Here is a 100,018-nt window from a genome sequence, read left to right on the forward strand (position 1 = left end):
CGGCCGAGGCGGCCGCCCCCGGCACGTCGGCCGCGGCAGATCCCGGTGCAGCAGCCGGTGTCGCGGCGACGGGCGTGCCCGGAACCGCCGCTGGTGTCGCCACTCCGGTAGCCGCACCCGGAGCCCCGGCTGCGCCGCCGGCACCGGTCGGACCGGCCCCCGCCCCGGCCGCCCCCGGCGCTCAGCCCGTCGCACCAGCACCTGCTCCAGCACCTGCCCCTGCTCCGGCTCCCGCACCGGCACCGGCACCGGCACCGGCTCCCGCTCCCGCGCCGGCCCCCGCACCGGCACCTGTTCCCGTCCAGCCGGACGGCGGCGAAATCGCGAATTCCTTCATAGAGGGAGCGCAGATCGTCGGAGGGTACATACCGACGGCGCCTCAGCAATTACCTGTGCCCAACTTCCCATCCGGCAACGGCGGATAGGGACCGCCGGTGTCCACACGGCCTCCGTCGCCCGCACCCGCCACCCACCGCGACCTCGCGTCGCTCGATGCTTCCCAGCTGTCGGTACTCGGATTGCTGCTACTCGGGAACGACCCCGACGAGATCGTGGTCGCCGCTGTCCTCGACATAGAACCCGACTCCGCACGCAGTGTGATCGAGGTGTTGCGCGCGGACGGTTTCGTCGACGACCGTGACACCCTCGTCGAGCCGCATCGCCGCCGTCTCGCCGGTGTCCTCGGCGAGAACCGCGTGCACGCATTGGCTCGCCGCTTGCTCACCCATCATGTCGCCGCGGGTACGCTCACCCTCCCCGTCGCCCGGGCAGTGGCCAAGACGGGTGTCCGCAGTAGCGAATTGTCCGAGTTCCTCTGCAGCCGAGCAGAATTGGCCGATCCGGCCGAGGCCGTGTCGTTGTACGGCGACGCCGAACGCGTCGGCCGGCTCGACGACGCCGCCGTTCTCGGTTACGCGGAGGCCTGCGCACTCAGTGGCGACCTCGACACGGCCGTGGGTCTCGCCGATTCGGTACTCGAGCGGTCGGCCTCCGTCAGTGATGCGGATCTGGCTGCTGCCGTGCGCGTGTCGGCCGCCGGAGCCGCCTACTGCGGGATGATCGACCGCAGTGCCGAGTTGTACGCCTGGCTGGGCCCGAGCCGGGTGGGTTCGGACGCCTCCGTCGCCGCCTCCGTTCTGGTCGTCGCCGGCCGGCTCGACGAGGCGCAATCCGTCCTCGCCGCGAGCGCCGGTGCGCCACCGACGGCCACCACTGCCGGAGCCGCCCTCGTCGCCACCGGGCTCGTGCACTCGGTGACCGGTTCCGCGAATGCGGCACTGAACTCCCTCACCCGAGCGCTGTCGTTGCCGGGTCGCGCCGCGCGGCCCCGCGTGCTGCCCGACTCCCCAGCCGCGATCACGGCTCTGGCCGCCCTCCATTGCGGTGAACTCGCCCACGCGGAAGCCGTGCTCGCTCGTGCCCGGGAGAGCGACCGGCCCGGAAGTGTCACCGCGAATCGACACCACCTCCTGACGGCGTGGACATCCATGGTGCGCGGTGACCTCCCGTCGGCGCAGGCCCGGCTCGATTCGCTCGACGTCGACACCATGCACCAGCGTGATCTTCTGTTCGTCCACGGCCTGCGGGTCGGTTTGGCACGGCGGACCGGTGACAACGCCGCACTGTTGCAGGCGTGGGCCGGAGCGCAGGGGGTTCTCGCCGAGTATTCGGTGGACCTTTTGAGCTTGCTACCCCTCGGTGAGCTGTGGCTGACGTCGATCCGGGTGGGCGAGGCGGCCCGCATCACCCATCTGGTCGAGGACGCGCAGTCGCTGGTACGCACTCTCGGCGAACCCGCCATGTGGGCGTCGGCCCTGCACTGGTACGGCGTCCAGGCCTCGATTCTGGCCGAATGCCCCGCCGATCTGATCCCGCACGCGCGGGCCCTCGGTGAAGCCTCGAAGGTCAGCGCCTACGCCGCCGGCCTCGCCGGTGCCGGGCGAGCCTGGTTGCGGGTACTGCAGGGCGATATCGATGTCACAGCCGTCGAGGACGCCGCCCGGACCCTCGACCGGATCGGACTTCCCTGGGATGGTGCGCGCCTGGCCGGAGAGGCCGCGCTGCGCGCCTCCGACACCAGGGTGGCCACCGCGTTGCTGCAGGTGGCGCGGGCCCTCCGCCAGCCGACAGCGACAGCGACGGGCACGGAACCCGCAACAGTTGCCGGTCCGAGTGCGCCGGGCACCCTCACCGACCGCGAAGCCGAAGTGGTCGAGCTGCTCGTCCAGGGACTGACGTACAGGGAGATCGGAAGCCGGCTGTACATCTCCGCCAAGACCATCGAACATCACGTGGCACGGATTCGGCGGCGCCTCGGCGCCGAGTCGCGGTCGGAGCTGCTGTCGATGCTGCGGGCCATGGGACATGGGACCACGTCGGACACCGCACGCCCCTGACGCCGGGACCGGTGTAACCATTCGACCTCGTCGGGCGACACACTGTGCAGTGGTGCGGTGACGCACCTCATGTAGTGGTGCGGTGACGCACCTCATGTAATAGTGCGGTGACGCACCCGAAGTAGTGGTGCGGTGACGCACCCACGACCGTGCGCCCAGTAAGGATCTGCGATGACCACCGGAGTCGGACTCACCGTCGGCCATTCGGTCTCCACTGCGGTGGTGACCGCCTCGGGCACCGATGTGAGAACGATCGAGCATCCGTCCGTCCTGTTCACCGCTCCGGACGGCACGGTGCAGCTCGGTGACCCCGGTACGGAGTCGACGGGGTCGGTGCAGGATTTTCTCGCCCGAGTCGGCGAGCCTGCCGGGATCGAGTACGCGGGCACGCTCACCCGTGCGGAAGATCTCGTCGCCACCGCCATGTTCTGTCTCTTCCGCGAGGCCGCCGAGGGGCTGACGGGGACGGTGAAGGTGACCGCCACCCATCCGTCGGACTGGGCCGCGGACACGGTGACGAAGCTCCGCGAATCTCTCGACTACATGGGTCTGCAGGAGGCGACCCTCGTCGCAGAGTCGGTGGCGCTGGCCGCCTCGGACGAGTCGCCGGCCCACGGCGCGGCCCTGCTTGCCGCCGGCTTGGCATTGACTCCCGACGACACCCAGGCCGACACCGAGTCGATCCCGGTGATCGCACCTCCCGTGCACACCGCGTACTCCGCCGTCGCAGATGTGCCCGCTGTCGCCGCCGCGCCGATCGTCGCAGGTTCGGCCGCGGACCCGTCGGTCGCCACCGGGCCGGCCGCTGTGCCGACCGGCTTCACCCCGCCGGTACCCGCCGCGAAGCGCACCGCCCGCACACCGTTGATCTTCGCCGGCGCCGCCGCAGCCGCACTGATCGCCATCGGTGGCGCGGTGGCCTTCGCCCTCACCGACACCGGCAGCACGGCCGTTCCCGCCATCCAGGACGCCCAGACCGCGTCGCTGCTGCCGTCGTCGACCACGACGGCGGTGAAGGCGCCGGTCGTCTTTCCCACTGCCGTTTCCGAGGAGGTGCCGGCGACCACCGACGTCGCCCCGCCTCCGTATACGGCGGTCGAACCGACACCGGTGGCGACGACGTCACAGTTCGTGCCACCGCCCCCGCCGCCGGTCATCACGCTTCCGCCCGTCACCATCGTGACGACGACGGCACCGACGACCACGGTGACCACGGCGCCGACGACGACCACACCGACTACGACGGAGACGTCGACGGAGTCGGTCACGACGACGACCACGACCACGACGGTGGCGGGAGCGGCCGAGTAGAGGCTTCGGTCACACCTCACCGACATGTTTATGCGTTCGTAGCCTAAGGTGGGGCGCTGATACCCACCCAGAAGGAATCCCTCGACATCGGGTTCCGTGCAGAAGGGATTTCATGCGTAACGTGCTGGCGCACCGCGCCGCTGTAGTAGGCGCCTCGGCGATGCTTCTCCTCTTTCCGTTCTCGACCGCCGCCCAGGCAGACCCCGTTACGCAGCCCGACAGCACAACTCAGCTGAGTGCGGACGCGTTGCCGGCCGAACTCGTCGAAGCGATCACCCGGGATCTGAAGATCAGCCCGCAGGAGTACCTCGACCGCGCCGCGAAGGCTCAGGAGCTGGGTAGCTACGCCGAAGATTTCCGAGCCGAGCACCCGGACGGTTTCGCCGGTGCCTGGATCGGTCTCGACGGACAACCCGTCGTTGCGGTCACCACCACGGAGGCTGCCGCGAAGGCGGCTGAGGCCGGGTACACGACGCGCATCGCGCCGGTCTCCGCGAACGGCCTCGAGAAGACTCTTTCCGACGTGAACGGCTGGATCGCGGGCCTCCCCAAGGATGTCGCCTCGCAGATCAATTCCGCGTCGATCGACGTACTCGAGAACCGCGTCGTCATCGACGTCGTCAACTCGCCCATCGGTCAGGCGCTCAACCTGCCGACCCTGCTCGCCAACGTCAAGGTCATGCTGAGTCCCGGCGGCGGCGGTCCGGTCGAGAGGGGCCCCCTCGGCGGCGACACCTACATCACGACGGTGGGTGAACTTCCGAAGACGCCGATCGGGGAGATTTCCGTCTGCTCCCTCGGTTTCAACGGAGTGGACGACAGCGGTCAGTCGTACAACATCAGCGCAGGCCACTGCAATCCTGCGGAAGGCCAGCCGTCCCCCGTATTCCTCCCGAATCACCAGAACGTCGACGACAGCCAGCAAATCGGAGCGTTCTCCCACTCCTCTGTGGGTAACCCCGCAGACAAGCTGGACTACTCGCTCATCAAGCTCAACGACGCCGGTGTTCAGGCCGGCCTCGACCGTCCCGCGATCCGCGGCGCGAACGGCACCGCACTGCAGATCACGGGCACTGCCCGGCCCGTCGTGGGTGCCCCGATCTGCAAGTCGGGACAGACGTCGTCCTTCACGTGTGGTGTGGTGGCCGCCGACCACGTCGAGACGCAGCTGTTCATGGCCGATGGCAGCAATCGCGTGATCAACGGATTCGCCGGCACCGCCTGCACGCTCGCCGGCGACAGCGGCGGCGCCATCGTCACCGGAACGCTCGCGCTGGGAATCACCAGTGGATCCAACGCCAGTGGAGCGCCGAACTGCACCGAGGCCAACCTGGTCCTGGCCCCCGAGGGCGGCACGGCCAACCTCGGGATACCGGTGGCGGACATCGTCGCGGCAGCGGGTTCCGGCCTGCAGGTTCGCACCAACGCCGACTAGATCCGCTGTTCTTCCACCTCGCCCGGCATCCGTCACTCGGATGCCGGGCGAGGCCGTTTTCGCGGTCCGGAACCCGAGTCGGATTGTGTGTGTGCCCGCCGGCCGAGCGGCCGCAGCCGACAGTGTTACAGGTGGGATTAGACGGCCGGAACCCATATAGTCGACTCCGACTGTGTACGGCCCCACCCGCGGGGGCCGTATTCGTATGCGCCGCGAGCGCCTGCGAACAAACGAACTGAGAAAGGCCCCTATGCGTAGCTCCATCGCACGTCGTGCCGCCGTGTTCGGCTCGGCAGCGCTGCTGCTCCTCGGTCCCGTGACCGCCTCCGCCCAGGCTGATCCGGTCGAACCCGAAGTCTCCGATCAAGCTGCGGCGCTTCCGGTCGAACTGATCGACGCGATCCAGCGTGACCTCGCGTTGAGCCCGGACCAGTACCTGGAGCATGCGGAGCTGGGTCAGAAACTCGCCGAGTTCGCCAAGATCGCCCGCATCCAGTTCCCGGACGCCTTCGCCGGTACCTGGCTCGATGACGCAGGCAACGCCATCGTCGGTGTGGCCGACGGCGCCGACAAGGATGCCGCGGTGGCCGCCGCCCACGAGGCCGGCTTCCAGGTCAAGGACGTGGCCCAGAGTGAGAGCAGCCTGCAGGCGCAGCTGAAGACCCTCGACGGCTGGCTCGACACGCAGCCGCCCGCGGTCGCCGACCTCGTTCGCGGTGTCACCATCGACATCGTCAACAACGGCTTGGTACTCCGCGCCGACAACACAGGTGGCTTGCAACTTCCCGACTTCCTGCAGGGGGCACGGGTGGTGCAGTCACCGGCCACCGCAGCCCCGCAGCCGTCCACCGACCTCGCACCGATCGCAGAGGTCATGCCCGCCGACGCCCTGCTTGGCGGCGACGCGTACGGGTCGCTGGGTGGTGGCATCGGTCTGCGCTGCTCGCTCGGTTTCAACGGCACCGACAACTCGGGTGGACCGGTGAACATCACGGCCGGACACTGCGACCCCAACCTCGCCGCCGCCGGTACCGCCGACGCGTCCGAGGCGTTCGCGCTCGCCCCGGGCGGGACGGGTCCGCGCGTGGGCACCTTCGCCAAGACGAGTCTCGACATCCACGATTACGCGATCATCCGTGCCGACGCGGGCGCTGCGCACCGATTCGAGAACAATGGTGTCCGGGTACCCGGCGCCGCTCCTCTGGCGATCACCGGAACAGCTGACCCCGTCGTCGGTGCTCCCGTCTGCAAGTCCGGTCTCACCACCGGCTACACCTGCGGTGTGGTCAAGGCCGTCGGCCAGACCGTCACGGTGGGTGAACGCACCCTGGCAGACAGCTTCTCGACGAGCATGTGCGCGTTGCAGGGCGACAGCGGTGGCACCATCGTCACCGGCACTCAGGCCCTGGGCATCTCCAGCGCGTCTAACGTCGGCCAGTACCCCGTGTGCCAGGTCGCGGACGTCGTCACCTTCGTCCTCGGCGAAAGTCCCGAGTTGTTCGCCACCCCGATCAACGCGATTCTCGCGGAGAACCCGGGTCTGCGCGTGCGCACGTCGTAACACTCGGCACAAGTCATATGACTACGGCCCGTCTCCTGGAGGAGGCGGGCCGTAGTCGTATGTCGAGAATCGTCTGGACTGGCCGTCCAATAGGACGCTCGCGTCGTATCTTCCGGCGGTCGGTCGCGGTGATTCAGGCGGTCGGCGCAGGCGGCACGAAGGGGGTGTTGACGGTCACGAGGTACTGGATGCCGAGGATCGCCAGAGCGGCGCCACCCACGACGATGGTTCCGACGAGGCCGCCGGCTGCGAAACCTGCCATCAGGCCGCCGAGGCAGCCGACCGGTGCGCCGACGAGCGTCACCGCGAAGAGCCCGCACCCCACGACCAGACCCACGACCCCGAAGACGACGCCGAAGATCAGGCCACCGATCAGGGTGGCGTATCCGAGGTAACTGTTGAAGTCGGCCAGTGCCTTGTCATCGCGTTCGTCCTGCGTGTCGAAACCCTCGTCGGCCACGGACTTCAGCGACTGTGCGACATCAGCCGGGACGCGGGGCGTGAGACGCAGCGTCCGCTCAGCGAGGTCGACGTCGATCGGATAGACCGCCTCCCCCACACGGATGGTGAGCGGAAGCGCGGCGACGACGGTGCCACCGTCGTCCACCACCTCCACCGCGTCCTCGGAGTCGGAGATGCGGAACGTTCCCGCGTCGATGGAGGTGACGACGGATGTGCCCTCGGCGTGGGCCGCGTACCCGATGTCCGGGGAGTCGGCGGTCGGAGCCGGCGCCGCGTGTGTGGTCCCTGCCGAGATCGCGAGCGCTGCCACGACCAGGAATGCGCCGCTGGTGACGGTGCGCAGAGAGCCCGCGAAGCGGCCGCTCATGCGGCCGGAGCCGGAGCGGCGGGGGGAACGAAGGGGCTGTTGATCGTGTTGAAGTACTGAATCCCGAGCACGACGAGGGCGCCGCCGCCCACCACGATGGTGCCGGCGAGTGCGACCACGGGCGCGACAATCAGGGCACCGCCGATGCATCCGGCAACCGGGCCGGCCAGTCCGAGGAAGGGAATCACCAGGGCGGCTGTGCCCGGGATGACGCCGATCGCGCAGCCGATGCCACCACCGATGATCGCCGCGACGATGGCCGTGATGGCCGTCGTGATTCCCAATTGCTGCTGGAAGTCGTCGAGCGCCCGCTTGTCGCGCTCAGCCTTGTCCTGCGGCGCGGCGACATCGTTCAGAGCCAGTCGTTCCGCGACAGGAACTGGGGTCGCGGCCGCGGGATCCATGTTGGGGACCAGCCGAAGGACCTTGGCGGAGTGGTCGACGGCAACCTCGAACGGGTGCTGCAGGTCGTCGACCCGGAAGAAGGTCGGAATGGAGGCCACCACGGCGCCCCCGTCATCGACTACGTCGACCGTGTCGTTCGCGGCGTTGATCGAGAAGGATCCCGCGTCGATGGTCGCTACAGCCGCGTCGCCGTCACGCGCGGTCTGGTAGTTGATGTTCGGGACGCCCTGCTGCGCGGCCGGCGCAGGTCCCGGCGCGGGCTCGGCGGCCGACGGCGCAGCTGCCAGGGCCATCGCCGCGACGACGAGCATGGAAGTAGCGGTAAACCTTCGAAGAATCATCGAGATCCGTTTCAATGAGCGCAGCGATGGGACGCACGAAGGGTAGCCTAAGCATTCCCCAGATCCGCTAGTCGACTCAGCAGGTGTGATCGAGCTCACTCACCGAAACGGGAACCGCCCGCCCTCCAGGTGACGGAGGGCGGGCGGCGAGAAGAGGGGACGGACGTCTCCTACTTCACCCACTTCGTGGTGCCGGGAGGCGCGTTCAGCGTGTTGATCAGATCGATGCCCGCGACTACCAGCGTGGGACCACCGACGACAATGGTGCCGATGATGGCGCCGATTCCGGCTCCGGTCACACCGAACGGCAGGCATCCGAACACCGCGACGGGAGTGCCGATAGCGCATCCGACAGCGAATCCGAGGATTCCGCCGACGATCGTGCCGCCGAGACTCCCGACCGTGGTGGCGATTCCCAGTTGCTGCTGAAAGGCCGATTGAGCTCGGGTGTTCTCGTCGATCGACGCGACGTCGTGCAGCGCGATGGCCTCGATCCGGTCGCCGGGAGCGACGGGCGTGGCTTCGGCCTTGTCGACGCTCGGTGTCAGTCGGAGCGTCTTACCGCCTTCGGTGATCTCCTCCTCGAACGGAAACTCGAGCCCATCGAAGCGGTACGCGAGAGGAAGCGACACTACGGTCGCCCCGCCTGCATCCTTGATCGCGACCGACTCCCCGTCCGAGGAGACCTCGAACACGCCGGCATCGAGTGTGGTCACGACGGCACGGTCCTCGATGTGCGCCTCGTACCCGATATCGTCGCGAGATTCTGCCGGGTCCGCGACCGCAACCCCTGAGCCCGTCGCCAGGACACCAACTAATAGAGCCGATGTCGTAACGAAACGACGCAACTTCATTCCATCCCCTTAGAGTTTCAACCCCATCCATAAAGGACAGTAACGTGCGCCTGTGACAGATCCCAATTCAGGCACTATTCGATAAAATCGTGCCAAAACCAGCAATGCCGATACCGAGTAGGGATCGACGACCATTCACAAGAATGGAAACCCGGCCAATCACCTTTTACCGAGTGCGCATTCAGATAATCTCCAGCAAACAGACCAGGGGATGGTTTCGTTGTGGGGCAGCTCTCCGAGCCGGGCAGCGAACAGCCCCGCCGTGAACAAGCAACGACGGGGCTGAAGCAGGGAGACCGGGACTACTTGTCGCGGTCCGCGTAGATGGAGGTGCCGGGAGCGGCGTTGTACGTCTCCCACAGTTGATACGCGCTCACACCCAGCGTGGGGCCGCCGGCGACGATCGTTCCAAGGACACCGCCAATCCCCGCGCCTGTCACCATTCCCGGTAGACATCCCGCGGGAATCGTTAGAGCACAACCAATTCCAGCGCCGGCAATGGTCCCGACCAAGCTACCGACGGTGACCGCGATACCGACCTGTGTACCGAACTGGGCGAAGGCCCGGTCGTTCTCCTCCCGGGAGGCGACGTCGTGGAACGGTAGAGACGACACTGCCGGTGCGCTCGACACCGGCGCGGAAGCGGGCCCCGCAAGAGGTTCCGCTTGGGAAACTCCAGCAGCTGAGACGATGGCCAGTGCCGCCATTCCCGCTGTGGCTGCAGCTTTTCTCACGATCATGGATGCCTCTTTCAGGAACGTCCCGACGAAGTACTGGAAAACCGTGTTCTGGAGCACGTGTTCTGGATCGACTTGCGCGCCGAGCCCTCCCCGCACGACCCTGGGCAGAGCCGGAAAACACGCTCAGAGTAACAGCGCAGTCACGATCGAAACGTTCAAAAAAAGAAACTCGTTACCGGTCCCATGTTACCGACGGGTAATGAGCGGTCTTTCGTAATTCATTCGAATGACAAAAGCCGCCATCGCTGAAACTCCGCCGAAAAACCAAACACGACTCCAGTAATTGTTATTCGATTGCAACGCCATCGCATCGCCTCCGTGACAGCGGCCGCCCGGTGATGTCCCGGCAGGAGGACCACCGACTCCACATTTCCGCACGCCCGAAAAGTGAAGTTAGGACGACCTTGGGAGCGGGGTCACTTTTCGACCACCTAACGTGACTTTCAGTTACGTCCGGTCGGTGCTTCCTCTCACACCGATTGGATACCCCGACGGTGCTGGTAGACCGTCGAAAAACACTGGTTACCGGTCAGTAGGATGCTAGAGTTACTGGCGGGTAACTTACGACGGGTTACGATCTTGAGCATTCCCGTGGTGGCCCCCGCGCCGCCCTGAAACGAAAGGCCGCGACATGAATGCCCTGACGATCACGTTGGGCACCATCGGCGTGCTGTTGAGCCTCGTGTGTTGGTTCGCCTTCATCGGTGGCGTGCTGAAGACGGTGAGCATCGTCCGCCTGGGCCAACCGGCACCCGACCGCTGGCGACCCTTCCTTCCCCGCTTCAAGCAGATGTGCGTCGAGTTCATCGCCCACACCCGCATGGCCAAGTTCCGCACGGTCGGCTGGGCCCACTGGCTGGTCATGGTCGGGTTCATGCTGGGCGCGGTCGTCTGGTTCGAGGCGTACGGCCAGACCTTCGACCCGGCTTTCCACTGGCCGCTCGTCGGTAACACCGCCGTCTACCACTTCATCGACGAGGTCCTGGGCCTCGGCACGGTCATCGGTATCACCACCCTGATCGTGATCCGGCAGCTCAACCACCCGCGCAGGCCGGAGCGGCTGTCCCGATTCGCGGGCTCGAACTTCCGCGCGGCGTACTTCGTCGAGGCGGTCGTCCTCATCGAGGGTCTCGGCATGATCTTCGTAAAGGCCGGCAAGATCGCCACCTACGGGCATGCCAACGCGTGGACCGACTTCTTCACGATGAACCTGGCAAAGCTGCTGCCCGCTAGCCCCAACCTGGTGGCGGTCTTCGCGTTCGTCAAGCTGATGTCGGGCATGGTCTGGCTGTACATCGTCGGCCGCAACATCACCTGGGGTGTCGCCTGGCACCGGTTCGCGGCCTTCTTCAACATTTACTTCAAGCGTGAGGACGACGGCGGCGTCGCCCTCGGTGCGGCCAAGCCCATGATGTCCGGCGGCAAGCCGATCAACATGGAGGATGCCGATCCCGACAACGACACGTTCGGCGCCGGCAACATCGAGGACTTCTCGTGGAAGGGCTGGCTCGACTTCAGCACCTGCACCGAGTGCGGCCGCTGCCAGTCGCAGTGCCCCGCCTGGAACACCGGCAAGCCGCTGTCGCCGAAGCTCCTCATCACGTCGCTGCGCGACCACGGGTCGGCGAAGGCCCCGTACCTGCTGGCCGGTGGCCGCAAGGACATGGGCGGCGACGAGATCGGGCTGGTCGACGGCGACGGCGGAGTGGACGAGGCGAAGCTCTCCGCCATCCCGGAGAGTGCCCGCCGGGAGGCGGAACGCAAGCTCGTCGGCGAAACCGTCGAGGGCGAGTTGGCGCCGGTCATCGACTCCGAGGTTTTGTGGTCGTGCACCAACTGCGGTGCGTGTGTCGAGCAGTGCCCGGTGGACATCGAGCACGTCGACCACATCATCGACATGCGCCGCTACCAGGTGCTGATCGAGTCGGAGTTCCCCTCCGAGCTCGCCGGACTCTTCAAGAACCTCGAGAACAAGGGCAATCCCTGGGGTCAGAACGCCAAGGACCGTCTCAACTGGATCAGCGAGATGGACTTCGACATCCCGGTCTACGGCCAGGATGCGGACAGCTTCGAGGACTACGAGTACCTGTTCTGGGTCGGCTGCGCCGGCGCCTACGAGGACCGTGCGAAGAAGACCACGAAGGCCGTTGCCGAATTGCTTGCCACGGCGGGCGTCAAGTTCATGGTTCTCGGCGCCGAGGAAACCTGCACCGGCGACTCGGCCCGGCGTGCGGGCAACGAGTTCCTGTTCCAGCAGCTGGCCATGCAGAACATCGAAACGCTGAATTCGGTGTTCGACGGCGTCGAGCAGAACAAGCGCAAGATCGTTGTCACCTGCGCCCACTGCTTCAACGCCCTGGGCAACGAGTACCCGCAGGTCGGTGGACAGTACGAGGTGGTTCACCACACTCAGTTGCTCAACCGCCTGGTCCGCCAGAAGAAGCTGATCCCCGTCGCCTCGGTCGGCGAGGACGTCACCTACCACGACCCCTGCTTCCTCGGCCGTCACAACAAGGTGTACGACGCCCCGCGTGAACTCATGGAGGCGTCCGGCGCGAAGCTGAAGGAGATGCCGCGGCACGGCGAGCGTTCGATGTGCTGTGGTGCCGGTGGTGCCCGCATGTGGATGGAAGAGAACATCGGCAAGCGCATCAACGTCGACCGGGTGGACGAGGCGCTGAGCACCGCAACCACCAAGATCGCAACCGGATGCCCGTTCTGCCGGGTCATGCTCAACGACGGTGTCACCGCGCGTCAGGAGTCCGGTCAGGGTGAAGGCGTCGAGGTCGTGGACGTCGCCCAGCTGATGCTGTCGTCCATCACGCGTCTCGACGCGGACAAGCTGGCCGAGAACATCAAGGTGATCCCTCGTGAAAAGCCGGCCGAGCCGCAGAAGCCGGTGGAGCCGGTGAAGGACGAGGCGAAGGCCGAGGTCGTCGAGAAGGAGCGGGTCCAGGAGATCGAGGAGGCGGCCGACTCTCCGGCCGCCAAGCAGGCTCCCGCCGGTAAGGGCTTGGCAATGAAGGGCCTGGCCAAGGCGCCCGGCGCCACAGCACCTGGCGCGAAGGCTCCCGGGGCGAAAGCTCCCGGCAAGGGGCTCGGCATGGCGGGCGGCGCCAAGGCGCCCGGCGCGAAGAAGACCGCAGCGCCGGCGGCCGAGAGCGCCGAGGCACCTGCCGCAGAGGCACCCAAGCCCAAGGGCCTGGGACTCGCCGGCGGGGCCAAGGCTCCCGGTGGCAAGGGTCTGCAGATGAAGGGCGCCGGAAAGGCGCCCGGAGCCAAGGCCGCTGCTCCTGCTGCCGGCTCTTCGGCACCGTCCGACGCTCCCGCCGAGGCAGCCCCGACCTCCGAGGCACCTGCCGCGTCCGAGGCACCCAAGCCGAAGGGACTGGGACTCGCCTCCGGAGCCAAGGCACCGGGCGGCAAGGGTCTGCAGATGAAGGGCAAGGCGAAGGCGCCCGGCGCCAAGGCCGACGCCGCTCCGACGGCCGATTCTGCACCGGCACCGGCTGCCGAACCCGAGGCACCTTCGACCGCCGAGGCACCTGCTTCTGAAGCGCCTGTCAGCGAGGCGCCGAAGGCTCCCCCGGCTCCGAAGGCCGGCGGGCTCGGTTTCAAGGGCGGCGCCAAGGCACCGGGCGCCCGTCGCGCGGCGGCTCCCAAGGCCGCTGCTCCCCAGGCCGCTGCTCCCCAGCAACCGGCAGGCGAGGCGGACATCGCCGCAGCGTCCGAGGCTGAAGCCGTGAAGACGACAGCGACGAAGGTCGATTCCGTCGACACAGCCCAGGACTCGGCGTCGAACGGTGACGGATCGAACGGCCAGACGCCGGCGCCGCCGAAGGCGAAGCCGGGTGGGCTCGGCTTCAAGTCCGGAGCCAAGGCACCGGGTCGCAAGAGCTAGCTCCACTCAGCACGACAACCAGCGCCCCCACCGGGAAACGGTGGGGGCGCTGCTTTCGCGGTGTGACGGCCTGATTCGCGTCAGCGACCGGGGGTAACCGACTCTCGTGTCCGCGAGGAAGGAGTCGACATGGCCACGTGTGAGACCTGCGGAAACGAATATGACAAAACATTCACGGTGACCCGGGGTGATCGATCCGCCACCTTCGACAGCTTCGAGTGTGCGATCTCGGCGATGGCACCCGAATGCTCGCATTGCGGGTGCCGGATCATCGGTCACGGCGTCGAGGTAGAGGAAGTGATGTTCTGTTGCGCCCATTGCGCGGGCGCCGCAGGACACAGCGAGCCGGTCGATCGGGTCGCTCGATGACGACGGACGAAAGTCGAGACACCGATCGCGCCTTTCGAAGTGCCGCCACGTTCACGTTGTCGGTACTCGGTGCCGCACTGCTGACAATGTTGGTGGCACTCGTGTGGATGTCGACAAAATCCGGGGACTGCACGGACTCGATGATGGAGTGTGCCGGAGACGAAAAGTACCTTCTTGTCTTCGGCCCTCCTCTCGTGCTACTCCTCGGCGGTGTCACGGCCTTCGTCCGCACATATCAGGTGTGGCGTGCCGGGGGCAGATGGTTCGTCTGGCAGGGCGCCGGCTGGATGTTGTTCGTGCTCATGCTGATCTATGCCGCCGCCTCGTCGCGCGCCCTGCTCGATGTCTGACCGATCGCGGTCTTACTGCTCCGCGTCCGGACGCCAGAGTTCGAGCCGCGGAATGTCGGGCGGTTCGAATCCGAGCACCTGCCCGTAGAACGAGAGCTCGGCGTTGCGCGAACTGATCAACGTGGCGAGTCTCCGGAACCCGTGCGACTCGCCCTCGTACGCGAGGTAGGCGTGGGGTATGCCCTTGGCGACGAGCGCATCCCGGAATCGCTCCGCCTGCGACGGCGGGACGATCGGGTCGTCGAGTCCCTGGAGCAGCAGGACCGGGCAGTTGAGTCCGTCGACGTTGTTCAGGGGAGCACGCTCGGCGTAGAGGTCTGCCGATTCGGGGAGCGGTCCGATCAACCCGTCGATGTACCGGGACTCGAAGTCGTGTGTCTCCTTGACGAAGCCGTCGAGCTCGGCCACACCGTAATAGGATGCCCCGCAGGCGAACACGTCGGAGGTGGTCAGCGCCGCCAGAACGGTCCAGCCGCCCGCGGAACCGCCCTCGATGGCGAGCCTGCGCGGATCCGCCAGTCCGGCGTCGGCCAGACCGGTCACCGCCGTGACCACGTCTTCGACGTCGACCACACCCCACTGGCCTCGGAGCCGGTTCCGGTACTCACGCCCGTATCCGGTGGACCCGCCGTAGTTCACATCGACGACGCCGATTCCGCGGCTGGTGAAGAACGCGAACACCGGATTGAGGGTCGGTGTCACGCGGGAGGTGGGCCCACCGTGAACGAACGCCACGTACGGCGGCAGCTCGCCGTCCATGCCGCTGTACAGCGGGTGACGTGGCGGGTAGGCGATGACGTGCACCTCCCTCTCGGGACCCTGGAAGGTCAACTGCTGCGCCTCGGGGAGGTACGCGGCCTCGGGGAGCTCGGTGACGGACAGGCGGACGGTGCGGAGTGCGCCGGTGTCGAGGTCGAGCTCGCGTAGGCCCGACGGAGCTTTCGCGCCCCCCGTGAGCAGCAACAGGCGATTCCCCTTGCGGTCGGACAAGCCGACCGTGGTGAGACCGTCGAGGGAGATGTCCACCAGGGAGCCCGTGTCCGGATCGAGCACCGCCAGCGTGTCGGTCCCGAAGGTACGGACGGTGAGCAGGGTGCCGTCTTCACGTCGGGTGTGCCAGCGCGCGCCCAGCATCCACAGCGGACCACCGAAATCTGCGTCCATCGGGCACAGCGCCACGGGGTCCGCACCGTCGGTGCCGAGGCGGTACATGTTCCACCAACCACTGCGGTCACTCACGACGTGGAGCTCGTCCACTCCCGCCCATTCGGGCTGCAGCACCGATTCCTCGGGTCCACCGAGAAGTGTCCTCACCTCGCCGACCGCGCGGCCACCGGCAAGGTCCACAACCCTGAGCTCGGTACCGTCCCAGGGCATTTGAGGGTGGTTCCACGCGATCCACGCGAGGTGACGTCGGTCGGGAGACAGTCGCGGATACGCGAGGAAGTCGGACCCGGCCACGACGGACCGGACACGATCGGGGTCGTCCGCGCCCGACCCGTCCAGAGGAACCACGCAGATGTCGCGGGTGACGCCGCCCTCGGTGTCGTGCATTTCCCGCACCGCCCATACCGCTCCGTCGACGACCGACAGGTCGCCGTAACGCAAGGAGCACGGGTGCGGCGGAACAGGGGTCAGGGGTACCGGCGTCGCACCTTCGAGGAGGTAGAGCCGTTGATCACCGAACTCGGCGAACACGAGATGGCAGGAGTCGGTCACCGTCCAGGCGCCACCGCCGTATTCGTGTACCCGTGTCCGCGCGTTCCACGGGGCAGGCAGCACGTCCTCCGGCTCGCCATCCAGGCCGAGGCGGCGCACGGCCACACGCCCACCTTCGCTGGGGCGCAGCTCCGACCACCACACGTCGTCACCGACGTACCGGCCGCCCTCCACGTGGTGGCCGCTGGACGCGAGGTCCGCCGCCGCGATCGGAGAGGGCCAGGAGCCGTAGGGCGCAGAAGTCATTGGCCGAGGATATTCCGCCTCACCTCACTGCGCAGGCAGCCACGCCCCGTGAAGTCCTGCAGGCACCCGGATAGGCAACCGCACCTTGGCCATCGGCCCGGATCCGGGGTCTTCGGCGGGAAGCACGAAGAACCACGACGACATGTCGTTCCGGTCGGTGCCGATCATTCCCCAGTATTCGTGCTCGGCGCCCGGCATGAAGATCGGTTCGCCCACCGACACACTGCCCGGGTCCCAGTGACATTGCGTGCCGCGGACGGTGTCGAAGAACCACAACGAATCCTGCCTGCCCCGGCTGACGTCGAGCTTGCCGACGGTGGCGATCGCGCGATGCGGTGCGGCGAGTTCGCGGTCGTCGACTCGGGGGAACTCGACGTCTCGGTCGGACATCACGTCCTTCGTCAGGTGTCCGGTCTCGGGGTCGATGACGACGCGGACCAGTGACCCGGTCGAGGGGTCCGGCGCCTTGGCGAACCCACCGGGGTACGTCCACTCCACGTAGTCGACGGACACCTTCCCGTCGGGCAGATCGAAGGCATTGGCGAAGTGCCACACCCAGTACGCATCGCACGTCAGCCAGCGCACGCGGCCGCCGTCGCGCGGAATCAGCGCGATACGTGTTCCCTCCTCGGGCCGCCAGTCGAGCACCGAACCACCGGTCAGCACCGCGGCCATGTCGAAGACGAGGGGGCACAGCATCAACACGATGTACCGACGCGTCAGGGCCATGTCATGAATCATCAACGGGGTGTCCACGCCGTCGACCGCCGTCGGCGGGCGGGCCGCCGACCCGTCCGCGGCCACCACCGACCAGGTGAGATACGGGGCCTCGAGCATGTAGTTGAACAGCACCATCTCGCCGGTCACCGGGTCGATCTTGGGGTGGGCGGTGCTCCCGACGGACATCGCGCCGTCGCAGTTGTCCGGTCCGAGCGTGCTCAGGTCCTTGGGATTCAACCGGTACGGCAGGCTGGTCTCTGCCATTGCCAGCAGTCGCCCGCCGTGCCGCACCACGTTGATGTCCGGTAGTTCGCGCGGTCTGCCGGCGAGTTCGGGCCCCACCTCCTCCACGCCGGGTGTGTACAGGTCGGTGACGCCCGGCCAGATGACGTGCCCCGCCTTCTCCTCCGCCTCCACCATCGGCGTGCGGACGAATCGGTTGGTGTATCGGGCAGTGCCGTCGATCACTTCGATGCGGTGCACCATGCCGTCGCCGTCGAGGGGATAGATGTAGCTGCCGATCGGGTCGAAGCGCGGATTCGGTCCGTTGCGGAGGTAGGCGCCCTGAAGATCGCCGGGCAGTTCGCCGATCACGTCGAGGCCGCCCACGTCCACCTCCTCGCGCTGGGGCTCGAATACGCCCGTGAGGTGGCTGTGGTGCACGACGTCGACGGGTGCGGGACGGATGAATTCCGGTGCGGACATCTTTCTCGTGCCTCCGGGTGACTGTGGGCGTCGGCCGAATCCGACCTGCTGTCGAGGGTACGGTGACCTTCCTCACATGTGCCTGCTTTTTCGCGGGTCGACCACCTCCGACCAGGGCGCTCGTACCGACCAGTAGAAATCGAGTTGCCCAGGGGTGGGAGAATGGCGGTCGTGAGCAACCCAGACCACGGCCATCACCGCACACCGCCACGCACGCTGGAGCAGTCGACCAAGCTCCAGAACGTGCTGTACGAGATTCGTGGACCGGTACACGCCCACGCCGCCCGGCTCGAGGCGGAGGGCCACCGGATCCTCAAGCTCAACATCGGCAACCCCGCGCCGTTCGGTTTCGACGCGCCCGACGTGATCATGCGCGACATGATCGCGGCGCTCCCCTATGCGCAGGGTTACTCCGAGTCGAAGGGCATCCTGTCGGCCCGTCGGGCGATCGTCACCCGCTACGAACTGGTCCCCGGCTTTCCCGAGCTCGATGTCGACGACATCTACCTGGGTAACGGCGTCTCCGAGCTCATCACCATGACGATGCAGGCCCTGCTCGACAACGGTGACGAGGTGCTGATTCCCGCACCGGACTACCCGCTGTGGACGGCCATGACCAGCCTCGCCGGTGGCACTCCCGTCCACTACCTCTGCGACGAGGGCAACGACTGGAATCCCGACATCGCGGACATCGAGTCGAAGATCACCGAGAAGACCAAGGCGCTGCTGGTCATCAACCCGAACAACCCCACGGGTGCGGTGTACTCGATGGAGGTGCTGCAGCAACTGGTCGACCTCGCGCGCAAGCATCACCTGCTGCTGCTGGCGGACGAGATCTACGACAAGATCCTCTACGACGACGCCAAGCACATTTCGCTGGCCACGCTCGCGCCCGACCTGCTGTGCCTGACCTTCAACGGCCTGTCGAAGGCGTACCGGGTGGCGGGATACCGCTCCGGTTGGGTCGCCGTCACCGGTCCCAAGGCGCATGCTGCCGGCTTCCTCGAGGGGCTTGACCTGCTGGCGTCCACCCGGCTGTGCCCCAACGTTCCGGGTCAGCACGCCATCCAGGTGGCGCTCGGCGGTCACCAGAGCATCGAAGATCTGATCCTGCCCGGCGGGCGACTGCTCGAGCAGCGGGACGTGGCGTGGGAGCGGCTCAACATGATCCCCGGGGTCTCCTGCGTCAAGCCTCGAGGTGCGCTGTACGCGTTCCCTCGTCTGGACCCCAACGTGTACGAAATCTATGACGACGAGAAGCTGGTCCAGGACCTACTCCTGCAGGAGAAGATCCTGATGGTGCAGGGCACGGGGTTCAACTGGCCGGACCACGACCATCTGCGGATCGTGACACTGCCCTGGGCTCGCGATCTCGCTGTGGCCATCGAGCGGTTCGGTAATTTCCTCACCAGCTACAAGCAGTAGGATCGGGGCACAGCAAGCGACACGCGCGTCGCTTGCGTGTCTTCCGGGGGAATACATGGTCACCAGCACCCGCGCGCGTTTCGGACAGTTCGTCTACAAGCGACGGCGTTTGCTGAACCTCACGCAGGACCAGGTCACGGCTGCCGGTGGCCCGTCCGACGCGGCGCAGACCCGCGCCGAGAACGGGACCGGGCCGGACCCGAGCATCGAGACTCTCCGCAAACTGGATGTCGCGCTGCGCTGGGCCCCCGGGAGCGCTGCCAGGACGCTCGAGGGCGGCAGTCCTACTCCCCTCGAGGCCCTCGACGCGGATGAGCGGTCGGCGCCGTCCCGCCCGCTGACGCTGGGGCCGTCCGAGATTCCACTGAGCCTGGACACGATCATCGAGATACTGGGCCCACACACCCGGATCACCAAGCTGAGTGCGGCTCATCCGGAGGTGCCGGGATTGGCCGACGCCGCTGCCGACCTGAGCCGGGTGGTGTCGAAGATCACCGGCGCTTACGTCACCCGTTTGCTCGAGGTCAACGGAGGTCCGGCCGGCCCCCGACAGCCACTGATCGAGTTCGCCTTCGGCCATCTTCTCGAGGAACCCTCCACCGCGGACGACCCGCACGAGCGGGAGGAAGCCCTCTACCGCCGCTTCCTCTACGGGCGGGAAGAGTGCCTGGATGCCGCCACACGCGAGCGCTTCTGGCGCCGATGGGAAGACGCGGTGAGACTGAAAGACACCGACCACCCGGAACGTAGCGGCGACACGGAGGTGACAGCATGAACGGCGTGCCACTGTCGGTGCGGGTCAACCGCCTCTTCGCGCTGGCCCATGAACTCGACGACCCGGAGCCCGAGACAGAGGTCGTCGCCGCGAGCGTTTCCCGCATACTCGGGAAAACCGTGGAGCCCTCGGTGATCGATTCGTTGCGGCGCGGCGAGGAGCACGCGGCCCAGGCAGAGGTGCTCCGGGCGGTCGCCCAGCACTTTTCCGCACCCGAGCAGTACCTTGCCGCCGACGGGTACGGCGATTACGACACCCTCGTGCGCTTCAAGATCGCCGTCCGGGACGCCGGCGTGCAGCATCTGTCCATGCGCTCGCTCGATGCCGCCGCGCTCCCGACTGCAGACGAGATGGAATCCTTGATCCCGGTTCTGGAGAACTTGCGGCGAACCCCCGACCGCCCGGCGTAGCCGGATCCGGCGGTCGTCACACGGTCATCCGGGACGGGAGCTGCTTGCGTCCACCGAACTGCGGTAGCCGCCGCTCCCACAGTGTTGCGGCCACCTGTTCGGCGTCGTGCCAGTGATCGGCCAGCTTCGCCAGCTCCCACGGTTCGCCGCCGATGTCGGACGACCACGAGTGTGCGAGCACGCCGGTGCCGTGTGCCGAGTGGCCGGCGATGCGGGCTCTGCACGCCAGGTGTAATCGGGTGGCCACGACCAGGGGCGCTGCACTGCCCGCCTGGTGGCCAAGTTCGAATACCACGTGCCGGTCCAGGATGAGGATTGCGTCTCGGATCTCGACGCCCATTCGGTCCAGACGATCGTCGGCCGACAAGGTGCGGCGGTCTTTGGGGCGTAGTTCGAGCACCACTTCCGGGACGGCTTCCGTCAGCGTTTGCCACATCGGCAGTAGCCGCCTGGACACTCGCCACGAACGGTATCGTCGGCCGGCCGCCCGCAGCGCGGGTCCCAACGCGATCAGGGCTCCGGCCGACACCGAGAACAGCCGGATGAATGCTCCCGAGTCGTAGTGTGTTTCGGTGAATGTGGTGCCGTCGCTGACGGCCTTGCTCACGCCCGTCACCATGACGGTTGCCATGTCGGCCATTTCGAACAGGGACAATCCGATGACGGCCAGGAAGATGCGGCGCTCGCGCCCGGCCACCGCGCTGCGCACCGCTTTCATCGAGATCCAGAGATTGAGGCTTGCGGCCGCCAAGATCGGTGACGCATAGGTGAGGCAATATGCCGCGAAACGCCAGCCGCCTTCGTCCGCGAGAGAAACTCCTCGCGAACGCGCAGGCGCGCTCAGAACGATCATGATGGCCCCCGCGACGAGCGCCGCCGACAACGCGAACACGTGCATTCGGGGAAGTTTCTCGGAACCCAGTGCCCACACGGAGAACAGGCTGATCAGCGATGCGGCGGTCAGCATGATGCAGACATTGCCGAGGACTCGCGTGAGACCGTGGCCGAATTGGCCGTCGACGAGGTCGCGGATCGCCGGACGCCCGAGGAGGAGCGACAGCGACGCGAAGACGAGCGCCGCATTCAATCTGCGCTCGGCGACTGTCGATCGGACGAGGAGCAGCCGGAGAAGGGTTGTCGCCCAGGCAATCGACAACAGAGGCAACGTCACGTAGGCGGGAGGCGCGTACACGAGCTCAGAACGTTCCGAGTATCCGCGAGGCCCGCGGGTCACCGCCGGTGTCGCACATCGTCGATCGCCGTCCGCTCATGATGAGCGTGGCGAGAAGCTCCGCATCGTATTCCTGGTCGTTCGAATAGTTGGAGCGACCGAACACCTTGACCACGTCCGTCGTGTCCACGGACGGCGCCGCCTCGGCGAGGACTCTCGAGTCGACGGAGGTATCACCGATCGCAGTGCGATCGTGGCCGAGTTCCATGTGCGCCAGCTCGTGGCAGATGATGTGCGTGGCGTGTACGTCCGATGTCCCGGCAGCGTAGAGGATGACGTCGTCGGTGGCCCGTGCCAGCCAGAGGCCGAAATGACCGCCGCGGACGAGCGCGTGCGCAACCGGAACGACGAGGATGGGGCGTCCGCGGCGCCGCGCCACGCTGTTCACCAGTTCGTCCCTGCTCCAGGGCACGGGAAGGTCCATCTGCGCCACGATCCGGCGAAGATGGTTCCTGGACCGCGGCAGCCGCGAAATACGCATGGGGACACCTCCGAACGGCTGTAATCCTAGGCCGTCGGGTCGGCAGATCACGACACGGTGCGCGAATTAACGTACCCGGTTGACGAATACCCCCACCGTGTCGGTAGATTGGCAGACGGCACCTCGAGTGCCGCGAGCACCTGTCGCCCCTCCCCCCCCTGTGGGCGTCAGGTCGGTGGCGGGGTCAACCCCCCCTGTACCCCGCCACCCAGCTCGGCACTTCTCCCGGCAGGCCGTCACTTCTCTCGGCAGGGCGTCGAGGCTCTCGTCAGGGCCAGCCGGAACCCACCCCTCGTTTCGGGATTCCAACCCTTCCTTCGCAGATCTCAGCGTTCGCTGCGTAATAACTGCAGCGCACCACGCATCGATATCTAACCACACTGGCGACATCTAGGCGACACGAGAGCAATACCGACCAGACATCGCGGCAACACATGCATCTCTGGTCACTCCAGCCACAAAAGAGAGCGATGATCTCCGGCTACCCTGTGTGCGTGCGGAGACTATCCAGCCGGCAGCCGACGCGGTACCGCCGATGAGCGACTTTCACGGCCACGGCCACGGTCACGGCCACAGCGGCGGCCCGGTTCCGGTGGGGCCCGTCGCCGCGAAGGTGGTGATCGGGCTCCTGGTCGTCATCGGCATCGCCGTGCTGATCGGTGCGATCGCGCTGTGGCCGAGTAAGCAGGACGTCGCCGTGGATCTCCCTTTCCAGAGCGCACAGGGCGGCGTGGCGGTCACCGAGGCAGGCACGGTGACCATGCAGAACATCGGCCCCTGCGGCAGTTCCTCCGCGGGGCGCGCGTTCACCGGTTCTCCCGTGCCCCCTCCGACGGACGCGTACGAGTGCCAGCGAAGCATCGTCGACATCGAGTCCGGTCCCAACGCCGGCACCCAGACGTTGCTCGAAATCATCCCCGGCCCCGGACAACCCGACCTCAGGGTCGGGGAGAGCATTCGCCTCTCCCGGCAGACCGATGTGAACGGGACGACGGAGTATTCGTTCGAGGATTACGCCCGCGGCTGGCCGGTCACACTCATCGCGCTGACCTTCGCCGTCGTCGTCATCGTCGTGGCTCGGTGGCGGGGACTTCGGGCGCTGGTCGGCATCGTGGTGTCGTTCGGGGTGCTCGTCCTCTTCATGCTTCCCGCCCTGCTGGACGGCAAGCCGGCGATACCGGTGGCTCTCGTGTCCGGAGCGATCATCCTGTACGCCGTGTTGTATCTGGCGCACGGCGTATCGCTACGGACCAGCTCCGCGCTGCTGGGCACACTCGCATCGATGCTCCTCGCGGCGGTCCTCTCCTACGTCACGATCGTGATGACCCAGCTGACAGGACTTTCCGAGGAGCAGAACACCAACGTCCAGGCCTATATCCAGCACGTCAGCATCACGGGTCTTCTTCTGGCGGGCTTCATCATCGGCTCGCTCGGTGTGCTCAACGACGTCACCATCACCCAGGCCGCATCGGCGTTCGAACTCGCTTCGCTCGACCCCGACGCATCACGACGCCAGATCTTCGGTTCGGCGATGCGCGTGGGCCGCGACCACATTGCCAGCACGGTGTACACGCTGGTACTCGCCTACGCCGGTGGTGCGCTTCCCCTGCTACTGGTGTTCAGTGTTGCGGGGCGGTCGATCCAGGACGTGTTGCTCAGCGACGCGGTGTCCATCGAGATCGTGCGCTCGGCGGTCGGCGGTATCGCGCTCGCACTGTCCGTGCCGTTGACGACCGCCATCGCGGTGGTACTGGCACGCCCGCTCGGATCTCGGAGCGGCGGAAACAGGAACAGCGGCAGAGGCAACCCGCAGTTCCGCACCGTCGCACCTTCGCGAGGCGGCCGCCACTCGAAGTGAGGCCGGCTTCAGTTGAGGATGCCGGCCACCTGCAGCGCGATGATCAGGAGGGCCGCGGCCATCAGCCCGTAGACGGTGAGCATCGCCACCTTCTCCGCGGTCTCGCTGGTGGGCGGAAACATCCTGAGGATCGGCTTGTAGTACGCGACGGGAAGACTGCCGTCGCGCGTGCTACCGGACGAGAAGTTTCGTGTATTCGGGGTGTGGTACGACCCCGCGGGGGTGACAGTCACTGCACACTTCCTTCCTGCGCGACCTGGGTTCGACGCCGCCCGGACTCGGACAGTGCGAGAACCACATTCCATGGTAGGCGCGCAGAGTGCCTCGCGACCACGGAAAAGTGCGGAGGTTATGTGCCGGGGACCCTCGGCAGCGGGGGAAGCTGCAGGGGTGGCAACTGGAACTGCGGAAGCCCCGGGAACACCGGTACGGGCGGTGGCGGCGGGGGTTCGGGCTCCGGCTCCGGAATCTGGATCCGGGACGCGGTTGCCGCGGGCTCCTCGGCGACTTCGGTCGGAGGCGGCGGCGCTGTCGGTGACGGAGTCGCCATCTCGGTCACCGCGGGGGGCTGCGCTTTCGGCTGAGTGGTGACGGGCTGGGACGTGCCCTCCGTGCTGTTGAGCAGGGTGCTGCCGTAACCGAGTCCGAGGCCGATCAGTGCGATGACGGCCAATGCCCCACCGGCCAGTGCTGCGCCCCGGATCTGGACCTTCGCTACCCGCTGACTCGGTGGTGGTGCCGCCGCACTCAACCACGACGGCGTACTCGAGAGCCCGCTGCTGCGTCCGCCCGACGGACCCGGCGCCTGGCGCGCGAAGGAGGCGTCGTCGTACTCGAGGGGCGGCACGGCAGGGCCGGCAGGAACAGCAGCATAGGGACTCACCGTGGAGCCGACGTAGGGACCGAACGTCTCTGCCGGCGGCGGGAGGACGGTGACTCCCCCGGGCGCCAGCTGTCCCTGTTGAGCGAGGAGCGCTGCGCCCTGTGCTGCGACGAGTTCGGGGTGGTCGGGCACGATGACGGGCAACGCCAGCCAGGATTCGAGGACGGTGCGCACCAGCGGGATCCGCGCCCCACCGCCGGTGAGAACCACGGCGTCGGGGATTCGCCCCGACCGGGCGATCACATCCCGAGCCAGGCGGGCAGAGGACTCGACGGTGACGCCGATGAGGGAATCGAACACATCGCGCGACAGCAGCAGCAAGCCGCCGTCCCCGGGCACCGCGACAGCGCCGCCGACGGACAGCCGTTCCTTGGCCTCCCGGCAACGGAGGTCCAGGGCGTGGCTCGCGGCCGCGTCGTGCGGCGTGGAGATGCGCTTGTTCACCAACTGGTTGTCGCGGATCAGCCGGTCGAAGAGGTCACCGCTCACAGTGTCGGTGCGGATGCTTTCCACCACGGCGCCGGTTTCCCGGTCGACGACGCTGACGGTGAGTCCGGAACTGCCGAGGTCGTAGAACACCAGCGTCGAGTGGTCACCCAATGCGCCCGCAGCGTCGAGCACTGTCAGCGCCGCGGAAGCCTCGGGAACGAGCTGGTAGTTCCCGAGCTGTTGGCGTGCCATCGCTGCCTGCACGGCGCCTGCCTGCGCCTCGTCGCGATACGCGACCCCGGTGGCATGCACCTCGCGGTTATCGAATCCCCCGGCCAGTACGACGCCGATCGATTCGGCGGCGAGGTCCTCGGGCAGTTCCCGCCCTGCGGCAACCACCTGGGCACGGAAGTCGGGCAACACGCGGCGTCCCGAGTCCTCGCGGGTCACGGAGTCGGGTCGTGCCAACCGCACAGCGCTTGCACCAACCGAAACTCCGAGAACCGAACTCATGGGCCGCCTTACTCGACTGTGCACGGGTCCGTGTGATGGAATCCCCCACTCCATTGCCCCGCAGTCTAGCGAAAGGCATCACCGGGGCAACCGGGCAGCCCGGGAGGGAACGGACAGCCGGCTGCTCAGGAGTTGCTCGCGATGATCACCCCGGCGATACCCGTGCCGAGGGGAACAACGGTGCACGGGGGCACGGCCGCATGAGCCGGATCAAGGGTGTTGAGGACGAGCTGCTGGGTGAAGGAGTCGTACGGCAGGTTGAAGTGCCCGGTCTGGTCGAGCGGGCACAAGTCCTGGACGAGGATGTTCGTCGCGCCGGGGTCACGTAACTCCACATTGGTGTACGGCTGGATCACCTCGTCGTACCGCGTCCCGATGGTCGTGTACTCGACGCCGGGCACGGTGTCACCGCCACTGTTGAGCCGGGTGAGGAACTCGGAGCCCTCCACCTGTTCGGCCAGCGCCTCCGAGCCGAACCCTTCGATCAATTGGGTGCCCCCCGGCAGTGACACCACAGCGGTGGCGATGCCGAAGAAGGTTCCGCCGTAGGAGGGCGAGGCCAGACCGATCCACCGATCCACCTCGGCCGCTCCGCCGAGCTCTTTGATGTAGTACCTCGCTACGGTCGCGCCCTGGGAGTGTCCGACGATGTCGACCTCGTCGGCGCCGGTCGTGGACAGCACGTCGTCGACGAACTCCGCGAGCTCGCGTGCGCCGACCGTCATGGGCTGCATCCCGAAGTGGTCGGTTCCGGCCTCGCGGCCGTAGTTCAGCGCGAAGAGGCAGAACCCGGCGGCCTTCAGTTTCGGGCTCAGGCCCGCCCAGTTGGAGTATGCGCTGCCGTCGCTCCCGTGCACGAGGACCACCGGGGCAGGATGTTCGGGACCGGGACGGCAGGAAAAGTCGTTGACGCCGGGCGGTGCGGAACCGGGGTTGTCTTTCGAGTACCGGATCGCTGCGCCGGCGTCGGACTGTGCCGGACCCGGCCGAGTCGGGATTTCGGCCGCGTGGACGGGGACCGCACCGAGCAGGCAGACGAGCGCACCGAGCAGTGCTGTTGCGAATCCGACCCGGAACTTCGCCATCGCCTCGCCCTCCGTAGCGGCGAGATCAACGTTATCCCCTGCCCAGCCCCCGGTACACCCATCCCGCGTCCCGCCACTGCTGGGCGTCGAGGCAGTTGCGGCCGTCCACCATCACGCGGGCTCGGACCACTCCGCCGAGATCGTCCGGCTTCAGGGCCGCGAATTCGGCCCATTCCGTGAGAACCAGTACCGCATCGGCGTTTTCGCAGGCTTCGGCCACCGAGGTGGCGTAGTTGAGAGTCGGGAAGAGGCGCCGCGAGTTGTCGAGTGCCTTGGGGTCGTACACGCTCACGACTGCGCCGTGTAGCTGCATCATCCCCGCGACATTGAGGGCGGGCGAATCACGGACGTCGTCGGACTCCGGTTTGAACGCTGCGCCCAGCACCGCGACGTTGGCGCCCAGCAACGAGCCACCGCACACCTGTGCTGCCAGTTCCACCATCCGCGTACGTCTGCGCATGTTGATGCTGTCGACCTCGCGAAGAAAATGCAGTGCCTGATTGGCGCCGAGTTCACCGGCCCTGGCCATGAAGGCGCGAATGTCCTTCGGCAGGCAACCGCCGCCGAATCCTAGTCCGGCGTTGAGGAAGCGCCGGCCGATGCGCGCGTCGTAGCCGAGCGCATCGGCGAGCTGGGTGACGTCTGCGCCGGTGGCCTCGCACACTTCGGAGATGGCGTTGATGAAGGAGATCTTGGTGGCGAGGAACGCGTTCGCCGAGACCTTGACTAGTTCGGCGGTCGCCAGGTCGGTGACCAGGAAGGGAATGTCCTCGGCGAACAGTGGGGCGTACAGCTGACGCAACTGCGTCTCCACACTGCCGGGCCGGTCCCGGTCGACTCCCAGCACCATTCGGTCGGGGTGCAGGGTGTCCTGGACGGCGAACCCTTCCCGCAGGAACTCGGGGTTCCACGCCACCTCGACGGCGTCCCCTGCAGGTGCCAGCGCCCGCGCCCTCGCGCCCAGTTCCGCCGCGGTTCCGACGGGCACCGTCGACTTGCCGACGATCACTGCGGGTCGGTCGAGGAGGGGCGCCAGGGTGTCGATCACCGAGTGCACGTGCCGCAGATCGGCGGCGTACTCCCCCTTCTTCTGCGGGGTGCCCACTCCCAGGAAGTGGAGGTCGGCGAACGCGGCGGCCTCGGTGTAGGAGGTGGTGAACTGTAATCGCCCCGCCTCGATGTTGCGGCGGAGAACCTCGGCGAGGCCCGGCTCGTAGAACGGCACCTCACCGGCGGAGAGTTTCGCCACTTTTCCGGGATCGATGTCGACTCCCAGCACGTCGTGCCCCAGTTCCGCCATGCAGGCGGCATGAGTCGCTCCCAGGTATCCGGTTCCAAAGACGGTGCAGCGCATGCACCGTTGATATCCGGCGCGGGTGAGCAGGGCATTTACCCGACTGATGTTCCAAGCCAACAGTGCGTGTACGCGCGGTGCAGACCGAGACCCTATGCTTCGCCCATGCATGTTCTCTTCGTCTGCACCGGAAACGTCTGTCGTTCTCCTACGGCCGAGCGCCTCACCCTGGCATTCGCCGAGGAGCTCGGACTGACCGATCTCACTGCCGAAAGTGCAGGTACCCGCGCCATGGTGGGTCATCCGATGGAGCCGACCGCGGCCCAGGTACTCGAAGGACTCGGCGGCGATCCCAGCGGGTTCACGGCTCGGCGACTCACCGAGGACCTGGCGGTCGACGCCGACCTGGTGCTCACCATGACCGAGCGTCAGCGTGAGAAGGTGCTGGCGATGGCCCCTGAGCAGTTGAAGAAGACCTTCACGTTGAGGGAGGCCGCACGACTTGCCGTGGCCGCAGATGCAAAGTCCGTTGCCGATCTGGCAGCAGCGCGGCCGAAGCACAGATCCGCCGACGGACCTGAAGACATCTCGGACCCGATCGGTCAGGACGAGGAAACATTCCTGACCGTCGGGTCCGAGATAGCCGACCTACTGGGTGTCTTGACGCGCAGCGTCCGGAACTACTGACGCAGAACGTCCGGGGCTACTGACGCGGAGCGTCCGGCCCGGATGCATCCTCCCCGTCTTCGCGGTATCGCCGAGCGCGCCGCGGAGCGGGGGGCTGCGCGGTGTAGGCGTGCGAATTCACTCGCTCCACCCAATCGGTGTCGTGTTCTTGTTCGAGCACCTGGTGGGCCTGCGTTTCCACATATTCGGAGCCCGAGTGGTGTCCGTTTCCGGCCGGCGCGGAGTTGCGGGCCGGCGGCGCCGCCGGAGCCGGGGCGGCGTGGACCGGCTGCGGTGGAGTCTGCACCGCGGCCTCGGCCCGCTGCATCTGCGGCAGCGACTTGTCCGTCTCGTAGTAGTACTTGTATTCGTAGACTCCCTTGCCCCGGCTCGGCGTCATCGTGATGATCGTGCCCAGGATGGTGGCGCCCACGCTGTGCAGGTTTCCGACGGCGCGGGTCAACTGCTCGCGCTTGGTTTCGCCGTGCCGGGCGATTACGAGCGCGCCGTCCGACATGGCGGTGAGAACGGTGGCGTCGGTCACCGGGAGGAGCGGTGATGCGTCGACGATGACGTAGTCGAAACGTTCGCGTAGGTCGGCGAGAACCTGTCGCGCCGTGGCCGTTCCGAGCAACTCGCTCGGGTTCGGGGGGATCGGCCCGGACGCGAGGACGGTCAATCCCTGGTACGAGGTCGGCTGGAGCACCCCGTCCAGAGTCGCCTGTCCCGCCAGCACGCTACTGAGACCGACGGATCCGACAACGCCCAGATACTTGGACACGCGGGGCTTCCGGAGATCGCCTTCGACAAGGCATACGGACTTGCCGCCCTCGGCGAGGACCAACGCAATGTTGATGGCTGTGGTCGTCTTGCCCTCTGTGGGAAGCGAACTGGTGACCACGATGACCCGGGGCGGGTTGTCGACCTCGAGGAATTGCAGGTTGGTACGAAGTTCTCGGTATGCCTCCGCGCTCGACGAGTGGCCCTCCGCGAAATTGATGGCCTGCTGGGTCTGCCGATCTTTGTCGAACGGGATGGTGCCGATCATCGCGGAGCCGGCCAGCTCTTCCACCGTACGACGGTCTTTCACCGTGTTGTCGAGGCGATCACGCAGTACGGCGAGGGCGATGCCCAGCAGGAGGCCGACTGCGGCTCCGAGCGCGAGATTACGCAGTGTCTTCGGGGAGACGGGCGTCGACGGCGTCTGCGCCTGCTGTTCGACGACAACGCGTGCGGCCGGTGCGCCGCCTCGTTCGGGTGTTTCGAGTTCACGGACCATGACCACGAATTCGTCGGACATCGCGTTGGCGATGTCGCGGGCACGCTCGGGTGAGGGGTCCTGCACCTTCAGGTCGACGAGGACGGTGTCGGGTGCGGAGGTGGCCTTGACCTGATTGGCGAGCTCGGCCGGTGTCTCGGTGAGACCCAGCTTCTCGATGGTGCGCTGCGCGAGAGTCTGACCGGTCAGTAATTTGGTGTAGGACGCCACGCGTTGCTGCGAGTACAGGTTTCCCTGGTACAGCTCATTGACCGACGAGCCCGCCGAGGTGGAGACGAACAACCGGGTGGAGGCTTCATACACGGGCGTGGTGAGCAGTGAGGCACCGAGCGCCCCGAGGATCGCCACCACCGTGGTGATGGCGATGATTTTCCATCGTGCCTGCAGAATGCGCAGGTAGTCCTGGATTTCCATGTTCGAGTCTCCCATCGAGTTCACGCGCCGAGCGCCGTGATCGCGTTGTCATTCGTGTGTCCTGACCCGATCGACCTCCTCGTCTCGAAGGATGCGGGCCTCTGCTTGCTCAGGTTCCAGGGGCCACTGTGTTCCCCCGATCCCGTAACACTCGGCCGATCTCGGCGAGCGGTTCCTTGTCCGCCAGGGCGGCGTGGGTGGCGTCGACGTCGAACTCGATGACGTTCTCGCCGAGCCGGCCCCGCCACATCTGTGGGGGACGCGCATGAAGTTCGAGGTCTGCTGCCGCGGTGAAGAACTGGATCTCTCCGTCGTAGCGGCGCGGTTGATGCCGGGCATTCAGGAGGCCGAGTCGGCCGATTGCGTTCCCGAGTCGGCGGAGGGCGTCGGCGGTGAGGAAGCTCAGGCCCGGATGCTCGTCGCCCAGTACTCGCGCCGCGTCGTCGTAGTCGATCCCGCCGTCCGGCAACCGGTCTGCCGGGACACCGAGTTCGGCCAGCGCGTCACCGATCGACGGCTGCTCGCCGCGGATGTCGTCCCGTTCGTGGAATTCCGGCGGCAAGGTGTCGAGCATCGCTAGTGTCGCGACACTCTCGTGGTTGTCACTCAGCTGGACAGCCATCTCGTGAGCGATGATGCCGCCCAGCGACCAGCCCAGCAAGTGGTAGGGACCGCGGGGTTGCACGGCCCGGACGGCCTCGACATAGGAGGCGGCAAGCTCCGCGACGCTGTCGGGGACGGCGGCGGCCCCCGTGGCCTGGACACCGTAGAGGGGCCGGTCGCCGAGGTAGTCCGCGAGTCCTGCGTAGCACCAGGACGTTCCGCTGGCCGGATGGACGCAGAAGAGGGGTGGGCCCTCCCCCGTTCCGCCCAGCCGCACCACGGTGTCGAGCACACTTTCGGACAGTTCAGGACCGGCCTCGATCCGGGCGGCGAGTTGCTGCACGGTGGGGTCGGTGAAGACCCACTGGATCGGCACCTCCCGGCCGAGGCGGCGCCGCAGTTCACCGGCCACCGTTGCCGCACCCATCGACGTTCCGCCCAGGGTGAAGAAGTCCTCGTCGGCGGGCACGGTGTCGACGCCGAGCGCAGCGGCCATCGCGTCGGCCACCTCCTGCTCGACTCGTCCGGCCGGGAGGACGGCCACTTCGGTGTCGAATACCGGTGTGGGGAGGCCGTTCCGGTCCACCTTGCCCGACGGCATCACCGGCAACCGGTCCAGGACGGTGACGGCGGAGGGGACGAGGTGCCGGGGCAGCAGGCGACGCGCGTGGGCGCGCACCGCAGCCGAGGTGAGGTCGGGGTCGCCGCTGACGTAGGAGACCAGGACCGTGGCGCCGTCACCCGTGGTGTGGGGCACGGTGACGGCGGACTGGACATCGGGGTGACGGAGCAACGCCGAATCCACTTCGGCGGGTTCCACCCGGATCCCGGCAATCTGCACCTGTGCGTCGCCGCGGCCCAGGTATTCCAGTTCGCCATCTGCGGTGCGCCGCACCAGGTCACCCGTGCGGTACATCCGTTCGCCGGGTTTGCCATAGGGATGGGCCACGAATCGGGTTGCGGTGAGTTCGGTACGGCCCACGTAACCCCGTGCGACGCTGGTGCCGGCCAGGTACAGCTCCCCCACCACACCGTTCGCGACCGGATGCAGACGCGCGTCCAGCACGAGGGCGGCACCGCCGTCGATCACGGTGCCGATGTTCACGCGGCCCGGGCCCAGTGGTCCGGCGAGTGACCCGAGGATGGTGAATTCGGTGGGCCCGTAGGCGTTGAAGAGTCGGTGCCGCCGGGACCACCGCGCGGCGAGTTCGGTCGGCAGTGCTTCGCCGACGGCCACGACGGTACGCGGCGACAGCGTCTCGGCATCGAGGGTGGCCAGCACACTGGGCGTCGCAATGAGGTGCGTGATCCGTGCGTCGACGACCGTCTTCGCCAGTTCGTCTCCGGCGTAACCGAATTCCGAGGACATTACCAGAGTTCCGCCGGAGGTCAGAGCGTAGAGCATTTCGAACAGCGAGGCATCGAAAGTGGGTGAGGCGAGTTGCAGCACGCGGGTGTCCGATTCGGCGCCGAGAACCGGAGGCTGTGCGGCCACCACGTTCACCAGACCCCGATGCGGCACCACGACACCTTTCGGTTGCCCGGTGGATCCGGAGGTGTAGATGAGGTAGGCCGCGTGATCGGGTTCCGTCACCTGCGCGTATCCGCGTCGACGGATCCTGCGATCCCCTCGGGCCGGTGTCTGCTCGTTCCACTGCGCATCGGACAGGTCGAGCCAGTCCACGGAGCCGGTCAGCGTAGAAGCGAGGTCGCCGACCGTCACGCCGAGCACCGCGGCCGAATCGGTGATCATCCAGGCGACGCGTTCCTCGGGATGCGCCGGGTCCACCGACAGCCACGCCGCACCGGACTTCGTCACGGCCCACACGGCCAGCACCCAGTACCGGCCGCGAGGTGTCGCGATCACCACGACGTCTTCGGGTCCGACGCCCCGGTCGATCAGTTGTCCTGCCCAGCGTTCTGCTTCCGCGTCGAGTTCCGCGTAGGTCCACTGCAGGTCGCCGTCCACCACCGCGACCGCGTCCGGGGTCGCCCGCACCTGGGCTTCGAACACGTCGGCGAGCGTGCGGGGCGACGGTGTGCGCAACGGCCCGCGGACGAGCTCGTCGTACTCGGGTTCGGTGAGGACCGGGAGGTCGCCGACCGGAATGAACGGGTTGTCGGCGACGGCATCGAGTAGGCGCCCGTAGCGTCCGGCGAGCCCGCGGGCGCTCGCCTCGTCGAACAGGTCCGTGGCGTACACCAGACGGAGTGTGAGCGCCTCCTCGGTGTCGACGACGTCCCACACGAGATCGAATTCGATTCGCGGTTCGTCGACGTCGACCGGTGCGGCGCCGGGCAGGCTTACGGGCTGCGACGGCACCCGCCGATAGTTGAGGACCACCTGGAACAGCGGGTTGTGGGCAGGTGAACGCTGCGGTGCCACCCGCGCGACGACGTCGTCGAACGGGACGTCCGCGTGCGCGAAGGCCTCCAGGTCCACCGTGCGTACCCGGTCGAGCAGTTCCGCGAACGACAGGGCGGCCGGCACCTCGGTGCGCAGCGCCACGGTGCCGACGAACATGCCCACCAGCCGGTCCAGCAGGGGGTCGGGTCGCCCACCGACGGCGGTGCCCACCACGACATCGGGGTGGCCGCTCTCCCGCGCGAGCACTAGGGCGAGCGCGGCATGCAACACCATGAAGACGGTGACGCCGTGGACACGAGCCAGGGCATGCAGCCGAGCGCGTAGTTCCTCGTCGACGACCCAGTCAACGCGGGAACCGTTGCGGCTGGGGTGGCGCGGCCGCGGGCGGTCCGTCGGCAGCGACAGCGGTGCGTCGACGCCGTCGAGAACACGTCCCCAGTAGTCGAGTTGAGTGTGCGCGACACTGCCGGGGTCGGCGGCGTTTCCGAGGAACTCGCGCAGCCACAGGGTGTAGTCACCGTAGTCGACGGGAAGCGGATTCCACTGCGGTGTTGCATCTTCCGCGCGCGCCTGGTAGGCCTCCGCGAGGTCGGCGAGCAACGGCTCCATCGAGCCGCCGTCGAGTGCGATGTGGTGCACTGTCGCGGCGACCGTGTGGCCACCGGCAGGTTCGGCCCACATCCGCACGCGCAGGGGTGGTTCGTGTTCGAGGTCGAATCGTTGTCTGCCGAAATTTTGGAGGTTTGCGTCGCCCTCCTGCACGAGGCTGTCGAGGACCTGAGCGGTGGGAACGATCACCTGGTGCGGGCCGTCCGCGTCGGCGGGGAAGACGGTGCGCAGCACCGTATGCCGCTCCACCACATCGGCGATCGCCGCCTGGAGAGGGGCCGGGTCCACGTCGGCGTCCAGCCGGGTACCGAACATCATGTGATGGACGGAAGCGTCGGGATCCACCTTGTTGAGGAGCCACATGCGTTGCTGCTGCGGGGAGAGGGGAACTCGGGTGTTCGGGTCCCGGCGCACGAGTGCCGGGCGCTGAGCGGCTCCGATCGATCGCGTGTGGTCCAGCCAGTGCGCGAGTCCGGCGGCGGTCGGGTTCTCAAACAACGCCCGCCATGCCACGCTCACCCCGAACGCCGTGGAGAGCCGGCCGGCCACCGCGGTGGCGGAGAGCGAGTCACCACCGAGGTCGAAGAAATTGTGGTTCGCACCGGGCAGGTCGACACCGAGGACGTCGGCGAAGACACCTGCCACCAACTCTTCGGTGATTGTTCGCGGCGGCAGCACATCCACCGGCTGCGTGGCAGGTAGCTGCAGCGCGCGCACGTCCAGTTTGCCGTTGGCGGTCAGCGGTAGGGACTCGAGCACCACCACTCTCGATGGCACGAGGTACGCAGGCAGTTGTTCGGCCAGGCGCTCCGTCAACGACGCCGGGTCCAGGTCGGTGCCGGTGACGAAGGCGGTCAGTTCGCCGTCACGCAGAAGCACTGCGGCCTGCTCGACTCCGGTGAGTCGGAGCAGCCCGGCCTCGACCTCGGCGGGTTCGATCCGCATGCCCCGCACCTTCACCTGCCGGTCCACGCGGCCGACGAAGGACAGGGTGCCGTCTGCGCGGCGATGCACCAGGTCGCCGGTGCGGTAGCTGCGCGAGCCACCTTCGGCGGCAACGAAGCTCGCCGCCGTCAGGCCGGGCTCGTCCAGGTATCCCCGGGCCAGACCGAGACCCGACAGATACAGCTCGCCGATGCCGCCCACCGGTACCGGCTGCAGGCGGGGATCGAGCACGGTCGCCGTGGTGCCGGCAATGGGTGCGCCGATCGTCACGTTCCCGTCCACCTCGGCGAGCGTGGCCACCACGGTGGATTCGGTCGGCCCGTAGGCGTTGAGCATCAGTCGCCCGGCACTCCACATTTCGGCCGATTCGGTGCGCAGCGCTTCACCACCCACCGCTACCACGCGCAGCAAGTCGAGCCCGTCGGGATCGAGGGTCGCGAGGACTGCGGGCGTGGAGAGGTAGTGGGTCACGTGCTGGTCCGACAGGAAGCGCTGCAACTCGGGGCCTGCGTACACGTCGGGCGGGGCGCACACCAGGCACGCGCCCGACCCGAACGCCAGCAGCATCTCGAGGAGCGCCGCATCGAACGCGGGATTGTATCCGTGCAGTACACGCGAGTCGGGCGTCACCCGGTAGCGCTGCACGACTTCGGCGGCCAGTGTTGCGAGCCCGCTGTGGGTGACGGCCACGCCTTTCGGGGATCCCGTGGACCCGGAGGTGTAGATGACGTAGGCCAGTCCCCGTGCGGAGTCCCGGTAGGTCGCGGTGGCGGCGATTGCCCGGTTCGGGCTGGGCACGTAGGCGGCGCCCGTCTTGGTGACGGCCCATAACTCGGTGATGAAGTCGACGGATCGCGGCAGGTCGATCGGCAGCATCCACCCGGGGCCGAAGCCCTCCGCAACCAGTTCGCGGGCGCGCGCGTCCGACTGCCGGTCGAGTTCGCGATACGTCAACGTCCGAGTGCCGTCGGTGACCGCAGGGCTGTCGGGGTACGCGGCAGCGGTCGAGGTCAAAATTTCGGCGAGCGTACGTTCCTCCGCGGCGGGCCCACCACCGAGCCGTTCCGCGCCGGTGAGCGCGATGTCGCCGGTGGCCACCTCGGGATCGTCGGCGACAGCTTCGAGCACCCGGACAAGTTCTTCGGCCAGCGACTGAACGGTGGCGTGGTCGAACAGATCCTGTGCGTACGCCACGGCGCCCGTCATACCGGCGGGGTCGGCGCCGTCCCACTGCTCGGTGAGGGTGACGTGGAGATCGAATTTGACTGTCCCGGTATCAGCTTCCTGCGCCTGCACGTCGAGGCCGGACACCCGCACGGTGGGGGGCCGCAGGTTCTCCAGTGCCAGCGCGACCTGCGGAACACGGCCACCGAGAAGGTCGGCGATCACCTCGAACGGAACCTCGGCGGTGTCGAAGGCCTCCACGTCGAAGTCCCGTACCTGGGCCAGGAGACCTGTGAACGGCATGTCCGGCTCCACCTGCGCGCGCAGGGCGAGGGTATTCACGAACATCCCCACCGCCGCGTCCAGCGCCGGGTCCCCGCGGCCGGCGACAGCGGTGGCGATGGTGATGTCACGCTGGTCGCCGAATCTGGCGAGCAGCACGGCCAGCGCGGCGTGCAGCACCATGAACGGAGTGGCCCGGTGTTCGTGCGCCAGCCGGTGGACCGCCTGCTGCACCGGAGCCGGGACGGAGAACCGCACCAGCCCGGCCGTGTTCGTGGACGCGCTCGTGCGGGGCCTGTCAACCGGGAACGGCGCGACCGATTCCGCACCTGCCAATGCGACCCGCCAGTGCTCGACGCCGCGGGCCGCATACGCACTGCTCAGCAGCTCTTCCTCCCAGAGCGCATAGTCGGCGTACTGCACGGCCGGCGGCTCCCACTCCGGTGCAATACCCGCGCGGCGAGCCGCATAGGCCGCGAGCACGTCGGCCACCAGCGGCGAAAGTGACCAGCCGTCGGCGGCAATGTGGTGAAGGACGATCAGCAGCACGTGGACGTCGGGTGCTACTCGCAGCAGTTGCACCCGCAGTGGTGGCTGGGCGGTGAGGTCGAATGGTGCGCGCGCGAGTCGCGTGACCGCGTCGGCCACATCGGAGGCGTCCACGTCGCGAGGTGTGAGGTCCAGTGCCACACCACGCGTGATGTCCTGCCGGGGCGACTCCCCGGGCTCCGACGGATACCGGGTTCGCAGCACCTCATGGCGGGCAACCACGTCACCGAGTGCGGTGGCGAGCGCCGTCACGTGCAGGTCACCTTCGAGCCGCACCGTGGCAGGGAGGTTGTAAGTGGCAGATTCCGGGTTGCGTCGATTCCACACCCACATGCGGTATTGACTCCGGGACAGCGGGATCCGGTCCGGTCGCGGCCGGGCTCCCAGTGCGGGGCACAGGCCCGCCGCGGGCACCGTTGTGTCGAGGGCCCCGGCGAGCTCCGCGACGGTGGGATGGGCGAAGAGGGTGCGCAGCGGAACCGGGACGCCGACCGCGTCGGTCAGCCGAGCAGTCAATTGTGTTGCCAGCAGGGAATTTCCGCCGGTGTCGAAGAAGTGCGTTGCCCTGCCCGCCTCCTCGATCCCGAGAACGTCTGCGAACACGTCGGCGACCGTCCGCTCAGTGTCGGTGTTCGGCGGCTCGAGCTCACCGGTACCGAGGTCTGGGACGGGGAGCGCGCGGACGTTCAGCTTGCCGTTGATCAGCGGAGGCGGCGAGTCGAGTACCACGACAGAGGCCGGAACCAGATACGACGGCAACACTTCGGCGAGGCGGCGACGCAGGGCCACGGTATCCAGCTCAGCGCGCGGCAAGACGTACGACGTCAGCACGTCGTGGCCGTTGGGTGTGGTGCGCACGACGGTGGCGGCGAAGTCCACGTCGACGAGCCCGGCGATGGCGGTGTCGATCTCGCCGGGTTCGATGCGCACGCCGCGCACCTTGATCTGAGCGTCGTTCCGGCCGAGGAATTCGAGTACATGGCGGTCACCGGCCGCCTTCCACCGCACGAGGTCACCGGTGCGGTACCGGCGCCGGCCGTCGGCGGAGGCCACGAACCTCTCGGCCGTGAGCCCCGGTTGCCCGGCATAGCCGCGGGCGAGGCCCGGGCCCTCGAGGTAGAGCTCGCCGGGCATCCCCACCGGCACCGGACGCAACCGCTCGTCGAGCACGACAACCTGGAAGCCCGGCACGGGTTCACCGATCGGCACGGACTCGCCCCGACGGAGGGGGCCGGTGGCGATCGCGTACATGGTCGCCTCGGCCGGTCCGTAACCGTTGACCATTCGGCGGCCGGGCGCCCACCGATCTACCAGGGCGGTGCCCAGACGTTCCCCGCCCAGCATGATCATCCGCAGGTGCGGCAACTCGCGCGAACCGATCGTGGCCAGCGCCGTCGGGGTGATGCAGGCGTGTGTGATCCGCTCCCGTTCCAGCAGATCGCCCAGGGCGGGGCCTGCGAACTCCGTGGCGGAGGCGACGACCAGGGTGGCCGCCGACGCACCCGCGACGAGGATCTCGAGCAACGCCATGTCGAAGCCGGCGGCCGCACGGTGCAGCATCCGGGACCCGGGGCCGGCGGCATAGCGCTGGGCGACGTCCATGTCGAGTGCGGCAAGGCCGCCGTGCGTCACCACCACTGCCTTGGGAGCACCCGTGGTGCCGGAGGTGAACACCACGTAGGCGGGCTGGTCCGGGTGGACGCGGGGGCGGACCATTGCACCCGCCGACGTGTCCGCGTGCGTGTGGGGTTCCACCCAGGTGATGTCCCCGCCGAGGGTCACCGAGCCCACGCCGAGAGTGGTGCCCGCCGCGGCGAGCATCGCGTGTATTCGCGCGCTCGGCAGTTCAGGATCGACGAGTACGGGCGCCGCACCGGTTTTCGCGATCGCCCACAACCCCACCACGGACTCCGCCGACCGCGGCACGGACCACGCCACCGTCGTGCCGGGACGGGCGCCCAGTGCGTGCAGTTCCCGCGCCAACCCCTCCGACTGCAGGTCGAGCTGCCGGTAGGTGACGGCGGTCTGGCCGTCCTGCACCGCGACTGCGCAGGGAGCCAGCACGGCCCCGCGGGTGAGGATGTGGTGCAGCGGGACCGGTGCGGGTGCGGCGGGGCCACGGGCGGGGGCGAGGGCTGCGCGTTCGGCGGGACTCGACAGGTCCACGTCGCCGACCCGCTGATCGGGGTCTGCGGTGACCGACCCGAGTAACCGGACGAGCTGGTCGGCGAAACCGAGAATCGTCGAGCGGTCGAACAGCGCTGCGTCGTACCCGAATTCGAGGTGCATGCGCGCACCCGGCGCTGCCTCGGTGGCGGTGAGCTGGAGGTCGAAGTTCGCGGGATGCGCCGTCGGCGTCATCGGTGTGACCTCGAGGCCGGGCAAGGTGAAGTGTCCCGGGCGATGCCGCTGCATCGACAGCGCCACTTGGAACAGCGGATGGTGCGACGTCGAGCGGGCGGGATTGAGCAGTTCCACCAGGGTCTCGAACGGCATGTCGGCGTGTGTATACGCGGCGACGTCCTGGGTGTGAACGTGGGCCAGCACCTCGGCGAAGCTGGCGGAGGGATCGATCTGGGTGCGCAGCACCAGCGTTCCGGCGAACATGCCGACGACGTCGTCGAGTTGCGGGTCGGTGCGCCCGGCAACCGCGGTGCCGATCGGGACGTCCCGGCTGCCGCTGTACCGCGAGAGCAGGACGGCCAGCGCGGCATGCAACACCATGAACGTGGTGGCCCGTCCGGTACGTGCCAGGGCGGCGATGCCGTCGTGCAGGGACTCGTCCAGCTCCACTGTGTGGACGGCTCCACGGCCCGAGGGTGCCGCGGGACGTAAGTGGTCGAGGGGCAGGGTCACCTGTTCCGGCAGGTCGGCCAGCGTCTCGAGCCAGTACTCCCGGCCGGAGTCGTTCAGCATGGTGCGCTGCCACACGCTGTAGTCGCTGTACTGCACCGGCAGCGGCGGCCATTCCGGGCTGCGAGCCTCGAGCCGCGCACGGTAGGCGACGGCGGTGTCGCGGATCAGCGTGCCGAGCGACCAGGCGTCGGCGGCGATGTGATGGACAACCAGCGCCAGCACGTGCGAATCGGCACCGACGCGATACACACGCCCGCGAACGGGCGGTGCGGCGGCGACGTCGAATCCGGTGTCGACGAGTGCCCGCACGTGGGCGTCGAGCGCGTCGGCGGGAATGGCGACCGGAGCTAGGTCGAGGGGTACCGCGTCGGCCGCGAGCAGCACCTGGTGCACCCCCTCGGCGTCGGACGGGTACACCGTGCGCAGGGTCCGGTGCCGCTCCAGTAGGTCGCGGGCCGCGGCCGCAAAGGCTGTGGTGTCCAGTTCGCCGTCGAGGCGGAGGAGGATCGGAATGTTGTATCCGGCTGCGTCGGTGTCGAATTGGTTGAGCACCCACATCCGCTGCTGTGCGGGCGAGAGCGGCACCCGGCCGTGCCACCGATCCGGCAGCAGAGCGGGTCGCCGACGCCCGATGTGCGCGCGGTCCTCCACTCGGGCTGCCAGCTCGGCCACGGAGGGTGCCTCGAAGAGGTCGCGCACAGTGATGTCCGTGTCGAAGACGGCACTCACCCGAGTCGCGACCCGGGTGGCGATCAGCGAGTTGCCGCCCAGTTCGAACAGGCTGCGGCGGATGTCCACCTCGGGCGAGCCGAGCAGTTCGGCGAAGACTCCGGCGACCACTTCCTCGATCGGGCCGTGCGGCGCCTGCCACTCGTCGGCGGTCACGTCCGGTTCGGGCAGTGCGCGCCGGTCGACTTTGCCGTTGTGCGTCAAGGGGATCGACGGCACCGGAATGATCGCTCCGGGCACCATGTACTCGGGCAGGAGTGCGCGTAGGTGCCGCGTGAGTGCGGCCGGCTCCGCGTCGGCCACCACGTACGCCACCAGTTGTTCGCCGATGCTCGCGGAGCGCAACACAACTACCGCACCGTCGACGTCGGCGTGACGCAGCAGCGCCGCCTCGACCTCGCCGGGTTCGATGCGGTAGCCGTGGAACTCCACCTGCGCGTCGGCCCGGCCGAGGTAGTCAAGTTCTCCGTCGGCACGCCGGCGGGCGAGGTCTCCCGTGCGGTACATGCCGGCACCGGGCGTGAAGGGGTCGGCGACGAATCGCTGGGCGGTCAGGCCCGGCCGGCCGAGATAGCCGCGGGACACCTGCGGGCCCGCGACGTACAGTTCGCCGACGGTTCCCGGTGGCACGGGCCGCAGCGAGGTGTCCAATACGTACGTTCGCATTCCCGGGATGGCAGGGCCGAGCGAAGCCCTACCGTCGCCGACACCGAGATCGGTGTGGGTGACGTGCACGGTGGTTTCGGTGATCCCGAACATGTTGACGGCGCGAACCGACGGGTGCCGAGCGAGCCACGGCGACACCGGCGCGAGGTCGAGCGCCTCACCACCGAAGATCAGCAGCCGCAGAGTGTCGGTCACGTCGTGGTCGGCCAGCTGACCGAACGCGGACGGCGTCTGATTGAGCACCGTCACTACCTCGCGGCTCAACAGTTCCGCGAAGTCGCGCGGCGAACGGGCCACGTCGTGATCCACCAGCACCAGCCGCCCGCCTGTGGTGAGCGCTCCCCACATCTCCCACACCGAGAAGTCGAAGGCGTGGGAATGGAACATGGTCCACACGTCATCCGCGCCGAAGTCGAATACTCGGCACGTATTCGCCAGCAGCCACAGCACATTGGCGTGGGACACCAGCACACCCTTGGGCTCGCCGGTGGAGCCGGAGGTGTAGATCAGGTAGGCGCCCTGCGCCTGTGAGTGGTTGAGGAGTCCCTGCACTCGCGAACCGCTCACAGGCGCAGCCTCGAGGAGTAGAACCGGGCAGGGCACCTCGGGCAGATTCGCGGCGTCTGGGGCGGAGGTCAGCAGCACGGTGGGTGATGCGTCCGAGAGGAGGTAGCGCACGCGTTCGGCCGGGTAGTCGACGTCGACGGGGAGGTACACCCCGCCTGCGCGGACCACCGCAAGCAGCGCCGCGATGAGTTCCACCGACCGCGACAGCGCAACGGCGACGACGTCTTCGGGGCCCACCCCGGCCTCCGACAGCGCTGCGGCCAGTTCGGCGGACCGCCGGTCCAGATCCCCGTAGGTCAGGGTGGTCTCACCGTCGGTGACGGCGACGGCGTTCGGGTTCTCGGCGACGCGCTGCGCGAAGAGTTCCGCAAGCGACTGCACCGTCGGTGCGACGCCCGGAGCGCCTGCGACGAGGGCCCTCTGCTCGTCCGCGGTCAGCACGTCGATGGCGCCAACATCGGCGTGGGGTCGGTCGGTGACCGCACGCAGGATCCGCAGCAGTCGCTGCACCCACTGCTCGACGGTGTGCTGATCGAACAGTTCGGTGGGGAAGGTGAACACGCCGTCGAGACCGGCGGGACTTCCGTCGGGTGTGCGCCGGTCGCGCAACGACACCTCGAGGTCGAAGCGGCTGATACCGGTGCCTGCCTCGCGGCCCCGGACGACGAGGCCGGGTAGTTCGGGCAGCCGGTCTGCGCCGCCGTCTCCGAAGTTCTCGAACGCCAGCATCACCTGGAACAACGGGTGGTGACCCGCTGATCGTGCGGGTGCGAGGGCGTCGACCACGAGGTCGAACGGCACCTCGGAGTGCGCGAACGCGGCGATGTCGGTCTCCCGGACGGACGCCAGCAGTTGCGCGAACGTCGAGCGCGCATCCACCCGGCTGCGCAAGGCGACGGTGCCGACGAACATTCCGACGACGTCGTCCAGCGCGGGGTCGGTGCGACCCGACGTGGGGGTTCCCACAGCGAAGTCATCCGCCCCGGTCAGCTTGGACAGCAACACGGCCAGCGCCGCATGCATCACCATGAAGAGGGTGGAGTTCTGTTGGTGCGCCAGGTCTTCGAGCGCCCGGTGCAGTTCGGCAGGCACAGCGAACGGGGCGATCCCGGCGGTCCCCTGCGGGGTGCCGGGACGTGTCCGGTCGGTGGGCAGCGGCAGAAGCGTGGGCATGTCCTGCAACGCCCCGGCCCAGTACTCGAGCTCGCGGTGCGCGAGGCTGGCGGGATCGGCGGGGTCGCCGAGCACCTCACGTTGCCATCGCGCGTAGTCGGTGTACTGCACGGGCAACGCCGGCCAGCGGGGCGCCTGCCTGTCGAGCCGGGCCGCGTACGCGGTGGTGAGGTCCCGGACCAGTGGGCCGAACGACAACCCGTCGACGGCTACGTGGTGCAGCACGACGGCAAGGGTGTAGCGCTCCGGAGCCCTTTCGAACAGGGCCAGGTGCACGGGCCGCTCGACCGCGAGGTCGAAGCCCTCCGCGGCGAGGGAGGCGATGGCGTCGTCCACGGCTTCTTCTGCGATGCAGACAGGTGTCAGCTCCACCTCGGGCGGGCCGACCGTCTGGACTACGCCGGTCTCGGTGACCGTGAACACGGTGCGCAGCGTGGCGTGCCGCTCGACGACATCGGTGAGCGCCCAACGTAGTGCGTCGACATCGAGTGCACCGTCGAGGTCGACAGCGAACGGCACGTTGTACGCGGCAGACCCCGGCGTGAGCTGGCCCAGCAGCCACAACCGTTGCTGCGCGAAGGCGGCCGGTGCCGGACCGTCGGTGTCGCGGGCCACGAGCGGCGGCCGCGCGTCCCCGCCCTCGGCGATCAGCGCGGCGAGGCCGGCGACGGTCGGCTGGTCGAACAAATGACGCACCCCGACGCGCACTCCCGTCACCGACGACAGCCGCGACACCACCCGGGTAGCGGACAACGAGTTGCCGCCCAGCGCGAAGAAGTCGGTGTCGGCTCCCACCTCGGGCACACCGAGCACCTCGGCAACCGCATCGGCCACCATCTGTTCGAGCGGGGTCTGCGGTGGACGCGTCGACGACGTCGGCAGTTCCGGGTCGGGAAGCGCGGACCGGTCGACCTTTCCGCTCACCGTCAACGGCAACCGGTCGAGCACGCTGATCGATGCGGGCACCAGGTAGCGCGGCAGTCGCTCGGCGACGAAGGCGCGCAATGCCGCCGGCTCCACGGCGCTGCCGCTGACGTACGACGCCAGTTCGCCTCGGCGTGTCACCGTCACCGCCGAATGAACTCCTGGCGCCGAAACCAGCACCGCATCGACTTCGCCGGGTTCCACACGGAACCCACGAATCTTCACCTGACTGTCGGCGCGCCCGACGAACTCGAGCTCGCCGAATCGGTTCCAACGCACCAGGTCACCGGTCCGGTACATGCGTCCGCCGCCGTAAGGGTCGGCCACGAAGGTGCCCGCGGTTGTACCCGGCCTGCCGACATATCCCTGAGCCAGGCCGGGGCCCGAGAGGTACAGCTCCCCCACTACCCCGACGGGAACCGGTCGAAGTCGCGGATCCAAGACCACCGCCGACATGCCGTCGACGGGGTCGCCGATCGTGATGCGCGAGCCCGAGAGGTCCGCCGCCGTCGCCCAGATCGTCGTTTCCGTGGGGCCGTAGAGATTCAGTACCCTGCGCCCGGTTGCCCACCGGGACACCAGTTCGGGCGGGCACACGTCCCCTGCCAGCGCAAGAACCTCGAGGGCATCGAGTCCGCTCGGGTCGATCGTCGCCGGCACTGCCGGGGTCGAGGTCCAATGGCTGATCCGCTCGCGCAGCAGAAGCTCGCGCAGTTCGTCTCCGCCGAAGACGCCGGGTGGGGCGATCACCAGCACGGCGCCGGTGGCGAACGCCAGGAGCATCTCGTGGATCGACGCATCGAACATCGGGGACGCTGCGTGCAGCACCCGCGACTGCGGGGTGGCCCCGTAGAAGCGGTGCAGGGCGGCGGCGTGACCGGACAGGCCGCGATGGGTGACGACGACGCCCTTGGGTGTGCCGGTCGAGCCGGAGGTGTAGATCACGTAGGCGGGATGATCCACGGACAGCGGCCGAACCCGCTCGTCGTCGGACACCGGAATCGAATCCGCGCCGGTCCCAGACAGGACCAGCGGAGTGATACCGCCGGGCACCAGCGAGGCGTCGAGTGTCAGCGCCGTGGTGACGCCCGCGTCGGCAAGAATCCGTGCTGTGCGTTCGGCCGGCTGATCGACGTCGAGGGGCACGAATGCGGCACCGCTGCGCGCGATCGCCCACACCGCGATCACCGAGTCGAGCGAGCGCGGCATCATGATCGCGACCCGGTCACCGGGCCCGACACCGCCGGCGATCAGGCGGCGGGCCCACCAGTTGGACCGGGCATCCAGCTCGCGGTAGGTCAGTTCTTCGTTTCCGCATCGGACAGCGACCCCGGTCCGGTCAGGCGCCAACAGTTCCGGGAGCGTCTGTGGTGCTGGGGCTTTCGGGCCACGGGACGGAACCAGGGCGGCCGCCTCGGTGGGTGTCACCCATTCGAGGTCGCCCAGTGTCCGGGACGGATCCGCTACCACCGTGGACAGGTTGTGGTGCAGCAGCTCCGACCACCGGACGATGCTGGAGGAGTCGAACAGTTCCGCCGGGTACACGAGGTCACCGTCGAGTCCGGCGGCTGCCCCGTCGTCGGCGCGCATTTCGCGGAGGGACAGTTCGAGGTCGTACCGGCTGACGGCGCTCTCGATGTTGCGACGGCGGACGACGATGTCGTCGAGCTGCAACTCGGTTTCGCCGAAGTTCTGGTACGCGAGCATCACCTGGAACAGGGGGTGGTGGGTTGCCGACCGCACGGGGGCGACGGCGTCCACCACCTGATCGAACGGCAGGTCGGCGTGGGCGAACGCCTCGAGGTCCGTGTTTCGAACGGCCGCCAGGAATTCGCTGAACGTCTGTCGGTGATCGACGCGAGTGCGCAGCACTACCGTTCCGGCGAACATCCCCACCAGGTCGTCGAGCGCCGGGTCCGGTCGTCCGGAGGTCGGGGTGCCGACGGCGATGTCGTCGTTTCCGCTGAGCACTGCAAGAGTCAGCGCCAACGCGCTGTGCATCACCATGAAGGGAGTGACCCCGCAGCTACGGGCCACGGCGTCCACGGCGCCGTGCAACGCGGCGTCCACCGTGAACGCCACCCGTCCGGCAGTCCGCGTGGTCGCCGGCATCCGCGGGCGGTCGGTCGGCAGCTCGAGCAGCTCGGGAGTTCCCTGCAGTCGCTCGGACCAGTACGCGACGTCCGCCGGCGCCGTGGTGGCAGACACCGATCGCTGCCACTGCGCGAACCGCCCGTAGCCCACCGGCAGTTCCGGCCACCCCGGTTCCCGTCGTGCACAGCGCGCCGCATACGCCGTCATGATGTCTCGGGTCAGCGGGCCGAACGACAGTCCGTCCACCACGATGTGGTGCGCGGCGACGGCGACGGTGTAGCGCTCGGGTGCACGTTCGAAGATCCGGATCCGTACGGGCACTTCGCGGGTGAGGTCGAATCCGCGGCTGCCCAGGGCCGCGAGTGCGTCGTCGAGCATGCCGGGGGCAACGGCGATCGGCGACAGGTCCAGCTCGACCGGCCGCGCCACCTGCACAACACCGGCTGCCGTCTCCTCGAACACCGAATGCAGCGGCTCGTGCCGTCCGACCACGTCGCGTACGGCTGCGGCGAGAGCATCCACATCGACCGGTCCGTCGAGGTCGATCGCGAAGGGAACCACGTAGTCGGCTGAGCCGGGGTTCATTTGCTCGTGCAACCACAGCCTCTCCTGCGCGGGCGCGAGAGGCGAGGCACCTCGGTGTCCGGTGGGAGGTCCGTCGACGAGGGGCGGCAGAGCAGCGGTGGTGCGCGCGTCCTCCAGCCGGACCGCAAGTTCGGCGACGGTCGGTGCGTCGAACACATCGCGCACGCTGATCCGGCGGTTCAACGCCGCCCTCAGTCGCGACACCAATCGGGTCGCGGTGAGCGAGCTTCCGCCGAGGGCGAAGAAATCGGCGTCGGCATCGATCGAGGGCAGACCCAGCACGTCGGCCACCACCCCGGCGACGAGCTCTTCCAGTTGCCCGCGTGGGGCCCGGACGGGAACCGGCGCGAGTGTGGGTGCGGGCAGAGCCTTCCGGTCAAGCTTCCCGCTGCTGGTCAGTGGCACCTCGTCGAGCACGGTCACCGACGCGGGCACCATGTAGCCCGGCAAGCGTTCGCGCAGGAACTCCACCAGGGCCTGCGCATCGAGTTCCGCGCCGTGAACGTAGGACGCGAGCACCGGTTCACCTGCGGCCGAGGCACGTACCACCGTTGCCGCGGTGTCGACTCCGGGTGCAGACGCGAGCGCGGCGTCTACTTCGCCGAGTTCCACCCGGAATCCACGGATCTTCACCTGGTCGTCGGTACGGCCCGCGAATTCCAGCCGATGGTCGCTGGTCCACCGGACCATGTCCCCGGTGCGGTACATCCGGGAGCCCAGGCTTCCGTATGCGCTTGCTACGAATCGGCTTGCGGTCAAGGCGTATTTGCGGTGGTAGCCGCGGGCGAGGCAATCACCCGAAAGATACAGCTCACCGACGGCGCCGACGGGTACCGGCCTCAGTCGCTCGTCGAGCACCACGGCCGAGGTTCCCGCGTAGGGCGTGCCGATGGTGATGCGATCGCCGACGTGGAGCGGTTCTGCGCTGGTGCAGACGACGGTGGTTTCGGTGGGGCCGTAGCTGTTGAGGAGTACCCGGCCCGGTGCCCATCTGGTCACCAGTTCGGGTGGGCACGGCTCGCCGCAGACCTCGAGGACGCGGAGGTCGTCGAGGCTCTCCGGGTTCATCAGGCGCGGCACCGTGGGGGTGGTGAGGAAGTGGGTGACGCGTTCGCGGCGGAACAGTTCGGTGAGGTCGTCACCGTAGGTGTCCGGAGGCGCGATCACCACGGTGGCGCCGGCCGTGAAGGCCAGGAGTAGTTCTCCGACGGAGACGTCGAAGGACGGTGAGGCGACGTGCGCCACCCGGGAGTCGCGTCCGAGGTTGCGGTACTCGGCGTTTGCCGCCACGAGGGCGGCGAGTCCGCGGTGGGTTACCGTGACGCCCTTCGGCATTCCGGTGGAGCCGGAGGTGTAGACGACGTAGGCGGGATGGTCGAGGTGCAACGCGCGGGTGCGGTGCCGGTCGTCGATCGCGGCGCTCTCGCCCGTGAGATCTGCCGTGCCGATCCAGTCGATTCCGTCGGGAACCATCGATGCATCCCGAGCGAGCGCCACGTCGACGCCGGAGTCGCGGAGCATGTGCGTGATGCGCTGGGCTGGGTAGCCGGGGTCTATCGGCACCAAGGCGGCACCGGATTTCGCGACGGCCCACATGGCCACGACCGACTCCACCGACCGGGGCACCATCACCGCCACCAGATCTTCCGGCCCGATGCCACGTGCAATCAGTCTGTGGGCCAACCGGTTCGAACGCTGCTCGAGTTCCGGGTAGGTAAAATCGTTGCCGTCGAAACGCAGTGCGACGCCGTCGGGGTTGAGCCCGTCGTGCAGAAGTTGCGGCAAGGTTCGCGCGGGAACCGAGGCACCGCCGGACGCCGGCACGAGCGCCGCCCGGTCGACCGGACCGAGCAGGTCGATGTCGCCGACCGGACGGGTCGGGTCGCTCGCGACGGCGGCCAGGACCGTCTCGAGTTGTCCCGCCCACCGGTTCACGGTCTCGTCGTCGAACAGTTCACGCGGGTACGTCATGACACCGCGCAGACCACCCGGATCTCCGTCGCCTGCCGGGAGTTCGTCCACGGTGATGTCGAGATCGAAGGCGCGGACGTGCGGTTCCTGTTCCCGCACACGGGCCGTGACCCCGTCGAGCTGGATCTCCGGGCCGATCGAATTCTGGTAGGCCAGCATCACTTGGAACAGCGGATGCGCGTCCGTGGTCCGGGTGGAGAGCACCTCCTGCACCACCGAGTCGAACGACACGTCGGCATTGGTGAAGGCTTCGAGGTCGGCGCGGCGGACGGTGCGCAACAGGTCGGTGAACGTCGCGCCTGCCGCTACCGGGGTGCGCAGTACCACCGTGCCCACGAACATGCCAACGATCCCGTCGAGCGCGGGGTCGGGGCGTCCGCCGGTGGCGGTGCCGACCGCGATGTCCTCGGTTCCGGTCAGTCCGCGCAGCAGTACGGCGAGCGCGGCGTGCAGCACCATGAACGCCGTGACGTCGTGGTCGCGCGCGAGGGTGAGCAGACGCCGGTGCAGCTCGGGGTCGACCCGGAACTCGGCGCATCCGGCGGTGAGAATTTGTGCGGACGGTGGCCGGGGACGATCCAGGGGCAGCGGAAGCACCTCGGGCAGCCCGCGCAAAGTGTCTGCCCAGTAGCCGAGTTGGCGGCGGACGAGGCTGGCGGGGTCGTCCGAATCACCGAGAATGTCTTCCTGCCACCACGCGTAGTCGGTGTACTGCAGCGGCAACGCCTCCCACACCGGCGCTTGCCCTCGACGACGGTCGGCGTACGCGGCCGAGACATCCCGGACGAAGAGGGGAAGGGACAGTCCGTCGATTGCGATGTGATGCACCACTACCGACATCGTGTACTGATCGGGGGCTACTCGGCGCAGCCCCATCCGGATCGGCATCTCTCGCGTGAGGTCGAACACGGCGGCAGTTTCTGTATCTGCCAGCTCGACGTCCGCGCTGCGCACCACCTGTCGTGGACCGGCTCCGTCATCGGGAAAGACGGTTCGCAGCGCCGGATGCCGCTGCACCACATCGTCGATCGCGGTACGAAATGCAGCGACATCCAGATCGCCGGAGAGGTCGACCGAGAACGTCACCACGTACGGGTCGCGCTCGGGGTTCCGCTGATTCACCAGCCACAGCCGCCGCTGTTCCGCTGACAGCGGCGCCGCTGTGTCCACGGTCCGCGGCACCAGCGGTGGTCGCGACTCGGTGTCGGGCGCGCCGAGGTGAGCGGCCAGGGCTTCTGCAGTCGGGTGGTCGAAGATGTCGCGCACCGTGACACGGCGGCCCAGCACCGCGCTGGACCGCGAGGCGAGACGTGCTGCGCCCAGCGAGTTTCCACCCAGTGCGAAGAAGTCGGCATCGATTCCGACGGTGGCCAGTCCCGTTTCCGAGGCGAATGCTCCGACGAGAAGTTCCTCGATCAGTGACCGCGGTGCGCGATCACCGGTGCCGCGCGGTGACGGGGCGGGTAGTGCTGCCTTGTCCACCTTGCCCGCCGGTGTCAGCGGCACCGAATCGAGCACGGTGATCGACGGAACGAGGTGGTCCGGCAACCGTTGCGCGAGATAGTCGCGCATCCGCGCGGGCTCGAGGTTCCGCCCGTGCACATAGGTCGCCAACTGCGGGCCGCTCACACCCGCGGCGGCAACAGTCACCGACAGATCCATTCCGGGATACGTCCGCAGCACGGCGTCGACCTCGCCGGGCTCCACTCGGTGACCGCGAATTTTCACCTGGTCGTCGGCGCGACCGATGAACTCGAGCGTCAGGTCGGGGGTCCAGCGCACCAGGTCGCCAGTGCAATACAGGCGCCCGTCTCCGTAGGGATTGGCGACGAATCGGGTGGCGCTGCGCCCCGGTTGTCCCAGGTATCCGCGCGCGACCCCGGGCCCGGACAGGTACAACTCCCCTACTGCGCCGACGGGTAACGGCCGCAACCTGGAGTCGAGCACCAACGCGGAAACACCGTCGATGGGGGCACCGATCGTGACGGCGTCGGTGGGTGCGAGCGGCGCCGTCGACGTGGACCACACGGTGGCCTCGGTGGGCCCGTAAAGATTGAGCAGTGTCCGGCCCGGCGCCCATCGCGTGAGCACTTCAGGCGGGCACACATCGCCGGCTACGGCCACGACCTGCAACTCGTCGAGCCCGTCGGGGTCTGTCACGGCCGGTACGGCGGGGGTCACCGTCCAGTGCGTGATTCGCTCCCGGCGCAGCAGTGCGGTCAGCTCGTCGCCGCCGTACACGTCTACCGGGGCGATCACCAGGGTGGCGCCGGCGGTGAAGGCCGACAGCATTTCGTGAATGGACGCGTCGAAACTCGGCGACGCGAATGCGAGTACCCGCGATTCCGGAGTTACCCGATAATGCCTGCGCAGTGCGGCCGCATGGCTCGACAGTCCGCGATGAGTGACCACCACACCCTTGGGCGTTCCGGTCGACCCGGACGTATAGATCACGTATGCCGGGTGATCGACGCGCAGCGGACGTACGCGGTCCGTGTCCGTGATCGGCGCGGCGGAGCCGTCACCGTCAAGTAGGGACATCCACTCGACGCCGTCCGGTACGACGTCGGGACCCACGGCGAGCGCGAGGGTGACCGCGCTGTCGGCCAGCATGTGCGCAACCCGATCGGCCGGATAGCCGGGGTCGACGGGGACGAAAGCCGCGCCCGCCTTCGCGACGGCCCATAACCCGACGATCGATTCGACGGAACGGGACGCGATCACCGCTACTCGATCTTCGGGCCCGACGCCTCGTTCGATCAGCCTGCGCCCCAGCCTGTTCGACGACTCATCGAGTGTGAGATATGTCACATCTGTTTCGCCGCAGCGGATTGCGGGGTTGGTCGCGTGCTCCGGCACGGTCAGCAGGGCGGCGAGGGTCGTCGGTTCGGCGGCGCTGGGCCCCGAGGCCGGCACGAGGACTCCGCGCTCTGCTGCGTCGAGAACCTCGAGGTCGGCGACTGGGCGATCGGCCCCGGCTCCGACGAAGTCGGTGAGGTAGGCCACGAATCGCTCGAGAAGCCTTTCCACCTCGTCCTGTTCGTACAGGGCGGGGTTGGCCTCGAAGCAGACGCGCGGTGGGCCGCCGCCGACTCCGGGGTAGATGTCGACGGCGAGATCATCGACCGGTCCAGCGGAAAGGAGGTGCATCTCGCCTGCCTCGTCACCGAGGGTGACGTCGTGCAGGAATGCCATGATGTTGACCACCGGCCCGAACGCAGCACGCGACTGGAACTCGAGCCCCAGGTCGCGCAGCATGTCTTCGTATCGATACCGCTGGTGACGCAATGCTCCGGTGAGTTCGAGCTGCACCCGGCGCACCACATTCTCGGTGTCATCTTCTGCACCGATTGCTACGCGCACCGGGACGAGGTTGGACACCATGCCCGCCGATCGGCGCATGGCCGCGGTGGTGCGCCCGGACACCGGAAGGCTCAGCACGATGTCGGTGTTGCCGGTCATCCGGGCCAAATATGCCGCGAAGGCGGCGACCACGATCGGCACTTCGGACGAGTTGGATCGGCGCGCGAGTTCGTCCATCAGTTCGGTTGATTCGCGCGTGAGGGAACGGCTGGCGATCCGGGAGACGGCGGCGGGCGGAGCTTCACGACGAGTCAGCCGCGACGGCGCGGGCAGCGCGGTCAGCCGCTTTGCCCAGTGTTCCCGGTCGACGGCTGCCCTGCTCGAACCTTCGTACGCAATTTCGGCGTCGAATATGTCGCGCACACCCAGCGCCCGCGGTTCCGGTGGTTGCGTCCCGCGCAGTGCGTGGGTGTACAGCTCCGCAATGCGCTCGACCACAGTCATCGCGCCGTAGCCGTCAACGATCAGGTGATGCGCGAACGTGTTCCAGTAAAAGTGATTTTCACCGAGGTGCAGGAGTGTCGACGCGATCATCAAATCCGCGGTCGGGTCGAGCCGGCGGCTGTATCGCTCGGTCATCCACCGCCTGGCCTCGGCCTCGGGGTCCGCGAATCCCCGCAGGTCGAGATAGCTGAGGGCGTTCGGGTCGAATGGATCGAACGATTGCGAGGGCACACCGTCACGCTCGACGACGTGGACGAACGGAGACTGAAGCTCACGCGCCGAACGGGTGGTCGCGTCGGTCAATGCATCGACGTCCACCGGCCCACGGACCTCGACATACAGCGCCACGTTCAAGGGGACGTCCGGGTCGAGTTGCTGGGCGAACCAGAGCCCCTGCTGGGCACGCGAAAGAGGGAAGGCACTCACGAGCGCCACCCCCTCATCAGCGATGCACCGCATCGAGCCGTCACCCCGTCACCGAACCCCATCTATTTCTTTCGCCACCGGCTCCCGTGGCACGCCTTCCCGTTATCGGAAGAAGTGCGGGTTCTATTAGGGGCACAATACTTTGCCGAAGAGCCGTCCTCTACCTGAGGTCGGACGAGTATCGCACTTCACGCTACGCTCAGCCCACCGACTAGACAGGAGCCGATCTGCATGGATGACAACGTCACGGGCACATCGGGAGACGAGATTCCTGACCCCCAGGACGCGACTCGCCCAGCAGACACCCCCAGGCGTGTACGTAAGCGCACCACGGTGCGCAGCAAAGCCTACAAACGACGGCGCCGAATTATCGCTGGCGGCTCGGTTGCGGCCCTGGTCGTGGTGGCTTTCGGGGCCTGGCTCGGCTACACCGCCCGCGAGGCACAGGCAAATCTGACCGAGGCTCGGCAGCACGCGCAGCTCGCGAAAGACGCCCTACTGGACGGTAATCCAGTTGACGCAGAGCGTTCGTCGGCAGATGCGGACAAGTACGCGTCCCGCGCTTTCGACAACACCCACTCGATCCCGTGGAGCATCGCGGCGGCCGTACCGTGGCTGGGAAGCCCGTTCGAAACGTCGCAGCAAATCTCGGCCGTCGTAAGGGGTCTCACGTCAGAGGTACTCACACCGGCGGTAGCCGCAGGAACCTCATTGGCCCCGAATGAGTTGATCGCCGCCGGCGGGAAGGTAAACCTGCAGCCACTCCGGGATGCCGCCTCCGTACTGGGCGAGACAGCTGCTGCCGCTGAGCAATTGGATATCGAGGCACAGAATATCTCCGAGCCTGCGTACCTCGACGCTGTTATCGATGCCAGAACCCAACTTCAGGTACAAACCGAAGAATTAGCGAAACTTCTTGGTAACACCGCAATTGCCGCCGAGATCGCACCGGGCATGCTCGGTGCCGACGGCCCCCGCAGCTATTTCATGGCATTTCAGACCAACGCTGAGGCTCGCGGTACCGGTGGCCTGCTGGGTGGATACGGCGTCGTTCGCGCGAATGACGGGGTGGCGCGGGTAGATAGCCTGGGCCGCAACTCCGACCTGCCCATGAACAGTCAACCGCTCGATCTCGGTCCGGAGTTCGCCGCCCAGTACGGCCGCAGCCGCCCCACCACAGATTCGCGCAACAGCAATCTCAGCTCGCACTTCCCGTACGCCGCGCAGATCTGGAAGTCGCTTTGGGCGCAGGATTCGGGTGAGCAGGTAGACGGTGCCATTGCCACCGACCCGGTAGCCCTGAGCTATGTTCTCGGCGCCATCGGACCTGTCACCATGCCGGACGGCGAGGTGATCAGCGCCGACAACGTCGTCGAACTCACCGAATCCACCTCCTATGTCCGCTTCGCAAACGACAACAACGCCCGTAAGCAGTATCTGCAGACGGTCGCCGCGCGTGTGATTGACAAGATGACCGGGAAGATCACATCACCGCAGAAACTGCTCGACGCACTGGGCCGCGGTGTGAGTGAGCGACGCATCGCAGTGTGGAGTGCGCACGCGGACGAGCAGGCTGTTCTGGCGGACACCCCGCTCGGGCACACGGTTCCCGAAGACCCTGCCCCTTTCGCCGGCGTGGTGATCAACAACCAGGCTGGCGGCAAGCTCGACTACTACCTGACGCGCGAGATCGACTACACGGCTGAGAGCTGTGAGGGTGACACGCGACGGTCCACGGTGACGGTGCGATTGACCAACACCGTGCCTTCTGCGGATTTTCCCGACTATGTGGCGGGCACCTTCATCAACACCCTCAACGTGCCCAAGGGCACGAATGTGTCTGCGTTGTCGCTTCTCGCCACCCAGGGCGCGCAGCTCCGGAATGTGACCATCGACGGGAAGCCGACGATGTTCCTCACCGGTAAGGAGCTGGGGCATCCGGTATTCGACACCCTCGTCCCGATCCGTTTGGGCGCCACGACCGAGGTGAAGTACGAGCTGACGGAACCGACCGTGCCCGGTGAGGCGCGCGTGCCTGTCCAGCCTTTGGTGGATGATCCGACCGTGACCGTCAACGTTCCCGTCTGCGGGGGTTGAGCGATCGATACGAAGCTGCGGCCCGCCACACTGCTCGCCGTCATGGTGGGTGGCGCGGTGGGCGCCGCTGCGCGTTATCAGTTGTGGCGCTGGTGGCCTGATGATATCGACGAGTTTCCGTGCACCACCTTCGCGATCAACGTGATGGGTTGCTTCATCTTCGGATTGCTGTTCGTCGTCATTCCGGCCAGCGCGCACGGCACCATTGCGCTGATTCGCCCCTTCCTGCTTTTCGGTGTCATGAGCGGCTTCACCACATTCAGCTTCTTCGCGGTGCAAGGCGTCACGCTCACGTCTCCCCGTGTGGGCGTGGCGTATCTCCTGGTCACACCCTTGGCCGCGCTGGCTGCGGCAATGGTGGGTGCGCGCGTAGGGCGGCTGTCCCGGTGAACGTTTCGACTTCGGCTCACTTCGGATGGTGGGTAGCCGTGGGTGGCGCCTTGGGAGCGGCGCTGTATTATCTCGCCATTACCGTGGGCGGCCCGGCCGTAGGAGTACGTCGTCTCACCGTGGCACTAGCCATGTGTGTTTGCGCTGTCTTGGGCATCGTCGTTGCTTCCGGGCGTCATGGTGATGGTTACGCCTTGGTGGGCGTTGGTCTTCTTGGTTCCGTCGTACCCTTCACCGCTGTGGTCGCGGCAGTGGTGGACCGGGTTCCGCAACAGCCGTGGCGTCGCAAGGCGATACTGGCGGCGTGGACAGTTCTGGCGGGTGTATCGATGGCGATTCTGGGTTACATTCTGGCGGACGTCAGCAGCATCGCATTCGAGAAGCTCCCGGGTCAGACCCACTAGCACGAACCCTGTACGAAGGCCTTGGCGAATCCGACTGTTTGATAGAGATATACGTATTCCCATTCGGCCAGACTCAAATTGTACGCGCGCGGGACGGGACGCATAATTATCTCCCCATCGAAACACTGAGAGAAGATGTATCGCGCTCGCGGTAGGTGGTATTGCCAACTGACTACCAGGACGCTGTTCCACCCATGCTGTTCGGCGAGTTGGCGGGTGAATTGCGCTTCCCCTCGTGTGGTTTCGGGAACCGGTGGGATACAACTAATGGTGAATCGAGTGTCCTTAGTAGCGCAGAATACTGCCATCCTCTGGTTCCTGGCCCCGTAGGCATTCGACAGCACCACGGTTCTTGACACACCACTTCTTGCGAGCTCCATCGCGTATTCCTCGCGCCCATCGTGCTCGCCACCGAGCACGATAATCGCATCGACCGGTTTCACGGGGTCGATGCGAGACTTGGAGTAGACGAAATAGCCCATCCCACCGAGACCAGCAACGGCGAGCCCGAACATATGAACCGCGGCGACCAATACAAAAATGAACCGCTGCAACAACTTTACCTACTCCACACCATCGCGCGGATCGGCCACACAAGTCACACTGCCGACATACCGCTGCACTCCACGCTACGGACGTCCCAATCCGCGGTACGACCATCCCTCGTCCCGCCATTGCTGTGGATCAAGGCAGTTTCGTCCGTCGATGAGTACGCGCTTGCGCACCACCGCGTCGAGGTCCCCCGGCTGCAATTTCTTGAACTCAGGCCACTCCGTCAGAACAAGAATCACATCCGCGCCCTCGCAGGCGTCCAACGCGGTCTTCGCGTAACTGAGTGTCGGAAACAATGCTTGAGAATTTTCCATCGCTCGGGGGTCGTACACAGTGACTGCAGCGCCTTGAAGTTGAATCTGTCCAGCGACGTTAAGGGCTGGCGAGTCGCGCACGTCATCTGAGTCGGGTTTGAACGCAGCTCCGAGCACTGCGACACGTGCTCCAAGCAATGACCCGCAGGCTTCGCGGGCCAGTTCGACCATACGGGTGCGACGCCTCATATTGATGTTGTCGACTTCGCGTAGGAACGTGAGGGCCTGATCTGCACCGAGTTCTCCCGCACGTGCCATAAAGGCCCGGATGTCTTTGGGCAGGCAGCCCCCTCCGAATCCGACCCCGGCATTCAGAAATCGGCGACCGATCCGCGCATCATGGCCGATCGCGTCCGCCAACACCGTGACGTCTGCGCCCGCCGCCTCACAGACCTCGGAAATTGCGTTAATGAAGGAAATCTTCGTCGCCAAGAAAGCATTCGCTGACGTCTTGACGAGTTCAGCCGTCGCCAGGTCCGTGACGATAAAAGGAATATCTTCGTCAAGAAGTGTTGAGTAGACCTCGCGCGCAACATCCTCGGCGCGTCCCGGACGATCGCGGTCGACTCCCAGGACTAGGCGGTCAGGATGCAGAGTGTCCTGAACCGCGAATCCCTCTCGGAGAAACTCCGGATTCCAGGCCACCTCTAGGTCGTTCCCCGCTGGCGACAGCTTCCGCGCCAATTCACCCAACCGATTGGCGGTACCCACAGGAACGGTCGACTTGCCGAAGATCACTGCGGGGGAGGTGATTAATGGCGCCAAACCGGCGATAACGGCGTCGACGTATTTCAGGTCGGCGGCGAACTCGCCTTTCTTCTGCGGGGTTCCGACACCAAGAAAGTGGACGTCCGCAAAATTCGCTGCCTCGTCATAAGAAGAAGTGAAACGCAGTCGACCTGCAGCAATATTGCGTTGCAACACTTCCTCGAGACCCGGCTCATAGAATGGCAGTTCTCCGACTTCTAGCTTGGCTAGTTTTGCAGAATCGACGTCCACACCAAGGACGTCGTGCCCGAGTTCCGCCATGCAAGCAGCATGCGTGGCCCCTAGGTAGCCGGTCCCAAAGACAGCGATACGAGTGGTCATTGTGCTCTTTCAGTTGTGATCGTCGATCGTCGTGATCGACATAGCGGCTCCGAACTCTCGTCAGGCGGGAAGTCTCGCTCTACCTCTGCTCGAGCAACTCCAACAGGTAGCGCCCGTAACCGGATTTGGCCAGTGGCTCTGCTCGCGATCGCAACTCGTCGTCGGAAATGAAACCCTGTCGCCAGGCAACTTCTTCGGGCGCGCCGATCTTGAGACCCTGCCGTTGCTCGATGGTGCGGACATAGTTCGACGCCTCAAGCAGCGAGTCGAACGTCCCGGTGTCGAGCCAGGCGGTTCCCCTCGGGAGAACCTCTACCCGGAGGCGTTCTTGCTCAAGGTACGCGCGGTTCACATCAGTGATCTCGTACTCACCGCGGTCCGAGGGACGGAGATGCTTTGCGATCTCCACAACATCATTATCGTAGAAATACAAACCGGGCACCGCGAAGTTGGACTTTGGTGTTGAGGGCTTCTCCTCGAGCGAGAGTGCTCGGCCACGGTCGTCAAACTCCACCACTCCATAGGCGGATGGATCCGCAACCCAATAGGCGAAAATTGCCCCACCGTCCAGGTGATCGAACCTTGCTAGCTGATGCCCGAGGCCGGCACCGTAGAAGATGTTGTCGCCGAGAACCAGCGCGACGGAGTCGTTGCCGATGTGGTCAGCGCCAAGCACGAATGCCTGCGCGAGTCCGTTCGGCTCCTTCTGTGCGATGTATGTGAGGTCGACTCCATACTTTGAACCGTCACCGAGTAGGCGCTTAAATTGTTCGGCGTCGTGCGGAGTGGTAATCACCAGGATGTCACGGATCCCCGCGAGCATTAGCGTGGAGAGCGGGTAGTAGATCATCGGCTTGTCGTAGACGGGTACGAGCTGCTTGCTGATGCCGATTGTAATCGGGTGCAACCGAGTACCGGAACCGCCGGCGAGGATAATTCCCCTCATACCCCGAACTCCTTCACACCAGACATAGAGACGGATTTTTTCCTACGGGTGACTCCGTCGATCCACTCCCTCACTTCGCCGTACCTGGGTAACTGCCCGCTATCCCTTGCCTCGGACAGAGACGGCGCCGATGAATCCTTCTCTGAAAGAGTGAACTTGAGGGCCGATCCCGCCCGCGAGGTCGTCGGCCACTCAATTCCAATTTCCGGATCGAGGGGATTGATTCCATGCTCACGTTCGGGCGCATAGCCGGATGAGCAGAGGTACACGACCGTCGAATCGTCTTCTAACGAGAGAAACGCGTGGCCGAGACCCTCAGGCAAGTAGATAGCGCGGCGATCCTTGTCGTCTAGTAGCACTGAGTCCCACGTTCCGAATGTTGGCGAGCCGACGCGGATATCGACGACTACATCCAGAACCGCCCCCTTTACGCATGTGACGTACTTCGCTTGACCGGGCGGAACGTCCGCGAAGTGGATGCCCCGCAATACGCCCGCGGCAGAGACGGAGCAGTTGGCCTGTGCGAGGTTCAACGTGTGCCCAGCTGCCCTTACGAATGTAGGTTCTTTGAACCACTCAAGAAAAAGCCCACGGTCATCGCCGATCTTCTTTGGTGTGCCTTCCCAAGCCCCAGCTACCTTCAGGTCACGTGTTTCCATAGTCATGCCCCCTGCGCTTGGTACCGCGCCTCAACAGCGTCCTTATCGTTTTCCCACCATCCACGGTTGTCTTGGTACCAGTCGATGGTCGCTTGAAGCCCCTCGCGGAAGTTCGTATAGCGCGGGTACCAGCCAAGTTCGCCACTAAGTGAGGACGAGTCGATGGCGTATCGCACGTCGTGACCGACTCGGTCGGCCACATGATCGAAGTCTTCTGGGTCTCTGCCCATCAATTCTAGGATTATGCGAATGACAGACAGGTTGTCGAGCTCACCGTTGGCACCGATAAGATAGGTCCGCCCGATCTGACCCGATTCGATGATCCGCCAAACTGCCGCGTTGTGGTCGTCGACGTGTATCCAGTCGCGGACGTTCGTTCCGCCGCCATACAGCTTCGGGCGCACGCCGGTGAGAATGTTGGTGATCTGCCGGGGAATGAACTTCTCAATGTGTTGGCGCGGTCCATAGTTGTTAGAGCAGTTCGACAATGTCGCTTGAACACCGAACGATCGGATCCACGCACGCACGAGCATGTCCGAGGCGGCTTTCGTAGACGAGTATGGGCTCGAAGGGTTGTACGGCGTCTGTTCAGTGAACTTTTTAGGATCGTCCAACTCGAGGTCTCCGTATACCTCGTCCGTCGATACGTGATGGTAACGAACACCGTGTCGACGTACTGACTGGAGGAGTGTGTACGTACCGACAATGTTCGTTTGGACGAACGGCCAAGGGTCAACAAGCGAATTGTCGTTGTGGGATTCGGCAGCGAAGTTCACGACCATATCCGATCCAGCGACGAGCTGGTCTACAAGAGCTGCGTTGGCAATGTCTCCCTGGACGAAGCGGATACGATCCTCCACGACGGAGAGCGACTTTCGCGACCCTGCGTAGGTAAGCGCGTCAAGGACAGTGACCTCCACATCCGGGCGATCGCGAACGGTTGCAGTGACAAAATTCGATCCGATGAAACCGGCACCACCGGTAACGACAATCCGCATGGGTCCCCTCGATAGTCAGTTCGGCTGGCGCTGTCCGAGCCAAACGCTGCGAAACCGGTAGAGACAAATCCGGTGGCAACAAGAATCTTACGTCATAAACTCACGGTCCGCGCATCGGCCTCCGGGCAGAGCTGGTCGCGCACATGGCGCCTCACGTCATAGAATCCCAATCGATCCGCCAACGCCTTGAGACGCGGAGTGCGTGTGAAAGCGACGTACATTGCCCAATCGACCAAAGGACAAGCCCCGTGCGCAAATCAGTTGCGATTATTGGAACTCGTGGCTATCCCAGCTACTACGGCGGCTTCGAAACGCTACTTCGACAGTTGGCTCCGTACCTGACGAACAGAGGATGGGATGTCACCGTCTACGGTCGCCATGGATCAACGACGCCAGAAGACCCAAACCTTGATCCGAGGGTACGAACGGTCGTAACGAAGGGCATTGAGAGTAAGTCGCTGAGCACTCTGTCGTACGGTCTAACATCAACAGCTCATGCCTTCCGCCACGCTCCAGATGTCGCTCTAGTCATGAACGTTGCGAATGGATACTGGTTGCCCGCGCTAAAAGCGAAGGGGATTCCCACAGTCATCAACGTTGACGGGATCGAGTGGGAGCGCGCCAAGTGGGGCAGGCCGGCAAAGGCCGTCTTCCGTGGGGGTGCAAACATGACCGCCAGATTCGGTGACCACCTGGTATACGACTCTTCCGAGATCGGCCGGAGATGGAAAAACGACTTCGGGCGAGATGGCATCTACATTCCCTATGGTGGTACCGATCCTGGCAACTTGAATCCCCTCGACAAACTAAGCCATCGTTCCTATGCCCTGATGGTCGCCCGCTTCGTACCAGAAAACACGGTGGCCGAATTCCTCGACGCCGCCGAAACACTGAGCGATCGATGGGACGTCGCGATCGTTGGTTCCTCTGGATACGGGGGCGAACTTGACGACAGAGTCGAAGCTCTCGCCACAGCGAACTCACGAGTCCACTGGTTCGGGCACGTAAACGACGACAGCCTCCTTTTCTCGCTCTGGCAGCATGCTGGCGCCTACTTCCATGGCCACAGCGTGGGAGGCACGAACCCCGCCCTCGTCCAGGCGATGGCGTGCGGAGCACCCGTCATTGCAAGAGATACCGTGTTCAATCGTGAAGTTCTCGGTCCAAAGGGACGGTATGTTGCGCCCGATCCAACGGCAATCGCCGCAGCGCTAGAGACAGTCCTTGCCAATTCCGTTATGCAGCAACAGTTGAGTACGAATTCTCGAACACGGCAGGCTGAGCACTTTACCTGGGACGTCGTGTGCGACAGATACGAACAGACCTTATTGCACGCAAGCATGCAATAGAGCAAACCAAACGCATCGGCGCCGAAAACGCCTGCGATTCCCAACATGACGAACGGTCGGCCCGGCCCTGAAGGAGCACCGAGTTGCCCTTCAGGGGCGCAGGCCCAACAATACGGAATACACTCGAGCCTGCCAGACGCCTCGCGCGCGACGCAACTGTTCGACCCGCGCGCTTCTTCTCAGCTGGCGAATGACTCGGTCATCCTCAAGGGCCGCTGAGTATCCGTCCAAGTGGTCAACGCGGCCGTCAGCAAGATAGACAACTTTCCAACCGGAACGACGAAGCCGCCGGCACATATCGATCTCTTCGCCAAACAGAAAGATCGATCTGTCGAACCACCCGATCTGTTCGAGTGCGGACGTACGAGCAACCATGAACGCCCCATTCACTGCATCCGTCTCGTGCGTTCGATAGTGATGCCGCGTTGGACGCTCAACACCGAAGATACGACCTAACCCGACCGGGTGCGATAGATATCGCGGCAAAGAAGCGTCGTGCTCTGAGGTACGAAACAGTAATCCGTCGACATAGACACGCGGCGACAGAAGACCGACGCCATGATTCTCATCTAAAAAGTCGACACACTTACCAAACACTCCTTTCTGCACGACTAAATCAGGGTTCACCACTGCTACGTATTCGGTCGAAACCAGCGGCGCAGCCGCGTTTACGCCGTTTCCAAATCCCAGGTTCTCCCCGGGTTCGACAATCGTTACGCCTTCACTCGACAAAACTCCAAGAGGATGTCCAGGCGAATTATCCACAATGTAGACGTGCCCAACACTTGGGTCGGCACGAATCGACTCGAGACATCGAGGCAAAACATCACCGGTGCGGTACGCAACTATGATTACATCAATCAAAATCAATCCCTCCTGCAGGACGCGGCCTTCTCCTAACATGTGGTCAGCACGCTTCGACTTTCAGAGCCTCCAGTAGCTCTTCAGCCTTTCCCTTCCAAGTGTGTTCCAACGGGAAATTCTCGGGCAGACGAGTGACTCTTTCTGGACCCGCCGTAAATTGTGATATCCACGATGCTTGACTACTGGCTTCAATTACATGAACGGACGAGAGACCTCTGGTGCCGGCTCCAGCGATGGGCGTCGTCAACACAGGAAGTCCACTTGCGCGGTATTCGTAGGTTTTAATAACGTCGCCACCAACCTCGAATTCACCGACCCTGTGCGGGACCCAGCCGATATCGAACGACTGCAAGAGAACTGGAACATCGGTGTAATGTATATCGCCGAGAAGTTTGATGTTCGGAACTCGCTGCAATGGACGGCGGTACTGCTCGTCCAAGATAGGACCCGCGAAAACGAAGTCAACCTCGGGCAAAGCAGCCGCTACGGCTAACACGAGATCAAGGTCCACTCGATTCCCAATCTTGCCTACGTAGCCCACGGTAATCGGACCCGATGCTAACGATTGATTGGAGAACCGATCCGGATCGCACCCATTCGTAATTAACTTGACATCATTACGTCCAAACCGCCTGGCCAGCGTTGCCGTTCCCTCTGAATTCGCCGTGACGACATCTGCAACACCGAATAATCGGGCGTACGCCACTTCAAGCTGATCCTTGATGGACGAAAAGGCATAATGGATTGACCAATCATCCAACAGGTCAACCACAATCCTTCTATCACCATTGAAAAGTCTGTCCGCAGCATTAGACATCGCAACTAACGGATTCCAGATTATCGCTGGTGTGGACTCCGGAGTTTCAACCAGGTTATACGACCGCCGGGATTGTATCCACCATTTACGCCTATCCCAAGGTCTCGGGATACGCCACGAATATGAGTCGTATGAAGTAGTGTTGAAAGCAGGACTGAACTTCTCACTTCGCGCAGTGAATGGCCGTAGGTAATGAGGCTCCGGCCGCGAACAAACCGCAACGGATCCATGCTCCGACGTGAGACGCCCAAACCACTCGATAAGATGGCCATCGCGCGTACGGTAGCCTTCCGAAAGAAGTTTCTGTTGGCCGTGCATCGGGAATGCGAGCACGCTGATATCGTTACTCAACGAGAACCCTCTCGGATGGAACGGAGTTTCTCCGTTTAGACGAATGAACAAAAAACCATGCGAACAGAAAAACGAGCCACGCAATGTATGACGCAAAAGTGAGTATTGCGGACGCCATCGTCCCAAAATTCGGCGTCAGGATTACGTTTCCTACCACATTGACCGCGGCAATAGCATAGATCACGACTGTTGGAACCGAGTAGCTCTTCAGAGCGAGCATCGACAGATAGTATGGGGCGCTGATAAACATAATCGCGAGTGACAAAGATACGATTGTGGACATTATAATGCTTGGCTCGTAGCGCCCGCCGGAGATAATGCGGCAAAGGAAGACCGATACTGGTGCCAGCACCAGCGCCAGGCCCAAGCTGGCGGCGCCTAAACCGATGCTGCTTTTCTTTGCACTGCCAGAAAACGCCTCACCGACATGTTTGGCCGTGTACGCATTTTGGAGCGCGCGGAAGACGCGGTCAAGTAGGCCATATACCAAAGCGTAGCTACCCAACAGCACGAGATCAGAGGTTCTCTCCAGAATGATCTTGTCGGCGCTCGCAAGAAGCCAGACCCCGAGCGAAATGGCGCTAACCGGTCCCGAGGACACCGAGCTTCCTACCGCCTGCTTCCAGCGGAATTTCGTTGCAACTACGCACATGCCTGCCATGTTCCCGACAAGGATCGAGACCACCGCCGCGTCAAAAGTGGGTTCATGGAAACACGCGAACAGGCCAATCAATACAACCGGCAGAATCGAGCGGAGGGAAAAAATAATGAAGAATGACCCAAATCGTCTCCCTCCAACTTCATGCGAGATCGCCGCCTCGCACGCAACGAAAGAAAGCAACGTTGCGGCAACACACACGCTACGAATCGGGTCACCACTGACGTCGAGAAAGAGTACGCCACATATGAGCATGCCAATCGTCAGCCGCACGAGTTCGCGATTAGTAAAAGCGAATGTGCCAGCGCCATTCGCAGCGTCATGAGATATGCGTAGACCGACTCCCACACCTAAGGCTGCGTTTGCAATTGCCCAAATGGCCGTGGCAACAATATACTGCGCATAGTCACCCACGGGAAGAAGGCGCGTCAGAAGGACTAAAAGCGAAATCGCGCTCAGGCCACCGACTATCTGACACAGTACGGTCTTGTGCGTCGCTAACCTTAGTAGTCGTATGACCGTGGATTGCAGGCCCGATCTCGAATCAACTGTCTTTGTTGTTGCCACGGCAATCATTCCCCAACGGCTATTTTTCGGGTGCTTCCGCGCACAAAGCCGGGCGGGAGACCAATCACCGCCGTGTTGATGTCGGCACCACTCGGGATCTGCTTTCTTTTACGAGGTAAGGAGCCCATCGCTCCGCGTGTGAGGCCAGAGTCAGTATGCGCCATCACCGGCAACCACCGCCTTGAGCGTCTTGCCGATGATCAACACGTCCCCAGTCATCGACCAGTTCTCGACATACGAAAGGTCCAGCCGCACGGTCTCTTCCCACGACAGGTCCGACCGACCACTCACCTGCCACAACCCTGTGATTCCGGGTTTAACCAGTAGCCGGCGCCGAACCGTTCCGTCGTATGCCTCCACCTCTCGGCGGAGGGGTGGACGGGGGCCTACCACACTCATTTCACGGCGTAGAACGTTGATGAATTGCGGAAGTTCATCAATGCTGAACTTTCGCATGATCCGACCGACCTTAGTGACCCTCGGATCCTCGCGCATCTTGAAGAGAACGCCGGCGCCCTCGTTCGACTTCATCAGTGAAGCAACCTGTTTGTCGGCGTCCACCACCATGCTTCGGAACTTGAACATCGGGAACGGTCTACCGTCCAACCCCATTCGCTCAGACTTGTAGAACACGGGACCCTTGCTCGTCAGTTTGATCGCAACCGCAACGGCGAGCATCAGCGGGCTGATGGCGATCAGCGCCAAGATCGCGAAGACAAAGTCGAATCCGGTCTTCATGAACTTCTGGGCGCCGTGGTACTGAGGCTTCTCCACATGTATCAGGGGAAGGCCGGCCACCGGCCGCATCGACAGACGCGGACCGGCAACATCCATCATCCCGGGGGCCACCACCAAATCGACATGGTGAGGCTCCAGCGCCCAGGCCAGCGCGCGCATCCCATCATGACCAAGATGTTCGGTGGCCGTCACTGCCACGGTGTCCGCGCCGCAGAGCTTCAGTGCGCTCAATACGTGCCGTTCGTCCCCGAGCACCGGGATTTCCCGTTCACCGACCACAATGCTCTGCCCACACTCGACCCCACGGCCGGGCGTGCAGACACCTACAACACGGTATCCATCGGCGGTACCACGCGAGAACGACTCCGCGAGGCTTCGAACCGCTCGCTCGCCGCCAACCACCAGCACGGAGGTTTGAAACTCGCCCTGCGCCCGCTTGCGCGCGATTACACGTCGCCAGCACCACCGGCTGATGACAAGCGCCGCCAATCCGACCGGAAAGGCGATGGCGAGGTACAGACGCGCCAAGTCGACTCGGAACAGGAGGGACACGATCGCGATCAAACCGAAGAGACGAATCGTCGAGGAGAAAATTCGTCGGTACTCTTCCGGGCCACTCCCGATCACACGAATTGTGCGGGTCCGGAAGATCACCAAGGTGGCGAGCCACATGATGATCAGTGCCGCGGAGATGAACGAGTAGCTGAGATCCGGGATCGAGCTCGACGACGCCAGAACCTCACGGTCTCCGAACCGAACCCACTGCGCAATCGCGACGGCCGCGATCACGATCAGGGTGTCCGAAATCCTCAGTCGTCGAATGTATGCTGCCTGCCAGTCCCTGCGACTGCCGAACCTTCCGGCCCCTGGCACAGTCGCCGAACCCTCCACACCCACTGCGGGGCTGAGGGGCACATTGAATGCCGTAACCATCACACACCTTCCACCTGAAGCCGTTACGCGCGTTGGCAGCCCGTATGACTTGTGATGTGTGACGGAAAAAGAGAAACCGTCCCCCCGGATTGCTGCCGTCTAAATGATCGCACCCAAGGGCCGTCCGTTACCTATCGAGCGCGGACTGCACCCAGATCGGCCCGGCAGTGCAATCCGGCAGAAAAGTGCTGGTCAACTCGATTTGGTTATCGCGTGCCGCGTCAGAACCGCGCTGCATCGGCCTGGATTGTGAGGCGAATCACAAGCGGCAAGGGAACTTTCGTGCTCGCTACGTTCCGCCTACTCGCGAGTAAGGGTCTAAAGGCCCTTGACTCCAGACATATTGAGCGATTCTGGACCATCGTCCAAGAACGTGGAAGAGATACCCGTCGACGGAGCACGGCACATGTAGCCGGGATTGAGCTTAGTCCGCCCTTCCTTTGTACACGCGGACAATGGAACACAGCAGCGCTTGCGGACGGTGAACGGGATGCGGCCGCCAATCCGGCGTCTATGTCTGTGTTTTCGCGTCTCAGATAGTTCACGGCCGCGTTGAGCGTTCGAAACCGTATCCGTCTTCACGTTCTGCGACCGTCAACAGGTTCTCATTTTGTTTTGCGATCGACGAGGAACAGAAGCGGCAGATTGGATCGAGCGGACTGGCGCGCCACCCGTGGGTTACGGCCGGCCTCGCTCGAGGCCAGCGGAGCCCTGAGGACGACCGGGTGTCGACGTCGCAGACAGCCGGGTACAGGCTCCGCCCGTCCGTCGAGTTAGAGTTTCCACAGGATATGCACAGGCGCGAGGTCTTTAACAAGCATCCAACCCCGGGCATACTCGAAGGGTGTGGTGGTGGATTGTAGGGGCTGCGGTGCTGCTGTGGGTGGTTTTGTCGGTACCGCTCGCGATAATGCTCGGCCGAGCGGCCCGGCTAAAGGATGTGCGGGAGCAGCCGGCCCCGCTGAAGGATGACCACCAACACGATCCGCCAGACCAGACGGTGGCATGAGGCCACGTGCTTCTCACGAGCCAGGCCGGTCAAGCTGGGAACACCCGTCGTTGGGTTTCTAAGCCCCTTCGTGACGGGCGAGCGGGCCGTCACGAAGGGGTTGGTCGATGCGCGCTCGCGCGCGAGCGGTGAGCTCCCAGATGCGGCTGGTCTCATGGACGCCGACACAGGGAACGCCGGCGTCTTGCGCACGTTGCATCATCGCGGAATCCTTCGCAGGCCCGACACCATCCATGACGTCGACCGTCGCGATTACACAGAGGACGTCACCGTTGAGTTCCCGTATCGGTTTCAAACCGTGGGCCGTAACCCACTGCCGTAGCTTCGCCCACTGGGTAACTTCGAGATAACTTGTCGGGTTACCGACGAACAGAACAAGACGGGATCGTCGAGCCCGTGCCACCTCTATCCGGGAAACAGTAGTCATGGTGAGGTTCCTTTCGACGAGCAAGCTCCACGGCGCAGCAGAGGGCTGGGTATGCCGCCAACACATACGTCGTCGTTGACGGCGTGCGTTAACCGGAATCAAGCCCCATGCTGGAGTGCACGGCTTGTCGTCGAATCAACCGACGACCACCATGCCACTCGATCGTCTCGGGGCAACTCACGCTCATCCTTCAGTCGCGCCGCCGAACCGAACAGAACGGCAAGCGGTATCGCCCCGAGTCCCCATATCACGACTATTCCTATGACCCACCACATGCCGTCCAGTATGCCGATAAACATACGTCCGGTCTGTTTATTTGCCAAAACGAGACTTACTACCTAGTTAGGTCTCATTTTGTTACAAACCGCGAGTAGTGGTGTCATACGAAAATTGACGGAGCCGAACGAAGGGTGCTCTCTGCAGGCCGGTGGCACGATCAACTTCGTGAGCGAAAATCGTCCTGACAGAACTGCTCCGAATCGGACCCGACTACAGCGGGTACGGATCGCGTGGCGGAACAACCTCGACTCCAGCGAGCAGTCCGCCGTCGTGGCGTGGACCGCGTTCACCCTGACCTTCGGTGGGGTACGTGCGTTGACCCATTGGATCAAGGACGGGCATGGGCCCAGCAGCGGCGGGATGACACTCGGTGGCCGCCATTTTCACCATTACAACCTCGGGATCTGCGCACTGGCGGGTGTGGGGGCCGTCGCGGTACGCGGCTCCGAGAAGCAGCGACGGCATCCGACCGTTCCCCTGTCGTACGGCGCCGGACTCGCGCTCATTGTCGACGAACTGGCATTGCTACTCGATTTGGAAGACGTGTACTGGGCCAAGGAGGGACGTACCAGTGTCGACGCGGCAGTGATCATCATCGGGCTAGACGGGCTGATGACGGCAGGCCTGGAGTTCTGGCCCGCAGCTCAGCGCGCGATAACTAGCCGCAACCCGCGTGCCGCCAGAAAGCCCGAACTGGGGCTCACACCGTGAGCCCCAGTTCAGAAGAGTCCGACTTATTCGCCGCTGGATCCAACCTCTGACCCGAAAGTGAGGAACTGCGAGATGAAGGCGATCAATTCCGTGAGGCTGCCGAAAGCTGAAGACATTTGCGCTCCTGTCGAGGCGGTTGGCGGGGAACTCTCGATCTGCACCCTGTCGGGCACTCGTTCTTTCTACACGACCAGCCGAACATCGCAACCGCAACGGCCAAGTGCCGCAGTAGAACACGTGGCATTTCATCAGACCCCGGGGACCTTCGACACCGAAATTGGTCTGTGAATACGTGCCGGTGAACGGAGAAACTGCCGGAAAGGTAGTCAGATTCGGCTTCGGCGGGCCGCAATCCTGATTGGGCGGCGGACAAAGAGTCATTATTTAGACCTTCGGTATTTTCTTGCATACGAGGTATCGACCGACGGCTCGAGCCGGGATTCGCCGCTAGCTACGGGAACTACCTGCCGGAAGGCCGCGGTCGACCTGGCAGTAATCACACATGTGGCAGATCGGACGTTTCACTACATGAGCAACTCGGTGACGGGTAGGTGTCGATCGCGAACACTTGATCGATATCGGAGTCTTTAGATGTCAACGAGCCTCTCGATCCCGTTCCCGGAGCGTCAATCCGATGTCTGAACTTCCGTGTAGCATTCGCCGCGCACTTTGAACGATTCTATGCACGGCGAGCATTGGCCCGTAACCTGTCACCGAGCCAGCGTCACCCTGTGGTCAAATTGGTGACGCCCGTCGACCGGTCCGGTGCAGGTGCCATCCGCAAGACGCAACGACTACAGCGGCAAGCCAGAGGCTGGCCGTGACACCACGATTGCGGACCGTCTTCCCGGAGAGCAAACGGCGCGACGATGTCCAACTCATTCAGGCGTGAAGGGTGCGGTCGCTTTCGATATGACCGGGGCTCCGATCCGGTCTATCCGATACGCGGATCCGCTCGGTGACAACCTCGACTCCAGATTGTTCCGTGGTCCATACAGGACGAAAGCCCCTACTCTGCGAAGCTCGGACTTCCGTCGTGCGGGGCACTGTGTGGGTTTATGGGCGGGTGAATACCTCACCTGCCCCAACCGGAGTCTCCCCAGGCTGCGGGTTCCGCGGACGGCGTGTCGGTGTCCATGATTTCAACCGGAGCGCGGGTTGCTCGATTAACTTGCAGCTCGCGTACGCAACGACAACAGAGGACAGCGCGGCTATGAACGCGAAGAACCACGGTCCGCCATATCGCAGCCCAGCGAAGACCAAGAGCTGTTGGATGGGAAATGCGTAGAGGTAGACGCCGTAAGAAATATCGTTGACCGATCCGACCGAGTCGAGCGGCAGCACGTCGCCGAGCCAGATGCAGAGGTAAGCGAGCGGGAGCGCCGAGAGAATCTCAGTCACTCCCAACCAGGCAAACACAACCATCGCGACCGCAGAGGCTGCCGCGAGAATCCACGTCAGTGGCAGCCGGTCCGACAAAGCCCACAGCACGGCACCGCCGAAGAAGAACAATCCGAACGTCAGGAAGCGCGAGATGTAGTAGCTGTCGATCTCCAGAGGCCCGTACTGGTAGATGATGTTCAGGATCAGTAGTGCCACCGCGGTGACATACAGGGGCACCTTCGTCTTCCGTAGCCCTGCTGTGACACCCAGCACCGCGACGATGACGTAGCAGGCGAACTCGAAGGGCAGCGACCACAACGACCCGTTCCACTCGCCAGCATGCGGGAACCCGTCGATGGTTGTTCCCGCAACGTCCGCCTGCCCCCGGAAGAGCGTGGCGTTCTTAACGATGTACGCCAACCCACCGTCCGTGCGGGTGTAGACGCCGAGCCCCCCGTGGCCACTCACGTACCAAACCGCTGGTGCGGCGACCAAGCCCACGAGGGCAATGCAAACCCAATACGCCGGGTAGATCCGAAGCACTCTTCGCCATAGGTATCGCAGCGTGGAATCGTCATTCATGCGACTGGCCGTGATGAGGTATCCAGAGATCGCGAAGAACCCTGCGACAGAACAATGGCCAAGTGTCATGTCGCCGAGCATCGGCTCAGGTCCGGCGCCAGTCAGCGGCCAGGTGTGCGAGACGATCACGGCAAGCGCGAACACCAGTCGAATGAAGTTCAAGCTGTTTTTTCGTCGATTGAACGACGTGCTGATCGATCCCATGCGATTCCCCTCCGGTCCCGAGGGAGAATACAGGCCGCTTCACCACTTGCGACTCGGACGAAACGATGCGTCATTCGGGCGACCGATTTGCGCAGACCGGGCGGTACGGGATGATGCTTCACATGCCCGGAATTCTCAAAAAGTTTCTTGCTGCGCTGACCACCCCCGACGATCAGTACGAGCGGGTCACCGAAGATGTGCAACACCAGTGCCAATACGCCGACCTCGACGGGGAGCAATGCCCGATCGTCGTGCCCGCGCACCAGGGCTATCGGCCACCCGGGGCGGTGTTCTGCAGCAACGAGCACGCCCGGCTGGCTCAAGAAGACGCTCCTATGTGAGTGAGTGTTAATCCCCTTCGGCAGGAAGATCTCGCATGGGCAGCCAAACTCTGGCGTTGCTGAACTCGACTACCGGCGCATTCGTCATCCTCGGTGCGCTCGCGATCCTGGTGTGGTTCGTTGCGCCGTGGCCGGCTACGGCGTTACCGCGTCCGCTGATTCTGTTCTTGACCGTGTTCACCTTCAGCTCGATCGTCCCGGGCAGCATCGGCCTGTATCTTCAGATCGTCGGGCTGGTAATCGGCTACATCATGTGGCTGCTGACACCGAAGGATGAACGCCGGGCCGGGATCGTGGTGCTCGCGTGCGGACTGGTCACCGCCTACTGGGCTCTGCTCATCTTCCATCCGAACATTCCGAGCTTTGATGTCGGCATGCTGGGCTTCCGGAAAACGGTGCTCGCGCTGGGCGGGATCGTCCTGGGCTGCGCTATCAAGCCCGCGCTGGTGCCAAAGGTGGAAGTCCTCGTCGTGAGGCTCGTGGCATTGGCTGCTGCAATCTCTCTCGTCGGGTACTTCTTCATCCCGGAGATCGCCGAGCTGGTGCCGAGGGCGGCGGACAAGTACACCGCTCTGTACCGCGGTGAGGAACGGCTACAGGGATTATTCTCCGGGCCGTTCCACGTGGCCGCCGCTGGCATCCTGCTGATCGGGTGGGCGCTGATCCGCCGCAAGCAGCATCCAAGGACAGCGCTCCTGGCCCTGGCCATCGGCGTCCTCGCAACGTATTTCACCTATGTGCGCAGCGCGTACGTGGCGATCGCGCTGGTACTCGCTGTTGCGGTCTTCGCATCAGCGTCGGGCGCAGTGCGAACCAAGCGGCTGTATCTCCTGGCGGTGGGTTGTGTCTCGGCGTTCGCGGTGATGACCTACAGCAGCGGGAATTTGACCACGACCGTCGACTCCATCTCGGGATACTCCACCGACGGTCGGTTCCAGAACCGCATCCCGGAATGGCTGGAGGGTCGAGATCTGGTGTTGTCGTCGCCGTTCTACGGCTGGGGATCCGGGTCAGCGGGTGACACCCTGGGCAGCTTTTTCGGGATCTCCGCACAGCACGTCACCCCGCACAACCTGCTGTTGAAGTTCGCTGTCGAGGGAGGTCTGATCGGTCTCGGTCTGGTCCTATTCCTGGCAGTCGCAGTGCTGCGGCGGCTCACGTTGAAGGACGCGCAGGGGCAGGTCGCCGTCGTTTCCGCGGTGGGCCTGCTGGCGATGGGGATTACCGGGTCGGTCATAGATACCCTGCCGATCTCCTACCTGGCATTGCTCCTGGTCGGGCTGGGGGTGGCAACCCGTGCCACCGAGAAGGCGAGGGCACCCGAACAAATCCGAGTGCCCTCGCAGGTGAGCTAAGCGGCCCGAGCGAAGTCGTCCCACCGGGACGCCAGTCCCCTGTTGCGCCTAGGATTTCGGCCAGCGTTGCCGTCTCGTTGAACGTGGCATCGGTGACCCCAACGACCTCGACACCATCGGCGTAGCCGATCAGCAGCGGCCCGTCCGCGACGATCTTGAGGCGGGCACCTGCCACCGGGGTGGTAGCTGTCTGCGTGCCCACGGCGGTGGCCGTGCCAGCCTGGAGGCGGTAGAAGCGGTAACCGGCGGTCGAACCGCTCACCCGGGTGGTCAACCAGAAGTAGCTACTCGCATCCGAACCACGGACGATTAGCCCACCTTGCGCTGTCGCCGCCGTGGAACCAACCGCGGCGAGGGTCGCCCCGATCGTCTCGTCGGATGCGCTGGTCTCCACGAGCAACGGTGACGTTCCGGTGAGGGCGGATGCCGGCAGCTGGTTAGAGGCGATGGCCCAGTTCCCGGAGATGTCCGCCCACGCCCGGTTGCCGACACTGGTGAAGCCGGGTGCCCCGTTGGCGCGGTTAAAGTCGTCGGCCACCAGCTCGACGGACTGCGGCGGGAACCACGCCAGCTCATCGAGCTTGGACTTGATCAGCGTGCGGACCACATCGTTGCCGGCACCGTTCAGGTGCAGGTCGTCGGATGAGAGGTTGGGCGGCTTGTTGCCGATCGCCTGCTGAGCAAGGTCCGTCGACGTTGGTGTGATTCCGGAATTGACCCACACCTGCGCCGAGGTGAGGTATGCCCCGACGTCGAGGAACCGGCCGCCGTACCGGTGCGAGAAGTGGTCGTTGAGGAGCCGCACGTTGTCGCGGACCGCCGACACCACGGGGGTGTTCGTATCCACGAAGTGACCCAGCACGAGGATTGGGCGGGACAACGGGCCGAGGTAGTCGTGCGCGGCGTCCGCGATCTCGATGACCTCATCCATGCTCAGCGCGCCAGTCTGTCCGGTGGCGTCGTTCTTGCCGAGGTTGATGACGCAGACACCCTGGCGGTAGTCGCGGTCGAACACGGGCAGCGCGGGTGTGAGCGCGGGGACTGCGGTGGCGGAACCGGCAACGGTGCGCGTGAACGTCACCGGAGCGGACCCACCGCTCGCCTTCGCGAGTGTGCCCTCGATTCCGTTGACCGTGCAGAGGAACGAGAATGCACCGTTCGCTGCGGCCGGGAGATTCGGGCAGGTGACGGTGACCGGCGTGGTGCCGGCGGCGATGGTGAAGGCGTTGAGTTGTGCGGGCCGCGATCCGATGCGGGCGGCGATGTGCTGGATCAGCTGGCCGGACCCGCCGCCCTGTCAGAAGAATGCGCCGTATGCCGACGCCACTGCGCCCAGTCGGGAGTGCAGGCCGTTCATGGTGGATGAGCCGAACCCTGCCATCGCTGTGTAGTCCGCTGCGGCGTCACGGGCGTCGCCACCGGAAATGTGAACCCACTGGGGCCCGTCTTCGGTCGAGGTGAAAACGATTCCCTCACCGGCGACCGTGGGTCCAGCGGTGATCGTCAGCCCGTCAGTGATCTGATTGCGTCGGCCGCTGCGCGCATCGGTGGCCCACACGTTCCCGTCGACCAGCTCGGCCACGATCGAGCGGACCAGCGGGATCTCACGGATCACCGAGACGGGTGCGTACTTCCGCTTGGCGTCGGCCTTGGCCATGCCGAGGGTTACGGGATCTATCAGACGGCCTCGATTCCGGTCAGGTTTCCATCGGTCTACGTGTACGTACGGGTCACGCCAGCTCGGGTGTCCGTGGCCACGGTGCCGTGCGGGTTGTACGTGTACGACGTGGTGACCCCGTTCTCCGTCACCGTTGCGACCGAATCATCAGGGTTGTACGTGATCCCGGTGTCCGCGAAAGCCGGGGCATAATTTGGATTAGGTGCCGTTCCGGTCTGCGAGGAGCCGACGTCCGGTGACGGCCTCGAGACCGAACCACCCGACGGCAAGGTCGCCTGACGAACGTCCCTGCCGACCGGGTAGTCCGCGGTTAGGCTGACGACAGCAACCGCGTTCCCGGCTGGAAGGCAGAGACGATGCATGTAACTCCGCTTGCCTGGGGCCTGACGATCGTCGTGATCGTCGCTCTGCTCGCGTTCGACTACTTCTTCCACGTCCGCCATGCCCACGTTCCGACCCTCCGGGAAGCGGCGATCTGGTCGTCGATCTACGTGGGCCTCGCGCTCCTGTTCGGCGTGGTTGTCCTGATCTTCGGTGGCGCCACCATGGGGTCGGAGTACTTCGCCGGTTACGTGACGGAGAAGGCGCTTTCCGTCGACAACCTGTTCGTCTTCCTCATCATCATGTCCAGCTTCCGGGTGCCACGAGAAGACCAGCAGAAGGTGCTGCTGTTCGGCATCGTGTTCTCGATCTTCGCTCGCACCGCGTTCATATTCCTCGGTGCCGCGCTGATCAACTCATTCGCCTGGGTGTTCTACTTCTTCGGCCTCATCCTGCTCATCACCGCCGGCAACATGCTTCGCCCCGAGTCCGAAGAGTCCCACTCGGCCGACAACTTCATCATCCGGATCGCGAAGAAGTTCATGCACACCACCGAGCACTACGACGGCGACAAGCTGTTCACCATCGAGAACGGCAAGCGGGCCATGACGCCGATGCTGTTGGTGATGGTCGCCATCGGTGGCACCGATATCTTGTTCGCCCTCGACTCCATCCCAGCGATCTTCGGCCTCACCCAGAACGTCTATATCGTCTTCACGGCCACCGTGTTCTCCCTGATGGGTCTTCGGCAGCTGTACTTCCTGCTCGACGGGCTGCTGGACCGTCTCATCTACCTCTCGTTCGGGCTTGCGGCAATCCTGGGCTTCATCGGCGTCAAGCTGATCCTGCACGCGCTGCACGAGAACAACCTGCCGTTCGTCAACGACGGCGAGCCCGTCGACGTGGTGGAAGTGAGCACCACGGTGTCCCTCGGTGTGATCATCGGGGTCCTGGTCATTACCGTCATCGCCTCCCTGTCGAGTCAAAAGGGCAGGGCCCAGTCGGCGATCGCGGGCGCCCGCCGCCATGCGACGAACTACGTCGATCTCGACTACACGGCAGATGCCGACGAGCGCGAACGGATCTACAGCAAGCTGGTCAAGGAGGAGCAGCAGCTCAAGAGCCTCGACCCCAAGTTCAAGAAGATGGTGCGCGAGGAGACCGCGCTGATGGAGCTCATCAAACGCGCCCACGCGGACCACGACGCGTTCCTCAACCGCTGAGAATCCCCCACTGCCGCGAAGCCTCCTCCGCCGGCGGCTCTGAGAAAGCCCGCACACAGGCGGCAGCGCCCGCCGTTAGTGGGCGGGCGCTGTCTCCGGATTTCCTTTCGTACGTAGTCGACCAGTTACTTCATGCGGTCTCCGCGGTCTTCGCGCATCCCCATCGCTGTGACACCGAGACCGAGCAGGCACACGATGGCGCCACCGATCACGTTCGACCAGATCATGCCTGTGGTCGTGCTGACGTCGGCCACCAGCCACGGGCTGACGATCATCCACAGACCCAGCAACGGCGCGACGAAGGTCATCCCGTGGGTGCGGCCGTAAGCCGATGTGAATCCCACCGCGAGCAGGGCAACAGCGATGCCCGCGATCAGGTTGCACATCGCCAGCCCCATTTGATCGCCGAAGCCCACGATCCACGGCGACGCCGCCACATACAGCGCCGCAATGAACATCAGACCCTCGGCCACCTGCGTGACGGGCCTCTCCGCGACTCTGTCGTAGCGATCGCGCAATGCAGCAATGTCGGGGTGTCTCTCGATCGACATTCCGGATGTCGTCGACATGACTCATTCACCTCCAAGAACGAAACGGTTCCCCACCGTGGGAGTGCCCGCGCCGAAACCTTCCAAAACCGCCGTGAACAGGAAATACACCCGGTTTCACGCACCTTCCCGCGGCATCCCGTTCGAGAGTGACATACGGGCTCGCACCCGGGCCGTCGTATGCCAGATCGTGGTGGTGTCGTGGACGCTGATGCAGGGCACAGCGTTGTCCCGGGCCTGCCGCACGACGAGCGACTCCGCCGACGAGCACCGGCCGTCGAGCACGTCCTCGGTCACGATTACGCAGAGCACGTCGTCGCCGAAAGACCGGATCGGTTCGAGTCCCTGAAGAACGACCCACTGCCGGACCATCGCCCACTGCGACACGTCCGAATGTCGAGTGGGATTGCCGACGAACAGCACGCGCCGCGATCGACGGCACCGCGCCGCCCGGATGTCGGAAATGGGTGCCATGACGGGTGTTCCTGTCCACGAGGATGAGTGATCCGATGCGCGCTAGCGCATGGCACAACTCTCCCGCCGTTGCCGGTCGGAGTCTGTCCACCGATCGGGCGCCATTCGGGTGGAACTTTCTGTCCCCCGATCGGCCGACCCGAGGTGGGCGCGAAGGTACGTTCGAGCGCACATCGGCGCGTCGCATGATCACGGTTCCGCCACGAGCAATGAGCAGTACGCGCACCTACCTGAGTGGTATCGCTGGCGATACTATCGGGGTCGAAACAAGCGAAGTTGATCGCGAGGATGAGGTCCGCAGAGCGTGACGTATACCGAGCTGTTCAACTTCTGCTGCGACACCGGCTTATCAGGTCGGCCAGGTCGTCACCGCATACGACAAGCTCACGAAGGAGGCCGAGAATGCCTGACGCATCGCACTACACCTATCGGGTGACCTGGTCGGAGGACGACGGCGAATTCGTCGGGGCCGTCGTCGAATTCCCGTCGTTGTCCTGGCTGGCGGAAACACAGGCCGAAGCACTCGACGGTGTCATCGGCGTCGTCCGTGAAGTGCTCGAGGACATGACGCTGACCGGCGAGCAACCACCAGTCCCGATTGCGGATCGGCCCTACAGCGGCAAGTTCATGGTCCGCACGTCCCCGCAGGTGCACCGGACCCTGGCGATCGAAGCCGAGGAGCAGGGTGTCTCACTCAACATGCTGGTCAATCAGAAGATCACGACTCCGGCTGCGCCTCGGCCAGCAGCTGCCGGTGCCGCTTAGGGAAGACCTGGAGGCAAAGTAGGGCTGCCAGGGCTCTCTGGTGCGGAAGACGACGTCAACGGTTCGTAAAGACTCTGACGCACCCTTCCCAGACACGGCATGATTCATGCGTATCCGTGGGAAGGGTGCGTCGTCGAAGAGGCGCCTCAGTTACCGCCCTCGGCAGGCGGGTCTTCACCCTCGACCGGAGGATCCTCGCCCTCCACCGGCGGGTCCTCACCCTCGACCGGAGGATCTTCACCCTCCACCGGCGGGTCCTCACCCTCGACCGGCGGCGGATCCTCGCCCTCCGCGGGCGGCGGCACCACCGGCGGCGGCACGACGGGCGGTGGCGGGATCACCGGCGCCGGCGGCGGCGCGACGACTGCGGGCGGTGGATTCACGGGCGCCGGCTGACCGGCGGCGGGGGCTTGCCCGCCACCGCCGCCCGACCCTGCGCCAGGCGCACCGCCGCCACCGTCGTTCGACCCGGGCGGCACGGCGGGCGGGACCGACTCCGAGGTCTTCGTCGTCGAGGTGGCCGAGGTCGTCGTGGCCTTGGTGGTGGAACTGGAGGTTTCGGAGGTCGGTGTCGGTTCGGTGTCGGATCCGCACGCCGACAAGGTGAGGAGTGCGCAACTTGCCGCGGTTACCACCAAGCGTTTCAAGGACAACTCCTTCGTTTGCACATCTATTTACCGGTCACGGCGGAACCTACAGTCCGAACGGTATGGTTTGTCCGGTTTCGGCCGAAATCGAGACCGACCCGATTCCGATCCGCCGACACCCGCGCGCGCCTCGGCGAAACCACCGACGACGGCGGTACCGTCGAGAAGGTGATGGGACTGCCTGATGCGATCTCGGCCTGCTTGTTCGATCTCGACGGCGTGCTGACCGGCACGGCGGTGCTGCACCGCAAAGCCTGGAAACGCACGTTCGACGAGTTTCTGAAGCATCGCGAGGGCCCGAATTTCCGGCCGTTCACCGACCAGGACTACTACGACTATGTCGACGGCCGGCCCCGCGCCGACGGGGTGCGCACCTTCCTCGCCTCCCGCGCGATCACGCTGCCGGAGGGACTCCCCGACGATCCGGCGGGCGCCGAGACGGTGAACGGTGTCGGCAACACCAAGAACGTCCGCCTTCTGCGGGTGATCGACGAGGAGGGGGTCAGCCCCTACCCCGGTTCGGTGCGATACATCAAGTCCGCGTACGACGCCGGCTTGAAGATCGCGGTGGTCACGTCGTCGGCGAACGGAAAGCAAGTCCTCGACGCCGCCGATCTCAGCCGATATGTGCACGTGCGCATCGACGGCGTGGTGATCCGCGATCAGGAACTCCGCGGCAAGCCTGCACCGGATTCCTTCCTCGCCGCAGCGCGCGCCCTCAACGTGCATCCCGATCAGGCGGCCGTGTTCGAGGACGCCCTGTCCGGGGTGGAAGCGGGACGCGCCGGTGAGTTCGGATTCGTTGTCGGCGTGAACCGCAACGATCAAGCCGAAGCCCTCCGCGAGCACGGCGCCGACGTAGTGGTCAACGACCTGGCCGAACTGCTGGAAAGGTGAGCATGGCAGACGACAAGGGCTACGAGATCTCGCCGTGGCAGCTGCGCTGGCGCGGACTGGACCTGCAGGCACTCCACGCCACCGAGTCGACCTTCGCTCTCTCCAACGGACACATCGGTATTCGGGGCACCTTCGAGGAGGGTGAACCACGAGGCCTGCCCGGCACCTACCTGAACGGTTTCTACGAGCAACGCCCGCTGCCCTACGCCGAGGCCGGTTACGGCTATCCCGAAGACGGCCAGACGGTAGTCAACGTCACCGACGGCAGCATCATCCGGTTGCTGGTACAGGACGAACCACTGGACATGCGGTACGGCCGTGCCACACACCACGAGCGGGTGCTCGACTTCCGGTCCGGCACACTGCGCCGCACCACCGAATGGACCTCCCCGACCGGCCGACGAGTGCGTATCCATTCGGAGCGGCTGGTGTCGTTCACCTCCCGTGCGATCGCCGCCATCCACTACGAGGTGGAACCACTCGACGGGGACATCGAACTCGTCATGCAATCGGACCTCCTGGCGAACGAGCCGATCCCGGCCCGGACGGACGACCCGAGAGTCGCCGCAGCCCTGGACAACCCGCTGATCTCCGATTTCGCCGCCGCCCACGACTTCCGAGCCGTACTCGCCCACCACACCCGAAGTTCGGGACTGCGCATGGCCGCAGGCATGGACCACGAGATCGACCTCCCGGCAGGTGCCCGCTGCGGCATCGAGACCGAGAAAGACCTCGCCCGCCTCACCGTCGCCGCCGATGTGCCGAGCGGACAACGACTACGGGTCACCAAGTATCTGGCCTACGGCTGGTCAGCCCGGCGGTCCACACCCGCATTGCGCGGGCAGGTCGAGGGTGCCCTCGCCGGCGCCCTCGAAACCGGGTGGGACGAGCTGCTGCGCCGCCAACGCGAATACCTCGACGACTTCTGGGAAACCGCGGATGTGGAGATCGACGGTGACGCGGAACTCCAGCAGGCGGTGCGCTTCGCCCTCTTCCACGTGCTCCAGGCCGGCGCACGCGGTGAGTCGCGCGCCATTCCGGCGAAGGGCCTGACCGGTCCCGGCTATGACGGGCACGCGTTCTGGGACACCGAGACGTTCGTGCTGCCGCTGCTCACCTACACCGTGCCCGACTCGGCCCGCGACGCCCTGCGCTGGCGCCATTCCACCCTGGACAAGGCGAAGCGGCGGGCCCTGCAACTCGGCCAGGGCGGTGCCGTCTTCCCGTGGCGGTCGATCACCGGCGACGAGTGTTCCGGCTACTGGCCCGCCGGAACCGCAGCGTTCCATGTGGGCGCCGATGTGGCGGTGGCGACGTCGCGGTATCTGGCCGCCACCCACGACGCCGAGTTCGAGGACGAATGCGGGCTCGAACTGCTGGTCGAGACGGCACGGTTGTGGGCCACCCTGGGCCACCACAATTCACGCGGCGAATTCCGCATCGACGGTGTCACCGGGCCCGACGAATACACGGCCATCGCCGACAACAACGTGTTCACCAATCTCATGGCGCAGAAGAACCTGCGCGACGCGGCCACCGCGTGTGAGCGACGACCTGCAAAGGCGCGCGAGCTCGGCGTCGACGACGAGGAAGCGGCACGGTGGCGGGACTCGGCCGAGCACATGCGCATTCCGTACGACGCCGCACTGGGCGTGCATCAGCAGTCCGAGGGCTTCACCCATCACGACGAGTGGGATTTCGAGGGCACTCCGCCCGAGCACTATCCCCTGCTCCTGAACTACCCGTACTTCGACCTGTACCGCAAACAGGTGGTCAAACAGGCAGACCTGGTCCTGGCGATGTATTTGCGGGGTGATGCCTTCACCACCGAGCAGAAGATCGCCAATTTCGCCTACTACGAGGCGCTCACCGTCCGCGACTCGTCCCTGTCGGCGTGCGTCCAGGCGGTGATGGCCGCGGAGGTCGGGCACCTGCAACTCGCCTACGACTACCTGGCCGAGGCCGCACTCACCGATCTCCACGACCTCCACGCCAACGTGGAGAACGGACTCCACATCGCCTCGTTGGCCGGCACCTGGACGGCCTGTGTCGCCGGATTCGGCGGCATGCGGGACCACGACGGTGACGTGACATTCGCACCCCGGCTCCCGCCGCAGTTGACGCGACTATCGTTCCGCATGACCGTGCGCGGCAGCAAAATTCACGTCGACGTCCATCAGCTGGTGGCGACGTACCGGCTGATCTCCGGCGAGCCGCTCGAGTTGGCGCACTACGGAAGCACATTCACGTTGGACGCCTCCCCGGTCACCAAACCGATCCCCGCCGCACCGAGCAGCCCCGCCGTTCGGCAACCGTACGGTCGTGCGCCCGTTCATCGCGGGTAACGGCCCTCGGAGGCTCACACTCCGCCCCGGTGGAACAACGTTCGGCGAGGTGGTGGTTCAGGTTCGGTAGGTCAGGGTATGAGGTCACAGGGTAGCGTCCTGCACGGACGTCCCATTTGTACCGTATGCCCTACCTACTGATTCGTCCTGCACCGAAAGAGTCGCCGATGCCCGTCGCAGTGCCCGCACGACCGCGTGTTGCCCGACTCGTTGCCGTACTGGCCGCGTGCGGACTCGTCCTCCTGCCGATGCCGGTTGCATACGCGCAGGACCCGGTGAACCAGCCGGCACCCGCCGATTCGGTGACCCTCGGTTCCCGCGCACTCGGTTTCGGTGATGTCGTTCCGTTCCAGGGCAATCAGGACGAGGTCACCGTCACGGTGCCCGTCCCACAGGGTCTCACCCCCACGTCACTCGAGGCGGTGGCCGATCTTCCGGGCAACGTGGGACGTGCCTGGATCGACGTCGAATCGGCGGACCGTTCGCTGGCCCGGGTGGATCTTCCCGGTGCTCCCGCTGCCACCGCGCCTATATCGATTCCGCTCACCGGCGCCGAGATCACGGATCAGGCGGTGGCGGTCACCGTGCGCAGCACGCTCATCCCGATCGACAACTTCTGCCCCGAGGCGTGGGCGAGCCGCGGCCTCACCCTGCGGGACGTCACGGTCCGCTACAGCGGCGCACCCGCAGATCCGGCTGTGGTGGCCGACTTCCTGCCGCCGGTTCTGCAGCAGCTCGTCCTCTACATTCCTGGCGACCCCACCGAAACCGAGAGCGCCGCCGCCCTCGACCTCGCCGGGGCGGTGGTCGCGTACTACGGCGCCCAGCCCGTGCGCGTCGACGTCCGAAAACTACCGGAGGGCCTGCCATTGCTGCCTGCCTCCGGCGGCCCGTTCGAGCGGTCGGTGATCATCCGGGAGAGCGGCGAGCCCGCAACAGAATTGGTTCCCCTGCCCGGAGGCGGTTCGGCCTTACGCCTCAACGGAGACAACGCCACCCTGCAGGATCAGGTTCGACTGGTCACCAGCAAGGTCGCTGCGGTGGCCGTCGACGCCCGCGCCATCGCCGGGTCGATGGATCGTCCGCCGATACTTGCTCCCACCTCCACCACCTTGCGGAATCTCGGCCAAACGAACCTCGTCGCCACCTCCAGCGGGCGGGCAGAGGTGGCCGTGGGCGTGGATCAGAGCCGACTCGGCCGGGCGTCGGGATCGTTGCGGGTCAACCTGCAAGGCTCGTACACCCCACTGCCCGAGGACCGAAGCGGGCTCCTCTCGGTGACCGCAGGCGAGTACACGCTCGACAGCTGGGCGGCCGAACCCAGTGGAGTCATCGACCGCTGGATCGACGTCCCCGACGACGCCCTGCGCCGGGTCACCACCCTCACCGTCGTCTTGAACACCACCGGTGCCACCAACCACTGCGGCACAGAGCAACCCGTCACTCTCACCATCGACCCCGACAGCGAGGTCACCAGCGAACCGTCGAAAACGCCGAACCCGACAGGCTTCCAGTCCCTGCCGCAGTCGTTGCTGCCGGGCGTCGACGTCGCAGGCACGGTCGGTGGGTTCGACGACACTGCCCGCGCGGTAGCCGTCGTCACAGGACTGCAGTCGCTGACCACCATCCAACTCGACCCCCACTGGGTGTCCCTGGACGAGGCAATCGAGTCCGGTAAGCCCGCCATACTCATCGCGGCCGACGGCGCTCTGCCCGACAGTGTGCCGCTGCCACTCGAACGCACCGACGACACCACGCTCGAGCTCACGGACCCGTCGACCGACGAATCCGCGGCGGTCACCCTGGGGGCACCGATCGACTTCGCTTCGCTGCAAACATCGTTCGACGGGAAACGGCAACTGGTCGTCGCCGGCTCCACGGGTGTGCCGGGGGAACTCGACCGCACGCTCGAGTGGCTGCGTAGCTCACCTGACCGGTGGGCCGGCCTCGACGGCGACGTCCTGTTCACCGCCGCCGACCGGGAACCCGTCGAACTGGCCGTGCCAGACAGCAGCAGTTCCACCTCTTCGGGGATATCCGCGGCGCTGGTGTGGGTACTTGCGGTAGGCGGCGTGCTGTTTCTGGTAGGCGTCGTGGTCGCCGTGGTGGCGCTCCTGCGGTCACGTCGCTCGCGCACCGCTCCGCGGTGACGACTGCACCATGGTTACTCGACATCCCGCGTTCGACGCATCCTGGCGCCTGGCCGTCCGCTGGATCCTGATCGGAGCGGCCACCGTCCTCGGATTCTGGAAGACCTGGCAAGACGTCTGGTTCAGCGCGGCCGAGGGCACGGCCATCGGTTATGTCTTCGTCGTGCCCTTTCTCTGCATCACCGCGGCCATCGGAATTTCGTTACGACGGAACAAAGAGTTGCCGATCCACGACCGTCAGACCGACAAGATCGTGGGCGGCATCGGTCTGCTCGTGTCGCTCGGTATTCGCATGCTGCTGATGCCCCGGTACGCGGAGAACTACCAATTGATGCACCTCGACGTGGTGGCGGCGTGGGTGTTCCTGTTCAGTGCCGCGGTCCTGGTATTCGGACTGCGGTCGGTCAGCCGCTTCTGGCCCGTGTGGTTACTGGGGATCGGGCTGTTCCCCCTCCCCTACCGCACTCTCGGGGTCCTACTCGGGGGCAACCGATTCGCGTTCGGGATCATCATGGTGGTTCTCGCGTCCGGGGCCGCGGCCATCGCGGTCAACCGCAGCAACCGGCGGGCGGTCACCGGCTTCGCCGCCTCCGTTCTCCTCGGCACGATCGCCCTCTACCTCACGGTGCAGCGCTTCCCGACCGCACCGCTGTTCGTCGTCCAGCTCGGTCCGGCCCTGGGCAGTGCCATTCTCGTCGGGATCGCGTTCTACGTGTACACGCGGCGCGGTGGCCCGATGACACCGCTCGACCGGCCGGTGCGGCGTCCCACGACACCGACGAGCGGGTTGACGACGGTCGCCGTCTTCGCCGTGGCGCTGGTGATGTTCATGCCGCCGCTCCCGGACCAGAACCTCACCCCCGTCTCCCCCGGCCCACCGCCGTCCGCCGCCACGGGGATTCTCGTCCCCGGTGGATGGGAGCAACATGCGGTGACCGAATATTCGTGGCCGCGTCGATACTTCGGTGTCACTTCGGAACTCACCCGCCAGACCATCCGCACCACCGAGCCGAACCCCGCGTGGGATACCCAGAACCGCAACCGCACCGTGCAGGTCGACGTGCTCTCGGTCCGCCGGCCCAGCACGCTGGAGGTGTATCCCAGCCAAACCATGTACGAACTCGAAAACGCGCGGGTCAGCCCCAAGGTCGCGATCGACATCGGGCGGGGTGTCGTGGCGGAGATGTACACCATCGTCGACGACGACCTTCTGCTCACCTGGAGCAACCTCAATTTCGTGTGGGTGCGGAGCCCGGAGCTGACCCAGCGCATCACGCTCGTCAGCGTCGACAACCACGAGCCCGACGCGCAGTTCCCCGAACCGGCGCCGTCCATGGCCACCAACGGTGCCAATACGCTGGCCGTGCTGCTCCGCGGACAGAACGCGGTGTCCGACACCGAGCCGGAATACAAGGACCGCGACATGCTGGTGACCTTGGCGCGGGAAATCGTGAAGGAGCAGCAATGGTGACCCGGGAAAATGCCTACGCTCTCGACAACAACGTGCACTCCGACGCCGAGTTTCGGGCGGCGGCCCTGCACGATGCCGTGAACGGGCTGCGGGAAAAGCATCCACTCTCCTCGGCGTCGGTTGCGTTCTACCCGTGGCAGCGCAACACGCTGCTGGCGCTTGCGGCCCTGACGATCCTGTCTGCCGCGTTCTTTCTGACACCCACGCTGATCGTTCTCACCCTGCTGTGCACCCTCGGCTATGTAGGGACGATGATCGATCGCCTGCTGCTGTTCAGCCGTGGGCTCGACGGCAGCACCATCGTCACCGTCAGCGACGACGAAGCGCTCGCCGTCCCGGACGAGCAACTGCCGTTCTACACGATTCTGGTGCCGGCGTACGACGAACCGGAAGTGGTGGCCGACCTCATCGGGGCGATGGCTGCGCTGAAGTATCCCGCCGACAAACTCCAGGTTCTGTTGCTGCTCGAGGAGGACGACGACGTCACCATCGAAGCGGCCCGAGCAGCGGGCGTCGGCGATGTAGTCACGATCCTCCTCGTGCCGCCGGCCGACCCGCGAACCAAACCGAAGGCGTGCAACTATGGACTGCACTTCTCCACCGGCGAGATCATCACGATCTTCGACGCCGAGGACCACCCCGACCCGCTGCAACTGCGGCGAGTGGTCGTCGCCTTCGACCGACTGCCCGACGACACCGCCTGCGTGCAGGCCAAACTGGCGTTCCACAACGGAACCCAGAACCTGCTCACCGCCTGGTTCACCGCGGACTACGCCCTGTGGTTCGGGTTCATCCTCCCCGGACTGATGCGCAGCAACGCACCCATTCCGCTCGGGGGGACGTCGAATCATCTGCGCCGCAGCGTGCTCGACGAGATCGGCTCCTGGGACCCGTTCAACGTCACCGAAGACGCCGACCTCGGTGTGCGCATCGCCGAATCGGGCTATCGCACCGCCGTACTGGATTCCACCACTCTCGAAGAGGCCAACAGCGACGCCATCAACTGGGTTCGGCAGCGGTCCCGCTGGTACAAGGGGTATCTGCAGACCTGGCTGGTTCACATGCGCCGTCCGATCGGGTTGTGGCGCGGACTCGGCCCGGTCGGGTTCTTCCGGTTCACCACCCTGATGGCGGGCACTCCGCTCATCGCCTGCCTCAACATGGTGTTCTGGTTGACCAGTCTCGCGTGGATCCTGGGGCAGCCGTCCGTGATTCAGCAGATCTTCCCCGCCTACGTGTATTTTCCGGCGCTGATTTCGCTCGTCTTCGGCAATGCGGCGGTGCTGTACATGAATCTGATCGCCTGCCGCGAGACGCACAATTCAGCGTTACTCGTGGCCGCACTCACCACACCGCTGTACTGGGTGATGATGAGCGTCGCCGCCCTCAAGGGCACCTACCAGTTGGTGCGCAACCCGTCGTACTGGGAGAAGACGTTCCACGGTCTCAGTGCGCCGAACACACCCGGTTCGACGGGACCCGGGGCGGGGGACGCTTCTTGAGGCCGACGCGCTGGTTGTTCTGGGGGTGCACCGCCCTCTATCTCGGTGTCGGCCTGTATCTCACCGTGGGGCAGGGCTTCGTACTCGGTGATGCGCTCAGCCGGGTGTCGGCCGCGCGCAGCGTGTGGTTCAGCCGCGACCCGCATCTGGCGGCCATCGGATTCGTGTTCACTCCACTCACCGCACTCGCGCAGTTGCCCACCGTCCTGCTCAGCCACTGGTGGCCGGACCTCACCTCGTGGGCGGTGACGGGGGTGCTGATGTCGGCGCCGTTCATGGCCGGCGCGGTAGTGCAGATCTACAAGATCGGTGCGGACCGCGGCTGCCCGATCTGGCTGATCTGGACCGTCACCGCCGTATTCGCGCTCAACCCGATGATCGTTTTCTACGGTGGCAACGGGATGAGCGAGGCACCGTTCCTGGCCATGATGTGCTGGGCCACCCGGCGGCTCATTCGCTGGTGCACCACCGACGACATCCACGATCTTCTTGCCGCAGGGTTTGCGTTGGGCCTCGCTTACCTCGCACGATACGACGCCTTGGCCGCCGGGCTGGCTGTCACTGTTTTCGTCTTCGCCGTCACCGTGTTGCGCCGCGGGTGGGCCGACCGCCACGCACAGGTGCGACCCGCCCTTCTCGACGCCGTTCTCGTCGGGTTGCCCACCGCCATGGCCTTCTTCGTCTGGGCCACCGTCAGCTGGTTGATCACCGGCCAGGCGTTGCAGCAGTTCTCGTCCACGTACGGCAACGCGAACATTCTTGCTCAGAGCGGCGGCGGCTCCACCGACACCGTGTACGCCGTGCTCTTCTCGGCCGCCGAGAGTCTCGTGCTCGGGCCCGCCCTTCCGCTACTCCTCCCGATCGCGGCCGCCCTTGCGTGGCGTCGTCGCGATCTCGAAGTGCTGGCGGCGGTGGTGGTCCTGGCGTCGGTCCTCGGCTTCGCCACCTACAGCTACGCACGGGGTATGACCTTCCCCTTCCTCCGCTTCTACCTGTGCGCGTTGCCGTTGATGGCCGTGCTCGCGCTGCAACTGGTCCCCGCCGGGGACCCGCTGATCGAACGACGCCGCGGCCCATCCGGTTTCGCCCGAACCCGGTTCGCCGGCGCCCCAGCCGTTCCGGCCGCCCTCGCCGCCGCACTCGTCGTCCTCACGCCCGCGGTCACCGGGGCGTCGATGCTCTCACCCACGCTGTCGAGTCAGCAGTACGCGCTGCGGTCCGTCGTGTTCCCGTCGAGCACCGACACCTCGGACCGCCGGGCGACCGAACAGCGGATCCTGGCCTCCTTCACCACGGAGCGTGAACTGGCCCGGTACCTCGATGCTCTGGCGCTGCCCGAGGGCTCGGTCCTGATGGATACGGTCTACGGCTTCGCGGTGTACACCGCCACCGAACGTCCCCGCACCTTCGTGATCCCGTCCGATCAGGACTTCACCTCGGTGCTGAACCGCCCCGCCGAGCATGGTGTGCAATTCCTCCTCGCGGTACCCAACAGCGGTCGCGGCGAATCGGATGCCGTCAACCGTCGCTACCCGACGCTGTACGAGACCGGCGCAGACATCGCCACCCTCGAACTCGAGGTGCCCAACGACGGGCAAGATCAACCGACGTGGCGGCTGTACCGGGTGCTGTAGTCGGGTCAGCGGGTGCCGTTGCGCTCGCGGAGCACCTGCCGGAGCGGGTCGTCGGGACCGATGTCGTAGGTGCATTCGGCGGGGCGGGGGTCGGGGACGAACGCCCACAACAACGCTCCGGCAGTTCCGGCCTCGCGCTGCCCGTCCAGCTTGTTCGCGACGTCACCGGCTCGATCCCCGACGGAACCGCAACCGCCCCCCGCGCTCTGACCGATCTCCGCAACGAGAAGTGGCTTGCCGAGACCGCGTGCCTGCTGAAGATGCACCGCAAGGCCGTTGTAGCGGTCACCCGGCAGCGGCACTCCGTCGGCGCCGTAGTCGTGGTATTGCAGAACATCGAGTGCGTCCGAGGCGCCGACATACGCGTAATCTTCACCAGCCGTGCCACATTGGCCACCGCCGATCGTCCCGAGGGTGATCGGGTGCTCGCCGTCGAGCGCGCGGACACTGCCGCCGACCTCGTCGACGAACGCGCGCAACATGCTCACCGCCTGCGGGGTGCAGGTGCGGTCGGGCAGCAGTGGTTCCGGCTCACCGATCAGTTCCCACATCGCCAGCGAGGGTGAGTCCCGCCATCGGCGGACAGCCGTCGTCACCCAGTCCTGGTAACTCAGCACCGAGCCCGGCGCGACGGTCTTCCAGTCGCCGACATACCAGTTGCTGGTCTTGAAGATTTCGTCACCGCATGCGCCGTCCTGGGCGGCGAGAACCGGAATCAGCAGTTGTCGGTGTGCTTCGGCGGCCCGGAACACGGCGTCGATTCCGGTGAAGTCGAGTGCCCCGGTCTTCTTGTCGATCGCGAGCCATTGGAAGGCGTTGAATCGGGTGAGCGAGCCCTCGGGCAAGCCCGCGAAGAACGAGTCGAGGTCGACCTCGGCGCCGCACCCACGATTGACCGACCAATCGGTAGCCAGTTGATACGCGTTCAGGCCGGCCGGCCACCACGGGGAGCCGTCGAGCGTCAGCCCGTCCGCGGTGGCCTGCACCCGGGCCGTCGACGTGACGGTTCGTTCGGACGTCCCCGTGTCGCAGGCAACGACCGCGAAGAAAACGACCAGGATGAGGGCCGCCCACCGCCATCTCGTCATTCGGCTGTCCGTTATGCGCGACCGTCGTTACTCGGTGGTGGTGTGGGGAGTCCGAGGTGATCTTGGATCCGGTCGATCTTGCGTTCGATGCGTTCCATGTCTTCGGCCTCGACCTTGAAGATCCAGTGCCGGGCACCCATCAACAGGATCGCCTGGAACACCAGTTGCAACCATTCGCTCTGCCAGTTCTCGAAGGTCGCCGCGAAGAATTCGGGCCAATAGTCTGCCGAGCTGAACGGCTGGCCATGTGATTGCTGCTCGTTGCGAAAACTGATCATCTGGGTGACGAACTGGGCGAGCCACGAGCCCAGGAACAGCACCACCAACACGTACACCGCACCCCACCGTCGCACGTGACGCACCACGACTACCTCCACCTCGACGGAATCAGTGCATCCGACGGTATCGGTCCGCGGCGGTGGGGTCAGTGATCGACGCAGGGCGTGGCGCGGAGTCTCGTCGAGCACGCCCGGGAGACCGCAGCGTCGACTGGTCCTGTCAGCGCCGGTCGGGGCCGAGGTCGACGATTTTCATCGCCACGTCTGCCAGTGGTGTGTTCGAGTCCTGGGAGAGTTTCGTCAGCATCGCGAACGCCTGGGCGGCGTCGACTCCGAACCGTTCCATGAGCATGCCCTTGGCCTGCCCGATCATGTCTCTACTGGCGACGGCCGACAGCAATTGCTCTGCTGTGCGGGCCGCGGCGATCGCGATAGCCGCATGAGCTGCGAGGACTTCTCCGATCAGCACCGATTCCTCGTCGAAGGCGTGCCGGTTCTTGGCGAACAGGTTGAGGGCGCCGGAGGTGTGGTTACCGGTGTAGAGCTGGAAGGACAGGGTGCTGCGCACCCCGGCGTCGAGTGCGTGCCGGGTGAACCGTGGCCACCGGCGTTCCTCGGTGAGGTCATTGCTGCGGGTCACCCGGGCGTCAAGGGCGGCATCGACACACGGGCCTTCACCGAGACGCTGCTGCAGGGCATCCATCTGTTCAGGTAGATCGGAGGTCGCGGCGTGCGATTCGAATCTTTTGCCCGCGGCGATCATCAGGATGTCGGCGCTGTCGGCGCCGGGAATCATCGAAATCGCGGTGTCGGTGATGCCGCGCAGGGTGGAGTCGAGATCGGACGAAACAGCCCAGTCTCGGGCGACGTCGGCCATCAATCGACCGAGGTCTTCGTGGTCGAGGGAACTCATGTGCTGCACCCTTCGAAATATTTGAGCGCGGGGCGCTCGCCGCGTTCCCGGCCCCAGGGGCGCTTCAACCGCGAGGAACGAACCGAAGGCGCATGGCGACACCTCTATTGTCGACTCTACGTCGCCCTAGCCGATCCGCCCGCGATTGCCGCCCGGGAGCTGAAATTGGGACCGAACGTGAAATAGGGAAAGAGGGTTCGGCGGCGCCGCACGAATTCATGTCTGATCGGACGCCGCACCAGTCGTGGGTGGATCCCCCCGAACAGATCGCCTCCAAGCCGGCCTGCTTTCCCGCCGCACCACTGCGGTCGACGTCCGGCCGGCGGTCGAGTGCTTCGATCGTGATTCCTGCACACCGCCTGCGACGTGCCTGTCAGGTGTATGCAGTGAAGGTGGACCGATCGGAAGGGCACATGTGATGCAACCTGTGGTGACCGTGCACAAACTGAACAAGGCGTTGATCGGTGACGCGCCGCCGGTGCTCCTCGACGTTCGATGGGCACTCGGTGACACCGAACGCCGTCGGCACTACCTCGAAGCGCACGTGCCCGGCGCCGTGTTCGTCGACCTCGACAGTGAACTCGCCGGCCCCGCGACACCGGCTGACGGTCGCCACCCACTCCCCTCGGTCGGCGCGCTTCAGGACGCGGCACGCCGATGGGGCATCGGCACCGGGAGTTCCGTCGTCGTGTACGACGACACGGGCAACCTCGCTGCAGCCCGCGCGTGGTGGCTCCTCCGATGGGCCGGTCTCACCGAGGTCGCGTTACTCGACGGCGGCCTCCGCGCATGGACGGAGTCCGGCAATCCCACCCGTTCCGGCGACGAACATCCGGACGCACCCGGTGACGTGGTCCTCGAGGCGGGCCATCTCCCGACGTTGACCGCCGACGAAGCCGCCGCACTCGCCGTCGACGGAGTGCTACTCGACGCCCGGGCGGCCGAACGCTACACCGGCGAAACCGAACCCATCGACCCACGAGCCGGTCACATCCCCGGCGCGATCAGCGTTCCCACCGCGCAGAATCTGACTGCCGACGGCCGGTTCGCACCGGTCGACGTGCTGCGAGATCGATTCGCCGCAGTGGGAGCGGAACAAGGCGCACGTGTGGGCGTCTACTGCGGTTCCGGGGTGAACGCGGCCCATCAGATCGCGGCGCTGGCCCTCGCCGGTGTGGATGCGGCGCTGTATCCGGGGTCGTGGTCGCAGTGGTCGGACGACCCCGACCGGCCCGTGGCCACCGGGACCGACCGCTAGCCCGACCGACTCCGTGTCGTGCGCCGTCGGCGACGTGCCCGGCTTCGAGTTGTCCCCATCGTCGCCGACGCTGGCCTGCCTGGAATCGCTGCGTCGCAGGGGCGTCACCTCGGTGAACACCACGAACCGCGACAGTTGATTTACGCGCCCCACCCTTGAACCCATGTGGCGTTCGTCACATTTGTAGTTCCTGGCGGCGTGTCCGCTTGCGCTGCGCCATGACGCAGTCCGGGCGCCGGTCGCGGAATGTCGTCGCGCCGGTCCCCCACACCGCTCGTCAACCGCAAATACCCAGGTCAGTACTGGTTTCCTTCGTCTTACGCGGCCCTGCTCAACGAGGTATGCGGGGACGACAATCCCGCTGTCGTTATCTAGCGGTGCTGGTCACTTCAGGCCGCTGACGTGGACGTTTTCAAGCAAGATCATATTTGAGTATCGATTGGGTCACGATGGCGCAGTCGATACCGTTTTGTTACTTTCCTTCTCGACGGGGGTCCGAGGCCGCGAATCCCAGGAGCGCGCGCCTAGCCAAACAAAGACGAGGTAAGACACCGTGGCGAAGCACCGCAGGACGGCACATCGTTCTCATTCCATCACCGGCCGCCTGAAGATCGCGACTGTCGCCGCTGCGACCGGCGCCATTCTGATCGGCGGCGCGCAGTTCGGCGCCGCGTCCGCGGCCGCCCGCCCGCTCGAGATCCCGCCGGGCCTGCTCCCCGCCGGTATTCACCTACCCGCGATCGAGCTGCCCGACATCCCGGCCGCCCCGCCCTCGCCCGGCGTGCTCCGGCCGGTCAACCCGGGCACCCCCGCTCCGCTCAAGGCCCGCACCGTGCAGCCGGTATCCGGCACGCTGTCCTCCGGCTACGGCCCCCGCTGGGGCGCGCACCACGGCGGCATCGACATCGCGGCCCCGATCGGCACCCCGATCCAGTCCGCAGCCGACGGTGAGGTCATCTCCGCGGGCCCGGCCTCCGGGTTCGGGTTGTGGGTGCGGGTGCGCCACGACGACGGCGCCGTCACCGTCTACGGCCACATCAACGAGTTCATCGTCAACGTCGGACAGCGGGTCGCGGCGGGCCAGCAGATCGCCACCGTCGGCAACCGTGGTCAGTCGACCGGTCCGCACCTGCACTTCGAGGTGTTGGACGCAGGCGGCAACCGGCTCAACCCGAGCCAATGGCTGCGCGACCGCGGCGTCTCGGCCACCTGGGGAACCGGCTAGAACCCGCCCCGGCGGTAGTCAGTTCCCACCGATGCCGCCGTGCCGTTACCACGCTGCGCCCAATAGGAATTGCAGGACAACCAGTTTCGTTCGATGCGGTCGCCGGGAACGCCCGGGTTCCACGTTCCTGGCTCTGGGACCCTCCTGTTCGCCGCCGAGTGCGGGAACGGTCCGGTCGTGCAACCGTTGATCGGGACCTGGTGCGCTCTGCGATACCGCGCGCCGACCCGGGGAGCGTCACCGCAGCGGCCGCCATTGGCCGTAACCGCTCGTTCGCACGCTCGACGAATTCGGTGTGATCGAGGCTCCGGTGCTCATCGTCCCCGGCGCCGATGAGCGTCACCCGGCCGCACTCGCCGAACGCATGAGCGCGACCATCCCGTATGCGACCCTCGCGCGGACCGTGTCGTTCGACGCGTTGCGGACGGCTTCGCCGCCGCCGTCGTCCCGGAAATCCGCCGCTTCCTCGACCTCTGAGGCCGTCCCTGTCCGCGTACGTGGACGTTATCCGCGCCCGCGTCCCGGATCGTTGTTCGCGTGGTAGCGAAGTGGGAACATAGGTAGATACCGGCTCGACTTGGGGCTGTCGGCTGTGCGCTGAACGGATGAATTGCGGGGGCACCCACGGGGGCTGCGCATGATGACCTACCGAAACGATTCAGCGACGAGGAGTGAGAGACATGGCCTGGCGAATCTCGGCGAACTACTACGAGGCCTGCAACTGCGACCTGGGGTGCCCGTGCAACATGAGCGGCTTTCCCACCCACGGAAACTGTGACGGTGTGGTCGGATTCGAGGTCACCGGAGGTGAACGCGACGGCGTCGATCTGGCCGGGGCGAAGGTCGCGAGCGCGGTGAAATGGCCCGGCGCCATCCACGAAGGCAACGGAACAATGGCCCTGTTCATCGACGCGACCCCCGAGCAGCGACAGGCCCTGCTGCCGATTCTCACCGCCGAGGATCCCGGTTTGCCCTGGGAGATCCTCGCCGCGACCGTCAGCGAGATTCATGGTCCGTTCTTCGAGACGATCGAGATCGACGACCGGGACACCGATTCCCGAGTCCAGGTCGGCGACAAATTGGTCGTTCAGATGCAGAGCTTCACAAACCCGGTGACCGGGGAGAAGCACGAACCGCACATGGTGCTCAAGGATGGGTTCATCTTCCAGGACGGTCAGATCGGCACTACCTCGGTGCTGCGGCTCGACGCCGACGGAGTGGCATTCGAGCATCCGGGCAACAACGCGTACTACTCGCGCGTCGAGTGGTCCAGCGAGAACCGGATGGCGCCCGCCTGAGCGGCCGGCGAGTTCTGACTCGCGGCAGTGCACCGCGATACGACGGCGGTGGTGCGGCCCAGCTCGCCCGGGCTAAGGGGTGGGGTGCGACGGAGGAGTGCCGATGAATCAGCCCCCGAGGATGGACACTCCCCGGATGGCCTACAGCGCTCTCGAACGCCGTGCGACGCTCGCCACGGTGGGGATTCTGCTCGCCCTTGCCGGGGTGGCGTGGTGGCGCACCATCCGTACTGCGGGCGGCATGGAGTCGATGGTTCAAGGTTTCGCGTGGGTCGGTACGGCCATGCCCTTCGACATGGGGGCCGCCGTCTTTCTCGCCATGTGGACAACGATGATGGTGGCGATGATGTTTCCGACGATCGCCCCGATCGTCTTGCTGCACCGCCTGGTCATGCGCCGGCAGGCCCGCGGACTCGCCCCGACGGTCACCTTCGCTGCGGGCTACCTGGCGGTGTGGTCGGCTGTCGGGGTCGTTCCGCTGGCGGTGCTGCTCGGCTTCCGCCGGATCTCGCACGGCTCGACGTGGGTCGAGGTCGCAGCCGGTGGTGTGCTGGTCATCGCCGGCGGGTACCAGTTCACCCGGTGGAAGCAGGCGTGCCTACGGGCCTGCCGCACCCCGCTGACCTTCCTCGCCACCCACGACTTCGGAACCGGTCTGCGGGGCACCTTCCGCGCGGGTGCCTCGCATGGGCTCTATTGTCTCGGCTGCTGCTGGGCGTTGATGGCGGTCCTTCTCGTCGTCGGGTTGATGAACCTGACCTGGATGGCGGCAATCGCCGTAATCTTCCTGGCCGAAAAGAACTCCCGCCATTCGGTCGCGCTCACCCGGGTGGTCGGGACCGCGGTCGCCCTGCTCGGGGTCGCCGTCCTCGTCCACCCGGCGCTGCTGCAGTCGCTGTCCCCCATGCCGGATATGTCCTCGCCGATGTCGGGCATGTGACCGATGCACCGATCCCCGGCGGGATCGGTGCACCCGATGACTACGCCAGATCGACCGCAGACCGATCCACGAGACGTCGCCGGTGGGATTCGGACGGTGCCCGAATCCCACCAGAGCGGTTGCGGCCGTCAGTTCAGCGCCGCCTCCGGGGTGAGGTCCGGTTGCGTCGTCGGTGTGCGCATCGACACCGCGGTGACGCCCGCCCCGGCCAGGGCGATGACGGCGGCGCCGAGGAACGCGGCTGAGAATCCGTTCGTCAACTCCGGGAGGTTACCGATCTGGTTGGCGCCGAACGAGGCGGCGACCGCGGTCATGGTTGCCAGGCCGAGTGCTGAGCCGACCTGGTAGCTGACGTTGACAATGCCCGACGCCAATCCGCCCTCTTCGGGCCGTGCGGCGGAGATCGCCGTGCCGAGGGAGGGAATGAAGGCGAGCGACATACCCGCTGCGGCAACGAGGGAAGCCGGAAGCACGTCGACCCAGAAATTACCGGTCGGCCGGACCAGTGCCATCCACCCCAGCCCGATCGCAAGAACGATCAAACCGGTCACGATCATCGGTTTCGCCCCGAACCGCTGCATAGCCCGCGGCGCGATGACGATCATGCCGAGCATGATCAGTGTCGTCATCGGAAGGAGTGCTGCGCCGGCGGGAAAGGCGCTGTACCCCAACACCTGCTGCAGGTACAGGTTCAGGAAGAACCACATCGGGATCCATGCCGCACCGAGCAGCAACTGGGCGATGTTCGCGGCGGCGAGGTTGGGGGCGGCGAAGATTCCCAAGCGCATGAGGGGGTCACGGCGCCGGGACTGGATCAGCACGAACGCGGCCAGCAGCGCCGCGGACGCGGCGAGGTATCCCCAGGTTTGACCGGAGCCCCAGCCGACCTCGGGAGCCCGGACGATGGAGTAGACGGCGAGCGCCAGTCCGGCGGTGACGGTCAGTGCGCCGAGAATGTCGATCGAACCGGATCGGGCGGGGGCGTTGGGCATCAGCAGCGGTGTCGCGGCGAGGGCGATCAGGGCGATGGGAATGTTGATGTAGAAAACCCACGGCCAGCTGAGATATTCGGTGATCATTCCGCCGAGGAACACACCGGCGGTACCGCCGGCGGGTGCGGCGGCACCGTAGACGGCGAGGGCCTTGGTCAATTCCTGTTGGTTGGAACCGAACAGCATCATCAGCAGCGTCAGTGCCGAGGGTGCGATCAATGCGGCCCCGGCGCCCTGGATGGCGCGTCCGGCCAGTTCGGTGCCGACGTTCCCGGCGGCGCCGGCGGTGATCGATCCGGCGAGCAGAACCACCCAGCCGGAGGCGAAGATGCGTTTGGCGCCCCACAGGTCGGACAGGCGTCCGCCGAGCAGGAGCAGTCCACCGAAGGCGATGACGTAGGCGTTGAACACCCAGGTCAGGTTCTCCTGGGAGAAACCGAGGTCGGTCTGCATTTCCGGTAGCGCGATGCCGATGATGGAAGTGTCCATGATGACCATGAATTGGGCTGCGGCGATCAACGCCAGCGCCCACCACTTGCGTGTGGATGAAGCCTGCGTAGACATGACAATTATTCCTTACCGGTACGGGGTATTTGTGAGATGAACGATGACGAGCGCGGGGGTCGACCTACCCGCAACATCGAAGCCCCAGCCCCCGATTGATCGCGAATAACTCTGAAGAGCTGAATCTTTCGGTTTGGTTGCCACCTTCTGCGCACATCGCTGTCCTCCTGGATTCCGCGCTACTCCTCTGTGACTACAGATACCTTAGGGGGGTATGGTTCTGAGCGCAAGGAGTGATTCTTACCAAGTCGCCGAAAGTGAGCACCTCCCAGATCCCCACGGCCTCACGACCGACATCTCGAAAACACGCCCTGGGGGTATAGATCCGGTGAGCACAGGTCCTGACCCTTACCGCCTTGCATACCATAGGGGGGTATGGTAAATCTGTAGATGGGTCGCGGCACCCCGATCGCACCTGGCGAACGAATCGAAGAAAGAAGGACATCGATGAGCACCACCACCGTCACCGTCACCGGAATGACCTGCGGGCACTGCGTTTCCTCGGTCCGCGAAGAGATCGGCAACATCCCCGGCGTGACCGCCGTAGACGTCGACCTCGCCAGCGGCCGGGTCGTAATCGACTCCGACTCCCCGATCGAGAAGGCATCGCTCGCCCGGGCAGTCGACGAGGCCGGCTACCAGCTCGCCGGCTGACCGGCCGACACCCAGACCCGGACAGGAGATTCCCACGATGAACGCATCGTCGAAGTTCGCCGGATTCACCGTCGGCCTGGCCGCGGTCTTCGCACTCGCCCTCGGGGCCGGGGCCGCCTTCGGCCCCGAGGTGCCCGCACCGGCCGACACACACGACACCTCAACCCACGACGCCGGACCCGGTTCGATTACGGGCGCACCGGTCGCCGAACAAACACCTGGAGGACTGATGGTCACCGACAGCGGATACACCCTGGCACTGGACACGGCGCAGATTCCCGCCGGCGCTGACGTGCCACTGCGGTTCCGCATCCTGGGCGCCGACGGAGCACCCGTCACCCGCTACGTGGAGAGCCACGACAAGCAACTACATCTGATCGCGGTGCGCCGCGACCTGACCGGATACCAGCACGTGCACCCAGTACTCGACGCCGCCGGAACTTGGTCCGTTCCGCTCGATCTGACCCGCGCCGGGGCGTACCGGGTGTTCGCCGACTTCACCCCCGCCGGCGGTGACGGCGTGACCCTGGGCGCCGACCTGCAGGTCGCCGGTTCCTACGATCCGCAGCCCCTGCCCCCGGTTGCCGCAGCCACCGTGGTCGACGGGTACACCGTCACCCTCGACGGCACCCTCACCCCGGGTCAGGCGTCGAAGGTCACCCTGTCGGTGGCCCGCGGCGGGCAGCCGGTGACGGATCTGCAGCCCTACCTCGGCGCGTACGGTCACCTGGTGGCCCTGCGGGCCGCCGACCTCGGCTACCTGCACGTGCACCCGGACGGCCATCCCGGTGACGGTGTCACCGCACCAGGTCCGGGCATCGACTTCTATGTCACCACCCCGAGCGCGGGCGACTACCGCCTGTTCCTGGACTTCCAGCACGATGGAGTCGTGCGGACCGCCGAATTCACCCTGACCGCCGGGCAGAGCTCCGGCGCCGCAGTGCCCCCCGCCCCGGAGCCGATGCCCACCGGGCACGGACACTGACGAAACCACCACCGGAGAGGAGGAACGATGAATTCCGTCACGCAGCACCCGACCGCCGACGGCCGGGTCGAGCTCGAAATTGGTGGCATGACCTGCGCCTCGTGCGCGAACCGGATCGAGAAGAAGCTCAACAAACTCGACGGCGTCACCGCCACGGTGAACTACGCCACCGAGAAGGCCCGCGTCAACTACGTCGGTGCTGTGTCGACCGAGGATCTCGTGGCCACCGTCGAGGAGGCCGGCTACACCGCCAAGGTCCCGGCGCCGCCCGCCGCCGATACCGCGGCCGGCCCCGCCGCGGAGCCGGACCCCACGGCCGCACTGCGTCAACGCCTGCTCGTCTCGCTGGTGCTCAGTGTGCCGGTGATCGCGATGGCCATGGTTCCGGCGCTGCAGTTCACCCACTGGCAGTGGCTTTCACTCACCCTCGCCGCCCCGGTGGTGGTGTGGGGGGCGTGGCCGTTCCACAAGGCCGCCTTCACCAATCTGCGGCACGGCACCTCCACGATGGACACCCTCATCTCGATGGGCACCCTCGCCGCCCTGGGCTGGTCGCTGTATGCGCTGTTCTGGGGCACCGCCGGAATGCCGGGCATGACCCACCCGTTCGAGCTGACCATCTCCCGCTCCGACGGGGCCGGCAACATCTACCTCGAGGCCGCCGCCGGGGTGACCACCTTCATCCTCGCCGGCCGCTACTTCGAGGCCCGCTCCAAGCGGCGCGCCGGTGCCGCCCTGCGGGCGCTGCTCGAACTCGGCGCAAAAGAGGTGTCGGTGCTACGCGGCGGTGTCGAGCAGCGCATCCCTGTCGATCAACTGGCCGTCGGTGACGAGTTCGTCGTCCGCCCCGGGGAGAAGATCGCCACCGACGGTGTGGTCACCGACGGCTCTTCCGCGGTGGATGCGTCGATGCTCACCGGCGAATCCGTGCCCGTCGAGGTCGGACCCGACGACCAGGTCGTGGGCGCCACCGTCAACGTCGGCGGCCGGATCACCGTGCGCGCCACCCGCATCGGGTCCGACACCCAGCTCGCGCAGATGGCGGAACTCGTCGAAGACGCGCAGACCGGCAAAGCTCAGGCGCAACGGTTGGCCGACAAGATCTCCGGGATTTTCGTCCCGATCGTCATCGCCCTGTCCGTCGCCACGCTGGGTTTCTGGATCGGCACCGGCGGCGGCCTCGCGGCCGCGTTCACCGCCGCCGTCGC

69 protein-coding genes (1 of these 69 running past the window's edge) are annotated in these 100,018 nt (G+C 65.7%); 36 read left to right on the forward strand and 33 right to left on the reverse strand.

Annotated elements, in window-relative coordinates:
• The 5 genes from ACH49N_RS19770 to ACH49N_RS19790 all read left to right on the forward strand — a co-directional run.
• On the forward strand, window positions 1-425 hold the 3' portion of the coding sequence (locus ACH49N_RS19770) for an Hsp70 family protein (protein WP_358273681.1). 1,399 nt of this gene lie to the left of the window's left edge; only the last 425 of its 1,824 coding nucleotides appear in the window; its start codon lies off the left edge, out of view; it ends in the stop codon at window positions 423-425.
• 9 nt (window positions 426-434) lie between these two features.
• Window positions 435-2,396, forward strand: coding sequence for a LuxR C-terminal-related transcriptional regulator (locus ACH49N_RS19775; RefSeq protein WP_358273683.1), 1,962 nt, complete (start codon window positions 435-437; stop codon window positions 2,394-2,396).
• A gap of 171 nt (window positions 2,397-2,567) precedes the next feature.
• Window positions 2,568-3,707 (forward strand): hypothetical protein, encoded by a 1,140-nt coding sequence (locus ACH49N_RS19780; RefSeq protein WP_358273684.1) that lies wholly within the window; start codon window positions 2,568-2,570, stop codon window positions 3,705-3,707.
• Window positions 3,708-3,819: 112 nt separating this feature from the next.
• Window positions 3,820-5,142, forward strand: coding sequence for a S1 family peptidase (locus ACH49N_RS19785; RefSeq protein WP_317745964.1), 1,323 nt, complete (start codon window positions 3,820-3,822; stop codon window positions 5,140-5,142).
• Window positions 5,143-5,392: 250 nt separating this feature from the next.
• The gene (locus ACH49N_RS19790) at window positions 5,393-6,703 is read left to right on the forward strand and encodes a S1 family peptidase (protein WP_358273686.1); all 1,311 of its coding nucleotides are present in this window, start codon (window positions 5,393-5,395) and stop codon (window positions 6,701-6,703) included.
• Window positions 6,704-6,836: 133 nt separating this feature from the next.
• Here ACH49N_RS19790 and ACH49N_RS19795 read toward each other — a convergent pair whose 3' ends face one another.
• The 4 genes from ACH49N_RS19795 to ACH49N_RS19810 form a co-directional block, all read right to left on the reverse strand.
• Complete coding sequence (locus ACH49N_RS19795; protein ID WP_358273688.1) at window positions 6,837-7,532, reverse strand: hypothetical protein; 696 nt, start codon at window positions 7,530-7,532, stop codon at window positions 6,837-6,839.
• Window positions 7,529-8,278, reverse strand: a complete 750-nt coding sequence (locus ACH49N_RS19800) for a hypothetical protein (protein WP_358273689.1) — start codon at window positions 8,276-8,278, stop codon at window positions 7,529-7,531. The genes ACH49N_RS19795 and ACH49N_RS19800 overlap by 4 nt, the downstream gene beginning before the upstream one ends.
• A gap of 170 nt (window positions 8,279-8,448) precedes the next feature.
• The gene (locus tag ACH49N_RS19805) at window positions 8,449-9,132 is read right to left on the reverse strand and encodes an ammonium transporter (RefSeq protein ID WP_358273691.1); all 684 of its coding nucleotides are present in this window, start codon (window positions 9,130-9,132) and stop codon (window positions 8,449-8,451) included.
• A gap of 302 nt (window positions 9,133-9,434) precedes the next feature.
• On the reverse strand, window positions 9,435-9,872 hold the full coding sequence (locus tag ACH49N_RS19810; RefSeq protein ID WP_358273693.1) for a hypothetical protein: 438 nt from the start codon (window positions 9,870-9,872) through the stop codon (window positions 9,435-9,437).
• Window positions 9,873-10,503: 631 nt separating this feature from the next.
• On the opposite strand from ACH49N_RS19810, the gene ACH49N_RS19815 reads away from it, so the two are divergent.
• The 3 genes from ACH49N_RS19815 to ACH49N_RS19825 all read left to right on the forward strand — a co-directional run bounded on the left by ACH49N_RS19815 (window position 10,504) and on the right by ACH49N_RS19825 (window position 14,492).
• Complete coding sequence (locus ACH49N_RS19815; protein ID WP_358273695.1) at window positions 10,504-13,773, forward strand: heterodisulfide reductase-related iron-sulfur binding cluster; 3,270 nt, start codon at window positions 10,504-10,506, stop codon at window positions 13,771-13,773.
• Window positions 13,774-13,902: 129 nt separating this feature from the next.
• Window positions 13,903-14,142, forward strand: a complete 240-nt coding sequence (locus ACH49N_RS19820) for a hypothetical protein (protein ID WP_109332862.1) — start codon at window positions 13,903-13,905, stop codon at window positions 14,140-14,142.
• Entirely contained in the window at window positions 14,139-14,492 is a 354-nt protein-coding gene (locus ACH49N_RS19825) for a hypothetical protein (RefSeq protein ID WP_358273697.1), read from the forward strand. Before ACH49N_RS19820 ends, ACH49N_RS19825 begins: the two co-directional genes overlap by 4 nt.
• 12 nt (window positions 14,493-14,504) lie before the next feature.
• Here ACH49N_RS19825 and ACH49N_RS19830 read toward each other — a convergent pair whose 3' ends face one another.
• Together ACH49N_RS19830 and ACH49N_RS19835 are read right to left on the reverse strand one after the other, a co-directional pair.
• Window positions 14,505-16,457 carry a prolyl oligopeptidase family serine peptidase gene (locus ACH49N_RS19830; protein WP_358273698.1) on the reverse strand — a complete coding sequence of 651 codons (1,953 nt, stop codon included), beginning with the start codon at window positions 16,455-16,457 and terminating at the stop codon, window positions 14,505-14,507.
• Between the two features lie 24 nt (window positions 16,458-16,481).
• On the reverse strand, window positions 16,482-17,882 hold the full coding sequence (locus ACH49N_RS19835) for a carotenoid oxygenase family protein (RefSeq protein WP_358273699.1): 1,401 nt from the start codon (window positions 17,880-17,882) through the stop codon (window positions 16,482-16,484).
• Between the two features lie 162 nt (window positions 17,883-18,044).
• On the opposite strand from ACH49N_RS19835, the gene ACH49N_RS19840 reads away from it, so the two are divergent.
• The 3 genes from ACH49N_RS19840 to ACH49N_RS19850 are packed head-to-tail and all read left to right on the forward strand — an operon-like array spanning window position 18,045 to window position 20,492.
• On the forward strand, window positions 18,045-19,307 hold the full coding sequence (locus ACH49N_RS19840; RefSeq protein ID WP_109332866.1) for a pyridoxal phosphate-dependent aminotransferase: 1,263 nt from the start codon (window positions 18,045-18,047) through the stop codon (window positions 19,305-19,307).
• 55 nt (window positions 19,308-19,362) lie between these two features.
• Complete coding sequence (locus tag ACH49N_RS19845) at window positions 19,363-20,082, forward strand: helix-turn-helix domain-containing protein (RefSeq protein WP_358273701.1); 720 nt, start codon at window positions 19,363-19,365, stop codon at window positions 20,080-20,082.
• Window positions 20,079-20,492: a hypothetical protein gene (locus tag ACH49N_RS19850; RefSeq protein ID WP_358273702.1), complete on the forward strand. Its 414-nt coding sequence runs from the start codon at window positions 20,079-20,081 to the stop codon at window positions 20,490-20,492. Before ACH49N_RS19845 ends, ACH49N_RS19850 begins: the two co-directional genes overlap by 4 nt.
• Before the next feature lie 16 nt (window positions 20,493-20,508).
• Here the strand turns inward: ACH49N_RS19850 and ACH49N_RS19855 are convergent, their stop codons facing one another.
• Window positions 20,509-21,684: an MAB_1171c family putative transporter gene (locus ACH49N_RS19855; protein WP_358273704.1), complete on the reverse strand. Its 1,176-nt coding sequence runs from the start codon at window positions 21,682-21,684 to the stop codon at window positions 20,509-20,511.
• A gap of 4 nt (window positions 21,685-21,688) precedes the next feature.
• On the reverse strand, window positions 21,689-22,204 hold the full coding sequence (locus ACH49N_RS19860) for a hypothetical protein (protein WP_208960698.1): 516 nt from the start codon (window positions 22,202-22,204) through the stop codon (window positions 21,689-21,691).
• Window positions 22,205-22,739: 535 nt separating this feature from the next.
• Between ACH49N_RS19860 and ACH49N_RS19865 the strand changes: the two genes are divergently transcribed.
• Complete coding sequence (locus tag ACH49N_RS19865; protein WP_358273706.1) at window positions 22,740-24,062, forward strand: YibE/F family protein; 1,323 nt, start codon at window positions 22,740-22,742, stop codon at window positions 24,060-24,062.
• An 8-nt stretch (window positions 24,063-24,070) separates the two neighbouring features.
• Here the strand turns inward: ACH49N_RS19865 and ACH49N_RS19870 are convergent, their stop codons facing one another.
• The 4 genes from ACH49N_RS19870 to ACH49N_RS19885 all read right to left on the reverse strand — a co-directional run bounded on the left by ACH49N_RS19870 (window position 24,071) and on the right by ACH49N_RS19885 (window position 28,326).
• The gene (locus ACH49N_RS19870) at window positions 24,071-24,295 is read right to left on the reverse strand and encodes a hypothetical protein (protein WP_159924744.1); all 225 of its coding nucleotides are present in this window, start codon (window positions 24,293-24,295) and stop codon (window positions 24,071-24,073) included.
• A gap of 116 nt (window positions 24,296-24,411) precedes the next feature.
• Complete coding sequence (locus ACH49N_RS19875; protein WP_358273707.1) at window positions 24,412-25,887, reverse strand: Hsp70 family protein; 1,476 nt, start codon at window positions 25,885-25,887, stop codon at window positions 24,412-24,414.
• 125 nt (window positions 25,888-26,012) lie between these two features.
• Complete coding sequence (locus ACH49N_RS19880) at window positions 26,013-26,972, reverse strand: alpha/beta fold hydrolase (protein ID WP_358273709.1); 960 nt, start codon at window positions 26,970-26,972, stop codon at window positions 26,013-26,015.
• A gap of 31 nt (window positions 26,973-27,003) precedes the next feature.
• Entirely contained in the window at window positions 27,004-28,326 is a 1,323-nt protein-coding gene (locus ACH49N_RS19885) for a UDP-glucose/GDP-mannose dehydrogenase family protein (RefSeq protein ID WP_358273711.1), read from the reverse strand.
• Between the two features lie 105 nt (window positions 28,327-28,431).
• On the opposite strand from ACH49N_RS19885, the gene ACH49N_RS19890 reads away from it, so the two are divergent.
• On the forward strand, window positions 28,432-28,953 hold the full coding sequence (locus tag ACH49N_RS19890; RefSeq protein WP_358273713.1) for a protein tyrosine phosphatase: 522 nt from the start codon (window positions 28,432-28,434) through the stop codon (window positions 28,951-28,953).
• 16 nt (window positions 28,954-28,969) lie between these two features.
• Here the strand turns inward: ACH49N_RS19890 and ACH49N_RS19895 are convergent, their stop codons facing one another.
• Window positions 28,970-30,625, reverse strand: coding sequence for a polysaccharide biosynthesis tyrosine autokinase (locus tag ACH49N_RS19895; protein WP_358273714.1), 1,656 nt, complete (start codon window positions 30,623-30,625; stop codon window positions 28,970-28,972).
• 109 nt (window positions 30,626-30,734) lie between these two features.
• Window positions 30,735-52,943 carry a non-ribosomal peptide synthase/polyketide synthase gene (locus ACH49N_RS19900; protein WP_358273716.1) on the reverse strand — a complete coding sequence of 7,403 codons (22,209 nt, stop codon included), beginning with the start codon at window positions 52,941-52,943 and terminating at the stop codon, window positions 30,735-30,737.
• A gap of 231 nt (window positions 52,944-53,174) precedes the next feature.
• Between ACH49N_RS19900 and ACH49N_RS19905 the strand changes: the two genes are divergently transcribed.
• The 3 genes from ACH49N_RS19905 to ACH49N_RS19915 all read left to right on the forward strand — a co-directional run bounded on the left by ACH49N_RS19905 (window position 53,175) and on the right by ACH49N_RS19915 (window position 55,834).
• Window positions 53,175-55,040 (forward strand): DUF4012 domain-containing protein, encoded by a 1,866-nt coding sequence (locus tag ACH49N_RS19905; protein ID WP_358273718.1) that lies wholly within the window; start codon window positions 53,175-53,177, stop codon window positions 55,038-55,040.
• Window positions 55,041-55,082: 42 nt separating this feature from the next.
• Window positions 55,083-55,430 (forward strand): CrcB family protein, encoded by a 348-nt coding sequence (locus tag ACH49N_RS19910; protein WP_358273720.1) that lies wholly within the window; start codon window positions 55,083-55,085, stop codon window positions 55,428-55,430.
• Window positions 55,431-55,627: 197 nt separating this feature from the next.
• Window positions 55,628-55,834, forward strand: coding sequence for a hypothetical protein (locus ACH49N_RS19915; protein WP_397504748.1), 207 nt, complete (start codon window positions 55,628-55,630; stop codon window positions 55,832-55,834).
• Here ACH49N_RS19915 and ACH49N_RS19920 read toward each other — a convergent pair.
• From ACH49N_RS19920 to rfbB, 5 genes are all read right to left on the reverse strand, one after another.
• On the reverse strand, window positions 55,831-56,349 hold the full coding sequence (locus tag ACH49N_RS19920; protein WP_358273782.1) for a YdcF family protein: 519 nt from the start codon (window positions 56,347-56,349) through the stop codon (window positions 55,831-55,833). The genes ACH49N_RS19915 and ACH49N_RS19920 overlap by 4 nt on opposite strands.
• 114 nt (window positions 56,350-56,463) lie before the next feature.
• The gene (locus ACH49N_RS19925; RefSeq protein ID WP_358273724.1) at window positions 56,464-57,789 is read right to left on the reverse strand and encodes a UDP-glucose/GDP-mannose dehydrogenase family protein; all 1,326 of its coding nucleotides are present in this window, start codon (window positions 57,787-57,789) and stop codon (window positions 56,464-56,466) included.
• Between the two features lie 79 nt (window positions 57,790-57,868).
• The gene (gene rfbA, locus ACH49N_RS19930) at window positions 57,869-58,735 is read right to left on the reverse strand and encodes a glucose-1-phosphate thymidylyltransferase RfbA (RefSeq protein WP_358273726.1); all 867 of its coding nucleotides are present in this window, start codon (window positions 58,733-58,735) and stop codon (window positions 57,869-57,871) included.
• Window positions 58,732-59,394 carry a dTDP-4-dehydrorhamnose 3,5-epimerase gene (locus tag ACH49N_RS19935; protein ID WP_358273728.1) on the reverse strand — a complete coding sequence of 221 codons (663 nt, stop codon included), beginning with the start codon at window positions 59,392-59,394 and terminating at the stop codon, window positions 58,732-58,734. Before ACH49N_RS19935 ends, rfbA begins: the two co-directional genes overlap by 4 nt.
• Before the next feature lie 2 nt (window positions 59,395-59,396).
• A complete protein-coding gene (gene rfbB, locus ACH49N_RS19940) occupies window positions 59,397-60,392 on the reverse strand; it encodes a dTDP-glucose 4,6-dehydratase (protein WP_358273730.1) in 996 nt (331 codons plus the stop codon).
• 248 nt (window positions 60,393-60,640) lie between these two features.
• Here rfbB and ACH49N_RS19945 point away from each other — a divergent pair, with 248 nt between their 5' ends.
• Window positions 60,641-61,741, forward strand: a complete 1,101-nt coding sequence (locus tag ACH49N_RS19945; RefSeq protein ID WP_358273731.1) for a glycosyltransferase — start codon at window positions 60,641-60,643, stop codon at window positions 61,739-61,741.
• Between the two features lie 90 nt (window positions 61,742-61,831).
• Here the strand turns inward: ACH49N_RS19945 and ACH49N_RS19950 are convergent, their stop codons facing one another.
• From ACH49N_RS19950 to ACH49N_RS19970, 5 genes are all read right to left on the reverse strand, one after another.
• A complete protein-coding gene (locus tag ACH49N_RS19950) occupies window positions 61,832-62,644 on the reverse strand; it encodes a glycosyltransferase family 2 protein (RefSeq protein WP_358273732.1) in 813 nt (270 codons plus the stop codon).
• A gap of 4 nt (window positions 62,645-62,648) precedes the next feature.
• Window positions 62,649-63,422 carry a glycosyltransferase gene (locus ACH49N_RS19955; RefSeq protein ID WP_358273734.1) on the reverse strand — a complete coding sequence of 258 codons (774 nt, stop codon included), beginning with the start codon at window positions 63,420-63,422 and terminating at the stop codon, window positions 62,649-62,651.
• Between the two features lie 343 nt (window positions 63,423-63,765).
• Window positions 63,766-64,845: a hypothetical protein gene (locus tag ACH49N_RS19960; protein WP_358273735.1), complete on the reverse strand. Its 1,080-nt coding sequence runs from the start codon at window positions 64,843-64,845 to the stop codon at window positions 63,766-63,768.
• Window positions 64,846-65,148: 303 nt separating this feature from the next.
• On the reverse strand, window positions 65,149-66,669 hold the full coding sequence (locus ACH49N_RS19965; RefSeq protein WP_358273736.1) for a sugar transferase: 1,521 nt from the start codon (window positions 66,667-66,669) through the stop codon (window positions 65,149-65,151).
• A 1,067-nt stretch (window positions 66,670-67,736) separates the two neighbouring features.
• Complete coding sequence (locus ACH49N_RS19970) at window positions 67,737-68,105, reverse strand: hypothetical protein (RefSeq protein WP_358273738.1); 369 nt, start codon at window positions 68,103-68,105, stop codon at window positions 67,737-67,739.
• A gap of 444 nt (window positions 68,106-68,549) precedes the next feature.
• On the opposite strand from ACH49N_RS19970, the gene ACH49N_RS19975 reads away from it, so the two are divergent.
• A complete protein-coding gene (locus ACH49N_RS19975; RefSeq protein ID WP_358273739.1) occupies window positions 68,550-69,095 on the forward strand; it encodes a hypothetical protein in 546 nt (181 codons plus the stop codon).
• Window positions 69,096-70,151: 1,056 nt separating this feature from the next.
• Here the strand turns inward: ACH49N_RS19975 and ACH49N_RS19980 are convergent.
• Entirely contained in the window at window positions 70,152-71,264 is a 1,113-nt protein-coding gene (locus ACH49N_RS19980; protein WP_358273742.1) for an acyltransferase, read from the reverse strand.
• 122 nt (window positions 71,265-71,386) lie between these two features.
• On the opposite strand from ACH49N_RS19980, the gene ACH49N_RS19985 reads away from it, so the two are divergent.
• Both ACH49N_RS19985 and ACH49N_RS19990 read left to right on the forward strand, forming a co-directional pair.
• A complete protein-coding gene (locus ACH49N_RS19985; protein WP_358273743.1) occupies window positions 71,387-71,605 on the forward strand; it encodes a hypothetical protein in 219 nt (72 codons plus the stop codon).
• A gap of 35 nt (window positions 71,606-71,640) precedes the next feature.
• Entirely contained in the window at window positions 71,641-72,960 is a 1,320-nt protein-coding gene (locus tag ACH49N_RS19990; protein WP_358273745.1) for an O-antigen ligase family protein, read from the forward strand.
• 1,297 nt (window positions 72,961-74,257) lie between these two features.
• Here the strand turns inward: ACH49N_RS19990 and ACH49N_RS19995 are convergent.
• Window positions 74,258-74,617, reverse strand: a complete 360-nt coding sequence (locus tag ACH49N_RS19995; RefSeq protein WP_358273746.1) for a hypothetical protein — start codon at window positions 74,615-74,617, stop codon at window positions 74,258-74,260.
• Between the two features lie 377 nt (window positions 74,618-74,994).
• On the opposite strand from ACH49N_RS19995, the gene ACH49N_RS20000 reads away from it, so the two are divergent.
• Window positions 74,995-76,182, forward strand: a complete 1,188-nt coding sequence (locus ACH49N_RS20000; RefSeq protein WP_358273748.1) for a TerC family protein — start codon at window positions 74,995-74,997, stop codon at window positions 76,180-76,182.
• Window positions 76,183-76,307: 125 nt separating this feature from the next.
• Here ACH49N_RS20000 and ACH49N_RS20005 read toward each other — a convergent pair whose 3' ends face one another.
• A complete protein-coding gene (locus ACH49N_RS20005; protein WP_250776909.1) occupies window positions 76,308-76,751 on the reverse strand; it encodes an SPW repeat protein in 444 nt (147 codons plus the stop codon).
• Window positions 76,752-76,847: 96 nt separating this feature from the next.
• Entirely contained in the window at window positions 76,848-77,204 is a 357-nt protein-coding gene (locus tag ACH49N_RS20010) for a hypothetical protein (RefSeq protein ID WP_358273750.1), read from the reverse strand.
• A 402-nt stretch (window positions 77,205-77,606) separates the two neighbouring features.
• On the opposite strand from ACH49N_RS20010, the gene ACH49N_RS20015 reads away from it, so the two are divergent.
• Window positions 77,607-77,969, forward strand: coding sequence for a type II toxin-antitoxin system HicB family antitoxin (locus ACH49N_RS20015; RefSeq protein ID WP_358273752.1), 363 nt, complete (start codon window positions 77,607-77,609; stop codon window positions 77,967-77,969).
• 146 nt (window positions 77,970-78,115) lie between these two features.
• Here the strand turns inward: ACH49N_RS20015 and ACH49N_RS20020 are convergent, their stop codons facing one another.
• Window positions 78,116-78,616 carry a chromosome condensation regulator RCC1 gene (locus tag ACH49N_RS20020; protein ID WP_358273754.1) on the reverse strand — a complete coding sequence of 167 codons (501 nt, stop codon included), beginning with the start codon at window positions 78,614-78,616 and terminating at the stop codon, window positions 78,116-78,118.
• A gap of 171 nt (window positions 78,617-78,787) precedes the next feature.
• Between ACH49N_RS20020 and ACH49N_RS20025 the strand changes: the two genes are divergently transcribed.
• The 6 genes from ACH49N_RS20025 (at window position 78,788) to ACH49N_RS20050 (ending at window position 88,615) form a co-directional block, all read left to right on the forward strand.
• Window positions 78,788-79,513, forward strand: coding sequence for an HAD family phosphatase (locus ACH49N_RS20025; protein ID WP_159927452.1), 726 nt, complete (start codon window positions 78,788-78,790; stop codon window positions 79,511-79,513).
• Between the two features lie 2 nt (window positions 79,514-79,515).
• Window positions 79,516-81,858, forward strand: coding sequence for a glycosyl hydrolase family 65 protein (locus tag ACH49N_RS20030; RefSeq protein WP_358273756.1), 2,343 nt, complete (start codon window positions 79,516-79,518; stop codon window positions 81,856-81,858).
• A 167-nt stretch (window positions 81,859-82,025) separates the two neighbouring features.
• Complete coding sequence (locus ACH49N_RS20035; protein ID WP_358273758.1) at window positions 82,026-84,008, forward strand: hypothetical protein; 1,983 nt, start codon at window positions 82,026-82,028, stop codon at window positions 84,006-84,008.
• A gap of 10 nt (window positions 84,009-84,018) precedes the next feature.
• A complete protein-coding gene (locus ACH49N_RS20040) occupies window positions 84,019-85,479 on the forward strand; it encodes a hypothetical protein (RefSeq protein WP_358273760.1) in 1,461 nt (486 codons plus the stop codon).
• Window positions 85,473-86,981, forward strand: a complete 1,509-nt coding sequence (locus ACH49N_RS20045) for a glycosyltransferase (protein WP_358273761.1) — start codon at window positions 85,473-85,475, stop codon at window positions 86,979-86,981. The genes ACH49N_RS20040 and ACH49N_RS20045 overlap by 7 nt, the downstream gene beginning before the upstream one ends.
• Window positions 86,978-88,615 (forward strand): ABC transporter, encoded by a 1,638-nt coding sequence (locus tag ACH49N_RS20050; RefSeq protein WP_358273762.1) that lies wholly within the window; start codon window positions 86,978-86,980, stop codon window positions 88,613-88,615. The genes ACH49N_RS20045 and ACH49N_RS20050 overlap by 4 nt, the downstream gene beginning before the upstream one ends.
• 5 nt (window positions 88,616-88,620) lie before the next feature.
• On the opposite strand, the gene ACH49N_RS20055 is transcribed toward ACH49N_RS20050, so the two are convergent.
• From ACH49N_RS20055 to ACH49N_RS20065, 3 genes are read right to left on the reverse strand one after another with little or no spacing between them, the layout of a single operon-like run.
• On the reverse strand, window positions 88,621-89,703 hold the full coding sequence (locus ACH49N_RS20055; protein ID WP_358273764.1) for a beta-mannosidase: 1,083 nt from the start codon (window positions 89,701-89,703) through the stop codon (window positions 88,621-88,623).
• Between the two features lie 11 nt (window positions 89,704-89,714).
• Complete coding sequence (locus tag ACH49N_RS20060) at window positions 89,715-90,170, reverse strand: DUF6766 family protein (protein ID WP_358273766.1); 456 nt, start codon at window positions 90,168-90,170, stop codon at window positions 89,715-89,717.
• Window positions 90,171-90,201: 31 nt separating this feature from the next.
• The gene (locus ACH49N_RS20065) at window positions 90,202-90,894 is read right to left on the reverse strand and encodes a GAF and ANTAR domain-containing protein (protein WP_358273768.1); all 693 of its coding nucleotides are present in this window, start codon (window positions 90,892-90,894) and stop codon (window positions 90,202-90,204) included.
• 418 nt (window positions 90,895-91,312) lie between these two features.
• Between ACH49N_RS20065 and ACH49N_RS20070 the strand changes: the two genes are divergently transcribed.
• The 5 genes from ACH49N_RS20070 (at window position 91,313) to ACH49N_RS20090 (ending at window position 95,615) form a co-directional block, all read left to right on the forward strand.
• The gene (locus ACH49N_RS20070; protein ID WP_397504749.1) at window positions 91,313-92,152 is read left to right on the forward strand and encodes a sulfurtransferase; all 840 of its coding nucleotides are present in this window, start codon (window positions 91,313-91,315) and stop codon (window positions 92,150-92,152) included.
• Window positions 92,153-92,705: 553 nt separating this feature from the next.
• Complete coding sequence (locus ACH49N_RS20075; protein WP_358273769.1) at window positions 92,706-93,377, forward strand: M23 family metallopeptidase; 672 nt, start codon at window positions 92,706-92,708, stop codon at window positions 93,375-93,377.
• A gap of 295 nt (window positions 93,378-93,672) precedes the next feature.
• The gene (locus ACH49N_RS20080) at window positions 93,673-93,921 is read left to right on the forward strand and encodes a hypothetical protein (RefSeq protein ID WP_358273770.1); all 249 of its coding nucleotides are present in this window, start codon (window positions 93,673-93,675) and stop codon (window positions 93,919-93,921) included.
• Between the two features lie 136 nt (window positions 93,922-94,057).
• The gene (locus ACH49N_RS20085) at window positions 94,058-94,675 is read left to right on the forward strand and encodes a DUF1326 domain-containing protein (protein WP_358273772.1); all 618 of its coding nucleotides are present in this window, start codon (window positions 94,058-94,060) and stop codon (window positions 94,673-94,675) included.
• 103 nt (window positions 94,676-94,778) lie between these two features.
• Window positions 94,779-95,615 (forward strand): DUF2182 domain-containing protein, encoded by an 837-nt coding sequence (locus ACH49N_RS20090; RefSeq protein ID WP_358273773.1) that lies wholly within the window; start codon window positions 94,779-94,781, stop codon window positions 95,613-95,615.
• A 128-nt stretch (window positions 95,616-95,743) separates the two neighbouring features.
• Here ACH49N_RS20090 and ACH49N_RS20095 read toward each other — a convergent pair whose 3' ends face one another.
• Entirely contained in the window at window positions 95,744-97,171 is a 1,428-nt protein-coding gene (locus tag ACH49N_RS20095) for an MFS transporter (RefSeq protein WP_397504750.1), read from the reverse strand.
• A gap of 447 nt (window positions 97,172-97,618) precedes the next feature.
• On the opposite strand from ACH49N_RS20095, the gene ACH49N_RS20100 reads away from it, so the two are divergent.
• The 3 genes from ACH49N_RS20100 to ACH49N_RS20110 form a co-directional block, all read left to right on the forward strand.
• Entirely contained in the window at window positions 97,619-97,825 is a 207-nt protein-coding gene (locus ACH49N_RS20100) for a heavy-metal-associated domain-containing protein (protein WP_159924667.1), read from the forward strand.
• Window positions 97,826-97,862: 37 nt separating this feature from the next.
• The gene (locus tag ACH49N_RS20105; RefSeq protein ID WP_397504751.1) at window positions 97,863-98,810 is read left to right on the forward strand and encodes a hypothetical protein; all 948 of its coding nucleotides are present in this window, start codon (window positions 97,863-97,865) and stop codon (window positions 98,808-98,810) included.
• Between the two features lie 27 nt (window positions 98,811-98,837).
• Window positions 98,838-100,018, forward strand: a 1,181-nt coding sequence (locus ACH49N_RS20110; RefSeq protein WP_397504752.1) for a heavy metal translocating P-type ATPase, incomplete at its 3' end; no start/stop codon positions are given.

Source organism: Rhodococcus sp. NPDC019647 (genome assembly GCF_044389235.1).
GTDB lineage: Bacteria > Actinomycetota > Actinomycetes > Mycobacteriales > Mycobacteriaceae > Rhodococcus_F > Rhodococcus_F oxybenzonivorans.

Bases quoted from the DNA above. Each gene is read 5' to 3' on its own strand.
- ACH49N_RS19780 (WP_358273684.1), top strand. From the start codon at position 2,568: ATGACCACCGGAGTCGGACTCACCGTCGGCCATTCGGTCTCCACTGCG.
- ACH49N_RS19785 (WP_317745964.1), top strand. From the start codon at position 3,820: ATGCGTAACGTGCTGGCGCACCGCGCCGCTGTAGTAGGCGCCTCGGCG.
- ACH49N_RS19790 (WP_358273686.1), top strand. From the start codon at position 5,393: ATGCGTAGCTCCATCGCACGTCGTGCCGCCGTGTTCGGCTCGGCAGCG.
- ACH49N_RS19795 (WP_358273688.1), bottom strand. From the start codon at position 7,532: ATGAGCGGCCGCTTCGCGGGCTCTCTGCGCACCGTCACCAGCGGCGCA.
- ACH49N_RS19800 (WP_358273689.1), bottom strand. From the start codon at position 8,278: ATGATTCTTCGAAGGTTTACCGCTACTTCCATGCTCGTCGTCGCGGCG.
- ACH49N_RS19805 (WP_358273691.1), bottom strand. From the start codon at position 9,132: ATGAAGTTGCGTCGTTTCGTTACGACATCGGCTCTATTAGTTGGTGTC.
- ACH49N_RS19810 (WP_358273693.1), bottom strand. From the start codon at position 9,872: ATGATCGTGAGAAAAGCTGCAGCCACAGCGGGAATGGCGGCACTGGCC.
- ACH49N_RS19815 (WP_358273695.1), top strand. From the start codon at position 10,504: ATGAATGCCCTGACGATCACGTTGGGCACCATCGGCGTGCTGTTGAGC.
- ACH49N_RS19820 (WP_109332862.1), top strand. From the start codon at position 13,903: ATGGCCACGTGTGAGACCTGCGGAAACGAATATGACAAAACATTCACG.
- ACH49N_RS19825 (WP_358273697.1), top strand. From the start codon at position 14,139: ATGACGACGGACGAAAGTCGAGACACCGATCGCGCCTTTCGAAGTGCC.
- ACH49N_RS19830 (WP_358273698.1), bottom strand. From the start codon at position 16,457: ATGACTTCTGCGCCCTACGGCTCCTGGCCCTCTCCGATCGCGGCGGCG.
- ACH49N_RS19835 (WP_358273699.1), bottom strand. From the start codon at position 17,882: ATGTCCGCACCGGAATTCATCCGTCCCGCACCCGTCGACGTCGTGCAC.
- ACH49N_RS19840 (WP_109332866.1), top strand. From the start codon at position 18,045: ATGGCGGTCGTGAGCAACCCAGACCACGGCCATCACCGCACACCGCCA.
- ACH49N_RS19845 (WP_358273701.1), top strand. From the start codon at position 19,363: ATGGTCACCAGCACCCGCGCGCGTTTCGGACAGTTCGTCTACAAGCGA.
- ACH49N_RS19850 (WP_358273702.1), top strand. From the start codon at position 20,079: ATGAACGGCGTGCCACTGTCGGTGCGGGTCAACCGCCTCTTCGCGCTG.
- ACH49N_RS19860 (WP_208960698.1), bottom strand. From the start codon at position 22,204: ATGCGTATTTCGCGGCTGCCGCGGTCCAGGAACCATCTTCGCCGGATC.
- ACH49N_RS19865 (WP_358273706.1), top strand. From the start codon at position 22,740: ATGAGCGACTTTCACGGCCACGGCCACGGTCACGGCCACAGCGGCGGC.
- ACH49N_RS19875 (WP_358273707.1), bottom strand. From the start codon at position 25,887: ATGAGTTCGGTTCTCGGAGTTTCGGTTGGTGCAAGCGCTGTGCGGTTG.
- ACH49N_RS19880 (WP_358273709.1), bottom strand. From the start codon at position 26,972: ATGGCGAAGTTCCGGGTCGGATTCGCAACAGCACTGCTCGGTGCGCTC.
- ACH49N_RS19885 (WP_358273711.1), bottom strand. From the start codon at position 28,326: ATGCGCTGCACCGTCTTTGGAACCGGATACCTGGGAGCGACTCATGCC.
- ACH49N_RS19890 (WP_358273713.1), top strand. From the start codon at position 28,432: ATGCATGTTCTCTTCGTCTGCACCGGAAACGTCTGTCGTTCTCCTACG.
- ACH49N_RS19895 (WP_358273714.1), bottom strand. From the start codon at position 30,625: ATGGAAATCCAGGACTACCTGCGCATTCTGCAGGCACGATGGAAAATC.
- ACH49N_RS19905 (WP_358273718.1), top strand. From the start codon at position 53,175: ATGGATGACAACGTCACGGGCACATCGGGAGACGAGATTCCTGACCCC.
- ACH49N_RS19910 (WP_358273720.1), top strand. From the start codon at position 55,083: ATGGTGGGTGGCGCGGTGGGCGCCGCTGCGCGTTATCAGTTGTGGCGC.
- ACH49N_RS19920 (WP_358273782.1), bottom strand. From the start codon at position 56,349: ATGTTCGGGCTCGCCGTTGCTGGTCTCGGTGGGATGGGCTATTTCGTC.
- ACH49N_RS19925 (WP_358273724.1), bottom strand. From the start codon at position 57,789: ATGACCACTCGTATCGCTGTCTTTGGGACCGGCTACCTAGGGGCCACG.
- rfbA (WP_358273726.1), bottom strand. From the start codon at position 58,735: ATGAGGGGAATTATCCTCGCCGGCGGTTCCGGTACTCGGTTGCACCCG.
- ACH49N_RS19935 (WP_358273728.1), bottom strand. From the start codon at position 59,394: ATGGAAACACGTGACCTGAAGGTAGCTGGGGCTTGGGAAGGCACACCA.
- rfbB (WP_358273730.1), bottom strand. From the start codon at position 60,392: ATGCGGATTGTCGTTACCGGTGGTGCCGGTTTCATCGGATCGAATTTT.
- ACH49N_RS19950 (WP_358273732.1), bottom strand. From the start codon at position 62,644: ATGTTAGGAGAAGGCCGCGTCCTGCAGGAGGGATTGATTTTGATTGAT.
- ACH49N_RS19955 (WP_358273734.1), bottom strand. From the start codon at position 63,422: ATGTCTAATGCTGCGGACAGACTTTTCAATGGTGATAGAAGGATTGTG.
- ACH49N_RS19965 (WP_358273736.1), bottom strand. From the start codon at position 66,669: ATGGTTACGGCATTCAATGTGCCCCTCAGCCCCGCAGTGGGTGTGGAG.
- ACH49N_RS19970 (WP_358273738.1), bottom strand. From the start codon at position 68,105: ATGACTACTGTTTCCCGGATAGAGGTGGCACGGGCTCGACGATCCCGT.
- ACH49N_RS19980 (WP_358273742.1), bottom strand. From the start codon at position 71,264: ATGGGATCGATCAGCACGTCGTTCAATCGACGAAAAAACAGCTTGAAC.
- ACH49N_RS19985 (WP_358273743.1), top strand. From the start codon at position 71,387: ATGCCCGGAATTCTCAAAAAGTTTCTTGCTGCGCTGACCACCCCCGAC.
- ACH49N_RS19990 (WP_358273745.1), top strand. From the start codon at position 71,641: ATGGGCAGCCAAACTCTGGCGTTGCTGAACTCGACTACCGGCGCATTC.
- ACH49N_RS19995 (WP_358273746.1), bottom strand. From the start codon at position 74,617: ATGGCCAAGGCCGACGCCAAGCGGAAGTACGCACCCGTCTCGGTGATC.
- ACH49N_RS20000 (WP_358273748.1), top strand. From the start codon at position 74,995: ATGCATGTAACTCCGCTTGCCTGGGGCCTGACGATCGTCGTGATCGTC.
- ACH49N_RS20005 (WP_250776909.1), bottom strand. From the start codon at position 76,751: ATGTCGACGACATCCGGAATGTCGATCGAGAGACACCCCGACATTGCT.
- ACH49N_RS20010 (WP_358273750.1), bottom strand. From the start codon at position 77,204: ATGGCACCCATTTCCGACATCCGGGCGGCGCGGTGCCGTCGATCGCGG.
- ACH49N_RS20015 (WP_358273752.1), top strand. From the start codon at position 77,607: ATGCCTGACGCATCGCACTACACCTATCGGGTGACCTGGTCGGAGGAC.
- ACH49N_RS20025 (WP_159927452.1), top strand. From the start codon at position 78,788: ATGGGACTGCCTGATGCGATCTCGGCCTGCTTGTTCGATCTCGACGGC.
- ACH49N_RS20030 (WP_358273756.1), top strand. From the start codon at position 79,516: ATGGCAGACGACAAGGGCTACGAGATCTCGCCGTGGCAGCTGCGCTGG.
- ACH49N_RS20035 (WP_358273758.1), top strand. From the start codon at position 82,026: ATGCCCGTCGCAGTGCCCGCACGACCGCGTGTTGCCCGACTCGTTGCC.
- ACH49N_RS20040 (WP_358273760.1), top strand. From the start codon at position 84,019: ATGGTTACTCGACATCCCGCGTTCGACGCATCCTGGCGCCTGGCCGTC.
- ACH49N_RS20045 (WP_358273761.1), top strand. From the start codon at position 85,473: ATGGTGACCCGGGAAAATGCCTACGCTCTCGACAACAACGTGCACTCC.
- ACH49N_RS20055 (WP_358273764.1), bottom strand. From the start codon at position 89,703: ATGACGAGATGGCGGTGGGCGGCCCTCATCCTGGTCGTTTTCTTCGCG.
- ACH49N_RS20065 (WP_358273768.1), bottom strand. From the start codon at position 90,894: ATGAGTTCCCTCGACCACGAAGACCTCGGTCGATTGATGGCCGACGTC.
- ACH49N_RS20070 (WP_397504749.1), top strand. From the start codon at position 91,313: ATGCAACCTGTGGTGACCGTGCACAAACTGAACAAGGCGTTGATCGGT.
- ACH49N_RS20085 (WP_358273772.1), top strand. From the start codon at position 94,058: ATGGCCTGGCGAATCTCGGCGAACTACTACGAGGCCTGCAACTGCGAC.
- ACH49N_RS20090 (WP_358273773.1), top strand. From the start codon at position 94,779: ATGAATCAGCCCCCGAGGATGGACACTCCCCGGATGGCCTACAGCGCT.
- ACH49N_RS20095 (WP_397504750.1), bottom strand. From the start codon at position 97,171: ATGTCTACGCAGGCTTCATCCACACGCAAGTGGTGGGCGCTGGCGTTG.
- ACH49N_RS20100 (WP_159924667.1), top strand. From the start codon at position 97,619: ATGAGCACCACCACCGTCACCGTCACCGGAATGACCTGCGGGCACTGC.
- ACH49N_RS20105 (WP_397504751.1), top strand. From the start codon at position 97,863: ATGAACGCATCGTCGAAGTTCGCCGGATTCACCGTCGGCCTGGCCGCG.